The organism is Tigheibacillus halophilus (assembly GCF_042683165.1).
In the GTDB taxonomy this organism is placed as follows: Bacteria; Bacillota; Bacilli; order Bacillales; family Amphibacillaceae; genus Tigheibacillus; species Tigheibacillus halophilus.
In genome coordinates, this window is record NZ_JBHUIZ010000003.1 from 607614 (window position 1) to 722956 (window position 115343).

Consider the following 115343-nt stretch of genomic DNA (forward strand, 5'->3'; position numbering starts at 1 on the left):
AGATACCCCTGGATTCAGTATGCTGGAATTCGGTGATATTTCTGCAGAAGTGTTGGCAGACAGCTTTCCAGAGTTCGAGGAACATCAAAGCAGTTGCAAGTTCCGCGGCTGTTTGCATTATAAAGAACCGAAATGCGCGGTGAAAGAGGCTGTTGCCACAGGAAAAATCGCGACATTTCGTTATGAACACTATATAAGCTTTTTAGAAGAAATCCAATCCAGAAAGCCGAGGTATTGAACAATGACAAAAATAGCTCCATCCGTGCTCTCAGCAGATTTTTCCAAACTTGCTACTGAAATAAAGGAAGCGGAAAACGGAGGCGCCGACTATATTCATATCGATGTCATGGATGGCCATTTTGTGCCAAATATCACAATAGGTCCGCTGATTGTGAATGCAATCAGACCAGTGACTGCCTTGCCGCTCGATGTTCATTTAATGATTGAAAAGCCAGATGACTATATCGCTGATTTTGTTAGAGCAGGAGCGGATATCATTACGGTCCACCAAGAAGCTTGCGTTCATTTGCATCGTACCATACAGCTGATCAAAAGCCATGGCGTGAAAGCAGGTGTGACCATCAATCCTGCAACACCTCCTGAAATGATTCGCGATATCCTTGCTGAGGTGGGTCTTGTGCTCATCATGTCAGTGAATCCTGGATTTGGCGGACAGCAATTTATTCCAGCTTCCATCGATAAAATTGCTCAAATCGCTTCTTGGAGGCAGGAAAAGGGTTTGCATTTTGAAATTGAAGTCGATGGGGGAGTCAATCAGGAAACTGCGGCACTTTGTATAGAGGCGGGTGCTGATGTATTGGTGGCGGGGAGTGCCGTATTCAACCAGCCGGATCGCAAACGAGCCATCCATGATCTACTGGCAGCAGGTGTAAATGAATGAAGGTAGGGATTGTTGCAAATGGCCCTGCGACACTTTTACCTGATCTTTCTTTGTATGACCAGATAGATGTGTGGATTGGTGCTGATCGTGGTGCATTCGTTTTGTTGGAAAAAGGCTTGGATGTAGATTATGCAGTTGGCGATTTTGATTCGATGGACAATGCAGAGAAAAAAGCGGTCAAAGAAAATGCGGGTATATTTAAAATATATCCTTCTGAAAAAGATGAGACAGATTTGGAATTGGCTATCTTGGAGGCGATGGAACTGAGGCCGGATACTGTCCTTCTATTCGGGGCAACAGGAGGCCGTATGGATCATACACTGGTCAACATACAAATTCTTGCCAGATTTGCAGAAAACGGGATTGCTGCCAAGCTCATTGACCGAACGAATACGATTGAGTTAGCACTTCCAGGTTCGCATACACTGACAAATGATCCGGAATATCCATATATTTCATTTATACCAATGACGCCAACAGTTACCGGATTGACCTTGCAGCATTTTTATTACCCACTGGAAAATGAAACGATTTCTTTCGGATCGACTTTATGTGTTTCGAACAAGCTTATCGCAAATAGTGGTACTTTTTCGATCGACGAAGGCATAGTATTAGTTATAAAGAGTCGTGATTGATGAGATAAAGCGGCTTGATTTATTCCTTTTTCGCCAATCGAGGAGGTCGAACTCATGAAATTTTATACGATTAAACTTCCCAGGTTCATAGGTGGGTTTGTACGGGTTGTGATCGGGATGTTCAAAAAAGAAAAATAAGCTTGCTGGACTTTTGTCAATGAACTGACAGAAGTCTTTTTTTGGCAAAAAAATACATGCTCTCCTCATCTTCAATTATCCACGGGCAACTATAAAAAATGTATATTAGCCATACCCATAGTTTTATCATATAGATAACAGCCCATTTCACATAGTTTGCCGCTATTAACGTAAACTGTGACGTGAATATCTTGAATATGATCCATTTTTCTTATTTAGTGATGGAGACAGGTGTATGTATTTCGTTTCGGCAGCATACTTCGCTTTCCACGGGCCCGGATACAGCCTCTTTGGACACGTGATGGGACTGCGATTACTCGTCCCGTTGAAAACCATTGTTCCCGCAGGAATCAACGTCACAAATTAGCATTGTCAGCGCATCGCAGTTTTGCATCAATTGCGGATTAACCTGAGGAAAGGAACAAAACCTAAAAGAATCAGCTTAAATGATCAAATGAAAAAAGCATCCAAATCATCTTGGATGCTCCATAACATTTCAAACCTGTATCAAACGCGTTCTACCTTGCCTGATTTCAGGGCGCGGGCAGAAACGTATACACGCTGTGGTTTACCATCTACCATGATGCGGACACGCTGCACATTCGCTTTCCATTTGCGCTTGCTGTAGTTCATCGCATGTGAACGTTGGTTGCCCGTACGAGTTTGACGTCCAGTTACAACACATCTTCTTGCCATGTTCGTACCTCCTACTCTGACAATATAAAATACCTCTATAAATTTATCATATGTAAACAAAGAATGCAATAGGTGGAACTTGTGCCTATAAAGAAAAAAGACTTGACAGAATAAAATTGTTCGTTCATTGTTATAAAAGGACCGCCTAGGTTTATCCCTCATTAGCAGGCTTGCTCTAGCTGCAATAAGGTTAAAAAGTAAAATAGTCTGTCGATCCATTTTGTTTGTGATTCGGTAACGAAAAAACCTATGCTGCATGAAGTTTCACTTATATTTATCCCAGGCTTCTTTTAAAATACATTTGCTTGTAGTAAAATAACGTTAAGATTTGCCATTGAAGGAGGATTATTCATGTCCATTGAACTCAATACGAACGACGGTCAAGTGACGATAACAAACGAGGTCATTGCTACAATTGCCGGCGGAGCAGCTGTGGAATGCTACGGTATAGTCGGCATGGCTTCAAAAAGCCAAATTCGCGATGGCATTGCTGAGATGTTAAAAAAAGAGAACTATTCACGCGGAGTGGTAGTCAGACAAGAAAATGACAGTCTTCATATCGATATGTATATTATCGTAAGTTATGGAACAAAAATTTCTGAAGTGGCCCACAATGTGCAATCCCAGGTAAAATATAACTTGAGCCATTCCCTAGGATTGGAAATTGACTCTGTCAATATTTACATACAAGGTGTTCGAGTTGCTAAAGATTAATCTGATTGCTCTTGTGTTAGAGGAGGAAGTAATGTGATTATAGAAAGATTAGAAGGAAGCGTATTCGCGAAAATGGTCCTGATGGGAGCGAACCATCTGACAAACCATGCAAAGCAAATCGACGCTTTGAATGTATTCCCTGTTCCGGATGGCGATACTGGTACGAACATGAACTTATCCATGACCTCTGGAGCTAACGAAGTAAAACAAACCGATGATGCCGTCCTTGGCGATGTTGCACAAGCCTTTTCCAAGGGGCTGCTTATGGGAGCCAGAGGTAACTCTGGCGTTATCCTGTCTCAGCTTTTCCGCGGCTTTGCCAAAAGCCTCGAGCATAAGGAAGCCGCAGCACCTGAGGAATTGGCGGAAGCTTTTGAAAACGGAGTGAAAACTGCATACAAAGCAGTTATGAAGCCGGTTGAAGGTACAATTCTCACTGTTGCCAAAGATGCTGCGAACAAGGCAGTCGAGGTTGCCAAACATGAAAAGGATATTGCTGCACTGATGGATGCTGTATTGAAGGAAGCTAAGGAGTCCTTGAAACGCACACCGGAACTTCTTTCGGTATTGAAGGAAGTCGGCGTGGTCGACTCGGGCGGACAAGGTTTGGTGACTATCTACGAAGGATTTGCTGCTGCCCTGAAAGGCAAGGAGCTTCCTGAAGCAGATGTTGTCAATGATATGGAAGAGTTGGTCAATGCTCAGCACCATCAGATTGCCCAGGATTTTATGGACACTTCCGAAATAGAATTTGGTTATTGCACAGAATTTATGGTGAAATTCGACGATCAGAAATTAAAGGATCATCCATTCGATGAAGAACAATTTCGCAATGAGTTGAGTGAACATGGAAATTCATTGCTTGTTGCTGCTGATGATGAAATTGCCAAAGTGCATATCCATGTAGAATATCCCGGTCAAGTACTGACAATCGGTCAGCAATATGGCAGCTTGATCAATATGAAAATTGAAAATATGCGTGAACAGCATACAGCAATTGTTGGTAAAAAAGAAGAGAAACAGCAACAGCCCCAAAAAAAGCAGCCTTATGGGATCGTTACTGTTGTGATGGGGCAAGGTGTCAAATCATTATTCGAAAGCCTAGGTGCAACGGTAGTTATAGAGGGTGGACAGACAATGAATCCAAGTACTCAAGATATCGCTGATGCAATCCAACAGGCCAATGCAGAAAAAGTCCTGATTCTCCCGAATAATAAAAATATCGTTATGGCTGCGCAGCAAGCGGCGGAATTGGCCGATGCCGAAGCAGCAGTAGTGGAAACGAAAACGATTCCTCAAGGAATCAGCGCTTTGCTTGCTTTCCACCCTGAACTTGCGTTGGCAGACAATAAGCAAGAGATGGAACAAGCAGGCCAACAGGTGAAGACCGGACAAGTTACGTATGCAGTCCGTGATACAAAAATTGATGGTGTCTCCATTGAAAAAGGCCATTTCATGGGGATTGAGGACGGAAAAATTACTTCGGCAAATCCCGATAAACTGGAAACAGTCGAGAAGCTGCTTCAATCCATGGTTACAGATGAAGATGAAATCTTGACAATTATTTATGGAGAAGACGTGGATAAGCAAGAGGTCGAAAAGCTTCAGTCGTATGTAGAAAAGCATTTTGAAGATATTGAATTGGAAATTCATGAAGGAAACCAGCCTATCTACGCTTATATTATTGCAGTTGAATGATCTTTGAAAAAAGTCCGCTTTCTTTAAGCGGGCTTTTTATTTGGCATCCGAAAATCATTATTCGCATGCCAATCCCTGCTGATTTTTGTTATAATTTATATGATTGAATAGAATGTCAAGGCGGTGTGGTTCATGAAATATAACTCTGTGTTCGATATTATAGGTCCTGTGATGGTTGGTCCATCCAGTTCCCATACAGCTGGTGCGGCCAGAATAGGCCTGGCTGCAAAGAATCTTTTTGGAAACGAAGTCAAGTGGGCGAGAATTCATCTTTACGGCTCGTTTGCTAAAACGTATCAAGGTCACGGCACGGATATGGCCTTGATTGGGGGTCTGCTCGGATTCGATACGGACGACACTCGTATGAGAAATGCCTTTCAAATAGCGAAAGAGCGGAATATGCAAATCGACTTCATCGAAGATGCTGCGAAAACGGAGCATCCGAATACAGCTAGGGTCATTATTGGCAATGATGACGAAAGCTTGGAACTGGTCGGGATATCCATTGGCGGCGGAAAAGTGGAAATTTGTGAGCTAAACGGCTTTGAACTAAGGCTTTCAGGAAATCATCCTGCCATTTTAATTATGCACAATGATCGTTACGGGGCTATTGCTTCTGTCACAAAGATCCTGGCCAAGTATGAAATCAATATCGGCCATATGGAAGTCAACCGTAAAGATATTGGCAAAGAAGCGTTGATGGTAATTGAAACAGATCAAAATGTTTCAGACGAATTGATGGATGAATTACAAAAAGCCGACCATATTATACGTATTTCGAAAATAGTCAGTTGACAAAATTAAAATTTTTGTTTTTTAAATAATGTTAAGTGACAATCAGATACGGCAAGGAAAGAAGTTATTGCAAAGGAGTTTTGGCGATGTTTCGGACAGTAGCGGAACTGGTTGAATTGGCGGATAGCCAAAAAATACCAGTTTCAGAAGTGATGATTCTTCAGGAAATGGATGTGAAGAATAAATCCCGTGAAATGGTCTTCTCTGATATGGAAAATAATCTTCAGGTGATGGAGAATGCTATCGAAGAGAGTCTGAAAGGAGTTCAGTCTGTTACAGGGCTGACGGGCGGAGATGCTGTATTGATTCAAAAATATATGAAAGAAAAAACGCCATTATCAGGTAACTTGTTGATGGATGCTGTAAGCAAGGCTATGGGAACCAACGAGGTCAATGCAGCTATGGGCATGATTTGTGCAACCCCGACAGCAGGGAGCGCAGGATGTGTCCCTGGCACGTTATTTGCGGTGAAAAACCAACTGCATCCTACAAGAGAGCAGATGGTTCGCTATCTTTTCACCGCTGGAGCTTTCGGGTTCGTAGTAGCCAATAACGCCTTTATTTCCGGTGCCGCGGGTGGCTGTCAGGCAGAAGTGGGTTCTGCTTCGGCAATGGCCGCTGCGGCGATTGTTGAGATGGCTGGAGGGACCCCGCAACAGTCTGCAGATGCATTTGCAATGACGTTGAAAAATATGCTGGGACTTGTGTGTGATCCGGTGGCTGGACTTGTTGAAGTTCCATGTGTTAAAAGGAATGCAGGCGGAGCTTCACTTGCGATTGTATCCGCTGATATGGCGCTTGCTGGTGTGAAAAGCCGCATACCTTGTGATGAAGTGATCGGGGCCATGTACCGGATTGGCAAAACGATGCCGTCAGCGTTAAGGGAAACAGGAGAAGGCGGCCTAGCCGCAACACCGACCGGCAGGGAATTAAGAGAAAAGATATTCGGAAGCCCGGTAATGAAAGAGTGATGAATTTTGATAAATGATCCTGTGACAAGCTTGCAGGGAATTGGAGAAAAGTTCGCGGAAGATTTGGCGTCGATGAAGATATTCACGGTTTCAGATCTCCTGAACTATTTCCCGTCCCGTTACGATATACACGAAATAAAGCCGATTGCTGAATTGATTCACGATGATAAAGTAACCATTGAGGGAAGGGTAATCAGCCAGCCTTCTCTTTCTTTTTATGGAAAAAGGAAATCCAGACTCGTGTTTCAGGTGGAGGTGGAACAAGTTGCGGTGAAAGCTGTGATGTTTAACCGCTCTTTTGCCAAAAAACAATTGCAGCAAGATGATGTGGTCACGTTGACCGGTAAATGGGATGCGCACCGACTGCAGATTACTGTCAGTCAATACCATAAAGGTACTGCGGATAAGGACACCGAAATACAGCCGGTTTATCCGCTGAAAGGAAATGTCTCTAATATCCGTTTGAAAAAGGCTATTGCTCATGCAATTTCTGCTTGTTCGACGGAAATAGAAGAAATATTGCCTGAATCATATCTAACGTCATACAAGTTGCCGGCACGATCGCAGGCTGTTAAAATAATGCATTTTCCTGAATCGAAAGTAGCATTGAAGCATGCCCGCAGGAGGTTCATTTATGAAGAATTTTTGTTATTTCAACTAAAAATGCTGCAATTAAGAAAGCGTAAGAGAGAAGCTACACAAGGGAATAGACAGGAATTTGACCATCATAAAATCAAGACTTTCATTGCCTCCTTGCCTTTTTCGCTCACTGCCGCACAACAAAAAGTGCTTGAACAGATTCTGAAGGACATGGCCTCTCCATACCGTATGAACAGACTGCTGCAAGGAGATGTCGGTTCTGGAAAAACAGTTGTGGCTGCTATTGGTTTATATGCGAGCATCACTGCGGGGAAGCAAGGAGCGCTGATGGTGCCAACGGAAATATTGGCTGAGCAGCACATGCAATCCTTAGAAAATTTTTTCGGTGACAGAATCAAAATTGCTTTACTGACAGGCTCGGTCAAAGGAAAGAAACGCCAGCTGATATTGGAAAAATTACAAAAGCAAGAGGTAGATCTTGTGATTGGGACACATGCGCTGATACAGGATGACGTACAATTCAAAAATCTTGGATTGGTCATTGTGGACGAGCAGCATCGTTTTGGTGTAGAGCAAAGGAGAGTATTGCGCCATAAAGGTCTACACCCCGATGTGTTGTTTATGACTGCAACACCGATTCCCCGTACACTTGCTATCACGGCATTTGGTGACATGGATGTCTCCGCAATTGATGAAATGCCTGCCGGTAGAAAAGAAATCGAAACGTACTGGGTAAGGGAAAATGTATTAGAACGAGTTTTGGATTTTATTGCTCAAAGAGTTAGTGAAGGAGAACAGGCTTATGTGATTTGTCCGTTGATTGAGGAATCGGACAAGCTGGATATCCAGGATGCGGTCGAACTTTATCAGCAGCTACAGGCATACTATGGCGATAACATCCAAATTGGATTAATGCATGGCAGACTCCCTTCTGTAGAAAAAGAGAAGGTTATGCAGGATTTTGCGAATAATACATTGCAAGTACTTGTATCTACGACAGTGGTGGAGGTGGGAGTGAATGTTCCTAACGCAACGGTCATGGTGATTTATGATGCGGAAAGATTTGGTCTTGCCCAATTGCATCAGCTTCGTGGCCGAGTGGGGCGTGGAAACCGCCAAAGCTATTGTGTATTGATAGCAGAGCCGAAAAATGAGGTTGGCAAAGAAAGAATGCGGATCATGACAGAAACTAATAATGGTTTCGCACTAGCTGAAGAAGATCTGCAGCTGCGCGGGCCGGGGGATTTTTTTGGCAGTAAGCAAAGCGGGATGCCCGAATTCAAAGTTGCTGATATGCTGCATGATTATCGCGCTTTGGAAACAGCCCGAAAAGATGCACAGGAAATCCTGGAAAAAAATCTGCTTTCAACACCAGAATATCGAACAATTTTGTTATATTTGGAAAAAGAAGGTGTCTTCACTATAAAGCTGGACTAACCAGTTTACAAAAGGGGAAACTGCTAATCTTACTTGCCAAAATTCACAAGCTATTATATATTACTATTAGTACCAAGTCATAATACTTGGAGAGTATGGATTCATAATGTGGATGGTGCTTTCATGAGACAACCTAAAATGAAAAGACAAAAATTTTTAAGGGAAACCATTGACCGGATGCCATTCATTACAGACGAAGCTTTGGCAAAAAAATTCGGCGTCAGCATTCAGACGATTCGTTTGGATAGGATGGAGCTGGCAATTCCGGAGCTTAGGGAACGAATTAAAACGGTGGCGACTTCTCAGTGGAATGAAACCATGCGAACCCTTGCTCCTGAAGATGTTATTGGCGAAATCATCGATTTGGATCTGGGTGAAAGAGCGATTTCAATTCTCGATATCAAACCGGAGCATATTTTCACGCAAAAAAATATTGCCAGAGGCCATCATTTGTTTGGTCAGGCGAATTCGCTCGCTGTTGCAGTGATTGACGATGAACTTGCCTTGACAGCAAAATCAAACGTAAAATTCACACGCCAGGTAAAGCAGGGAGAACGTGTTGTCGCAAAAGCGAAGGTGCAAGGTGAAAACGATAAGAAACTGACGGTGGTGCAGGTTGAGAGTTTCGTTGAAAAAGAAATCGTATTTACTGGAAAGTTTTATATGTACCATGATAAGGAAGTATACTAATTGGATACTTGCCATTATATTGCCGGTGTAAAAGGAGAAATATATCATGAAAATAGCAATTGACGCCATGGGAGGGGACAATGCTCCGCGAGAAATAGTACAAGGTGTCATGGACGCGGTAGCTGAGCTGCAGGATTTACAGATCACGCTTGTTGGTGATGAAAAACAAATCAGGCCATTGCTTACCAGTGCTCAAAGCATAGACATATTACATACAGAAGAAATGATAACAGCAGAAGATGAACCTGTCCGTGCTGTGCGCAAAAAGAAAAATGCTTCTATGGTGCTAATGGCAAAAGAAGTGAAAGAAGGAAGAGCCGATGCTTGTATATCTGCAGGCAATACGGGTGCACTGATGAGTGCGGGATTATTTGTTGTCGGCAGAATTTCCGGTATTGACCGGCCGGCACTCAGTCCGACTTTACCAACTTTGGATGGGAAAGGATTCTTGTTGCTTGATGTCGGAGCAAATGTGGATGCCAAGCCGCATCATTTAGTGCAATATGCATTAATGGGAGCCATATATGCAGAAAAAGTGCGTGCTATTCAAAATCCCACCGTCGGACTTTTGAATATTGGCACCGAAGATGGAAAAGGGAACGATCTTACTAAAAAAGTTTTTGAAAAACTGCAGCAGGCACCAGTGAATTTCGTTGGCAATGTAGAAGCGAGGGAAATCCTGAACGGCGCAGCTGATGTCGTTGTTACTGATGGTTTCAGCGGGAACATCGCTTTAAAAACGATCGAAGGTACAGCGATGACAATGTTTTCAATGTTAAAAGAGGTATTCATGTCTTCGATGAAAACAAAATTGGCTGCTGGAATGATGAAAAGCAATTTGAAAGAGTTAAAGAACAAACTTGACTATTCAGAGTATGGCGGAGCAGGATTGTTCGGCCTGGATGCGCCGGTGGTGAAGGCACACGGGTCTTCAAATGCCAGAGCAATCGTTAATGCGGTCAAACAAACGTATCACATGGCGAATTTGCAGGTGACTGAAACAATCAGACAGAGAATTGCTGCCTTGAATGAGGAAGAAAACGGAGGGGAATGACATATGAAAAAATTGGCCTTCATGTTTCCTGGACAGGGATCGCAAACAGTCGGCATGGGCAAGGAAGTACACGATCAATATGAATCTGTCCAAGCAATGTACGAACAAGCGAACAAAGTGCTGGACAAAGATATCCGAGGTTTGATGTTCGAAGGACCGAAAGAAACATTGACAGAAACAGAAAATACACAGCCAGCACTATTGCTTACAAGTACCGTGATGTATTCTTTGCTCCAGGAAGCAGGTGTCACACCGGATATGGTTGTTGGGCACAGTCTTGGGGAATATAGCGCATTAGTGGCAGGCGGATCACTGACATTGGAAACTGCTTTGCCACTAGTTGCTGCAAGAGGGAAATTGATGGAGCAGGCTTTTCCAAAAGGACAGGGAACTATGGCAGCAGTCTTAGGACTTGAGCAAACTGCTGTAGAAGCAGTACTGGCTGAAATCCAGAATGAAGTAGTGGATATTGCCAATTTGAACTGTCCTGGCCAAATAGTCATTTCAGGCTCTGAACAAGGTGTCAAGCAAGCTAGCGCGATGCTGAAGGATAAAGGTGCAAAAAGAGTGCTTCCACTTAACGTAAGCGGTCCGTTCCACTCGCGCTTGATGAAAGCGGCCAATGATGAGTTTGCTGCATACCTGCATAAGGTCGAAATAAATGATGCAAGAATACCTGTTTATGCGAACGTCACTGCAAAGCCTGTCAAACACAGCGAAGAAATCAAAGAGTTGCTATTGAAACAATTATATTCTCCTGTGCGGTTTGAAGAATCAGTTAGAAACATGCTTGAGCAGGGGGTTGATGCTTTCGTTGAAGTTGGTACAGGGAAAGTGCTTTCGGGACTTGTAAAGAAAATATCCCGTGAGGTTGATATTTTCGCCGTGCAAGATCTTTCGTCTTTAGAAAAATTTCTTTCATGGTATAAGGAGGCAAGGTAAATGCTAGCAGGTAAAACAGCGCTCGTGACAGGAGCTTCCAGGGGAATTGGCAGAGCGATCGCTTTGGAACTAGCGGAACAAGGTGCTAATATTGTAGTGAACTACTCCGGCAGTGAGCAAAAAGCTGGGGAGGTTGTTGAGGCAATTGAAAAGCTTGGTGTCAAAGCAATAAAATATCAGGCGAATGTAGCTAAAGAAGAAGATGTAAAATCCATGATGAAGGAAACCGTTAAAACATTTGGCAGTCTGGACATTTTGATTAACAATGCCGGCATCACAAAAGATAACTTGCTTATGAGGATGAAAGAATCCGAATTTGATGACGTGATTCAGACAAATCTGAAGGGAGCTTTCCTTTGTGTGAAGGCTGCTACAAGGCAAATGATGAAGCAACGTGATGGAAGAATTGTCAATGTGGCATCGGTTGTCGGTATAAGCGGAAATCCAGGCCAGGCAAATTATGTAGCGGCTAAGGCGGGGCTGATCGGTCTAACAAAAACGGCTGCAAAAGAACTGGCAGCCAGGAATATCCGCGTGAATGCTGTTGCACCAGGATTTATTTCTACCGACATGACAGATGCGCTCACAGAAGAGCAGCGGGAAGCTATGCTGCAGCTTATTCCGTTGGCCAGGCTTGGAAAACCCGAAGATATTGCAAAAACAATTCGTTTTCTTGTCTCGGATGACGCAGCCTATATAACTGGGCAAACAATCACTGTTGATGGCGGGATGATAATGTAACTATTTGGCAGTGTCAGAATTGAATATGAGTTACAAAATGCTTATACTACTTGAAGGGAGGTGAAAGAAACATGGCAGACGTATTTGACCGCGTAAAAGAAATTATCGTTGATAAACTTGAAGTGGACGAGTCAAAAGTGACAATGGAAGCATCTTTTAAAGAAGATCTTGAAGCTGATTCACTTGATGTCGTTGAACTTGTAATGGAATTGGAAGATGAATTCGATATGGAAATTGCGGATGAACAAGCAGAAAAAATTAATACTGTTGGTGATGCAGTGAACTACATAAACAGCCAACAATAGTTTTTTTCTTCGCAGGTTTCATTCAAAAATAATATCACTTTTAAAGTCTCGCATGATGCGGGACTTTTAAGTATATGATAAGAATGGCCAAGCCCTCTGCTCACTCATAAATTTGTGCAAACGCTGACGGTCATGGTCGAATGCCTTCTTTTTCAATGTGGACAAGAACGGAGGTGTCGAGTTGAATATAAAAAAATTGGAAGAACAATTGGGGATCGAATTCCGTGATCATCAATTAATAACACAAGCTTTTACACATTCATCTTATGTGAATGAGCATCGCAAAGAGCGATTTTCTGATAATGAACGATTGGAATTCCTTGGTGATGCCGTATTGGAATTGGGCGTGTCCCAATTCATTTACAAAAATAATATGCAAATGCCCGAGGGAGAAATGACGAAACTGCGTGCAGCTATTGTCTGTGAACCTTCCTTGTATGCTTTTGCTAAAGAATTGCACTTTGAGCAATATATCCTTTTAGGAAAAGGTGAAGAGCAGACAGGTGGCAGGACTCGTCCGGCATTGCTTGCAGATGTTTTTGAATCCTTCCTTGGTGCTTTGTATCTTGATCAAGGATACGAAACGGCCTTACAATTTTTAGTAACATATGTTTTTCCTAAAATCAGTAGTGGTGCTTTTTCTCATGGGATGGATTTTAAGAGCAAGTTACAAGAACTCATTCAACAACATAAGGATCAATCCATTCTTTATCAAATTGTGGAAGAAAAAGGTCCTTCTCATAATAAGGAGTTTGTCGCACATGTCTTAATGAATGGGAAACAATTATATGGCGCAGGAAGCGGCCGGACAAAAAAAGAAGCTGAACAAAATGCTGCGAGAAACGCGATAGACAGGCTGATGGATAATGATACCAAGCGTTGAAAAGCAACATCTTACGTTCCAACCTTTGCTAACTGGCTACAGGAAATATTTCTGTTGAATGAGAATAATATGATGATATCCAAAAAGACTGTTATTCAGTTGCATAAGAATAACAGTCTTTTTGTCAGTGAATCAAATATGATGGGCAGACGCGGTATGACCGGCAATTATCTTATGTGGTTTTTAAACTTTTTTCATCTGTCCTGCTTTTACTTTTATCTGCGGACAGCTCGCAGCTCATCCAGAAAGGCCTGTGTTTCGGAAGCACTCAATGAGCCTTTTTGTATGACCATATCATACATGAATTTCAATTCTTCGTATTTTTCGAGATCGTAATCCTCCGGCTGCATGATAGTGCGGTTGACAACTTGCAGCTTTTCTGCAAGCTCGGATAATATGTACGAAAGATTAGCGTTTGTAGCTTCTTCCAGATTCATGGAGACACCTCATTGTCAGTTTAGGAAACTTTATTTGATAACTTCTTTTGTACCCATCTTTATGATAAAATAAATGCGTTCAAATTCCAACTATTTATTCGTGAAATGTTTTCGTAAACAATAGATTTATTAAATTCAGGATTTGACTGAAGGAGAATGTTTATGTTCCTGAAAAAATTGGAAAGCGTCGGCTTCAAGTCATTCGCTGAAAGAATAGATGTCGCATTCGTACCGGGGGTGACCGCGGTTGTGGGCCCTAATGGCAGTGGTAAAAGTAACATAACAGACGCAATACGCTGGGTTCTCGGCGAACAGTCTGCCAAGTCATTGCGCGGCTCCAAAATGGAAGACATTATTTTTCAAGGCAGCGACAGCCGGAAAAAACTGAATGTCGCAGAGGTGACGCTGCTGCTTGATAATACAGAAAATCATCTTCCAATCGATTACGATGAGGTAAGTGTAACAAGAAGGGTTTACAGGTCAGGTGAGAGTGAATTTTACATCAATAAACAAGTATGCCGCCTGAAGGATATTGTAGATTTATTTATGGATTCCGGTTTGGGAAGAGAAGCTTTTTCTATTATCAGTCAAGGGAAAGTGGAAGAGATATTAAGCTCTAAAGCAGTTGAAAGAAGAGCTATTTTTGAAGAGGCAGCGGGTGTGCTGAAGTACAAGCAGCGAAAAAAGAAGGCTGAATTCAAGCTGGCTGAAACGAAAGAAAACTTGAATCGCGTAGAAGATATTATGCATGAAATTAATAACCAGATCGAGCCATTGGAAGAACAAGCTGAAAAAGCGGAGAAGTACTTGACGTACAAGGCTGATTTAAAAGAAAAAGAAGTATCATTGCTTGTTACGATCATTGACAAGCTCCATGGAAAATATGAAGCGCTGAAAAATGAAATCGAACAGGAAAAACTGGAAGAAATAGAGATGCAGACAAGCATCCAGCAAAAGCAAGCGCAATTGGAGAAGTCAAGGCAGGATGTCCAGCGTCAAGACGAACAAATCGAACAGGTGCAATCGCAATTGGTTGAGACAATCCAGACACTGGAACATTTTTCCGGAAAAAAACAAGTTTTAAAAGAGCGAATCAAACATTTTGCTGAGAACAAAGAAAAACTGGACAAACAAAAAAATGACATATCGAATCGAATAGAACAAACAAGCACGCTTTTGCAAAGGGATAAAAAGAAATTACGTGCACTTAAAACTTCCCGCAAAGAAACATCAGCCAGACTCCAAGAGCTGGAAGAAACCATGTCACTCAAAGAAGAAAAGCTTGCTGAACAAATTGATGACCTGAAGTCGCAGTATATTGAATACCTGAATGAACAAGCTGCGAAACATAATGAACAGCAGACAATCAAACAGCAGCAAGGCCAGATTTCCCGTAAAAAAGAGAGACAGACAGGACAATTTCAACATTTGCTGGAACAGAGAAAGACGTTGCGCGATGAGCACAAGCGTGCTGCCGATAAACTTGATGAAACAAAGAGAGTCTACGAAAATGCTGAAAAACAAATGGAACAGCTCAAAAAAGAAGTTTCCAAAGAGCAACAAGCATTTCGTGATGGACAGACAAAGTTATATCAAGGTTATCGGTATATTGAGAATTTGAAATCAAAAAAAGAAATGCTGGAGGAGATGAAAGAAGACTTCCAGGGTTTTTTCCATGGCGTAAAAGCAGTGCTGCAGGCAAATCAAAAGGGACAGTTGCAACAGATTTATGGTGCTATCATTGAGTTACTGGATGTAGACAAACAATATATTACGGCAATTGATACTGTACTGGGCGGCTCAAGTCAGCATATCGTGGTTGAAAATGACCAGTCCGCGCGTGAGGCCATTGCATGGCTGAAAAAAACGAACAGTGGACGGGCAACATTTTTACCTCTATCATCTATCCAAGCGAGGTCCATCCCTGCAGCTCTAAAAGCTCGGATACAGGAACATGAAGGATTTGTGGGAATCGCAGCGGAGCTTGTACATGCAGATGCTAAATACAAAAAAGCCATTCACCATTTGATGGGACATGTAGTTATTACCAAAACGCTCAAAGATGCTAACGAAATCGCACAGATTGTCGAACGCAGATACCGCATCGTCACATTAGCAGGTGATGTCGTTAATCCGGGCGGATCCATGTCAGGCGGAGCACAAAAAAGAAAAGCGAATTCCTTATTCACAAGAGAAAAAGACCTGCAGGAAATAACCGCTACACTTGGTGATTATGAACAAAAAGCGGCACAATTGGAGCTTTCGCTTCAGAAGAAAAAGCAAAAAATAGCTGTGAAAGAACAAGAACTTGGAACAGTGGAAACCTCCATTTATAAAAGTTATCAGAAATACCAGGAGGCAAGAACTGCTGTGAAAGAATTGGCGTCACAATTGGATTACCTGGCCAATAGTTTAGCGATTTTTGATCAAGAGGAGCAGCAATATATCGAGGATAGCAGTGAGCTTCAAACACGTGAACAGCAATTGGAAACTGATTTGGAACAGTTGAAAGTGAAGCTCACTAGTGTACAAGCAGAAATTGATGAACTTACAGCTAAGCAGAAGAAAATAAATGCAAATCAGGAAAAAGTACAATCTGAATATTATGAGACTAAAATCTTATTGGCAGAGCAGGATGAACGGATTAAAAATCAGCAGGAAAAGAACAACCAGCTTCGGACGGAGCTTGACGAATTGGAAAAACAGCATCTGCAGACTGCAAATGAACTTGACGAATTGATAGAAATGAAAAAAGCTGATGATCATTCCGAAAAAATGTCTGAATCCATCAAACAAAAACAAGCGGAAAAAGAAATGCTGACGAAAAATATTCAGGAATTACGTCAAAAACGAAGTGACTATGGTAAATGGATAGCTGGTCAAGATCGGGAATTAAAAGAGGAAAATAAGGCTCATACGGTGAGAGTAAAGGAAATACAGCAAAAAGAAGTCGTCGCCAATCGTTTGGATGTTGAACTGGAAAATCATCTATCCCAACTTTCCGCAGAGTATACTTTAACATATGAAAAAGCGAAGAAAACATATGAAAAAGTGGCGGATACATCTGAAACAGAATCAATTGTAAAGCAAATCAAAGCGGCACTGGCTGATCTGGGGACAGTGAATCTTGGAGCAATAGATGAATTCAAACGTATTTCTGAAAGGAAAGCGTTTCTCAGTGTCCAACAAAACGATTTAGTGCAGGCTTCGGCTACACTCCACGAAGTGATTACAGAAATGGACGCGGAAATGGAAGCGATGTTCGGGGAAACCTTTGCTAAAATCAAAGCAGAGTTCGAAATAGTGTTCAAAGAATTATTTGCAGGCGGGCATGCAGAATTGAAATTGACAGATGCAAAGAATCTCTTGGAAACAGGAGTCGATATCATTGCACAGCCACCAGGGAAAAAACTGCAGCATCTTAGCCTGCTTTCAGGGGGCGAACGGGCATTGACTGCCATTGCGCTGCTGTTTGCAATTCTTCGTGTCCGGCCTGTTCCGTTTTGTGTATTGGATGAGGTGGAAGCTGCATTGGATGAAGCCAATGTTGTCCGTTTCGCGAAATATATTAAGAAATACAGCAGTAATACACAGTTCATCGTTATTACTCACCGTAAGGGCACAATGGAAGAAGCAGATGTACTTTATGGTGTAACGATGCAGGAATCTGGCGTTTCTCGGCTTGTTTCTGTCCGGCTGGAAGAAACAAAAGAATTGGTTTCGATGTAAAGTGGTATTGACGAGCTGGTACACACATGCTGAAATGGATATAGGATACAGATAAGCAAAACTATAGGTGACTTCTGTCGTAGTTTTTAATTAACTTTTGAATTCTTTTCCAAGCCAAACCGGAAAATTTTCACTGAAAAAGTTAAGTGATATAACCTTGAAAGGGATGAAGTATATGGGATTTCTCGACAAAATCAGGAATAAATTCAAACAGACCGAAGGGGAAGCGGTCACTGAAAAATATGAAAAGGGGATGGAAAAGACACGCAAAACTTTTTCAGGAAAAATCAATGATTTGATTGCTCGCTACCGGAAAGTGGATGAAGATTTTTTTGAGGAACTGGAAGAAGTACTCATTTCTGCTGACGTAGGGGTCACTACCGTGATGGATCTAATCGATGAATTAGAAATGGAAGTGAAACGGCAGAATATCAAAGATACGATAGAAATGAAAGAAGTCATATCTGAGAAACTTGTTGATATCTATTATGGAGAAGACGAAGAAACGATAGAAAACTTGCAAATCAAAGAAGATGGCTTGTCTGTCATTTTGGTGGTAGGTGTAAATGGTGTGGGTAAAACAACATCTATCGGGAAATTAGCACATCAATTAAAACAGCAAGGAAAAAATGTTGTTTTGGCAGCGGGGGACACTTTTCGTGCCGGAGCAATCGAGCAGTTGGAGATTTGGGGACAAAGGGCTGGTGTTCCGGTCATCAAACAAAGTGAGGGCAGTGATCCTGCAGCTGTCATCTATGATGGTATCAAGGCTGCGAAATCCAGAAGTGCAGATGTTTTAATCTGTGATACAGCAGGACGTCTGCAAAACAAAGTGAATCTCATGAATGAGCTGTCTAAGGTGAATAGGGTTATTCAAAGAGAAGTACCCGGCGCCCCTCATGAAGTGTTGTTGGTGCTTGATGCAACTACGGGGCAAAATGCACTAAGCCAGGCAAAACTCTTTTCAGAGGCTGCGGATGTCAGCGGTATAGTCCTGACAAAGCTTGATGGGACTGCAAAAGGCGGTATCGTTTTGGCAATCAGACACGAACTGGATATCCCTGTGAAGTACGTTGGTCTAGGCGAACAAGTCGAAGATTTACAGGAGTTTGATGCACATGCGTTTGTATATGGGCTGTTTTCTGACCTTCTGGAAAATGAACCGGGGCAAGATGAAGATGCATAAAGAATGAGTACTTGACAATAAGCGTAAATTTTCAGTATGATATTTGTAAAGGATTATGCCTTAACAAGGACTGAAGCTTATGTTGGATAAGACAAATAGAATGAACTTTTTATTGGATTTTTACCAGGACTTATTGACTGGTAAACAACGGAATTATATGGAAATGTATTATTTGGAGGATTATTCTCTTGGAGAAATCTCTGAACTGCACCACGTTTCCCGGCAGGCGGTTTATGATAATATCAAACGAACAGAATCGATGCTAGAGAACTATGAGGAAAAACTGCATCTGTACGAAAAATTTTCAAAGCGCGCTGGAATCATCGAACAGATGGAAACAGTGATCGCTGCAAATGACTATCAAGGGCTGGAATCATATATAGCCCAGCTTAAAGATATGGATTAGGAGGACAACTTTCATGGCATTTGAAGGATTGGCCGACCGTTTGCAAGGCGTAATCAAAAAAGTGACGGGCAAGGGAAAGGTATCTGAGCAAGATGTCAAGGAAATGACCAGGGAAGTTCGACTGGCATTACTTGAAGCGGATGTCAATTTCAAAGTTGTCAAGGATTTGGTCAAACGCATTAAAGAACGGGCTATCGGTCAAGAAGTGATGGAAAGTCTGACACCGGGCCAGCAGGTCATCAAGGTTGTCAAAGAGGAATTAACAGAGCTGATGGGCGGAGAGCAAAGTAAAATTAAAGCTGCTGACCGGCCGCCAACAGTCATTATGATGGTTGGTCTTCAAGGGGCAGGAAAAACGACGACTACCGGCAAATTGGCCAATCTGTTGCGAAAAAAATATAACAAGACTCCGTTACTTGTCGCATGTGATGTATATCGTCCTGCTGCAATCAACCAATTGGAGACACTTGGCAAGCAATTGCAAATGCCTGTATTTTCTATGGGCACGGATGTGAACCCGGTGGAAATCGCCCAACATGCGATTGAGAAAGCAAAAGAAGACCATAATGACTATGTGATCGTCGATACAGCCGGTCGCTTGCATGTAGACAGTAACCTGATGGATGAACTGCATCAGATGAAAGCAGTGGTAAAACCAGATGAAATCTTTCTAGTGGTTGATGCCATGACGGGTCAAGATGCGGTTAACGTCGCTGAAAGTTTCAATCAGCAACTCGATATCACTGGAGTCATCCTGACAAAACTCGATGGGGACACACGCGGCGGGGCAGCTTTGTCCATTAAAGCGGTAACAGACAAACCTATAAAATTTGCAGGGATGGGTGAAAAGCTGGATCAGCTGGAGGCTTTCCATCCAGAGAGAATGGCTTCAAGGATTCTTGGAATGGGTGACATGTTAAGCCTGATTGAAAAGGCTCAGACAAATGTGGATGAAAAACAAGCCAAGGAATTGGAAGAAAAAATGCGTACCATGTCTTTCACCTTTGACGATTTTCTGGAACAAATGGGGCAAGTGAAAAAAATGGGACCGTTGGAAGATCTGCTTGGCATGATCCCTGGAGCTGGGAAAATGAAGGGACTGAAAAATGTCCAAGTTGATGAGAAGCAGCTGGGGCACGTGGAAGCCATTGTGCAATCCATGACCAAGGAAGAAAGGGTCAAGCCGGAAATCATGAATGCAGGGCGTAAAAAGCGAATCGCTAAAGGTTCCGGTACTTCTGTTTCTCAAGTGAACCGATTGCTGAAACAATTTGATGAAATGAAAAAAATGATGAAGCAAATGACCAATATGCAAAAAGGGAAAAAAGGCAAAGGATTTAAATTTCCTTTTATGTAATGTAAAAACACTTTACAGACATTCATGTTTCTGATACAATTTAAAACTGTGTAAAACATATTTATGGAGGTGTAATGAAATGGCAGTTAAAATCCGCTTGAAACGTATGGGTTCCAAGAGAAACCCATTTTACCGCATTGTTGTAGCTGACTCCCGTTCTCCTAGAGATGGACGCTCTATCGAACAAATCGGAACTTATAATCCCGTAGTTAACCCGGTTGAAGTTAAAATAGATGAGGATAAAGCATTACAATGGATGACAAACGGTGCAAAACCAAGTGACACGGTACGCAACTTGTTTTCCAAGCAAGGCATCATGAAGAAATTCCACGACCAAAAAAACCAAAAGTGAGGTAGTGTGATATCATGAGAGCCCTTATTGAATCAATTGTATTGCCATTGGTAGATCATCCTGAGGAAGTTGTTATCAACGAAACAGAGGAACAGAGTAAAGTGGTTTTTCACCTTACTGTTCATCAGGACGATGTAGGTAAAGTAATTGGTAAAAATGGGCGTATTGCCAAAGCGATTCGCACACTGATTCATGCAGCGAATAAAGATGACGCTGAAAAACGAATTTATTTGGATATTATGTGAAGGGGAGGGTGCGGGTTCACCTTCCCTTTTTTTCACAGCAAAGCTTTTTCACCGTGGTTGACTGCTGGTAGAGAATGTTTTTTCTTTGTTGCACAAAAATGATTGGAATCTCTGTACGCACCGACAAGGGGTGTGTCGGCGTAGGGTGTATATCCCGCCTTTAGTCGGCCATCCATTACTTGCATGCACGAGTCCTGTCAGTTAAAAAAATACAGTTTCTACATTGCGTGTGAGGTGGATACGCTTGAATATTATCAAAAAAGTTTTGGTCAAGCAGATTATTACGGATAACAGTAAACGAAAATTGAAAAGAGATTTCCATGAACAGATATTGCGGCTTGAACAAGAGTGCCAACAATTGCTTTTTGAACAAAGAAAATTGCAAAATAAAGCAGGGACTTCAAAGCAGGAAATAAATGCCAGGTTTCAGCAGGAAATACGCAAGCGGAAGGAAAAAATGAAACTCGTCGATTTTAAAATTGAACAGCTTGATATGCTGGAAACCGGCAGTGAAATCACTGAAACGGAAGTTGATGCTCTTGTTGAAGTCAAACCTGGGACCGACTGGAACAAAGTGATGGCAAGCTCTGCAATTATCGTCAAGGATGATGTCGTTATCCGAATCGATGAATGATAGGTGATAAGATGAGTGCAAAATACTACAATATTGGCAAGGTTGTTAATACTCACGGCATCCGCGGAGAAGTGAAAGTGCTCAGAATCACTGATTTCGCTGAAAGATTTAACGTTGGTGAAACAATTTACCTTGATGATCATCAAGATGATGGGCAGGCTCTTATTATTGACGGGCATCGCCTTCACAAAGGATTTGACTTGCTTCACTTCAAAGGTTTAGGCAACATTAATGATGTCGAACATCTGAAAGGGAAGTATTTGAAAATAGCTGAATCGCAGCAGACTTCCTTGGAAGAAGGGGAGTACTATTATCATGAGATCATCGGTTGTGAAGTTTACCTTCGGGATAAGATGGAAAAAATCGGTGTAATCAAAGAGGTTCTATCGCCAGGTGCGAATGATGTCTGGGTCGTAAAACGTGCGGCGGGAAAAGATATCCTCCTTCCGTATATTGATGACGTCATTAAAGCAGTTGATGTTGCAGGCAAAAAAGTGTTTATTGAACCCATGGAAGGATTGCTTGACTGATGCATGCAGATATTTTAACGCTATTTCCGGAAATGTTCGCTGGTGTGATGAACACCTCCATCATGAAAAAAGCGCAGGAAAAAAATAAATTCGATTATCATTTGATTAATTTCCGGGAATTTACCAAGAATAAACATAATAAGGTCGACGATTACCCTTACGGCGGGGGGGCTGGTATGGTGCTTGCACCGCAGCCTGTTTTTGACGCTGTGGAAGCTCTGACAAAAGAGCATAGGGAAAAAACACGTATTGTTCTGATGTGTCCGCAGGGAGAACCATTTACACAGGAAAAAGCGGTGGAACTTTCTAAAGAAGAAAATCTGATTTTTATCTGCGGTCATTATGAAGGATATGACGAACGAATCAGACAATATCTGGCAACTGACGAGATTTCCATTGGTGATTTTGTGTTAACTGGCGGAGAACTGGGGGCAATGGTCGTGCTGGACAGCGTAGTTCGCTTGCTTCCAGGTGTGCTGGGTAATGAGACATCTGCAGTTGAGGACTCTTTTTCCACTGGTTTATTGGAGCACCCCCATTACACCAGACCGGCTGATTTTCGCGGTATGAAGGTTCCGGAGGTGCTTTTATCAGGGGACCATGGCAAAATTGCCAAATGGCGCAAAGAAGAATCATTGAAGAGAACTTACGAGCGACGGCGGGATTTACTTGAAAATCTGAAACTTTCACAAGCGGATAATCAGTTTCTGCAATCATTGACCCATCATCATGAATGAGTTTTTGTTCCCTTTTAAAAATTTGTTGAAAAATCATTAAGAATATGCTATATTTATGCTTGTGTTCAGCCTTTTAAGGTTGAACGATATAAACAATGTTCCGCTGTTCGAAGTTAGGAATAAGAGCATTGATGGAAAAAGGAGAGAAACAATATGCAACAATTGATTCACGAGATTACAAAAGACCAGCTTCGGACTGATCACCCTGATTTTCGTCCTGGAGATACGATTAAAGCTCACCTGAAAGTCGTTGAGGGTACACGCGAACGTGTTCAGGTTTTCGAAGGTGTGGTCATCAAGCGTCAAAATGGCGGAATCAGTGAAACTTTCACAGTGAGAAAACTATCTTACGGTGTTGGTGTAGAGCGTACGATTCCATTGCATTCTCCGCGTATTGATAAAATTGAAGTCGTTCGTCACGGTAAAGTACGTCGTGCTAAATTGTACTACTTGCGCAGCCGTCGCGGCAAAGCGGCTCGCATTAAAGAACGCCGCTAAGATATTTGCAGCATCAAAACTACTCAGAAAGGAGCTTGGTAATTCGTACAAGCTCCTTTTTGCTCTTTTGAGACAATGATTACACGCTTAAAAACTAAAATACAACTAAGTCCAAGTTTGCTGGAGGTTAAAGGATGGCCAAACGAAAACGCAAGAAGAATGAATGGCTTGATTGGGTAAAAGCGATTGTCATCGCTTTTATTATCGCATTTGTCGTGAGGAAATTCCTGTTTACGCCGATTATCGTTGATGGACCATCTATGATGCCAACGTTACACGACCGAGATCAGTTGATTGTGAACAAATTCAATTATCATTTTGAAACACCAGACCGTTTTGATATCGTTGTTTTCCATGCAACAAAAAAGAAAGATTTTATTAAGCGGGTTATCGGCCTCCCTGGTGAACATGTCGCGGTGAAGGACAATGTATTGTATATCAATGGGAAAAAGATAGAGGAGCCTTTTCTGGAGGAAAAAGAGGGTGATATGCAATCTTATCGCGTATTGACCGAAAATTTCACGCTCGAAGAACTTCCGGGAAATTACAAAAAGATACCTAAGAATTACGTGCTTGTACTTGGAGACAATCGATCTAACTCTGTAGACAGCCGGATTTTGGGATTGATATCACTTGATCAGATTGTAGGGAAAACAAGCCTGCTATACTGGCCGCTGAATCGTGTACAATTAATGGGAGAGTAGGATAACATGACAATTCAATGGTTTCCGGGTCACATGGCCAAAGCAAGAAGAGAAATGGAAGAAAAATTGAAATTGGTTGATTTTGTGGTAGAACTGCTTGATGCACGTACGCCATGGTCATCACAAAACCCGATGCTTGCCAAGGTGGTTCAGGGAAAACCAAAGCTCGTGGTTTTAATGAAAAAGGATTTGGCTGACCCGGAATCGACAGGGAAATGGCTTAATTATTTCCATTCATCGGACGTGAAAGCTATTGCTATGGATGTGAATAATCAAACTGATTTAAAGCAATTCATCCAGGCGGCTAAGGAGCTTGGAGAAGAAAAAAGACGTAAACTGCAAAAGAAAGGCATTCAGCCGAGGGCATCGAGAGCGATGATTGCGGGTATTCCTAATGTAGGTAAATCAACCTTGATTAATCGTCTGGCCCGCAAAAAGATTGCCAAAACTGGTGACCTGCCAGGTATCACAAAACAGCAAGCATGGATCAAGATTAAAAATGATTTTGAGTTGCTTGATACACCGGGTGTTTTGTGGCCGAAATTTGAAGATGAGCAAGTAGGTCTTCGTCTTGCAGCGGTAGGTACGATTAAAGATCAGCTGCTGACGTTGCAGGATGTTGCTGCATTTATTCTGCAAAGACTGCAAAAACATTACGCCGAGCTGCTTCAAAACCGATATGAAGTGGAAGATGTTCAGATGGATATATGGGAGTTATTCAATCATATCGGCAAGCGGCGCGGAGCACTGGAAAGTGGCGGGCAAGTTAATATGGACAAGGTTGCAGAAATCATCATCAGGGATCTAAGAACTGGTAAGCTGGGCAGAATTACATTGGAAACCCCTGAATAAAGATTAAAAGTGGGTGGGACAGAACTAGCCAAAAACAGCTAAAAAAAGCTATAAAGTTCCATTTCACATCTAGTTGATTGGAGCGAAAGGCGGCTGACTCCTTGAAAAAGAAATTCGCTTTTTCTGCGTGCAATGGGATGCTGCCGAAGCGTTCCTTTTCCCGCGGAAACAATGGTTTTCGATGGGACGCGTAATCGCAGTCCCAGCACGAGTCTGAAAACGCCGCAGGAAGTGATTTTCTTAGAAAGTACATGAGGGAAGGCAGCTACATACGGCCTTTGCGACCAACGCTTGCACACCCCTTGCCGGGGCACCTGACGTGTAAATCAACGAAATTGCTAAGCTGGATAAAAAAAGTTGGGCGGTTCCATGTCAAGATGGTACCGCTCAACATTTTACATTTCCTGTGGTTTTATCCCACTCTCTTTTTTTAGGCAGAGTGGATTTTCGACCTTTCAAGCTTCTGTAGAATTGGAAACCAAAAAAATTCATTTTTTATACATATATGAGGGCGTTTTCTCCGTTAGTGACAGGTTTTTTTATTAAGATGACTGTAGACTTGACCGGTTCATACCGATAAAATATATAGTGCGAAAAAGAAGGTACATAAAATGGAAAAATTATCAATTGTCCAAATTAAAGAATTACTGAAGACAGAAAAAATTTCAGCGGAATTGCTTGAGAAATTACGGTTAGACGATAGAAAAGGCATTAAAAGTTTATTGAAAAGTTATGACAATAAGCGAGAAAAAAAGAGATTGTTACTGCGAAAATATAAAGATATGAGTAAGTATGAATTGAAAAATCGCCAAACAGGGTGCCGCTTTATCGCAGGAGTAGATGAAGCAGGAAGGGGTCCCTTGGCAGGACCAGTTGTGGCGGGTGCGGTTATATTGCCTGAAGATTTCGTTTTACTTGGGTTGGATGATTCCAAACAACTGAACAGAACAACCAGAGAATCTTTTTACGATATTATTGTTGATCAAGCAGTCAGCTATGGAATTGGGATCGTGGATAATAACGAAATAGATTCTATTAATATCTATAAGGCTACAAAAATGGCGATGCATCGGGCGGTAGACCAGCTCCAACCGGAGCCCGACCATGTGCTGATTGATGCGGTTCCGCTTGAGAGGCTTGGCTGTACATCGGAATCATTCCCAAAAGGTGATCAGAAAAGCGTCAGTATTGCTGCTGCAAGTATCCTGGCTAAAGTGACGCGAGATCGTATCATGGATAAATTGCACAGGGAGTTTCCGGTCTATTCGTTTGCTTCCAACATGGGATATGGCACGAAGGAACATATGGAGGCGCTGCGGACCCATGGCATTTCTCCATATCACCGCATTTCCTTTGCTCCTGTAAAAGAAACAGCAAAATAACCGAAAAGGAGCGAAAGTGGATGGTTGAGCGAATAAATACTAGTAAATTCATGCAAGCAGCCTCACAGCAACAGCAAAATATGCTCAAAGTTGGTCAGATCATGTATGGGAAAATTATTCAAATCTTCCCGAATGATATGGCTGAAATCATGCTGAACGGGAGGAAGATGACTGCTCAGCTAAACACTCCGCTTTCAATCGGCGACAAACGTTATTTTCAAGTAACTGACAATAGGGATGTACCCCAGCTCAAAATATTTGGCGATAAAGCGACAGGACAAACGGGGCTGGATGCTGCAAATATTCTCCAAACACTGGGTATGCAGCCCGGCAAAATGAATAAAGCGTTTCTGGTTTATTTAATGCAGCAAGGTGTGACATTCACTAAAACGCAGTTGCGCAATGCATTGCAGCTTTATAGTACTGTGGAAGATAAAACGCAAGCTAGGCAAATCATTTCAGCTATGATAACAAGAAGTTTGCCAATGACAAGAGATGTGTATCAAGCCCTGCAAACAAAAAGCGAGCATTCACTAACATCGGTATTACAGAGCTTTTTGACTGAATTAGAAAATAGCGATTCGCCAAAAGCGTTAATAAAGGAATTGTTGTTTTTAGGCAGCCGTTTGCTGAAGGATAACCATGTTTCTACCGCTCCGCTACTGACAGAGCAGCTCTCAAGCCGTACAGAACAACTGCAGCGGATGGTTGCATTACTGATGCAAAGAGAAATGCCCGAAGCGGTCCAAACATCGCGTATTTCTATAGAAAAGCACGTTGATGCCATCTTCCAATCAATGACTGCTTCCGTAAAAAGTACGTCTGCGCTTATAGAATACATCTCAACAAATAAAACGGGTATTCAGAAGGAATCAGCCCAGTTCGTTAACCGGTGGGAAGCAGTCATTTATAAAGCTTTCGCAAATGAACAAACGCTGCCTGAACCGGTGGTGCAGCTTTTCCAAAAGCAAGTTGACAGGCTGATGGCAACCGTAATTGGCACTAGCTGTAAACAAAGAACAGAAAGTAACAGTCTGACCAAGATGGTGGGATTCCTGGTTTTTGCCAAGGGCCTGCAGCATAACGATTTATTCTCCATGGTTTCGTATGAATATACAAAAACAATGAATAAAAATGTTTCTTTGCAAAACCAATTTCTGCAACATGTTACACAGGTACTTAATAGTCTTGGAATAGAGCATGAATATACGGTGGCACATCAGGAAACGCCAACAGCAATGGCAGCCACGATTAAAAGTTTGGTTTTGCAGCTGATGCAATCCACAGATAGTTTGGGTAAAGACAGTGCGGAAAAGTTGCTTCAATATATAAACGGCATGCAACTCGATTCTGTCCAAGAAGTGAACAACCAATTGTTCACTTCTTTGCAAATACCGGGCGGGAGACTGGGTTTGCCCCAGGATATGGAATTGCGGATAGCTGGTAAAAAGCGACCGGACGGGAAAATTGATAAGGAATTCTGTCACATTTTATTTTACCTCCATTTGACTGCCCTCCAAGAAACTGTGGTCGATATGCATGTACAGAAACGTTCCGTGCGCATCACTGTTTTTAATAACCATAAGCATCTGCCGTCTATAGCCGAACGATTAAAGCCGAAATTAGCGGAAGAGCTTAAGTCAAGAGACTATCATCTTTCATCTATTCATTTCAAAATGTTGACACAGAGAGAGAAAGCGTTACAGAGGAACAGTGATGAAAACAACAGCCCTTTTCTGCAGGCAAAAGGAGTCGATTTTAGGATATGAGGGAGAAACGCAAAAAAGCAATTGCATTGAAATATGATACTAAAATGAATGACGCTCCAACCGTGACAGCTAAGGGGAATGGCCTTATCGCTGCTAATCTGATTTCAAAAGCAAAGGAAAACGATGTTCCGATTGTAAAGGACGAATCACTTGCAAACTTGCTAGGCGAGCTTCATATAAATGAGAGGATACCGGCAGAGTTATATGAAGCAGTCGCATCAGTATTCGCTTTTGTTTATCAACTTGATGAACAGGCAAGAAATGACCGGGAAAAATAAAATGCACTTACGACAGCATTCGCTATCTCTTGTGAATTATGCTGTTTTTTTATACAATAGAAATGCAGTGAATTTGATGGGAGGATATAGGATGAACATTCATGAATACCAAGGCAAAGAGATTTTACGCAGTTATGGTGTCAAGGTTCCTAATGGACATGTTGCATATACAGTCGACGAAGCTGTGGAAGCAGCAAAAAACTTAGGTACTGATGTAACTGTTGTAAAAGCACAAATTCACGCCGGTGGCCGTGGAAAAGCCGGTGGGGTAAAAGTAGCCAAAAATATCGATGAAGTGCATACATATGCTGAAGAGATTCTTGGCAAAGTGCTTGTCACACACCAAACGGGACCAGAGGGGAAAGAAGTAAAGCGCCTTTTGATTGAAGAAGGCTGCGACATCAAAAAAGAATACTATGTTGGGGTCGTTCTCGACCGGGCTACATCTCGTGTTGTCATGATGGCATCAGAGGAAGGCGGCATGGAAATTGAAGAAGTTGCCGCAAATAATCCGGAAAAGATTTTCAAAGAAGTGATCGACCCGGTTGTTGGTCTGATGCCTTATCAGGCACGCAGACTCGCTTTCAATATTAATATTCCGAATGAGTTATTGAATAAAGCAGTGAAATTCATGACAGGCCTTTATACTACTTTTGTTGAAAAAGATTGTTCCATTGCTGAAATCAATCCATTGGTAACCACTGGTGATGGGGAAGTAATGGCATTGGATGCAAAGTTGAATTTCGATGACAACGCAATGTTCAGACAGAAGGATATCATGTCCTATCGTGATTTGGATGAAGAGGACGAAAAAGAAATTGAAGCGTCCAAATATGATTTGAGCTATGTAGCACTTGACGGAAACATCGGCTGCATGGTTAACGGAGCAGGCCTTGCTATGTCAACAATGGATATCATCAAGCATTACGGCGGCAACCCTGCCAACTTCCTTGATGTAGGCGGCAGTGCTACGGCTGAGAAGGTAACAGAGGCGTTCAAAATCATTTTATCCGATAAAAATGTCAAAGGGATCTTTGTCAATATCTTTGGCGGAATCATGAAATGTGATGTCATAGCTGAAGGTGTCGTAGAAGCGACGAAACAGATCGGTTTGGAAATACCCCTTGTCGTGCGTCTGGAAGGAACAAACGTCGATATGGGCAAAAAGATTCTACATGAATCTGGCTTGAACATCGAATCTGCGGATTCCATGGCAGACGGTGCACAAAAAATCGTATCATTGGTTAAATAATTTTCCAAACAAATTCTAAGACAAAGACTTTTAGAAAGGACGGACGAAAATGAGCGTATATGTGAATAAAGATACAAAAGTAGTGGTCCAGGGGATTACTGGCGGCACTGCGCGTTTTCACACAAAACAAATGTTGGAATACGGCACAAAAATAGTTGCCGGAGTTACACCCAAAAAAGGCGGTACAGAAGTGGAAGGAGTTCCTGTCTTTGATACGGTGAAAGAAGCTGTTGACCAAACAGGAGCTAATGCTTCAGTAATCTATGTTCCTGCTCCATTTGCTGCTGATGCGATCATCGAAGCAGTAGACGCTGAAATCGAATTGGTCATTTGTATCACTGAACATATTCCGGTTTTAGATATGGTAAAAGTGAAACGGTACATGGAAGGGAAAAATTCCCGCTTAGTGGGACCAAACTGTCCTGGTGTCATCAGTCCAGAAGAATGCAAGATTGGTATTATGCCTGGCTATATTCATAAAAAGGGTCATATCGGCGTCATTTCCCGTTCTGGAACCTTAACATATGAAGCAGTGCATCAATTATCCGAAAAAGGTTATGGTCAAACTTCTGCCGTTGGAATTGGCGGGGATCCTGTCAATGGCACTAACTTCATCGATGTTTTGAAGGAATTCAATCATGATCCGGAAACAGAAGCTGTTGTCATGATTGGTGAAATCGGTGGAACTGCTGAAGAAGAAGCTGCAGCTTGGATCAAGGCTAATATGGATAAACCAGTTGTCGGATTCATCGGCGGAGCGACTGCACCTCCAGGAAAACGTATGGGCCATGCCGGTGCAATTATTTCAGGTGGTAAAGGTACCGCAGCTGAAAAAATCCGTGTAATGGAAGAGTGCGGCATTAAAGTGGCTGAAACTCCTGCCGTTATTGGCGAGACGATGATCAAAGTTTTGGAAGAACGCGGACTTGCTGAAAAATGCAAAACGCATTAATCCATTTTACTGATTAGATTGCCAGAGTATACTTGAAATATATTTTTAAAGGAACCTGAATAGCTAGTATTCGGGTTCCTTCATTATAATACAACATTTATAAGAGAGGGAGTATGTGGTTGTCAACTTTAATAAGGAATCGTTTGATGCATCTTCATTTCTCAAGCTATGTAAGCCGCTCACTCATTCGTAAAATTTTACAAAAAGATCCTTCGTTATCGTCTATCTATAGCATGACTCCAGCCGATTGGCACCACCTATTTCAAGTCCCCCGACAAAAAGCAGATCTCCTATACCAACACCTTCATTCCAGTTCTGTTTTACAACGCATAAACCAAGATATGAAGCAATATGGTGTAATAACAATAGTTGACGAAGTATATCCACCTGTGTTAAAAACAATAAAAGACGCACCGATTGTTTTATACACTTTCGGAGATGTGGATTTGTTGAAACAAACCCCTACATTAAGTGTCATCGGAACAAGAAATCCATCCGTTGGTGCATGGGAAACAACTTCACATATTATCACACCGCTGATAAAAGAAAATTGGGTAATCATCAGCGGTATGGCCAGAGGGATAGACAGCTTCGCTCATAAACTAGCGTTGTTGCATCATGGAAGGACAATTGCTGTAATGGGCAGCGGTTTCCAGTATGTCTATCCTCGTGAAAACAAAAAACTATTCGAGGCTATTGCACAACATGGGCTGATATTGTCTGAATATCCGCCGCATATACCCCCCAGGCCATATCAATTTCCGGAAAGGAATCGTATCATAAGTGGATTGAGCTTTGGAACGCTCGTCATAGAGGCAGCCTTAAGAAGCGGCACACTGATAACTGTCGAACAGGCCCTTGATCAAGGCAGAGAGGTGTATGCGGTTCCCGGCTCCCCCTTGCTTAAGCAAACAGAAGGCTGCCACAAAATGATTCAGGAGGGTGCCAAATTGGTGCATCACGCACCTGATATATTGGAAGACTGGCATCAAAATGGATATCATTGGGAACTGATATGTAAATAATGACTGCTTAGATAATAATTCATGTTGTTTGACAAAAAGCTGGTATGTATTTAATATTAGTGGAGCTTTTCGTTTGTTATAAACTCTAAAGTAGTATATGTTGAAACATTCGAATGAAACCAATGATTATGTATAAATATGTGCCTCAATGTAGGAGGAAATCTAAAAGATGGCAGATTATCTAGTTATAGTTGAGTCGCCCGCTAAAGCTAAAACAATAGAACGTTACCTTGGTAAAAAATATAGTGTAAAAGCATCCATGGGGCATGTGAGAGATTTGCCCAAAAGTCAAATGGGTGTCGATGTGGAAGACCATTTCAAACCGAAATATATTACTATTCGCGGTAAAGGTACAGTTTTAAAGGAACTGAAAGCTTCAGCAAAAAAAGCAAAAAAAATCTTTCTCGCAGCTGACCCTGACAGAGAAGGGGAAGCGATTGCATGGCATCTGGCGCATGCGCTGCAAATTGATGAAAACTCTGAATGCCGTGTGGTTTTTAATGAAATCACGAAAGACGCTATCAAGGAATCATTCAAACATCCAAGAACTATCAACAGTGATTTGGTCGATGCACAACAAGCCCGCAGGATTTTAGATCGGCTTGTAGGCTATAATATCAGCCCGCTGCTCTGGAAAAAAGTTAAAAAAGGGTTGAGCGCTGGCAGAGTGCAATCTGTCGCCCTGAAAATGATCATCGACAGAGAAAAAGAAATTGAACAATTCAAGCCGGAAGAATATTGGTCTATAGAAGCCTCATTTGAAAAAGATAAAAAGATATTTGAAGGATCTTTTTATGGCCTGAGTGGTGAAAAAGTAGAACTGCAGAATGAAAAAGAGGTTCAGCAAATACTGGACAAAGTGAAGACGAAGCAATTTCATGTCAGCAAAGTCACACAAAAAGAAAGAAAGAGAAATCCGTCCAAGCCTTTTACAACTTCATCTTTACAGCAGGAGGCAGCCCGAAAACTCAATTTTAGGGCAAGGAAAACAATGATGGTCGCCCAGCAATTATATGAAGGAATTGACTTGGGAAAAAAAGCAGGTGGCATAACAGGTTTGATTACCTATATGCGTACGGACTCTACAAGGGTTTCTGATGTCGCCAAACAAGAAACGAAAGGGTATATTGAAGAAAACTTCGGAAAGGAATACTTGGGATCTGGCGGTGCTGAGAAACAGAAACAGGGTAGTCAGGACGCCCACGAGGCGATACGCCCCACTTCGGTGCTGCGTACACCAAAATCTTTGAAACCGATTTTGTCTAATGACCAGTTCAAGTTATATAAGTTAGTTTGGGAACGCTTCGTTGCAAGCCAAATGGCTCCTGCTATACTTGATACGATGAGCGTTGTACTAATGCATGATGAAGTGGAGTTCCGCACTACAGGATCTAAAGTGAAATTCAAGGGCTTCATGAGAGTCTATGTGGAAGGCAATGACGACAATAAAAAGGATACTGATAAAATTTTACCTGACCTTCAAGAGGGCATGGAAATCAAAGCCGAAGAGATAACGCCGAATCAACACTTCACACAGCCGCCGCCGAGGTATACAGAGGCAAGATTAGTGCGTACGATGGAAGAAAAAGGTATTGGCAGGCCTTCCACTTATGCACCTACACTCGATACGATTCAAAGAAGGGGTTATACATCTATCGATAACAAGCGATTTGTGCCCACAGAACTTGGCACGATCGTCATCGAATTATTGGAGGAATTTTTTCCTGAAATTATTGATGTAGATTTTACTGTTAAAATGGAAAGTGATTTGGATGCTATCGAGGATGGTCAAAGAGACTGGATCAATATCATTGATGATTTCTACGGAGATTTTCATAAACGTCTGGAAGTTGCAGAAGAAGAGATGGATAAAATAGAAATCAAAGATGAGCCAGCTGGTATCACGTGTGAAAAATGTGGTCATGAAATGGTGTACAAAATGGGGAGATATGGAAAATTCCTGGCATGCTCCAATTTTCCAGAGTGCCGTAATACGAAACCTATTTTGAAAGAAATCGGTGTGAAGTGTCCGAAGTGCCACGAAGGCAATATAGTGGAAAGAAAATCTAAAAAACGCAGAACATTTTATGGCTGCGACCGTTTTCCAGAATGTGATTTCGTTTCTTGGGATAAACCAATCTCCAGACCGTGCCCTAAATGCGGGTCTTTACTTGTGGAAAAGAAGAGTAAAAAAGGTACACAAATTCAATGTGTGGAATGTGATTACAAGGAAAATGCACAGAGTTAACATGAAGCCCCCTGCCTGAGCGTAAAATGCGTGTAAGGCGGGGGGATTTTGTTTGCACATAATTATTGCTAATGTCATAGCAGGCTGCGCTGGATTCGTTATCTATTACTATACATTCGGGGAACGGATGGATAGCCATTTGTGACAGATTTCCTTGCTTGGAAATGCTTTACGCTTCCGATACGGGGCAAAGGTTTTCAAACCCTGATAAAAGGGAATAAACTGAGCAAAGGAGGAACATAAAATGCATGAAACCAAACTATATTATGTGACAGTAGATAATGCGGATATCCGCGAAAATTCATTGCCTGACTCGGGAATTGAATTTGAAATCGCAGCAACCGATAATGATATAAAACAGTTAGAAGACCTGTTTATGAAACGGAAACGATTTGGAGATTATGCAACAGCCTATTTGAATAAGCCATTCAATGAATGGGGTGCCGACAGGGAAAGAGAGGCATATGCCGAGGTAATTGATAAAATTTATAAAAAGGTCTACCAATTGGGTACGCCAAAAACGAAGCAAAAAATAGATGAAATGGGAATATTTGACTGAAATCTGGCAATTATGATAACAAACGGTTGTTAATTACCATCTGGAGAAGTGAATCTTTAAAAATGATGGAATTCTTTTAGTTGACTAAATGAAAACGAAGGATTATAATTCTCTAGTGGTAAGCTCATTTACTTGACAGCCTTAAGTCATAGCCGGTAATGATGCTCTTTTAATCTGAGAATCTTGATGTCCGTTCTGAATGTTGTTACAATTTTGTTAAATACATTGCTTAAGCAAATGAATTATGTTATGATTTATTCGCTGTTAATGGGGTGGGTTTTTGCTGCAAAGTTACATTCAGGCGTTCAATGAATATCTACAAATTGAAAAAAACGCCTCTCATTACACAATTGAATTTTATTTGGACGATTTACAGGAGTTTTCTCATTTCCTGGAAGAGGAGAACATCGTTGATTTAAGGGATGTTAATCAGCAGGTTGCCCGCTTATTTCTGACCCGGCTGTACAATGGCCGGTCCAGCAGGCGTACTGTTTCCAGAAAAATTTCCAGTTTGAGAAGCTTCTATCGTTTCGTGGAGCGCGAAAACATTGTAAAAAACAATCCCTTTGTTCAAGTTTCTTTGCCGAAAACAGATAAACCGATCCCGGGCTTTCTTTATAAAGAAGAACTGGAAAGACTGTTTGCCGCAAACGATCTGAACACGCCTTTGGGACAGCGCGATCAAGCATTGCTGGAATTACTGTATGCCACAGGAATCCGGGTCAGTGAATGCCAGCAATTGCGGCTGCAGGACATCGATTTTTCAATTGGGACAGTTTTTGTGACAGGAAAAGGCAGAAAGCAGCGCTATGTTCCATTTGGCAACTTTGCCCAACAAGCATTGGAAAATTACATTGAAACCGGCAGATCAGCTTTATTAGCGAAGTCCAATCAAGCTAGTGAAGTCATTTTTTTGAATGCGCGCGGTACCCCGCTGACTGTCAGAGGCATACGCAAGGTCCTTGACAAAATGGTTGAGAGAGCGGCGCTGACCATTCATGTTCATCCTCACAAGCTGCGCCATACCTTTGCAACACATATGCTTAATGAAGGTGCTGATATGCGGACAGTGCAGGAAATGCTGGGGCATGAAAATCTGTCATCCACGCAAATATACACCCATGTAACAAAAGATTACTTGCGCAAGGTTTATATGAACAGCCACCCAAGAGCAAGAAAGTGATGAAGAAGAGGTGAAAAGCATGAATACTGAGATGCATGCTACAACCATTTTCGCAATCCAGCACAATGGACAATGTGCCATGTGCGGGGATGGTCAAGTAACAATGGGTAATGCGGTGGTAATGAAACATACTGCAAAGAAGGTCAGAAAATTGTTCCATGGTAAAGTCTTGGCCGGTTTTGCAGGTTCGGTTGCAGATGCATTCACCCTGTATGAAATGTTCGAAGGAAAGCTGCAGACGCATGATGGGAATTTAGCAAGGGCTGCAGTGGAGCTGGCCAAGGAATGGCGTAGCGATAAAGTGCTTCGTAAGCTGGAAGCTTTGCTGATAGTGATGGATAAGGAGAACATGTTTCTCCTATCCGGGACAGGTGAAGTGATTGAACCGGATGATGGTATTCTAGCCATCGGTTCAGGCGGAAATTATGCTTTGAGTGCTGGCAGGGCCTTATCGCGTCATACTGAAATGATGACCGCGAAGGAAATTGCGAAGGCTGCATTGGAGACAGCCGGGGAAATATGTGTTTATACCAATGACCAACTTACCTTGGAAGTACTTGATTAGAAGGAGGTTATTCCATATGGGATTTGATAATACTCCGAAAAAGATTGTGGAGCAGCTCGACCGTTTTGTGATCGGTCAGCAATCGGCAAAACGCTCTGTCGCTGTTGCATTACGCAACAGATACCGGCGAATGGAATTATCTGATGATATCAGGGATGAAATCATCCCGAAAAATATCTTGATGATCGGTCCTACGGGTGTCGGGAAAACGGAAATCGCCCGCAGGCTGGCAAAGCTCGTGGGGGCTCCTTTTATCAAAGTAGAAGCTACCAAGTTCACGGAAGTTGGGTATGTGGGCCGGGATGTCGAATCCATGGTGCGAGATCTCGTCGAAATGTCGATCCGGCTCGTAAAAGATGAGAAAATGACAGGTGTGCTCGACAAGGCAAAACAAATGGCTGATAAGCAGTTGGTCAAACTGCTCGTACCTCAGGCAAAAAGCAAGTCCAGCATGAAAAACCCATTTGAAATGCTTTTTTCCACGCATGAAAGTCCAGAGCAAACCGATGACGATGAACAGGAACAAGATGAACAAGTCCGAACGAAAAGACAACAGGTCGAAAGGCTTCTGGCGTTGGGCGAAATGGAAGACAATCTTGTCACTATCGAAATCGATGAAAGCTCTCCTTCACTATTCGATATGCTGCAGGGTTCCGGAATGGAACAGATGGGCATGAACATGCAGGATGCTTTCAGCCAGATGATGCCAAAACGAAAGAAGAAAAGGAAAGTGCCTGTCAAGGAAGCAAGGAAAATACTTATACAGCAAGAAGCGCAAAAACTGATTGACATGGAAGAAGTCAGCCAGGATGCTATCGCGCGAGCTGAACAGTCTGGCATCATCTTTATTGATGAAATTGATAAAGTGGCTGGGAAGCAGGATAATTCTCCAAATGTTTCCCGTGAAGGGGTGCAAAGGGATATTCTGCCGATTGTTGAAGGATCGACAGTTGTTACAAAGCATGGGCCGGTGAAAACAGATCATATGCTATTTATCGCGGCAGGGGCATTTCATACAGCCAAACCGTCAGATCTCATACCAGAACTCCAGGGAAGATTTCCGATAAGGGTTGAACTGGAAAAACTGACTGTCGATGATTTTAAGCGTATTTTGAAAGAACCTTCCAATGCGCTCTTGAAACAATATACTGCATTATTGCAAACAGAAGGTATAAATGTTGTTTTCACTGACGATGCTATTGACAAAATAGCACAAATTGCCTTTCAGGTAAATCAGGATACAGATAATATTGGCGCTAGACGACTTCATACGATATTGGAGAAATTGCTTGAGGATCTATCTTTTGAGGCTCCGGATATTATGATGGAAAAGGTGGAAATCACCCCGTCCTATGTAGATGAAAAATTGAGTAATATCGTAAAAAACAAGGATCTAAGCCAATTTATTCTATAAAACACTCTTTTAAATTCAGAATGGAGGATCATAATGGATCTATTAACACGAGCTAGAAAAATCAATGGTATGCTGCAGAAAGCTACCGGCAAATCAGTAAATTTCAACGATATGGCTGCATCTTTAAGAGATGTGATCAAGGGAAATATTTATATTGTTTCCAGAAGGGGCAAATTACTCGGATATGCGATCAACCAAGAGATTGATAACGACCGTATGAAGGGCATGCTGGAAGAAAGAAGATTCCCGGAAGAATATACAGAAGGTTTGTTCCATGTTCATGAAACGACAGCTAACTTGGATATTGAAAGCAAGTACACAGTATTTCCTGTAGAAAACCGTGAATTGTTCAAAAGCGGTCTGACAACGATTGTACCTATTATTGGTGGGGGCGAGCGTCTTGGCACGCTTGTACTTGGACGTTTGACTGAAAGCTTCAGCGATGATGATTTACTATTGGCGGAATATGGTGCTACTGTAGTAGGCATGGAAATCCTTCATGAAAAGACGGAAGAAATTGAAATGGAAGCACGCAGCAAGGCGGTTGTACAGATGGCGATCAGCTCTTTGTCATACAGTGAGCTGGAAGCAATCGATCATATTTTTGAAGAATTGAATGGAAAAGAAGGTTTACTGGTAGCCAGCAAAATTGCTGACCGTGTCGGCATTACCCGCTCTGTGATCGTAAACGCTTTGCGCAAATTGGAAAGCGCTGGTGTCATCGAATCTCGTTCCCTCGGTATGAAAGGAACATATATTAAAGTGTTGAACGATAAATTCCTTGTTGAATTAGATAAGCTTCGTTCAAGATAAAAACCTGATAAAATAGCAAGTACGCTTGCAGGTAAGAAAACCGGACAGCATGTATTGTCCGGTTTTTTTATACTCCATTTTTCTAGTCCAAAATGCTCCAGCTCTTTTAAGGCAGCATACTCCCTGAATAATTTGGACATCACTCCTAAAGTCAAAGACAATAGCTGACAGAACTTCCCCATATCAGACCTGTTACCCTTTTTTTGAACGCAAAAGTTGTGTTTTATATTTGCAGAAAATCCATACAGTACACAGTTTGCGTATTACTAAGTCAGTTATTACTTTTGTCCCATAAGACAACACTTCAAATAACTTCTAAAGTCATGAAGTAAAAAAGTCCCAAAAAATTACCGAAATCGACATAATTATCATTTCTTTCATTAACGCTTGTTGAATCGCCAAAAACACTGTCATATCAACAATTATGGTGTTTTTTTCATAGCCGTAAGACAATATCGGTAACAAAATTTTATGACTGTCTGACTTTCCCAACATGATTTTTGTCGAAAAACTATGGACTTTAAGTGAAAAATACTCTATCATATTCGATGTGAAGGAATAAAATGTGACTGTTGCATTACCTATTGTTAACTTACTGTAATTCTATATAGGTAAAAAGGAGGTAAAATAAATTGGATCTTTTTTCAGGTACGCTAAAAGTCCTGGGTCAATCGTTGGATGCTGCTGCTGCAAAGAATAATGTCATCTCGGCAAACATTGCAAATGTGGACACTCCAAACTATAAAGCAAAGGATGTTACATTTAAAAATATGTTGCAAAATGCTTCGATAGACGAATTTCAGGCAAAACGCACTAATTCAAAACACTTATCCTTTGATGATGAAATGAATACATATAAAATCGTGGAAAAAAACAACACATCTTATAATCATAATGGCAATAACGTTGACATTGATAGAGAAATGGCTGAGTTGGGGAAAAATCAAATTTATTATCAGAGCTTGGTAGAAAGAATGAACGGCAAGTTTAGAGATTTGGAAACTGTACTCAAAGGAGGGAACTGAAGATGTCTATTTTCAACAGCTTCAATGCTGCCTCTAGCGCACTGACAGCACAGCGGCTTCGTATGGATGTTATTTCTTCAAATATCGCCAATGCAGAAACGACAAGGGCGGAAAAGAACGCAGACGGAACATTTGAACCATATAGGAGAAAAATGGTTCAGCTTCAAGCAGACAAACCGGTTTTTTCCAAGTTTTTGCAGGATGCCTCCGCAAACCAAGCATCAGGCGTCAAAGTTTCCAGTATAACCAAAGACGATGAGCCGTTTAAAATGGTATATAATCCCTCGCATCCAGATGCAGATGCTAATGGGTATGTAGAAATGCCGAACGTCGATCCTTTAAAAGAAATGGTCGATTTAATGAGTGCAACCAGATCTTATGAAGCAAACGTTACTTCTCTGAATGCTACCAAAGCAATGCTGATGAAGGCGTTGGAAATCGGAAAATAAGCAGGGGTGAAAAGATGAGTATAAGTGCAGTTAATGTCCAAAACGTATTGCCATCTGTAAATAAACAGGCTGTCGAAGCAAACGGAACTGAAAAACAGGGAGTAAGCTTTGCTGATATGATGAAATCGGCTGTTAACCAGGTGAATGAAGCACAAATTGATTCTGACAACAAGACAATGGCGTTGGCTAATGGAGATATCAATGACCTGCATGATGTCATGATCACTGCGAAAAAGGCCAGCATCACGCTGCAAACCGCTGTCCAAGTGCAAAGGAAGGCAGTGGACGCGTATAACGAAATGATGAGAATGCAAGTGTAATTGCTTTCCTTTGCCTCCTCTCAAGTGCAATACAATAAGTCTTCTCATGTAGTACAAAGACAGAGAACTGAAATGTTTTTGGATGTGGCGGTGGAATTTTAATGAAAGAAAAAATGAATTACATATTGGGTGCTGTTAAGGGCTTTTGGCAAAAGCGCACAAAAGGTCAAAAAGGGATGCTTGTAGGCGGCCTCGCCGCCATAGTCGTTCTGATTGCGGCAGTCTCACTTTTGGCAGGAAAAACCAGCTATACCCCCTTGTATAATAATTTATCGGCCCAGGAAGTTGCCCAAATTAAAGCGGAATTGGACAACAAAAAGGTACCGTATGAAATCGGGGGTAATGGGACAGCCATTTCAGTTCCGGAAGATCAAGTGGATTCCTTACTGGTAGACTTGGCTGGACAAGGTCTTCCAGACAGCGGAAGCATCGATTATTCATTTTTTTCCAAGAATTCTTCGTGGGGAATTACGGATAACGAATTCGATATTATGAAACTTGATGCGACCCAGACGGAACTGGCGAATTTGATGAAAGGGATCGATGGTATCGAGGATGCCAAAGTGATGATCAACATGCCGAAAGATCCGGTATTTGTCAGTGATGATGTACAGGAGGCAAGCGCATCTATTGTCTTGCATACGAAACCGGGGTATAAACTTGAGGCCAGTCAGATCAATACTTTATATACATTGGTTTCTAAAGCGGTACCGAATTTGCCTGCAGAAAATATCGCTATCATGAACCAGTACTTTGAATATTATGATCAACAAAAACAATCAGATGAAGGCGATTCGTATGCCTCACAGCAAAATATCAAAAAAGACGTAGAGCATGATATCCAACGCAGGGTACAGCAGATGCTAGGAACGATGGTCGGGCTGGAAAATGTCATCGTTTCGGTGACGGCTGATATTGATTTCACGAAAGAGAATAGTGTTTCTGAAATTGTTGAACCTGTAGACAAGGAAAGCATGGAAGGCTTGCCAGTCAGCGTGGAAAAAATTCACGAGACCTATGCGAATAAACCGGCAGATGCAGGGGGGACAGCTGGCACCGGTGATGAGGACATTGCTACCTACCAAGCATCTGATGAGGACCAAAATGGAGATTACGAGATTGTTAAAGAGAAAATCAACAATGAATTTAATAAAATTCACAAGGAAATCGTACAAAGCCCTTACAAAATTAGGGACCTGGGAATACAAGTTGCGGTGAATCGAATAAAAGACAAATCTGAAGATGAAGTGAAATATCTCTCTCAGCAGGAACAAAATACTGTACAGGATGGGATTACTTCCATATTGGATTCCATCATCACCACTTCTGTTGATAAGGGTTATGGAGAGGTGGATCCGAACACAAAGTCTTCCATTGTTTTCCAAGATTTTAATGGCAGTTCCACAACGGATAACGAACCGGTCAGCACCGTGCCGGTATGGATTTATATTGTCGGCGGTATGCTTGTGTTATTGGTCATTATCTTGCTGATACTCATGTTCCGAAGGAGAAGAGACTTGGAAGATGAAATGCTGGAGGAGCCGGGAGAAATACAAGAGGACATACCAGAGGAGATTCCTGAACTGGAAACAGACAATGATTCTGATTCGATCAAAAGAAGAAAACAACTTGAGAAGATGGCCAAAGAGCAGCCGGAAGATTTCGCCAAGTTGTTAAGAAGCTGGATTTCGGAGGATTAAGGAGGGATATCATGGCAAGACAAAAAGGTACACTAACCGGCAAGCAAAAAGCGGCTGTACTCCTCATATCCATGGGCCCGGAAGTTTCAGCACAAGTATATAAACACCTGTCTGAAGAAGAGATAGAAAAACTAAGTCTGGAAATTTCATCCGTTAAAAAAGTAGATACGGATATGAAAGACCAAGTGGTCGACCAATTCCACCAAATTGCTATCGCCCAGGATTATATTTCTCAAGGTGGTATAGGTTATGCAAAAACAGTTTTGGAAAAAGCTTTTGGCAAAACGGAAGCTGATAACATCATTAACCGTTTAACTTCTTCATTGCAGGTAAGGCCATTTGATTTTGCGAGAAAAGCAGATTCACAGCAAGTTCTGAACTTTATACAAAACGAACATCCACAAACAATAGCGCTTGTGCTTTCCTATTTAGATGCAGAACAAGCTGGACAAATATTGTCATCACTGTCACAAGAATTGCAGCCTGATATAGCACGTAGGATCGCTACCATGGATTCCACTTCGCCAGAAATTATCGGCCAAATCGAGCAAGTACTGGAAAAGAATCTTTCTTCGTCGTATACGGAAGATTATACGAAGACTGGAGGGTTACAAGCTGTTGTGGAAGTACTCAACGGCGTAGACCGGAGTACAGAGAGGACAATACTGGATGCATTGGGAGTTCAAGATCCTGAACTGGCCGATGAAATCAAGAAACGGATGTTTGTGTTTGAAGATATTGTCATTCTGGATCATCGTGCCATTCAACGTGTCATCAGGGAAGTGGAAAATGACGATTTGCGTTTAGCATTGAAAGTAGCGAGTGATGAAGTGAAAAATATTGTCTTTAAAAATATGTCTCAGCGTATGGCTGAAACATTTAAAGAAGAAATGGAATTTATGGGCCCTGTCAGATTGAGAGATGTGGAAGAATCACAGACAAGAATCGTTTCGGTCATTCGCAGGCTGGAAGATGTGGGGGAAATTGTCATTGCACGTGGCGGAGGTGACGACATCATTGTCTGAATTGGAATATCAGAATGCGAGACAGATAAAAATCAGGCCAGTCACCCTGCAAAAAAAAACCATAGCAGATAAGAATGAAGAGGTATATCCTGCTTCGGAACTGCAGCGCGATATCGACACACTTCAGCAACAGCTGAATGATTTACAGACAGAAAAAAAACGGGTTATACAAGAAACAGCAGAATGGATAGAACAGGAAAAAACAGCTTGGGCAAAAGAAAAACTTCGACTAATTGAACAGGCCAAAGCGGCCGGCTATCAGGAAGGTTTCCGAGTCGGTGAACAAACAGGTATTGCTCAGTATGACAGTTTAATCGCAAAAATCAATGAGTTTGCGGATACCGCGCAGAAAGATTATGTCCGGACGATTTCGCAAGCTGATGATGCAATCATGCAGATTGCTATCGCAGCCGCTGACAAAATATTGCGGCGCCAGCTGCAACATAATCCTGAGGCCTTCTATGAAATCGTAGTTGCTTGTATTCAAGAAGCAGGTGATGCAGCGAAGATCACAATCTTTGTGCATCCTCAGCAGTATGAAATGCTCATTCACCAAAAAAATGAATTACAAAATCTATTGGACGAAAATGCAAAGCTATTGATTAAAGTTAGTAAAACGATTCCGGAATTCAGTTGCATTTTAGAACATCCTCTTGGCCAAATCGATGCAAGCGTAGATACACAGTTAGGCCAAATCCGTCAAGCACTTGAAGAAATAAGGGCTGGTAAATGATATGGATACAGCATATATGCAAAATGTTATCGAACAGCTAAATTCATTCAAACACTATGGCAAGGTGATGCAGGTCGTCGGCTTAATGATCGAATCTCTAGGGCCGCAGGCTACTATCGGTGATGTTTGTTTAATCCATCCGGCAAACGCACATAAAGAACCTGTGCTAGCTGAAGTAGTGGGATTTCATCAAGAAAGAATCATGCTCATGCCTTATTCAGAAGTGGCCGAAATCGGTCCGGGCTGCCTGGTGGAATGCACTGGTAAGCCACTCACGATTAAAGTGGGGCAGTCACTGCTTGGAAATGTGGTGGATTCCCTTGGAAGAAAAATGGATCAGTCCGGGCTGCCGGAAGGGCTGACAAATTACATAACGGAACAAAAACCGCCTAATCCCATGCTTCGCCCCCCAATTGTAGAGCCGATTCAGTTAGGAGTAAAAGCGATTGATGGATTGCTGACAATGGGTAAAGGGCAAAGGATCGGGATATTTGCCGGCAGCGGCGTGGGGAAAAGTACGCTCCTTGGAATGATTGCTCGTAACAGCGGCGCTGATATTAACGTGATCGCTTTAATCGGTGAACGGGGCAGAGAAGTCAGGGAATTTATTGAAAAGGATTTAGGGAGTGAAGGGCTGAAAAAATCTATTGTTGTAGTAGCCACTTCTGATCAGCCAGCATTGATGCGCATTAAGGGCGCATTCACGGCGACAGCTATCAGCGAATACTTTCGAAATCTGGGATATGACGTAAATTTGATGATGGATTCTGTAACACGTGTCGCGATGGCGCAGCGTGAAGTCGGCTTAGCCATCGGCGAACCCCCAACGACGAAAGGGTACACGCCATCTGTGTTTTCGCTTTTGCCGAAACTGCTGGAGAGAGCTGGTACAAATGAGTCAGGTACAATCACCGGTCTATATACGGTTTTAGTCGATGGGGATGACATGAATGAAGTGATAGCTGATACAGTCCGAGGTATACTTGATGGCCACTTCGTTATGGATCGTAAACTGGCTGAACGAGGACAATACCCTGCTATCAATATATTGAAGTCCATTAGCCGGGTGATGAATCAAATAGCTGATACTAATCATTTGCAAACAGCACAGCAAATACGTTCGCTTATGGCCATATATGAAGAAAATCATGAATTGATCCAAATTGGCGCTTATAAAAATGGGAGCAACGCAGAGATAGATAAGGCGATTCATTTCCATAGTAAGATACAGTCCTTTTTGAAACAGGGGACAGAGGATTATGCAACATTGCATGAGTCCATTGCCAAGATGAAAGAACTCTTGAACGGAGGGGACAATTGATGGCACAGACAGCAGTGCTGAACAAACTATTGGATTTACGCGAAAAAGAAAAGAAAGATGCCCAAAAAGCATATCGCCAGTCGATGGATTTTTTTGAAGATATTGCTGGAAAAATGTACCGCCTTTTACAAAAAAAAGAAAACGCCGAACAATCCTATGAAAATTACTTACAGCAATCCATTCCACTTGATAGGGTAAAAGAGCAGCTTTCTTATATAGAGTTACTCAATCAGCGCATTTTGGATTTGCAAAATGAAGTCCAGCGTGCACGCCAGGAAATGAATAAAAAACAAGAGAAATTATCGGATGCATTTGTAGAAGTGAAGAAATTTGAAAAAATGATTTCCTATAGACAACAGTCCGAAAAAGCATTGCAGGATAAACAGGAAAAAGAATTTCTTGATGAAATATCGATCAGACAATATGTCGATTACAAAAACAGGTGAAAAACGATGGTGAATAAAACAACAGAAACGACTAAAAAGAAAACCAACCCACTGGCATGGATATTTTTTGCAATTATTCTTCCCATCATTGTCGCGGTAGTTATCCTTGTTTTCATCATTCTGCTGGCAGGTAAGGATGGCACTGCCTGGCTAAAAAATACAGCGAATCATATTCCTGTCGTTTCGTCATTTATCGATGGGGATACACCTGCTGCCGAATCCAATCCGGCAGATATGAAGGCGCTGAAGGAAAAAGATGAGAAAATCGACGAATTGTCCGGCCAGGTAGATGATTTAGAAGGTACTGTTGATAATTTGAAACAGGAACTGGCAAAGCTCGAAAAAAACAAGAACCAGAGTGAAGACGACAGCCAGTCAGACCACGAAACAAACGAAAAAAACCGGGTGCAAGCTGTTTCAAGTTCCTTCAAAGACATGGATAGTAAAAAAGCTGCGAAAATAATCGAGAGCATGAAAAAAGATTCCGCTATCCATGTTTTGAAACAAATGTCAAATAAAGTAAAGGGTCCCATTTTGGAGGCAATGGAACCGGATAAAGCAGCTAGTCTTATGCAGTCTTTGCTTGAGAATTAATACAGGTAACTGGAAAGGGGGTGAAGAAAATGGAGACGATGGCAACATTATTCAAGCACTCGATTCGTCCAACTTCTATGAAATCAGGGTTTACAAAAGATATGACTGACACGGACACGTTTGGTGCTGCACTAGATGCAAGTCAAACACAAGGACTGACGACAGGTATGGAAGGAGGCGAGTCAAAGCCTGCCTATGGAAAGACAGAGATCAACAGTGCTGGAAATGAAGCTATGACTGCAGACATTCTGGCAGAACCATTCATTGAAAAATTAATAGATTTTCTCAAACAAACTGATGGCAAAACAAAAACGAAAGAAATAGATATGGATGATCTGTCTGTAATGCTCGCTGAAATGCCAAAGCAGTTGCAAGATATCGCAGCAAAATTGTTCCAGCATGATTCCGAGCTTAGTGGGGTTCCACAAACCGAATTGTCGTTTCAAAATGACCTGAAGACAAAATGGACAGAGCTGCTGGATTCTTTAAAGGTGAATGGGCGACAGGATAGTCCGATAGACATGCCGATGCTTGCAGACAGTGAAGAAGCCGCTACCTCTGGTGCTTCCAGGGTGAAGGAGACAGTCAACACACATCACATGCAGGCCATATTGGAAGAGGGAAAGGAATTACTGTCTCAAGTAGCGAAAATACTGCAGGTTTTGGATAAGGGCGGTGATGTGAACCGTGAAGCCCAAAAAGTTTTACAATATCTGCAGAAATGGACTGCATTGGACACTCAAAGCAACGGGCAATTGTCAGGACAAATAGCAGATATGGACGGCATCGATGAAAGAACGATAAAAAATTGGCAATCGCTTGTTCAATTGTTTGAAAAACGGACATCGATGGCAAATAAACAACAATATCTCTTCAATTCCAAGGTTTCCAGTATGGATATTGCCAAATGGCTGGGGAAAATAGGAAATGAAAGCAAACAGGCCAATACACTCATGGAGCATGTAAGCCATGCTGCAGTGACCAGTATGCCAATGACAAAGGTGGAGCAGTATGTCATACATGTCAATCAATCCTATCAAGGGCAGCCGGCAGATGAGCAACAGCTTATGGAACAGTTGGAAAAGATCATGAAGTCGACTGATTTAAGACAGCTGCAGAATGGAAAAACAGAATTAAAAATTTCTCTAAGACCGCAAAATCTTGGTGATTTGACCATCAGAATGAACCAGGTCAACGGTGAAATGATTGTGAAAATATCCGTTCATACAAGCGTCGCAAAAGAGATGATTGAATCGAATCTGCACCAATTGAAACACATGTTTTCACCTCACCAGGTCGCTGTTGAAAAGCAGGATATGCACATACTGGCGAGTCAATCTGCCAATAAAGAGCAGTCAGACCAAACGTTCGATGAACAACAGCATTCATCCAAGGATGCAGAAGACACATTTCAAGCTGAGAACGATGAGGAAGACGATTTGAAAGAACAATTTGCAGATATATTACTGCATGCGAAAGTGTAGGTGAGCAGTTTTGAGCAAAATCGATGCTTCGCTGTACCTGAACAATCAAGTACAAACGAGAAGCCAGGGTTCTAATTTGGATAAAGATGCTTTCTTGAAGATACTGATGACACAACTGCAAAATCAGGATCCATCCAGTCCGATGGATGACAAAGAGTTCATCGCGCAAATGGCACAATTTTCGCAGCTTGAACAGATGACTAATATGACCAAGTCCATCGATGCATTGGTGCAAAGCCAAATGATATCACCAGTCGTCCAATACAGTCACATGATCGGTAAAACAGTAACATATCCCAATTACAATGAAGAAACAGGCGTCGTTGACGGCACGGTGAAAAGTAAGGTCATCGCAGTCAGCCAACAAGACGGCTGGGCAATATTGGAATTGGAAAACGGTGAAAAAATTTACGCAGATGCGATTTTACAAGTCAGTGATAAAGATGTGGATTATGATGAAAAAGATTTGCCTCCAGCCAGGGATGATGGAGACCAGCCATGAGCTATCCAATCCAGTCAATGCACCATCCATTAGAACAACTGCCAAAAAAACAAGCAAACAAAAATAAAGCAGTCGAAACTAGTTTTCAGGAAATATTGCAGCAGCAACAGGATTTGAAGCTGAGCAAGCATGCTTTACAACGGCTGCAAGAACGAGAAATTCAAATTGATCAAGACAGTTGGCGAAAGATTTCTGACAAAGTGAGGGAAGCAAAAGAAAAAGGAATCACTGATTCTTTGGTGATAACCGGTCAAGCAGCATTGCTAGTCAGTGCGAAGAATAACACTGTCGTAACAGCAATGGGCATCCAGGAAGCGAACAGCCGGATATTTACGAATATCAATGGCACTATCATCATGAATCAATAGGTTGGACCCTTATGGGAAAACTTCGAGCTGTCGATTGACAGACACAGCTCTATACAAAATGATAAAGGGGATTAAAATTATGTTGCGTTCCATGTACTCAGGTATTTCAGGAATGAAAGGTTTTCAACAAAAATTGGATGTTATCGGCAATAATATCGCCAATGTCAACACAAGCGGATTTAAAAAAGGGCGTGTCACATTCCAGGATATGATGAGCCAGACGTCTGCTGCAGCGCAAGGGCCATCTGGTGGAAAGGGCGGGTCGAACCCGATGCAGGTCGGGCTTGGTTCAAAACTCGGAACGATTGACACGATCCAAACCCAGGGCTTTCAGCAAACGACCGACAGACCACTGGATTTCGCGATTGAAGGCGACGGCATGTTTGTCGTCAATGATGGTACGACGGATCATTATACGAGAGCAGGTATTTTTTCATTAGATAAAGAGGGCTATATCGTGAACCCGCAAGGATACTACCTGAAAGGTACAGATGGGGAAACTGTGAATGACAAGATTAAAATCCCGTTAGATGCAAAAGATTTCAGCATCCAGTCAAATGGTAAGGTCACATATCTGAGTGCGGATGGAGAACAGCATAACGCAGGTGTCATTCAGCTTGCCAAATTCGCTAACCCGGAAGGACTGGAAAAGGAAGGAAATAACCTTTATCGTGTGTCCGATAACTCAGGCGAGCCGCAGTTGTCAGATCCGGAAGCAGGGGGAAGCGGTAAATTGGTAACCGGCGCTTTAGAAATGTCCAATGTGGACCTGGCTGAAGAGTTTACGGAAATGATTACCGCTCAGCGTGGTTTCCAGGCGAACACGAGAATCATCACAACTTCAGATGAGATCCTGCAGGAGCTCGTCAATCTGAAACGATAATAAGGAGGCAGGGAGTGCTCCCAGAGTGCTCCCGACTTTAACATGATTAAGTTAACAAGGTTAAATGGAGAAGCATTAATACTGAATGCTATTTTGATTGAACAAATTCAGTCATTGCCGGATACAACTATCACCCTGACTACAGGGAGAAAATTAGTTGTGAAGGAGTCAGAAACGATTATTGTCAAAGAAACAATAAACTTCTACCGTAAGATCGGCTTGGCATCAATGAGAGAACCAGGTGAAAAGCATGAATAAAGTGACAAAGATATTATTATCGGTGATGACAGCAGTTTTGCTTGCCGGAATTATTATATTCTTTATCTTATTCGTAATGGATGACAAGGGAGAGGTGGGGTCGGCCCAATCGATCGATGATATGGTGGAGTACTCCTACCAGACCCCGGAAATGACAACTGATTTGGAAGATGGCAGTTTTGTCAGAATTCAGTTCCAGATTGTGACAGATGGTAAAGCTTCCAATAAGGAAATAGCTAAACGGGAGTTCCAAATCAAAAATATCATTATTAAAGAGATGGCAACAATGTCGAAGGAAAAATTCAAAACCGGCTTGGGTGAAATGGAAGATACATTGAAAACGAGACTGAATGAGTTCATGACAGAAGGAAAGGTTACCAAGGTTTATACGATCAGTAAAATTCTGCAGTAGAAAATGAAACAGTAAGTGGTTTTCTCCATGATTGGGGTGGTTTTTGTTGGATGAAATATTATCACAAAATGAAATAGATGCCCTGCTTTCTGCATTATCCTCCGGAGAAATGGATGCAGAAGAATTGAAGCAGGAGGAACATGAAAAAAAGGTCAGGGTATATGATTTTAAAAGAGCACTGCGTTTTTCAAAGGATCAGATCCGTTCTATCGGCAGGATCCATGAGAATTATGCCCGGCTGCTGACTACTTTCCTTTCAGGACAGCTACGTACATATGTCAATATATCTGTTGCTTCCGTAGATCAGGTGCCATACGAGGAATTCATCCGCTCTGTTCCGAGCATGACATTTTTAAATATCTTCCATGTCAAGCCATTGCAGGGACGGGTTATCATGGAAGTCAATCCCAATATTGCCTACAGCATGCTCGACAGGATATTGGGCGGGTCAGGAAGCAGCATGAATAAAATCGCCAATTTAACAGAAATTGAATCAATGATTTTAACCCAGCTTTTTGAAAAAACAAGTGACAATCTGCGGGAAGCTTGGTCTGCACTTGTTGACATGGAACCGGAACTGGAGGATTTCGAGGTGAACCCGCAATTTGTTCAAATGGCTTCACCTAATGATACGGTTGTCGTAGTTACATTTGATACAGCTATCGGCGAGGCGAGCGGAATGATCAACCTATGTATTCCGCACATCGTTTTGGAGCCTGTCATTCCAAAACTTTCAGCACATTATCAGCTGCAAACAGCACCTACACAGCCTGATCAAAGAGTTTATGAGAAATTAGCTGCAAATATTGAACGGACGGAAGTTGAAGTGAAGGTTGTTTTGGGAGAAACGGATATCAGTATCCAGCAGTTCCTTGATGTGCAAAAGGCGGACGTGATCACTCTCGATAACACAATTGATGAACCGCTCATTATGATGCTCAATGATGAACCAAAATTTTATGCGCAGCCAGGTTTATCAAAACGTAAGCTATCTGTTCAAATCATGGAAGAAATAAAAGGGGGAAACAAATACGATGAATGATGGCATGCTTTCCCAAGAAGAAATCGATGCATTATTAAAAATCGGCTCTGGTGAAGAAGCCGCAACAGATAAGGTTGAAAAAAACCAACTGACCCCGATTGAAAAGGATACACTCGGTGAAATCGGAAATATATCATTTGGCAGTTCTGCAACCACACTATCGACACTGCTCAATGAAAAGGTAGAAATCACGACTCCGTCAATTACAGTGATGAATGAAGACAATGTCGTGGATCAACTTGAATTTGAGCACTTGCGTGTTGAAATCACATATAAAGAAGGGTTTACGGGCAAAAGTCTATTTATCATCAAAAAGGAAGATGCCGCGATTATTTCTGATATCATGCTTGGCGGAGATGGAACGAATCCGGATGAAGAACTAAATGAAATTCATCTAAGTGCTGTTCAGGAAGCAATGAATCAGATGATGGGCGCTTCTGCAACGAGTATGTCCACCATATTTGGGAAAAAAGTTGATATTTCACCGCCTGTCATCGGCGTGAACGGCGGGGATCAAACTGCTGAAAGTATGACCGTGGCTAAGGAATTTGTCAAAGTATCCTTCCAGCTGAAGGTTGGAGATTTGATTGATTCCAATATCATGCAAGTCATTCCAATGCCGTTTGCCAAAGAGCTTGCAGGCGAACTGCTCGCCATTGATGAAAGTCAGGAAGACCAAGGGAATGTTTCTCAGGAAACAGCTTATCACGAGGAAGCGGCTGCCACAGTTCTTGCAGATTCAAAACCTGCACCTTCTTATTCAACAATTTATGCAGCAGAGCAAAATGACCATGACAAAGAACATGAACATTACATTGGCGCTCCTGTCGATAAAAATCATGCAAAGGTACAGCAGGCTTCTTTTTCGGAATTTGAACGAGGACAGTTGAATAACCAAGAAAAAAGGAATTTGGATATGCTGCTTGATATCCCTTTAAAGGTAACTGTGGAACTGGGCAGGACATCTAGAACAATCAAGGAGATCTTGGAACTGTCCGCAGGTTCTATCGTTGAACTGGATAAGCTTGCGGGCGAACCCGTAGATATACTTGTCAATGCTAAATTGATCGCTAAAGGTGAAGTGGTTGTCATTGATGAAAACTTCGGCGTGCGTATTACAGAAATTGCAAGCCAGACTGACCGCTTGTTAAAACTTAAATAATATCTCATTCAGGAGGAATGTACAATGGCTAATAGGATTTTGATAGTAGATGATGCAGCATTCATGCGTATGATGGTGAAAGATATTCTAACAAAAAATGGATTTGAAGTAGTTGGTGAAGCGGGCGACGGATCACAGGCAGTAGAAAAATATAAAGAACTCTCGCCGGACCTAGTGACGATGGATATAACTATGCCGGAAATGGATGGCATCACAGCTTTGAAAAAAATTAAAGAAATCAACCCCGAAGCGAAAATCATCATGTGTTCCGCCATGGGGCAGCAGGCAATGGTTATCGATGCTATACAAGCAGGCGCGAAAGATTTTATTGTAAAACCTTTCCAGCCTGATCGCGTGATTGAAGCGATTCAAAAAGCATTGGATTGAGGAAACAGTGAACATGTGGATGAAAAAGCTTGCTTTTAGCTGTGCTGCGGTCATATTGCTCGTAAATGGCTGCGGCGCTGCAACCAGCCATGTGATGGCCAAAGATACAAGTGTGGAAGATTGGCTGGAAAAAGACGATCCAGTTAAAAAGGAAAAATCAGAGCATAAGACTCCCGCCGTAAATTCAAGTGAATCATCGGATAGAATGTCCGATACATCATTACTTTTTAGCCTGGTCAAGGTAGTCATTGTGCTTGGATTGATTTTATTTCTAATCTATTATGTCGTCAAATTCTTAAATAAGCGGAATAAAATGCTGCAAAAAGTGAAGGCGATGGAGAATCTGGGTGGTGTATCAGTTGGAACGAATAAATCCGTGCAAATTGTCCGTATCGGCCAACAATTATATTTGCTGGGTGTAGGGGACAATGTTGAAATGCTGAAGGAAATAACGGATCCAGAAACAAAAAATTCAATTTTAAAACAACAGCAGGATGCAGGAGAAACTGCTGGCCCAAAAGTCGATATTGCGTCACTGTTTGCTAAAAAGAAGACTGCTCAGCAGGCTGATGAAGGATCGAATTTCAGAAGGCAATTTATGCAGGAGCTGGACAAGATGAAAACGACCAGACAACGAATTTTAAACGAACATCAAAAGGACGATGGACATGAATGATGTCATGCAAATGTTCTCCGGCAATGACCCGGGAACTGTTTCAAGTTCAGTGAAATTGCTTTTGTTAATGACAGTCTTGTCGCTTGCCCCAAGCATTCTAATTTTGATGACCAGTTTCACCCGTATTGTCATCGTTCTTTCTTTTGTGCGTACATCCTTGGCAACACAACAGATGCCGCCGAATCAAGTAATAGTCGGGCTGGCGCTGTTCATGACGTTTTTTATTATGGCTCCTACCTTTCATGATGTATATCAGGATGGACTTCAGCCGTTATTTGAAGAAAAAATTACACTTGATGAAGCTTATGATAAAGCGAGTGAGCCGATGAAAGAATTTATGGCCAAGCATACAAGACAAAAAGATCTTGCTTTGTTCCTTAATTACGCAAAGAAAGAGAAACCGGAATCAATCAAAGATATCCCGATGACGACACTCGTACCAGCGTACGCTATCAGTGAATTGAAAACTGCTTTTCAGATGGGGTTTTTGATCTTTGTACCTTTTTTAATTATAGATATGGCTGTCGCAAGTGTTCTGATGTCCATGGGAATGATGATGCTTCCGCCAGTAATGATTTCATTGCCATTTAAGATCTTGCTGTTTGTGCTTGTGGATGGATGGTATCTGATTGCACAATCATTGCTTCAAGGGTATTGATAAAAGTGTTGCTAAAAAAATGGCAGGTGGTTTTAGATGAGCAGTGAATTTGTATTAAGTTTGGCAGAAAAAGGTATTTATACAACTCTTATCATAACAGGACCTTTATTGATTCTGGCGCTGGCTGTCGGATTACTGGTGAGTATTTTTCAGGCGACGACACAAATCCAGGAACAAACACTCGCTTTCATTCCAAAAATAGTAGCGGTTCTGGTTGGGTTAATTTTTTTCGGTCCATGGATGTTGACAAAAATGGTCGAGTTTACTTCCGACATACTGCAGAATTTAAATAGCTTTGTAGGTTGATAAGATGTTGAATGATATGACATTGAAATTGTTGCCTGTATTTTTGCTAGTGTTTGTAAGAGTTCTTGGTTTTTTTGTTACGATGCCCATTTTTTCATATCGAACCATACCCTTACCTTTTAAAATTGGGATGAGTTTTTATTTAGCGATAGCTATGACATATGCGGTCAATGATGCCGCGATAAGCTGGAATAGTACATTTCCTGTCTTGTTGGTCAAGGAATTGTTCGTAGGCATTCTAATCGGATTGATTGCTTATATGGTTCTGGCGGCTGTCCAGATAGCCGGTGGATTTATCGATTTCCAAATGGGGTTTGCCATAGCTAATGTGATAGATCCCCAAACTGGAGCACAGTCCCCTTTGATTGGTCAATATTTTTATATGATTGCATTACTATTCTTATTATCGGTAAACGGCCACCATTTATTAATAGATGGGATATACAACAGTTATCAATTTATTCCGATAGACCGTTTTATCCCTTTTTCCAGAGACGGGATCATCGACTTTGTCATTGATGTATTCACCAATATGTTTTTGATCGCTTTTCAAATAGCTATACCAATAGTCGGTTGTTTGTTCCTCGTGGATATAGCACTTGGCATTATAGCGCGAACAGTTCCTCAACTGAATGTTTTTGTCGTTGGCCTGCCTCTGAAAATATTAGTCAGCTTCATCGCATTGGTTCTCTTTTTTGGATTGTATATCACATTGGTCAGGACTCTGTTTGACGGTTTATTCAAGACGATGCGCGGTCTGATGCAATTGTTTGGAGGTGGCTGATCATGTACTTGAAACTGGATTTACAGTTTTTTGCTGGTGAGAAAACAGAAAAAGCCACCCCAAAAAAAAGGCAGGATGAAAGGAAAAAAGGTAAAGTGGTCAAGAGCCAGGATGTGAACACTGGCCTGTTGCTACTGGCGGTATTCATCATACTCTTTGTTTTTGGCTCCTACATGAAAAATGGCATGCTGGCTTTGATGACACAATTTTTCACAGAAACGATTCAGCAAGATATCACTCAGCAGTCTGTTCGCAAGTTACTGACCAATGCGTCGCTGGAAACGGCAAAGCTGCTGGCTCCAGTGTTGATCATTGCATTCATTGCTGGTTTTGCTGCCAACTTGATGCAGATTGGGTTTCTTTTCACTTCTGAATCATTAAAATTCGATCTAAAGAGGATTGATCCGATTAAGGGATTCAAAAGAATATTTTCTATCAGAGCGGTCGTTGAATTATTGAAATCACTTTTAAAGATCAGTTTTATTGGCACCATCACTTTCATGGTGATTTGGTCTCATCGAAACCAGATGATGATGCTTGCTTTTAAAACTCCTGCTGATTCGCTCCAATTTTTTGGACAAGTAACCATTATCATGGGTCTTTCAGCTATTCTTGCATTGCTGTTTTTAGCAGTCTTCGATTATGCGTACCAGCGCTATGATTATGAAAAACAAATGCGTATGTCCAAACAGGATATTAAAGATGAGTACAAAAACATAGAGGGCGACCCTTTCATCAAATCGAAGATAAAGGAAAGACAAAGGCAAATGTCCATGCGTCGCATGATGGCAGATGTGCCTAAGGCAGATGTGATCATCACCAATCCAACTCATTTCGCCGTAGCTATCAAGTACGATGAAAACAAAGCAAGCGCCCCCTATGTACTTGCTAAAGGTGCAGATCATGTCGCAATGAAAATAAAGGAAATTGCCAGAGCTCACGATATCATTACCATTGAAAACAGGCCTTTGGCCAGATCCTTGTATGCCGATGTTGAAATCGGCCATGTAATACCGGAACAATTTTTTCAAGCTGTCGCTGAAATGTTGGCGTATGTTTACAGACTTGAAAAGAAAGCCGGGCAGTAAGGGGAGAGATTTATGAAAGCAAAAGATTTAACCGTGATCACAGGAGTTATCTTAATTATAGTTATGCTTGTTATCCCGCTGCCAGGCTGGCTATTAAGCATATTGATTTTAATGAATATTTCATTGGCCCTCATCGTCATTCTGGTTTCAATGAATACCCAGGAACCATTGCAGTTTTCCATTTTCCCTTCCCTATTGCTGCTTTTGACCTTATTCAGACTGGGGCTGAATGTATCAACAACCAGATCTATTTTATCAAAAGGAGATGCGGGTAACGTTGTAGAAACGTTCGGAAGCTTTGTGATAGGCGACAATCCATTAGTAGGGTTCGTTGTCTTCGTCATTCTGGTCATCATTCAATTTCTTGTCATTACAAAAGGTTCAGAACGCGTATCAGAGGTTGCTGCCAGATTCACCCTGGACGCGATGCCAGGAAAGCAGATGGCCATAGATGCTGATTTGAACGCTGGATTGATCACGGAACAGCAGGCAAGAGAAAGACGCGAAAAAGTAGAAAATGAGGCGGATTTTCATGGTTCGATGGATGGTGCTAGTAAATTCGTCAAGGGGGATGCGATTGCCGGTATCATCATTGTACTGATTAATATCATTTTTGGACTGATTATCGGTGTGGTACAAATGGGGATGCCGTTCCAGGAGGCTGTCAATACATTCATGCGTTTGACGGTTGGCGATGGCTTGACCAGTCAAATCCCCGCATTATTGATATCAACAGCAACTGGTATCGTTGTCACGAGAATTTCAACAAATGGTAATCTCGGAAGCGATGTAACATCCCAATTATTGCAATATCCAAAACTGTTGTACATTGCTGCGGGAACTATTTTTCTGCTCGGTCTCACGCCGATCAATTTTTTCTTGACCACAGCAATTGCTGTATTGTTAGGCATCAGCGCGTATTTGCTGCAAAGAAAACCCGTGCCTACCGATGTCATGGATGAAGAAGAAGAGGCGGAGAGTGAATCGGCTGCCATGAAGGCTCCTGAAAATGTTGTCAACCTGCTTAGCATGGATCCGATTGAATTCGAATTCGGATATGCCCTGATTCCCCTGGTGGACGCGAAACAGGGAGGAGATTTACTGGAAAGAGTCGTGATGATCCGCCGGCAACTTGCGATTGAACTCGGAGTCGTTATACCGGTTGTTCGGATTCGTGACAATATCCAGCTGAACCCGAATGAATATACATTGAAAATCAAAGGGAATCGGGTAGCTGAGGGAGAAGTATTGCTGGATCATTATTTAGCGATGACGCCGGATGCCGACGATGACAATATTGATGGGGTGGAGACCAGGGAACCCGCTTTTGGGCTCCCAGCCAAGTGGATCAGCGAAGAAGTCAAGGACGATGCGGAAATGTTTGGTTATACGGTCGTTGACCCTCCCTCCGTCGTTTCTACACATATTACGGAAGTGATCAAACGTTATGCGCACGAACTGTTAGGACGTGAAGAAACGAAACAACTTATCGATCATCTGAAAGAGAGTTATCCAATTTTGATCGAGGAAGTTACACCAGAGCCTTTGGGGATAGGGGAAGTTCAAAAAGTGTTGAGTAAATTGCTGCGGGAAAATGTGTCTATTCGAAATTTGCCGGTTATCTTTGAAACGCTGGCTGATTTTTCAAAAATGACGAATGATCCCGATCTGCTGGCGGAATATGCACGACAATCCCTATCCACGCAAATCAGCAGACAATATGCGGATGAAAATAATACCCTGAAGGTCATCACCGTATCAGGAAAAGTGGAAAAAAACATTGCGCAAGGGATACAACAAACCGAACACGGAAATTATTTGTCGCTGGATCCTGAGACACAGCAGTCGATTATCCAGGCAATTCAACAGCAAGCAGAAAAGCTTCAGGTCCAGGAAGAAACAGCAATTGTCCTTTGTTCGCCGGCGATCAGAATGTATTTGAAACAACTTCTCGATCGTTTTATGCCACAAATCGTTGTATTGTCTTATAACGAATTAGAGCCAACAGTCGATGTACAAAGTATCGGGATGGTGAATGTAGCATGAAGGTAAAAAAATATCGTGCAGCGACAATGCCTGAAATCATGAATCAGGTACGTAAAGAGCTTGGCCAGGATGCTGTCATTCTTCAGTCCAGAGAAATCTTTGATGGCGGTTTTCTTGGGCTGTTTAAAAAGAAACGAGTGGAGGTCATTGCAGCGCTGGATCAAGCACCTGTAAAAAAACAACCATATCGGCAGAAAAATGATGCCATCAGTCATCCAGACGTCATAAACGAAATCAAATGGCTGCGCAGAATGATGGAAGAACAAGCAAATAAATCAAAAGTGTTTTCTGAAACGGAGTATTTGCTCGTATACCAGTATTTGCTTGATCAGGATGTTGAGGAAAGTATGGCTGGGAAAATCGTCCGGCAGGTGAAACAAAAGCATCAGAAAAATGGCCTTCAGCCTGCTTTGTCCCAAATCAAAAAGGATGCAACACAAGAAATACAATCACAATTTGCAGCCCGTGTGGAAACTGGCATAAGCGTTCAGCAGCATCATAAAAAAGTCATTCAATTTGTGGGGCCTACCGGTGTAGGCAAAACAACCACTTTGGCGAAAATAGCAGCATTAGAAATGACGAAGCATCATCAAAATGTCGCATTCATTACGACGGACACATATCGGATAGCAGCTGTTGAACAGCTGAAAACGTATGCCAAGATATTAGATGTCCCTTTGGAAGTGGCTTACTCCGCCGAAGACTATCAGCAGGCTATGCAAAAGTTTGCGGATTATGATTTGATATTTGTTGATACAGCGGGCAGAAATTTTCTTGACGCTACCTATTTGAACGAGCTCGAGCAATCGATCGAATTGACCGACAATATGCAGAACTATCTTGTTTTATCATTGACAGCGAAGCAAAGCGACCTGTTGCTGCTCTTAAAGCAATTTGAAAAAGTACATATCGATGGATTGATTTTTACCAAACTGGATGAAACAAGGCACTTTGGAAGTTTATTCACGTTACCTTGCAAGAGCGGGCTCGGTGTTGCCTATTTATCGAATGGACAGGCAGTCCCAGATGATTTGATTGAACCAAACCCCGAAGATATCAGCAGCTTCATCATGGGTGATTTCGATGAAAAGTGATCAGGCAGCAAACCTTCGCCGACAATTCCAGCAAACTCGTAAAACAGCCAAGACGATTGTCTTTGTCAGTGGCAAAGGTGGGGTAGGCAAATCCAATACTGCGTTGAATTTTTCTATGAATCTATTGAAACGCGGCAAGCGTGTACTGCTAATGGATATGGATATCGGAATGGGAAATATAGAAGTTTTGCTTGGGATGCAATGCAGATATTCCATCATTGATTTTTTTGAAAATGGTATTTCTTTGACTGAAATAATAGAAAAAGGACCGAGAAACCTCCGTTTTATTGCGGGAGGGACTGGTCTATCCAAGCTTTTTCACATGGCGCCTGCCAGTTCCGCATATTTTTTTGAACAATTTAGCAATCTTTTCACTTCTTTTGATTTCATTATTTTCGATATGGGGGCAGGAGCGTCAGAAGACGGCATGCGGTTCATCATGGCTGCAGATGAATGTTTTGTTGTGGCCACACCTGAACCGACCGCTATCATGGATGCCTACAGCATGATCAAGCACATTATTAAAAACAAGTTTGATATGCCGATATATATGATAATGAACCAGGTGAGAACAACACGCTCTGGTAAGCAGGCTTGCTCAGAGTTCAAACAGGTCGTGCATAGGTTTTTGGGGATTGAACCAGTTCAATTCGCCCTGCTGCCGTCTGATCAGCTGGTCCATAAAGCAGTGATGCAGCAGTGCCCGTATACTTTGCTGAATGAACGCGCACCGGTATCCAAAGCGATGGAAAAAATGGCAGAAGCATATTTATCCAGAGAATTTGATCGAGATACCAGCCAGGAGGTTTCTTTTATAGAAAAACTAAAAAAATGGATAGAGAAGAGGCAACAGAAATGATCGACCATCCCGGGGAAGGAATGCGAAATGCACCTGTTCCTCGCCTCATCGCGATAGGCAGTTCTACCGGGGGGCCGCGGGCTTTACAACAGGTGCTCACCGATTTGAATGCCGCAGGGCATGTTGAAACACCCGTTTTGATCGTCCAACATATGCCTGCTGGATTTACCCAACTGTTGGCAAAACGCTTGGATTCTTTTTCAGAACATCATGTGAAAGAAGCAGAAAATGGGGAATGTATCAGAAAGAAAACAATTTATATCGCGCCTGCTGATTATCACATGGAAATCGTGAAGTATCGTACAGAATTGAAAATCGAATTGACACAATCGCCGCCAAAGAAAGGACATAGGCCTTCAGTAGATGTCATGTTGGAATCATTGTCCAAGCTTAGCGTTTCTTTGATTGCTGTCATTCTGACGGGTATGGGAAATGATGGGACGCAAGGAATAAAAGCATTAAAAGAAAACGACCCCTTTATTCAGCTGATCGCTGAATCCGAGGAAACTTCTGTCGTATTCGGAATGCCGAAATCAGCAATTGCGACCAATTTGGTAGATTTTATACTGCCATTGCACCGCATAGGCGGCAAAATAAAAGAAATAATCACGGGTCTGGGAGGAAATTAAATTGGACACTACGCAATATCTTGATGTATTCATTGATGAAAGTAACGAGCATTTGGAAGTACTTTCGAATCAGCTGCTCGCACTGGAAAAAACACCTGCTGATAAATCCATCATTGAAGAAATATTTCGAGCGGCACATACATTAAAAGGTATGTCAGCCACAATGGGATTTCAAGATTTGGCTGATTTAACACACAAGCTGGAGAACGTTTTCGATGCTATCCGTTATGACAGAATCGTTGTGCAGGCTTCCATGATGGACATACTGTTCGCGGCTTTGGACCATTTAACAACGATGGTGGAGGATATCGCCGCGGGCGGATCAGGAAAAGAAGATGTCTCGGGTATCGTCAGAGATTTACTGGCACTGGAAAATGGCGATGATCCTTCTGAAGAAGAATCAAGTGTGCAGACTGGGGGGGCTCGCAATCAAGGGGGATTGCAATTAGATGAATTTCAGCTGTCTATCCTAGGTGAGTCAGCGGAGAGAGGTTTTCACAATTATGAAATTCATGTGCAATTAATTTCGGACTGCTTGCTGAAGGGTGTCAGAGCCTACATGGTATTTGACATACTGGAAAAAATGGGGGAAGTAATTTATTCCAACCCGGATGTAACCGAGTTAGAAGAAGAAAATTTCGATGATTTATTCACCGTGGTTTTTGTCTCAAATGCATCCGACAATGAGATAAAATCAAAAATAATGAAAGTATCAGAGATAGAGAGCGTGGATATTTATCCTTTCCAGATGCGAGCGAATGATCCATCTGAAAACCAAGGGAAAATCGAAGAAAAAAAATCTGTGCAAGTCCCGGAAACAAAAAATATAGATACTGGAAGCAATCATGCCCAATCAGTTTCCCATAAAACCATAAGGGTCAACATTGAAAAATTGGATTCCTTGATGAATCTCTTCGAGGAAATGGTCATAGATCGCAGCAGGCTGGAACAAATTTCTTCTGAAATGGACCAAAAGGATCTGCAGGAAACGGTAGAACATATGTCCAGAATCTCCAGCGATTTACAGGATATTATTTTATCGATGCGCATGGTTCCGATTGAACAAGTATTCAGCCGGTTTCCGCGAATGATCCGCAAGCTGGCAAGAGAATTGAACAAACAAATCCAGTTGGATATTACTGGTGCCGATACGGAATTGGATCGAACAGTAATAGACGAAATCGGGGATCCGCTGGTACATCTGATTCGAAATGCAATTGATCATGGTATTGAAATGCCTGACGTAAGAAAATCGAAGGGCAAATCAGAACAGGGAACGATCAATTTGAAAGCATATCATAGCGGAAACCATGTATTTATTGAAATTGATGATGATGGTGCAGGTATCAATAAAGAAAAAGTGCTGCAAAAAGCGATTGACAACAACGTTATTTCCTTTGAACAAAGAGAGTCTATGTCAGATCAGGAAGTGTTTGAATTAATTATGGAAAGCGGTTTTTCCACTGCAGACAAGATATCGGACATTTCCGGCAGGGGGGTCGGTTTGGATGTTGTTCGGAGTAAAATAGAATCTTTGGGAGGGAATATCACGATAGACTCTCAAATAGACAAAGGCTCCAAATTCATCATTCAGCTGCCGCTGACCCTTTCAATCATTTCCGTCTTGCTGGTGGAAATGCAACAGGAGAAATATGCAATTCCTCTTTCAACGATTGTGGAAACAGCAATTATCAAAAAGATGGATATCATGTCTGCGCATCAAAAAAGTGTGATAGATTTCCGCGGAAAAGTAGTACCGCTTGTATTCCTGAAAGACACATTTCAAATACCGCAAACAGAGAATCAAGAGGATGATGATTTACTTTCTGTTGTTATCATCAAGAAAGGGGAAAAAATGGCGGGCCTTGTCGTTGATGCCTTTATAGGGCAGCAGGAAATCGTTCTAAAATCCCTTGGTGATTATCTAACAGATGTGTTTGCTATTTCCGGAGCAACTATATTGGGAAATGGGCATGTTGCGCTGATTATCGACAGTAATGCACTGATTAAATAAATATAAAAATGGGGAGGTCATTACATGATAACAGAATCAAATAAAACCAGGAAAGTAATCGTTTTTCAGGTTGAACATGAAGAGTTCGCTGTGTCTGTGGAACATGTCGGAGGCATAGAGCGCATGATGCACATTACCAGAGTTCCACAGACCGCATTTTTCGTAAAAGGAGTCATCAACTTAAGAGGGGTGGTGACACCGATAATAGATTTGCGCAGCAGATTCGGAATGGAAGCTATTGAATATGACAACGAAACAAGAATCATCATTGTTGCTGAAGGAGATAAAGAAGTTGGGTTAATAGTCGACCGAGCGAATGATGTAATTGATATTCCCGAAGATGCTGTCGAAGCGGCACCAGATGTTATTGGTTCTGTAAAAATCGACTATATCGAAGGGGTAGTAAAAATCGACGACAGGCTATTGATTTTATTGGATCTAAAACAAGTCCTTTCCGCAGAGAAAATACATGGGAATGATGTCAAAGGCCTGTAATGATGAAGAAATTGACCAATATGCAAAGAGATGCACTGAGAGAGATTGGGAATATAGGATCTGGAAATGCAGCAACATCTATGGCTAAAATGATGCAAAATAAAGTCGAGATGGCTGTACCTGATCTCAAAATTATAGCATTTGAAGAAGTAATGGATATGCTTGGTGGGGCTGAGACCACTGTTGTAGCAAATATGTTCCGAATCAACGGAAACGCTCCAGGGACAGTGTTTTTGATTATGAGCCTGGAAGAAGCTGATTCTATCGCCCAACACTTTTCTGGCCTCGAATTATTTGACTGTCAGGACGATCCCGAACCCTTGGGAGTATCCGCAATCCAGGAATTCGCCAATATTCTGACGAGTGCTTATGTCTCGGCACTTGCAGATTTTACTGGTCTGCACATGCAGCCTTCAGTCCCTTTAATAAGTATTGATATGGCTGGAGCCGTTATTTCGCAGGGGCTAGTGGAAATTTCACAAGCAAACGATTATGCCATCATCATTGATACGGTGATGAATGTTCCTGCTAAAAAAGGCATGGTACAGTCAAATGGCCAGTTTTTACTGCTTCCAGATCCGGACTCTCTACCAAAAATATTCAGTGCACTGGGTATTAGCTATGATGAATAGTATAAAAACAGTTGTGAAAGTAGGCATAGCAGACTTGAAAATAGCCCACTCACCGGAAACCATCCGAACGACTGGTTTAGGTTCTTGTGTCGGAGTTGTGGTTTATGATTTGCAAAAACATGTAGCCGGGCTCGCGCACGTCATGCTGCCCGACTCGCAAATGCTGAAAAAACCGAATATGAATATGATGAAATATGCGGACAGTGCAATCGATATGCTGGTCAATAAGGTGATTTCCGAAGGGGCGCGTCTATCAGCTTTACAAGCTAAAATAGCTGGTGGTGCACAGATGTTTCAAATGGCAAGCAGCAGTGAAGTTATGAGAATAGGTCCAAGAAACGTAGAAGCGGTTAAAAGACAATTAAAGGAACATCATATTCCGGTTACAGCTTCTGATGTGGGCGGGAATTGTGGCAGAACTATCGAATTTGACCCTTTGAGCGGAGACCTTTATATCCGGACAGTCAGCAAAGGCGAAAAGGTTATTTAAGGAGAAGGAGGATGGAAACGGATGCCAGTAAAACAATCTCCAGAGGAAGCAGCTATGTGGAAAAAATGGATGGATTCAGGGGATGTACAAACCGCTAATCAACTTTTGGAACATTATATGTACCTTGTGCAATTTCATGTAGAGCGTACTGCCAGCCATCTGCCGTCAAATGTGGTGAAAGATGATCTGAAGAGTTACGGGATGATGGGATTATACGATGCGATAAAAAAATTCGACCCTGATCGTGATTTAAAATTTGATACGTATGCCTCTTTCAGGGTTCGCGGGGCGATCATTGATGGACTGAGAAAGGAAGACTGGCTGCCGCGTTCCATTCGAGAAAAAGGCAAGAAGGTGGAAAATGCATCAAGGATACTTGAACAAACCCTGCAGCGGGAACCAACGTCTCACGAAATCGCGTCGTATCTGGGTATTTCCAGTGAGGAAGTGGAATCCATCGTAAAAGACTCGCTCTTTTCCAATGTCTTATCGATTGATGAAAATCCGAAAGAAGGTACTGAACGAAGTAAAGACAGTGTCGGTTACGATATTAAGGATAACGAGGCCCTTACGCCGGATGAAGAACTGATCGATTCTGAAATGAAAGTGGACCTGGTTCAGGGGATCAAATCATTGACAGAAAACGAGCAGCTGATCATCAGCCTTTTTTACCATGAAGAATTAACGTTGACAGAAATCGGTCATGTAATGGGTTTGACTACTTCGAGAATTTCTCAAATTCATAAAAAGGCAATCTTTAAGTTGCGGAAAATCATGGAAAAAATGTCTGCCATTATTTAATAAAATCAAAAAGGGAAAAGGCGGTGAACAGCATGGGTGTACCGTTCTTATTGGTCATCAGTTTTCTATTACATATTGTTTCCTTGGCCGCTATTTATTTTTTGTTTAAGCAGCTTACTGCCAAGCAAGAAAAAAATAAACAGCTGCCTGAAGACTTTCTGGAATTGATGGATACTTATCTGGAAGAAATCAGATTTGAAAATGACAAACTCAAGCAGCATTTGGAGAAGCATACACCAAGAACATTGCCCCAAAAAGAAAATACTCAAGAAACAGCGTCAGAAAGGCAAACGAACGAGCATTCAATGGATGCCATTGCAGGTTTGAGCCAGGCAAAAGATCAAACGGAAATGTCCACTGAGGCGAAAATACTGCAGTTGCATCAACAGGGAAAGCAGACTGAAGAAATTGCCAAGGAACTTGGCTGTGGAAAAACAGAAGCGGAATTGGTCATCAAATTTCACGCAAAATGATCAATTGTGAGATGTTCCAGATAACCTATTGATAGGTATCTGGTTTTTTTCATCCCTATTCATAATAGAATTCAAAATATGTATATAAATACTTGCCACCTTTTGTCGGATATGGTATAGTAACTTTTGGTGTAAATACTATGCATTGTTATGCATATCAAAAACACACGTCTGTTGATTCGGTGAATGGTGCCTTGCCGAAGAAGAGGGATTGTTCCCATTTTCTTGAGAGGTCTTTCATTGAAAATGATGCTGACGGAGGAAAAAAACCATATAGGAGGAATGTAAAATGTCAGTAATTTCCATGAAACAATTACTGGAAGCTGGTGTACACTTTGGACACCAAACACGCCGTTGGAACCCGAAAATGAAAAAGTATATTTTTACGGAACGTAATGGCATCTATATTATCGATTTGCAAAAAACAGTGAAAAAGGTTGAAGAAGCTTATAAGTTCGTAAAAGAACTAGCTGCCAATGATGGTACATTGTTGTTTGTTGGTACCAAAAAACAAGCGCAAGATTCTGTACGTGATGAAGCAACTCGCTCAGGCATGTACTACGTCAACCAACGTTGGCTTGGCGGCACGCTGACTAATTTCCAAACTATCCGTAAACGCATCAACCGTTTGAAAGACATTGAGCGTATGGAAGAGGATGGAACTTTTGAAGTACTTCCTAAAAAAGAAGTTGTCGACTTGCTAAAAGAAAAAGACCGTCTTGTCAAATTCCTCGGCGGTATTAAAGATATGAAGAAATTGCCTGACGCTTTGTTTGTTATCGATCCGCGCAAAGAGCGCATCGCGATTGCGGAAGCTCATAAATTGAACATCCCGATCATCGGCATCGTTGATACAAACTGCGATCCTGACGAAATCGACTATGTCATTCCGGCTAACGACGACGCAATTCGTGCCGTCAAGCTACTTACTTCAAAAATGGCTGATGCGATTTTGGAAGTAAAACAAGGCGAAGAACTGGAAGAAGCTCCTATTGAAGCTCCGGCAGAAGAAAACAAGGAATTAGCTGAACAAGAATAACTTGCTTAAAAGGTTAGGTGATAAGGGGAGATGCCTTTTATCACCTTTTTTTAAAGAAGTTATCCAAACAACCAATAATTAAGGAGGAATTGTAATGGCAATTACTGCAAAAATGGTAAAAGAATTACGCGAAAAAACAGGTGCGGGCATGATGGATTGTAAAAAAGCTTTACAGGAAACAGATGGTGACCTGGAAAAAGCAATCGATCATTTGCGCGAAAAAGGCATTGCCAAAGCTGCTAAAAAAGCGGATCGTATCGCTGCGGAAGGTTCCGCTTATATTCTTCAGGACGGGAATACTGCTGTTTTGATCGAAGTAAACTGTGAAACAGATTTTGTGACGAAAAACGACCAATTCAAGCAACTACTTGAACAAATCGCAAAACATCTGATTTCCCAAAAACCTGCTTCTGTAGATGCAGCACTACAGCAAAAGCTTGAAGGCGGAGAAGATACGTTGGAAACACTGATCAATTCTGCCATCGCTAAAATAGGCGAAAAGCTTTCACTTCGCAGATTTACTATCTTGGAAAAAACTGATAATGATGCATTTGGTGCATACTTGCATATGGGCGGCAGAATCGGTGCGCTTACACTTCTTGAAGGCACAACTGATGAGCAGCTGGCAAAAGATATCGCCATGCATGTTGCAGCAGTTAATCCTCGCTATGTTTCCCGCGAAGATGTCTCTGCAGACGAAGTAGACCGGGAACGTGAAGTGTTGAAAACGCAGGCGCTTAATGAAGGCAAGCCTGAAAAAATTGTTGAGAAAATGGTAGAAGGCCGCCTGAGCAAATTCTTTGAAGAAATCTGCTTGCTTGACCAAAGCTTCGTAAAAGATCCCGACCAGAAAGTGAAGAAAATTGTAGGCGATAAAGGGGCGGCAGTCCGAAGCTTCGCGCGCTACGAAGTCGGAGAAGGCATGGAAAAACGCGAAGAAAATTTCGCAGACGAAGTGATGAACCAAATCAAAAAATAAACGGGTAATCGGTTTATGATGTGGAAGGTGGATATCTGCCAAGATTGGGAAGTAAATGTATCTCATTTGCACCCATGCAAGCTTTTTGATTTATCCACATTTTGCCGAATGCTTAAATAATCAACTGCTATAAAATAGGGAACAGCTTTTATGTTTGTTCCCTATTTCTCCAAAAGCCGTAATTTCCTTCGGCGAAATCACAATTAACGGGATGAAGATGAACTCGTTCGTCAATGTGAAGAATGCAATGATTACATGAAATGATCATCCATTGCATGAGAAATCCAGAAATATTATATAACAATGATGGAGGTTACTATGACATCAGCTCGGTACCGCAGAATCGTATTAAAATTAAGTGGGGAAGCTTTAAGCGGCAAACAGGGTTACGGAATTGAACCCAAAGTGATCCAGTCTATCGCTCAGCAGGTAAAAGAAGTTGCCGAGTTGGGAATAGAGATAGCGGTCGTTGTCGGAGGCGGCAATATTTGGCGAGGTAAAGTAGGCAGTGAAATGGGAATGGACAGAGCTACTGCCGACTACATGGGCATGCTGGCAACCATTATGAACTCACTAGCATTGCAGGACAGCCTGGAAAAAATCGGCATTCCTACACGAGTACAAACCTCCATTGAAATGAGACAAGTAGCTGAGCCCTATATAAGAAGGAAAGCAATCAGACATTTAGAGAAAAAACGAGTGGTCATTTTTGCTGCCGGCACTGGAAACCCGTATTTTTCAACTGACACTACTGCTGCATTGCGTGCGGCTGAAATTGAAGCTGAAGTAATCCTAATGGCGAAAAACAATGTTGATGGCGTATACTCAGATGATCCGAAAGTCAATAAGGATGCCAAAAAATATGAAAGTCTGTCCTTCATGGATATGCTTAATGAGGGTCTGGGTGTGATGGATTCGACTGCTTCTTCACTATGTATGGATAACGATATACCACTTATTGTTTTTTCGATCACTGAAGAAGGCAATATTAAAAAAGTTGTTCAAGGCGATGAACTTGGCACAATTATAAGGGGGAAGTAAGATGATAGAAGATGTCAAACAACAGATGAATGAAAAAATGAATCAGGCTGTTCAAGCTTTTTCAAGGAATTTGGCAACTGTCAGAGCTGGTCGGGCAAATCCGAACCTGCTAAACAGTGTCTACGTGGATTACTATGGTGCTTCCACTCCTTTGAACCAATTGGCTGGTGTCACTGCACCTGAACCTAGACTGCTGATGATCACTCCTTACGATAAAACCGCAATCGGAGACATCGAAAAAGCGATTCAGAAAGCTGATCTTGGCTTGGCTCCTTCTAGTGATGGTAATGTGATCCGAATCAATATTCCTACTTTGACGGAAGAAAGACGCAGAGATCTTGTGAAAGTTGTCGGGAAGTTTGCTGAAGAAGCACGCATTCAAATCCGTAACATTCGCCGTGAATCAAACGACCAGCTGAAAAAACTTGAGAAAAATGGGGATATTACTGAAGATGATTCCCGCGTATCGCAGGATGAGGTTCAAAAAGCGACTGATAAATTCGTAGCAGATATCGACCAGCTGGCTAAAAATAAAGAAAATGAGATCATGGAAGTTTGACCCGAATGTGTTATTCCTGTATAAATAATATAGAGATTATTGCCTTCTTTATTTAAGAGGGCTTTTGTTTTGCAAAGAATAATTTCCGGAGATTGGTTTGTTCATTTTCTCGGGTTGTTAATGCGTCTCCTTGAGCTATCGTGCTGAGGACTCATCGAGGCCTGCAGTGTCCGGACAGTCTCCGTGCACTTCCCTTGGCAGTATCATATCCTTCCGTAAATCTGCGGTTTAACATTCGTTTGTTTTTAAGCGCTGATGGAACATTGACAAGGATGACTGCATTGGCATACAGTCTGTAGTTTTTTGTAAAAAGCTCTAATAGTCAATGTATGTAATTTTTTAATGCACTTTTAGAACATACGCTATTATTCATCCATGTTTTGATGTTATAATGGTAGTTCAGTAATTGAATCATCATAACCAATCAAAGAAATCCATATGATTATATTATATATACGCAACAAGTATTTCGGAGGACGAATATGTCTATAAAACTTCCTTTTTTAAAATTTAAAGATAAGCAAATACCAGATAAAAAACGTATTGAACAGCAAAATATACCTGAACACGTCGCAATTATCATGGATGGCAACGGACGATGGGCCAATAAACGCGGTTTGCCGAGAGTAGCCGGACATAAGGAAGGCGTTGGGGCGGTGCAAAAAGTTGTTCGGGCAGCTGATAAATTACATATTTCCGCACTGACCTTATTTGCCTTTTCAACAGAAAATTGGCAGAGATCAAAAACAGAAGTTGATTTTCTCATGCGGATGCCAAAACAGTTTTTTCATAAATATTTGCCTGAACTGATGGAGAGAAATGTCCGTGTAGAAACAGTAGGTAATTTTGAACAATTGCCTGACCATACAAAAAAAGCTGTATGGAATGCAGTGGAAAAGACAAAAGATAATGATGGGCTGCTGCTAAATTTCGCCTTGAATTATGGCGGGCGTCTCGATATTATGCAAGCAGCCAAAAAAATGGCCGAGGATATTAAGAAAGACGAGCTTTCCATTGCGGATGTAGATGAAAGTGTATTTGGCAGCTATCTCTATACAAATGGAATGTCTGAGCCGGATTTGCTTATCAGGACAAGCGGCGAGAAAAGAATTAGTAATTTCATGCTCTGGCAATGCGCTTATTCAGAATTCTGGTTCACGGAAGTTTTTTGGCCGGATTTCGATGAAGAAGTGTTCATGCAGGCCATACAGGCCTACCAACAAAGAAAAAGGCGCTTTGGCAGCGTGTAAGAGGTGACAATTTCATGAAACAGCGTATTATTACGGCAATTTTGGCTATGATTGTGTTCATTCCATTCGTATTATATGGTCACTGGCCGTTCATTTTATTCGTTTATTTTCTGGCTACCATCGGACTATTCGAACTCATGCGGATGAAAAGATTGCCGGTTTTATCATTACCTGGAATTACCGGATTCGCTTTTCTCTGGATAGCGCTTTTACCCGGTTCCACGCATTTCGTTTTTACAAAATCAGAATGGATTGTGTTGTTTTCACTACTACTTTTAACGTATACAGTATTATCGAAAAATAAATTCACAATGGAAGATGCTGGATTTGTGATGCTTGCAATGGTCTATGTAGCCATGGGATTTTATTATTTCATGGAAGCACGGACACAGTCAGGAGATGAGGGGCTAGCAACCGTGTTCCTTGTATTATTCATCGTTTGGGCAACAGACACGGGCGCATATTTTGTAGGCAAGGCGATAGGAAAAAACAAACTTTGGCCGGAAATCAGCCCAAATAAGACGATTGAAGGCGCACTTGGTGGCATCTTGCTTGCGTGTGTGGTCGGTTTAGTTTTCCAAATGATTCATCCATTCCATTACGGCTTCCTTGCAATTGCTGGAACAGCCATCCTTATATCTATTGTAGGGCAGATGGGAGATCTGGTAGAATCGGCTTTTAAAAGATATTTTGGCGTAAAAGATTCAGGAAATTTATTGCCGGGCCATGGCGGGATACTCGATCGGCTTGACAGTGTATTGTTTGTGTTTCCTGTATTGCATCTGATTCATTTTATCGGATGAATTGGCCAAGCACTGCTTGTTTGAATTTGTTTGGATAATATATATAATGAAAATATGGAAGTGGTTTTGAAAATGGACCTGTTTCACATTCATATAGAGCTTACAGTGTTTCAAACGTTATATGGCAAGCGGTATGACCTTGGTTGTTAAAACAATCCTTTAAAAGGAAGGTGCTCATTTGAATACAGTAATCGCGTTTATATTGATGTTTGGTCTGCTTGTTTTCATTCATGAATTCGGTCACTTGATTTTCGCTAAGCGGGCAGGGATGCTGGCACGTGAATTTGCTATTGGCTTCGGACCAAAAATATTTTCGTTTACCAAAAACGAGACGCTATATACAATACGCTTATTGCCAATAGGCGGCTATGTCAGAGTTGCGGGGGAAGATCCCGAAATCATTGAATTAAAGCCCGGCCATCATGTTGGTCTGGAATTCAATCATGAAGGCAAAGTCGATAAAATCATTGTAAACAATAAAGAAAAACATCCGGAGGCAAGGGTCGTTGAGGTATCACATGTAGATTTGGATCATCAGTTGCGTATTGACGGCTATGAGCCGGACGATCCTGATAATCTGTTAAGTTTTGATGTGGATCGTAAAGCGTTTTTCATCATGGATGAAAAAGAAACACAAATCGCCCCTTACGACAGACAATTCGCTTCAAAATCTGTAGGTCAACGAGCAATGCAGCTTTTTGCGGGACCCATGATGAACTTTGTCCTGGCGATTGTTATTTTCTTCATCATTGGCTTAGTACAAGGTGTTCCTTCTGACAAACCGATAGTCCAGGATATCCAGGCAGACAGTGCTGCTGCACAAGCGGGGATGCATTCAGGAGACAGAGTACTCCAGATTGATGGCAAAACAGTTTCTTCTTGGGATGAATTCAGGACCATCGTCCAAAGAAATCCTGGTAAAGAATTGAGCTTGGTCGTTAAACGAGGCGAGCAAACGAAGGAACTGCAGCTGGTCCCTAAAAAGCTGGAATCTGAAGGGGAAGAGTTCGGTCAAGCTGGGGTTACCGGAACTTTCGAGAAATCTATCATAAAAACGGTACAATACGGGTTTTTACAAACCTTCGATACCACGAAAATGATTTTGACAAATCTGTTTAAGCTGGTAACCGGCCAATATTCCATTGATATGCTTTCAGGACCTGTTGGAATTTATGATGCTACTGACCAAATCGTACAGACCGGATTTATGAATTTCCTTATGTGGACAGCAATGCTTAGTATCAACCTGGGGATAGTCAATCTGGTCCCATTGCCGGCACTTGACGGTGGGCGTTTACTTTTCGTTGGGATTGAGGCGGTCAGAGGCAAGCCTATTGACCCGCAAAAAGAAGGCATTGTGCATTTTGTCGGCTTTGCATTGTTAATGCTGCTGATGATTATCGTAACATGGAATGACATACAAAGATTATTTCTATAGAGCTTCATCTAAGTGAATTTGCAAAAATGGACCCTTGTCAGAATTGTGGCAGGGGTCCGTGCATTGATCTTATATCGAATATCCTGTAGAGGGAGATGCGAAAAAATGGATATTTCACAAAAAGAAAAAATGCAAGTGTTGTTGGAGCAATTGGAAATACCGCAGGAACACTTGTCCTATTTTGCGGATAGTAAACTGTTAAAACTGGAATTGTACAAACATGAAAAGTTATGGCATTTTCATATCCAGTTAAAGCAGGTGCTGCCTTCTGCAATTTATCAAATCATGACAGCAAAGCTTCAGGAAAAATTCAGCCAGTTTGCAAAAGTCGATATGACAATACACACAGAAGAAAAAGATTGTGATGCAGACGTTATCCGTTCTTATTGGCAACTTTTTCTACATACGTACCAGATCTCGCCAGCATACAAAGATCTTGTGTTAAATCAAACACCACAAATCAGTAATCAAAAGTTCTGCCTGAAGGCAAGAAATGAAGCGGAGGCTACTTCATTGAAAAAACGTTTGGAAGATGGATTCCAAACTTATTGCAAACGTATTGGAGCGCCGCTATATATGCTGGAAGTAGAAGTTGAAAATAAATTGGATGAGATCCAGAAATTTAAAGAACAAACAGCAGCTGAAGATCAGCAGCTTGTGATCAAAACGATCCAGGAAAAAGAAAAACGGGATCAGAACAGACAAAATGATGAAGATAATAAACCGTTTGTGCTGGGATACGCCATTCAGGATGACGCGATCCCAATGGAGAATATTCTGGAAGAAGAAAGACGTGTAACAGTGCAGGGGTATGTTTTTCTTGTGGAAATTCGCAAGTTGCGTTCTGGAAGAAGTCTGTTGATTGCTAAAGCAACGGACTATACAGATTCATTGCAAATTAAAATGTTTTCCAGAGGCGATGATGATGCGAAAATGTTTGAGCAGTTGAAAAAAGGAATGTGGATTAAAGCACGTGGAAGCATCCAAACAGATATGTATACGAATGAACTTGCAATGATGGCGAATGACATCTGTGAGGTACAGGTAGAGACGCGGCAAGACACCGCACCTGAAGACGAAAAAAGAGTAGAGCTGCATGCCCATACAACAATGAGTCAATTAGATGCCGTCGTATCTGCTTCCAGATTGATAGAACAAGCGGCAAAATGGGGGCACCCTGCAATGGCAGTAACGGACCATGCAGGTGTTCAATCTTTTCCTGAAGCCTATGCTGCCGGGAAAAAGCATGGTGTCAAAATACTCTATGGTGTGGAAGTGAACCTTGTAGATGACGGTGTGCCGATCGCTTATAATGACAAGGATGTTGATTTAGAAAACGGAACTTACGTGGTGTTTGACGTGGAAACAACTGGTTTGTCGGCCGTATATGATACCATTATCGAACTGGCAGCCGTTAAAGTGCACAAAGGAGAGATTGTCGATCGGTTTGAATCATTCGCCAACCCACATCACCCCCTCTCCCAGACAACAATTGACCTTACAGGTATCACAGATGAGATGGTAAGTGACGCACCTGAAATTGGTGATGTATTAAAAGATTTTTACGAATGGACCGGTGAAGATATTCTCGTCGCTCATAATGCGAGTTTTGATATCGGCTTTTTAAATCAGGGGTATCAGCGCATTGATATGGGGAAAGTCAGTAACCCGGTTGTCGATACCTTGGAGCTGGCAAGATTCTTGTTCCCTGAAATGAAAAATCATCGTTTGAACACGCTATGTAAGAAACTGGATATTGAATTGACACAGCACCACAGAGCCATATACGACGCTGAGGCGACAGGTTATTTATTATGGAAGCTGATGCAACTGGTCTTTAAAAAGGAAATCACTAATCATAAGCAATTGAACAATCATATGGGAGAGGGGAACGCATACCAACGGTCACGCCCTTTTCATGCAACAATGATCGCTAAAACGCAGGAAGGCTTGAAAAATCTGTACAAGCTGGTATCCCTGGCTCATGTTCAGTATTTTTACAGAGTGCCACGTATCCCGCGCTCGCTTTTAAAAAAATATCGGGAAGGAATCATTATCGGATCGGCTTGTGACCAAGGTGAAATTTTTGAAACCATGATGCAAAAATCCGCGGATGAAGCCGAAAAAGTTGCTGAATTTTACGATTATATCGAAGTGCAGCCTCCGGCTAATTATGTTCATCTGCTTGATAAAGAGCTTGTTTCAAATGAATCACAGATTTTAGATATTATCCGTAAATTGGTCGCATTGGGAGAGAAAATGGACAAACCTGTCGTTGCTACAGGTAATGTTCATTACGTTGAAAAACATGAGAAGCTCTATCGGAAAATATTGATTGCTTCGCAGGCCGGAAATCCATTGAATCGCCACAGATTGCCTGATACACCTTTTCGGACAACAAACGAAATGCTTGATTGTTTCCAGTTCCTTGGGGAAGAAAAGGCAAGGGCTATAGTAGTTGACAATACAAGAGCACTTGCTGATCAAATAGAAGAGATTTCTCCTGTCAAGGATGATCTTTTCACACCTACCATAGAAGGTGCAGAAGATGAAATCCGCAATTTAAGCTATGACCGAGCAGCTAAGATTTACGGAGAAGACATCCCGCAGATCGTTATCGATCGATTAGAAAAAGAATTGGCCAGTATTATCGGACACGGGTTTGCAGTCATTTATCTGATCGCGCATAAATTGGTGAAAAAATCACTGGATGATGGTTATTTGGTAGGGTCCCGCGGTTCGGTAGGCTCTTCACTTGTTGCGACGATGACAGAAATCACTGAGGTGAATCCTCTCCCGCCACATTATGTGTGTGAGCAATGTCATCATAGTGAATTTATTACGGACGGATCCTATGGCAGCGGATTTGATTTACCTGATAAAAAGTGTCCTGACTGCAACATCCCTTACAAGAAGGATGGTCAGGATATCCCCTTTGAGACTTTTTTGGGATTCAAAGGAGATAAAGTGCCGGACATTGATTTGAATTTTTCCGGTGATTATCAGCCTCAGGCGCATGACTATACAAAAGTGTTATTTGGCGAAGATAATGTATACCGCGCTGGAACGATTGGAACAATAGCTGAAAAAACCGCTTATGGATATGTGAAAGGATACGCTTCTGATAACCAGCTTGTATATAAAAACGCCGAAGTAGACAGACTTGTGCAAGGATGCACTGGAGTCAAGCGAACAACAGGACAGCATCCGGGGGGCATCATTGTCGTGCCTTCTGAACTCGAAATTTTTGATTTCACACCTATTCAGTTTCCAGCCGATGACCGGAATAGTGAGTGGCGAACAACCCATTTTGATTTCCACTCCATTCACGATAACCTGTTGAAGCTTGACATACTTGGACACGATGATCCCACTGTAATCAGAATGCTGCAGGACTTAAGCGGTATCGATCCAAAGACGATTCCGACGGATGATGCGGAAGTAATGAAAATATTTGCCGGCACTGAATCACTTGGAGTTACCCCCGAACAAATCGATTGCCATACAGGTACACTTGGCGTACCAGAGTTCGGTACAAAATTTGTAAGACAAATGCTTGAGGATACTAAACCAACGACATTTGCGGAATTAGTCATCATTTCCGGATTGTCCCACGGGACCGATGTGTGGTTGGGGAATGCACAGGAATTAATCAATGATGGTATATGTAAACTGCCTGATGTTATTGGCTGCCGTGATGATATCATGGTTTATTTGATGCACAAGGGCCTTGATGCTTCCCTGGCGTTTAAAATCATGGAATCGGTTCGTAAAGGTAAAGGTTTGCAGGATGAATGGATCACGGAAATGACAAAGCATAATGTCCCAGGGTGGTACATCGAGTCATGTAAAAAAATCAAGTATATGTTCCCGAAAGCCCATGCTGCTGCGTATGTACTGATGGCTATCCGGATCGCATACTTTAAAGTACATCATCCCATTTTGTTTTACGCAGCTTATTTCACCGTACGCGCCGATGACTTTGAATTGGACACAATGATAAAAGGGCCTGACGCAATACGTAAAAGAATAGCTGAAATAACAGCAAAAGGAAATGATGCCCCGCCGAAAGAGAAAAGTTTGCTCACCGTTTTAGAAATATCGCTGGAAATGTGCCAGCGAGGATTCGGTTTTGCCAAGGTCGATCTTTATAAATCTAGTGCCACCGAGTTTATTGTAGACGGCGACAAGCTGATTCCCCCATTCAACGCTGTGGATGGGTTAGGAACAAACGCAGCTATCAATATCGTCAAAGCAAGGGAAAACGGAGAATTTTTATCTAAAGAGGATCTTCGTGAGAGAAGTAAAATCTCCAAAACGGTGTTGGAATATCTGGACCACCATGGTTGCCTGACTGGGATGGCAGAAAAAAATCAACTGTCACTATTTTAATAAACCGATTAGCTTGCAGGTATGTTGCAGGCTAATCGGTTTTTGGTAATGGAATAAATAAATCTCTCTTGTTGGATAGGGCAACAAAGTATTTACCATATTTACGGAAATTGCCAGCTTTCTGATAAACTGATCATGTTGCAGGACATTTCGCATCTTCATTTTGGATGCATAAACACTTATGATATAATGTGTATTGCGAAATTTCATGAAAAATTTTGTCATACGGGGGCGCTTCATTTTGGATATATTGAAAGAAAACAAAGAAGATATATTGCAATTTTTAAAGGAAAATTCGGGACGATTTGAGGAGAATTTATTAAAGCAAGCAGAGAACGTGCGCGATAAAATAAAAGAGATTGATGCAGTGGGCAATATTAATTTATTGAATAACGCGAATAGGCTTGTTGGATATATAGTCGAAGAGGATACCACTTCCATTCATGAATTTGCTGGACAAGAAGGAATAATTTGGGCGGAGAACAAGTTGACACTGGCATTCAAGTTGGAATGGATCCAAGCGATAAGAAGAACATTTTGGCAGTTTATTAAGGAATATGTAAACAGGAACAACCGCTCATGGTCGAATGAAGATTTTTTTATTATGCATGGAAAAATTGATGATATGATAGATCTGTTTATTAATGGATTCTTCCTCAGCTATTCGACATGTAAGGATGAATTAATTGAAAAACAACGTAAGATGGTGGATAATCTTTCCGCTCCGATTATACCAATTACAGACACGATATTCATTCTTCCATTAATTGGTACATTGGATGATCAGCGTGCCCGGATCATTGAAGAAAAAGTATTAATGGAAATAGGCAAATCAAAAGTGCGTACGTTGATTATGGACCTTTCCGGGATTGCAGAGACTGCTCCTGAGTCCATCGATTATTTTTCCAGATTGATGGAGGCGGTCAAGATGATGGGGTGTGAGCCCATCATTTCAGGACTGCGTCCCAAAATTGTCCAGCAAATGATCAGAATGGATATTCATTACTTCAAAGGGGCTACAAGAGCGACATTGCAGCAGGCTCTTTATGATAGTATGTTTACTGAAAAAGAACATGATAAGAAGCGTCTTGATGGATGAAATTCACTTTTCTTGCCTTCAATGTATTATTATGGTACATTAATAACATCTGTTATGAACGTTATGAAGAAAGAGCGGGTATTCACCCACTCTTTTTTCATAACGAAGTCTTTGGACGTATCTTTTTCCCTTGCCCGAACTTGGCAAGGGTTTTATATTGACTGCTGTAATTGTTAGGTCTTTGGAAACCGATTTTCTTCATTTCGGATGAAGGCTGCCTGAAATGAAGGTTTTTAGCAGTTTGAGTTGGGAACAATATAATAAGAGGTTTTTTGGAAACTTGTCCATTTTCGGTTGCAAATGGCAGAAACCATACTGATGACAATGTAGTAAAAGGAGGAAGGCTATTGGATTCGGAAGTAATCAGCATTGCAAAAGAATTGGCAGCACCAATCGTTGAAAAAAAAGGACTTGAACTCTTTGATGTCGAATATGTCAAAGAAGGCAAAAATAATTTTTTAAGGGTCTATATCGATAAAGAAGGCGGTGTTGATATCGCTGAATGTGGAGATGTGTCTGAGGAGTTGAGCCAGCAACTGGATGAGCTTGATCCAATAAAGGAACCTTACTTCCTGGAAGTTTCTTCACCTGGAGCGGAACGTCCACTGAAAACACAAGAAGATTTCGCCAGCAACATTGAAAAAAACGTATATGTTAAATTATATGAACCGATTGGCGGAAGTAAGGAGTATCAAGGTACATTGCAATCTTTTACAAACAATATCGCTGTGATAAACTATCTTGATAAAACTAGAAAAAAACAAATTGAAATTCCATACGAAAAAATTGCAAAAGCAAGAATCGCAGTTGTATTTTAAAGGGGGATATGAGAAGTGAGCAGTCAACTGTTCGATGCAATTGAATTATTAGCAAAAGAAAAAAATATCGACAAAGAAATATTGCTTGAAGCACTGGAAGCAGCATTGATTTCTGCTTATAAGAAAAATTTCAAATCAGCTTCCAATGTCAGAGTGGATTTGGATGAAGAAAAAGGTACAATGCGAGTCTTTTCACGTAAAACAGTTGTTGAGAACATTGAAGACCCGCAACAGGAGATTTCACTGGAAAACGCTAAGGAAATCAGTCCAACGTATGAGTTGGAAGATGTTATAGAGGTGGAAGTGACCCCTAAGGACTTTGGCAGAATTGCTGCTCAAGCAGCAAAGCAAGTTGTTACCCAAAGGGTTCGTGAAGCAGAAAGAGGCGTCATTTTCAATGAATATGCAGATCGTGAGGATGACGTCATGACCGGTATCATTCAACGAAAAGACCCACGTTTTGTCTATGTCAACCTTGGTAAAATCGAGGCCAAGCTTCCTGAAGCGGAACAGATGCCTACCGAAGAATATAATATTCACGACCGTATCAAGGTGTATGTCACCAAAGTGGAAAATACAAGCAAAGGGCCACAGGTTTATGTATCTCGTTCACATCCGGGATTACTGAAGCGTCTTTTTGAAATGGAAGTGCCGGAAATTTACGACGGGGTTGTAGAAATCAATAATGTTGCCAGGGAGGCGGGTGACCGTTCCAAGATTTCTGTCTACGCTGATGATCCTCAAGTGGATCCTGTCGGATCCTGTGTCGGGCAAAAAGGCCAAAGAGTTCAAGCAATTGTCAACGAATTGAAAGGTGAAAAAATAGATATCGTGCAATGGTCTGATGATCCGGTCGTCTATGTATCGAATGCTCTCAGCCCGGCAAAGGTAATCGATGTGCTAGTTGATGAGGAAGAAAAATCTACCACGGTCATCGTCCCTGATTACCAGCTTTCGCTTGCTATTGGCAAACGGGGGCAGAATGCGCGATTGGCTGCCAAATTAACAAACTGGAAAATCGATATTAAAAGTGAAACACAGGCAATAGAGGAAGGGATCATCGAAGAACAGACTTATTCAGCAGAAGATGAAGATTTGTTTGAATAAGGAGGGATTGCCATGAAAAAGAGAAAAACACCTATGCGCAAATGTGTTGTTACCAATGAAATGATGCCTAAGAAAGAACTGATTCGAATCGTGCGAAATAAAGATGGTGAAGTATCTGTTGACCCGACAGGCAAAAAAAATGGCCGTGGGGCATACGTCACCAAGAATCAGGAAGTAGTCAGGAAGGCACGTGAAAACAATGTGCTGGGGCGGCACTTGGAAGCCGAGATTCCTGAAACAGTTTATACAGAGCTTTTAGCGTTAATTGGGAACGGCGATGTTTAAACGAAACTATTTAAATCTTATCGGCTTAGCATATAGAGCACGCCAATGTTCAGCGGGTGAAGATACGATAATCAAGGATATAAGAAAAAGACGCGTAAAACTTCTTATATTGGCAAGTGATGCAGGCCCTCAGACGAAAAAAAAATTGACGGATAAATGCAAGACGTATGAAGTGCCATATATCATTATTAATGAGGATAAAGAGGCCTTGGGCAATGCTATCGGAAAGCTGCAGAGGGTAGCTATCGCAATTTTAGATGAAGGGTTTGCCGCAAAAATCAAATCTTTATTTGATTAAATACTTTTGGGGGTGAACATATGCGTAAAATGCGTGTATATGAATATGCAAAACAAAGTAATACAACAAGCAAAGAAGTGATCGACCAGCTGAAAAAAATGGATTATGAGGTTACAAACCATATGTCGACTATTTCGGAAAACGCGAAAAATAGACTGGACAAGATTTTTAATTCGGGCAAAGAAAAACAGAAAAACAACAATGGCGCACAGCATAGTAAGGATAAACATATGAAAACAAAACAAAACCAAGGAACTGATCATAAGCAGGATAGTGGAAAACAAGGGAACCCGTCTGGCCAACATGGCAGCAGCCATTCGAATAAAAATAAACAACATTCAGGCTCCAGCCACCCGCAAAATGGAGAGCGTAATCAACCGTCTCGCAATCAAAACAAACAAGGACAAAACAAGAATCAGCATCGTCCTGGAAAACCTGGGAACAACCGACGCGGCACAAGCCCTTCCGGACAGCGAAATAATAAACAAAACAACCGGAATCAGGGTAAACAGCATCGAACGAACCAGGCACCTCAAAAACCGGTAGTCAAAGAAATGCCTAAAGAAATTAAATATAGTTCTACATTGACGGTGAGCGAGCTTGCGTCTAAATTAAACAAGGAAGCTGCCGAAATCATTAAAAAGTTGATGTTTCTTGGTGTGATGGCAAACAAAAACCAGGATCTCGATGATGACACAATTGAACTGATATGTGCAGAATATGGCGTGGAAGTGGAAAAAGAAATCATATTGGAAGATACCGATTTTGTTAAGTATATTACTGAAGATAAAGAAAGCGAATTGATAGAAAGACCTGCTGTAGTTACTATTATGGGTCATGTCGACCACGGGAAAACTACATTGCTTGACTCCATCAGGCATACCAAAGTGACAGAAGGTGAAGCCGGCGGTATTACGCAGCATATTGGGGCATACCAAGTTGAACTGGAAGGAAAGAAAATCACATTTCTGGATACACCTGGCCACGCGGCTTTCACCAGCATGCGTTCCCGCGGTGCCCAAATAACAGATATTGCCATCTTGGTTGTGGCTGCTGATGATGGTGTCATGCCACAAACGATTGAAGCGATCAATCATGCGAAGGCCGCAGAAGTACCAATCATTGTTGCCGTGAATAAGATTGACAAAGAAGCAGCAAATCCGGATCGGGTCATGCAGGAGCTGACGGAACACAATTTGATTCCGGAAGACTGGGGAGGCAATACGATTTTTGTTAATCTGTCTGCAATCAAGCGAGAAGGTATCGATGATTTACTTGAAATGATCCTGCTTGTTGCCGAAGTGGAAGAGCTGAAAGCTAACCCGGGGAAAAATGCATTTGGCACCGTAATTGAAGCGGAATTGGATAAGGGTAAAGGCTCTGTCGCGACATTACTTGTCCAAAACGGAACATTGCATGTTGGAGACTCTCTTGTTGTCGGTAATACGTTCGGACGTGTCAGAGCAATGGTCAATGATCTTGGTCAGAGAGTGAAAGAAGCAGGCCCTTCGACTCCAGTAGAAATCACTGGGTTGAATGAAGTGCCGCATGCAGGAGACCAGTTTCTTGTATTTGATGACGAGAAGAAATCCCGCCAGATCGGAGAAGCCCGCCATTCAAAAGCAGTGCAAGAAAACCGAAGCGAACAGCATAAAGTCAGCTTGGATGATTTGTTTGAACAAATCAAACAAGGACAAATGAAAGAAATAAACATTATTGTGAAAGCGGATGTTCAGGGATCAGTCGAAGCACTGGCGGCTTCTCTGAGAAAGATCAATGTTGAAGGTGTTAAAATCAACATTATTCATACAGGTGTGGGTGCCATTAAAGAATCCGATATCATTCTTGCTTCCGCTTCAAACGCAATCGTTATCGGCTTTAATGTCCGGCCTGATGTCAATGCAAAAAAAGCTGCGGATTCCGAACAGGTGGATGTCCGTCTCCATAGAGTAATATATAAAGCCATCGAGGAAATCGAAGCTGCGATGAAGGGGATGCTTGATCCTGAATACCAGGAAAAAGTAATTGGTCAGGCAGAGGTAAGAGAAACATTCAAGGTATCCAAAATCGGTACTATTGCAGGCTGCTATGTAACGGATGGAAAATTGACACGCGATTCAGGCCTTCGTTTAATACGTGACGGTATTGTCCTTTATGAAGGCGAAGTCGACACACTGAAGCGCTTTAAAGATGATGTAAAGGAAGTAGCTCAAAACTATGAGTGCGGATTGACGATTAAAAACTTCAATGATATCAAGGAAGGGGATATCGTCGAAGCGTTCATTATGGAAGAGATTGAGCGGAAATAAACATTTTCCGGCAAGAAAGGGCCACAAAGCAGGGGGACGATAGGGGACATGGATATTCATTTGAATAACTAATTGCCGCTGATTCCCCCCTCACTATTCAAAAAGCTGTCTTCATTCATGCAGCGGCAGTATCATGATGAGGTGAAAAATGATGAATAATATACGTGCCAATCGTGTTGCGGAGCAAATGAAAAAGGAACTCGGTGATATTTTATCAAAAAAAATAAAAGATCCCAGGGTTGGCTTTGTAACGGTTACGGATGTCGAAGTGACTGGTGATTTGCAGCAGGCAAAAGTGTTTATCTCCGTTTTAGGAAATGATGAAGAAAAAAAAGAGACATTGCTGGGTCTCGCAAAAGCAAAAGGGTTCATCCGTTCTGAAATTGGTCATCGCATTCGTCTGCGAAAGACACCAGAGATCACATTTGAATTCGATGAGGCTTTGGAATATGGTAACCGTATTGAAAATCTATTGCGCGATTTAAATAAATAACAAAAAAGATTGCTTAAAAAAGTGTCTGGCTCCTTTTGCCGCGTGAGATGCATTCCGGTTTTTAATCAGATCCCGGTTGCTGCAGCAAGGGGCCTGGCTCTTGATTTTGCAGTCTTTTTTAATTTTTATTCCTTTGTTTTAGATTTGAAAATAAAATCTGATTATGACATGATATGAATTGGAGGAAGCAGCGTGGACGGAATTTTGCCACTATGGAAACCCAAAGGGATGACATCCCATGACTGTGTGATGAAAATAAGAAAACTGGCTCAGACAAAAAAAGTTGGTCATACAGGGACACTGGACCCTGAGGTGGAAGGTGTTCTGCCTATTTGTATCGGCCAAGCGACAAAGATTGTCCCGTTCCTGACAGACACAAGAAAAACCTACATAGCAGAACTTTCTTTGGGAACTGCAACGGATACTGAAGACAGCCAAGGAGAGGTCATTGCTTTTAAAGAAATGACCCGCCAGTTTTCCTATGATGAAATAGAAAAGACTCTCCAAAAATTCAAGGGAGAAATCACCCAAATACCTCCTATGTACTCAGCCGTCAAGGTCAATGGCAGAAAATTATATGAATATGCAAGGAACAATATCCCTGTAGAGCGCCCGAAAAGGAAAGTAAATATTTACGAGTTGCGGCAGATTCTGGATGAAAACATGGATGACCATCATATTTCACTCAAGATCGTTTGCTCCAAGGGGACATATATCAGAACGCTGTGCGTCAATATAGGGGAAGCACTCGGATTTCCCGCTCATATGTCTTCCCTTGTACGGACAAAAACCGGAGCATTTTCTGAGAAAGATACTGTACAATTTGATATGCTAGAGAAAGCGGCAGCCGCGAATGAGCTGCAGACAATGCTATTGCCGATTGCAGCTGGTCTGGAGCATTTAGACACGCTTGAAGCAGATGAAACTATGAGAAAACGGGTGCTTCATGGCCAAAAAATTTCTGAACCAAAGAAAGCAATGCATACTGATCCCTTTAAAATCATGTATGAAAATAAGCTCCTGGCTATATACCAAATTCATCCGGAACATGACGATGTAATAAAACCAGTACGTGTTTTTAATGAAAAATGAAAGTGCAGGTGTTAGAAATGAGAACGATTGAATTAACTTATCCACATACTTTGCGCGTGGATGATCTGCCTGAAACAGTCGCGGCAATCGGTTTTTTTGATGGTATACACCAAGGACATCAAAAGGTGATACAGACTGCGGTGAAGAAAGCCAAAGAAAATAATAGCGAAAGTGCTGTGGTTACTTTCCATCCCCACCCTACAGTCGTCCTAAGGAATGCAAAAGACGTGAAATACATCACACCACTTCGTGAAAAACAAGCTATTCTGCAAAAAATGAACGTGGACAGGTTATATATCATTACTTTTAATAAGGAATTGTCCCAGTTATCTCCGCAAGATTTCATTGACCATTTCATCATCGGCCTGCATATCAAGCATTTGGTTGCTGGATTTGATTATACATATGGTCATAAAGGTGCGGGAAACATGACAGTGATCAAGGATCAAACGAGAGGCTCCTTCGATTACACAGTAATAGATAAGATGGAATTGGATAACGAAAAAATCAGCTCAACAAAAATCAGAGAGCTGATGAAAAATGGTGATATTTCAGGCGTGAATAATTTGTTGAATAGACCTTTATCGTTCTTTGGCACTGTGATCGATGGTGAAAAACGGGGCAGAGAATTAGGTTTTCCAACAGCCAATTTACAGGTCGACCCGAATTTATTATTTCCAAGGACAGGGATTTATGCCGTGAAAGTCATTTATAAAAACGAGACTTATGAAGGCATGGCCAGCCTCGGCACAAATCCGACGTTCAGCGACGGTGAGGCTTTATCTTTTGAAGTGAATATATTCGACTACAATAATGATTTGTATGGTGAGGAGCTCATCGTGCAATGGCATCAATTTATCCGTGATGAAAAAAAATTCGAATCCGCTGATGCTCTCATAGAGCAGATGAAAGTGGATGAAAAAAATATTCGCCGGTATTTTAAGCTGCGGGCAGAATAATAATTACCCCTTTTTGCAGCAGGCAGATTTTATGTTTTAATCTATCTGCCGAAAGGGGGGGATATCCATATCGACATGGTATCTATTTCTTCTTTTGTGTCTGGTCAAGACAGCATGTTTCATTCAGAGATAATCTTCCTAAGAAGAACCAAATGATTTTCATCGGGATGGTTGCGTGAATAATATTGCTTGCAATTTACCTTAAAAAGTTGTACGATAAATCACGTAGAACCTTCTCGTGGCAAATTCGTATCTCCGACGATTGCTGGGAGGCAGGGGATTAGCAAATAAACAAATGGAGGTATGCCGAATGGCTATTACAAAAGAACGTAAAAACGAAATCATCAATGAGTTCAAAACACATGAAAGTGATACAGGTTCTCCGGAAGTACAGATTGCTGTATTGACTGAAGAAATCACTACTTTGAATGAACATTTGCGCGTTCATAAAAAAGATCACCATTCACGCCGCGGTTTGATGAAAATGGTTGGTAAGCGTCGTAACTTGCTTACTTACTTGCGTAATAAAGACGTTGCCCGCTATCGTGAATTGATCAAAAGACTCGGTCTGCGCCGATAAATTAGAAAAAGCAGGAGAAATCCTGCTTTTTTTGTTTAAACGCAAGGCAGCTAATTGACAATGCCCGCCGAGTATAAACCTGATGGATAGGCGTGTGCAGGAGACGTGACAATGATTTCCATGTGGAGGGAATAACCGGCTTCCGAGGAGGTGCGGTTCCTTCGACCACCGATGCACTTCTTCAAAGCAATCTTTTTTCTACATAAAATTTACATTCCTAACAATAAACTATAAAATGAAGGATAGGATGTTTCATGAAAGGAGTTTTAAATAGATGTCAGACGAAAAGCAAACTTTCTCCACAGAAATAGCCGGGAGAAAATTCACTGTCGAAACAGGAGAACTTGCTAAACAAGCAGGAGGCGCCTGCCTTATCAGATATGGTGATTCAGCGGTGCTGTCTGTTGCAACAGCTTCCAAAGAGGCGAAAGACCTGCCATTTTTTCCTTTGACGGTGAATTATGAAGAAAGACTTTATGCAGTAGGGAAAATTCCTGGAGGATTTATTAAACGAGAGGGACGCCCGAGTGAGAAAGCGATCCTTTCTTCCCGATTGATTGACAGGCCAATCAGACCTCTGTTCCCTGATGGATTCCGCAACGAGGTGCAAGTAATAAGTACGGTGATGAGTGTCGATCAGGATTGCTCCACTGAAATTGCAGCTATGATAGGTTCTTCGATAGCTTTAAGTATTTCTGATATACCATTTTCAGAACCGATTGCCGGTGTCCATGTAGGACGTGTTAATGGGGAGTTCATTATCAATCCTACGATTGCACAGCATGAGGAAAGTGATATAGATTTGACCGTTGCCGGTACAAAAGATGCGATCAATATGGTTGAGGCTGGGGCCGAGGAAGTGCCAGAAGCAGACATGCTGGAAGCGATCATGTTCGGCCACGAAGAAATCAAACGCCTTATCGCTTTTCAGGATGAAATTGTACAGGCTGTCGGAAAACCAAAGATGGAAGTTTCCCTTTTTGCTGCTGATGAAGATTTGACGGCGAAAGTAGAGGCGGAAGCCAAAGATAAATTGGTTGAAGCAATTCAAGTAAAAGAAAAACACGCTCGCGATGAAGCGATAAAAGCTGTTAAAAATGCAGTACTTGAGAAATATGAAAATGAAGACGAACAGGTAGTCAAGTTAATTGGAAACATTTTGGACAAACTTGTCAAAGCTGAAGTAAGACGCTTGATCACAAAAGAAAAAGTACGTCCGGACGGTCGTAAAATTGATGAAATACGGCCATTGTCTTCACGTGTGGGAATCCTGCCAAGAACACATGGTTCAGGTTTATTCACCCGGGGGCAAACCCAGGCTTTGAGTATCTGTACACTCGGTGCACTTGGTGATGTACAAATATTAGACGGTTTGGATTTGGAAGAATCTAAACGGTTCATGCATCATTATAATTTTCCGCAATACAGTGTCGGTGAAACCGGGCCGATGCGCGGGCCGGGACGCAGGGAAATCGGCCATGGCGCATTAGGAGAACGTGCGCTTGAAAAAGTTGTTCCGTCCGAAAAGGCCTTCCCTTATACTATCCGTCTTGTCTCGGAAGTGCTCGAATCCAATGGTTCAACTTCTCAGGCCAGCATTTGCGCAAGCACATTGGCAATGATGGACGCAGGTATTCCTATTAAAGCGCCTGTCGCAGGGATTGCAATGGGGCTGGTCAAATCAGGTGAAGATTACACGATTTTGACCGATATCCAAGGAATGGAAGATGCCCTCGGAGATATGGATTTCAAAGTCGCCGGTACAGCTAAAGGTGTCACAGCATTGCAAATGGATATAAAAATCGATGGATTATCCCGTGAAATCCTGGAAGAAGCATTAAGCCAAGCTAAAAAAGGCCGTATGCAGATACTGGATTCCATGCTGCAGACTTTGGAAAAACCAAGAACAGAGTTATCTGCATATGCTCCTAAGATTTTAACAATGCACATCAATCCGGATAAAATTCGGGATGTCATTGGTCCGAGCGGTAAGCAAATCAATAAGATAATCGATGAAACAGGTGTTAAAATCGATATTGAACAAAATGGTGATGTGTTCATTTCCTCAACAGATACGGTTATGAACAATAAAGCAAAAGAAATCATCGAGGACATAGTCCGTGAAGTAGAAGTTGGAGAAATATTCATGGGTACCGTGAAGCGGATTGAAAAATTTGGCGCTTTTGTCGAATTGTTCAAAGGAAAAGATGGACTTGTCCATATTTCCGAACTACAAGAAGAACGTACAAACAAAGTGGAGGATGTCGTCAAAATCGGGGATGAAATTCTTGTGAAAGTGAAAGAAATCGACCGTCAAGGACGAATCAACTTGTCAAGAAAAGCCGCTTTGAAAGATGAACAAGCCGCTAAAGAAAAATCTACACAGGCGTGAAAGATAAGAAGCTGGTAAACATTCCAGTTTCTTTTTTTATGGCCGCTTTTAAATACTCAGTTGATGTCAATCGGGATAAAATAGTATGGCAGGATCAAGAGGGGATTTTTCGAGTTAATTAATATTATGATATTTTCGTTTTAGCATATTGTTCTGTTCACTGCTTCATACCTGAATAAAGCATAACCAAGATGTTGCATTCATATATTTGAGTCAGGGAGGGACAGGCATATGCATCATTTTATGAAATATATCCATATCATTATTTTCGTATTCTTAGTAATCACCACCTGGAATAACTCATACAACCCTTTTCTTGATGATAGCAGTAAACAGCAGGAATGGATGGAGACAATTAAACAGGAGGATCCGCTATATCAAGAAATTAAATCAAGAAGTGAACAATATAACAAGCCGCCACAGGATGCTTACATTGACAGGGTTTGGAAAAAAACGCCTGGCCGCAATGGTTTGAAAGTGAATATAGGAAAGTCTTATGAAGAGATGAAAGAAAATCAGGAGTTCGATGAAAATAAGCTGGTGTTTGACCAAGTCAAACCAAAAGTTTCATTGGAAAGTCTCCCGGCATCTCCGATTTACAGGGGTCATCCGGAGAAAAACATGGTCGCACTGATGATCAATGTTTCGTGGGGGACGGAGTATATACCGGACATATTGAAAATCCTAAAGAAAAATAACGTAAGAGCAACTTTCTTTTTAGAAGGGAAATGGGCTAAGGAACATGCTGAATACACGAAAATGATTGCAAAAGAGGGGCACTTGATAGGGAATCATGCATATAACCACCCCAATATGGCAAGGATGACCAATCAGCAAATCACAGATCAAATCGCAAAGACCAATGAAATCATTGAAGCGATCACAGAACAAAAACCTGCTTACTTCGCCCCTCCGAGCGGAAGTTTTTCGGACCAAGTGGTCGACATCGCCGATCACCTCCAGATGGAAACGATCCTGTGGACGGTTGATACGATTGATTGGAAGAAACCTTCTGTTTCTGTTATGATGAATCGAGTGATGACGAATATACACCCGGGAGCAACTATTTTGATGCATCCGACTCCGTCCGTTGCCAGAGGGTTGGATTCATTGATCAAATCGATTAAATCAAAGGATTATAAGTTGGGAACACTTGACAAACTATTAAGTACGGAACGGTAAGTGAGACACACTTCTAGGAGGTTACACTGTGGTAGAGAGACATCAATGTAAAAATGGCGTCCGAGTAGTTTTAGAACCAATAAAATCAGTCCGATCTGTGACGATCGGGATATGGGTTTTGACCGGGTCCATTAACGAAAACGAACGAAATAATGGCATTTCACATTTTTTAGAACATATGTTTTTTAAAGGGACGAAAACGCGCAGCCCCCAGGACATTGCCGAGGCGTTTGATTCGATCGGCGGGCAGGTGAATGCATTCACCTCCAAAGAATATACTTGCTTTTACGCCAGGGTGTTGGACACACATAAAGAATATGCGCTTGAAATTCTTTCAGATATGTTTTTTAACTCGACTTTTGATGAGGCTGAAATGGAACGTGAGAAAAAAGTCGTATCCGAAGAAATTAAAATGTATGAAGATACACCGGATGATATAGTTCATGATCTGTTAGCAAGGGCTTCATATGGTCAGCATGCATTAGGCTATCCGATATTGGGTACAGATGAACACCTGCAGACATTCAATCCGGACACATTGCATGCTTATGTTCATAATAATTATAAACCAGAGAATATAGTTGTATCAGTAGCCGGCAATGTGCCTGCTGCATTTATAAACGATATTGACAATTATTTTGGCAGCTATCAATATGAAGGTGAACGGCACATTGTGGAAAAACCGGCTTTTATCGCTGACAGGATCAGTCGCGTAAAAGAAACGGAACAGGCTCATCTTTGTCTGGGTTACCCAGGACTGGCTGTAGATGCTGATAATATGTACAGTCTGATCATTGCTAACAATGTGCTGGGAGGAAGCATGAGCTCCAGACTTTTCCAAGATGTCAGAGAGAAACAGGGATTAGCGTATTCTGTGTTCTCTTATCATTCATCCTTTTTGAATAGCGGGTTGCTCACTATTTATGCCGGAACTGGAAAAAATCAGCTTTCAAAGTTGCGAACGACTGTCGCGGACACCATTGCTTCATTGGCAGAAAATGGACTGACGGACAAAGAACTGAAGAACAGCAAGGAGCAATTGAAAGGTGGTATGATGCTCAGTATGGAAAGTACCAATAGCCATATGAGCCGAAACGCAAAAAACGAATTGCTTCTCAATAAACATCAGACACTTGATGACATGATCGCTGAAATAGACGCAGTGACGCACGAGAGTATAAAAAATGTACTGGCAGAAGTATTTTCAAGTGAATATTCTGAAGCGTTGATCGCGCCTGATAATCAGTGACCCCGTCCGGGTCACTTTTTTTGCGTATGAAAATATAACATACCTCGCTTTGCAGTATAGCAGCTATTCATAGCCCCTTTAGCAAATATCGGTTTTCTAAGATTATGGATCATACATGCCTCCCCTTTTGCGCGCATACAATATACAAAGTGTACTGTTAGAAGGAGGACATATATGCGTTACAATGAAATCAGCGGTAAAGAAATAGTCAATGTTTCCCAAGGAATGAGGCTCGGTGTATTGGGACAGACGGATTTGGAAATAGACCCCAGTACAGGTCAGATCAAAGCTTTCATTGTACCCAGTTATAAATGGTTCGGCTTAAAAAAAGAAGGAGAAGAAGTTAAAATTCATTGGGAGGACATCAAAAAAATCGGGGAAGACATGATCATGGTGGAAATGGAATAAAAGCACGTGGTGACCGGCAGATTATTGCCGGCACTTTTTTTTCGCCTGTCAAAGTAACAGTGTGGAAAATGGAAGCACTCTCTGGGTGATTTTTCATAAGCTATAAGGAAACGTACTGAAAACACTTATATTCAGGCTTAGCATGGAGGTGTGAGTCATAGAAAACACGATTGCCATCATCGGTGGTGATGCCAGGTATATCGAATTAATACGACAGTTAAATACTTTGGAAGATATGAAAACGATAGTGACAGGTTTCAATAAATTAGATCAAGGGTTCACCGGAGTACAGCACGTAGAATTTGCTGAAATGGAGCACGAAGATATCGATGTGGTGGTACTGCCGATTACAGGGACACAAAAAGGCGGAAAAGTAGAGACAGTTTTTTCAGATGAAGAAATCGTTTTGACAAAAGACTGGTTTGAAAAATTCCAAAGACCGACCCCTGTATTTACAGGCATCTCAAATCAAGATTTGGATGGTATGGTAAAAAACTCCAAAGCTCAAATCATTCCGCTGTTAGATCGCGATGATGTGGCCATTTACAATTCTATTCCAACGGCAGAGGGAACAATCATGATGGCTATGGAACACACAGATTATACCATCCATTCCTCCAGGGTCATTGTTGCTGGTTTTGGCAGAGTTGGCCATACGGTGGCCAATAAATTCTCTGCGCTTGGAGCAAAGGTATCCGTAGCTGCCAGCAGCATACATGATATAGCAAGAATCAATGAAATGGGTTTGTTTGCAATTACAATGAAGGAACTGGCAAAGGCTGCAGCAGATTGCGATATCTTGATCAATACAATCCCTGCACCAGTGATCAATAAAGAAGCCATCTCACAATTGCCGCATCATGCCTTGATATTTGATCTTGCATCGAAACCAGGCGGCACTGATTTTGACTATGCAAAACGCAGAGGAATCAAGGCTATCTTATCTGAAAGCCTGCCTGGTGTCGTCGCACCGAAAACGGCAGGGAAGATATTGGCCGATGTGATTATTCAAATATTATCGCAAAGGAAGGGGTTCGAACAATGAGTTTGGATGGAAAAAGAATCGGTTTCGGTTTGACAGCCTCTCACTGTACCTATGAGGCAGTATTTCCAGAAATGGAGAGGCTTATAAACATGGGGGCGGAGGTTGTTCCCGTGGTGACTTATAATGTGAAAAATGTAGATACCAAATTTGGAAAAGCAAGTGATCATATCAAAAGACTTGAAGAGATCACAAACAAAGAGGTTGTTGCAACGATTCCCGACGCTGAACCTCTGGGACCGATCACTCCGCTTGATTGTATGGTGATCGCTCCACTAACAGGGAATTCGATGAGCAGGCTCGCTAACGCTATTACAGATTCTCCACCTTTGATGGCCGCCAAAGCGACAATGAGGAATCAAAATCCTGTTGTGCTTGGTATATCAACCAATGATGCTTTGGGATTGAATGGCGTCAATTTGATGAAGCTGATGGCGAGCAAAATGATTTATTTTATACCTTTTGGTCAGGATGATCCTGTCAAAAAGCCGAATTCACTTGTATCCGACATGACTTTACTGCCAGAAACAATTGAATCCGCTTTGAATGGAAACCAACTTCAGCCTGTCCTTATTCCCTTTCAATCATGAAAATGATATGATAATGTAGAAATGAAAAAATGAATCCATTATGATAAGTATAGAGATATACAGTATGGTATGGGAAGGGAGCCATTTCAATGGGGGAAAAACCAGGATATCATGTTGCAGTTGTTGGTGCTACAGGAGCGGTAGGTGAAAGGATCATTGAATTGCTGCATGAAACCGATATGCCGCTTGCATCTGTGAAACTGTTGGCGTCAGCGAGATCTGCGGGAAAAAAAGTATCTTTCAAGGGAGAAACGATTGAAATAGAAGAAGCTGTTCCAGAAAGTTTCAAAGGAATTGATATTGCACTGTTTTCAGCAGGCGGGTCAATCTCCAAGCAGCTTGCTCCCGAAGCAGTTAAACGAGGAGCGGTCGTTGTAGATAATACCAGCGCATATCGTATGGACGAAAATGTTCCATTAGTTGTGCCGGAAGTGAATGCTAACGACCTGAAAAAACATCAGGGCATTATCGCTAATCCAAATTGTTCAACCATTCAAATGGTTGCAGCCTTAAAACCCATACAAGATGCCTTTGGCATGTCCAGAATCATTGTTTCAACCTATCAGGCGGTCTCCGGATCTGGCGCAACTGCTTGTACAGAGCTTGAAAATCAATCTGAAAGTTATTTACAGGGGACTGATATGCAGGCAGACATATTGCCTGTAAAATCGGATAAAAAACATTATCCGATTGCATTCAATGCATTACCCCAGATAGATGTTTTTGGAGAAAACGACTATACGTTTGAAGAAATGAAAATGGTTAATGAAACAAAAAAAATAATGCACGCTCCTGAGTTGAAAGTGGCAGCTACCTGTGTGCGTTTGCCGTTTTTCCGTTCCCATGCGGAAAGTGTTTATGTAGAAGTTGAAAAAGAAGGTTTGAACGCAGCGGATATTCGGGAAATACTGGAGAAAGCTCCGGGTGTGACCGTTCAGGATAATCCTGCGGAACAGGATTATCCTACTCCTTTGAGCGCTGAAGGAAGGAAGGAAGTATTTGTAGGACGCATCAGAAAGGATCTAGATGAATCAAAAGGTTTTCATCTTTGGATTGTCTCAGATAATTTATTGAAAGGTGCGGCATGGAATACTGTGCAAATAGCTGAACAATTGGCTGCAAATCATTTGTTATCATAGTCTTTTGAGGTAGAGGTGTAAGAACAACATGCAAATATTGGTACAAAAATTCGGTGGTACTTCCGTGCAAAGCGAGAAAAATAGAGAGTATGTCATCAACCATATTAAAGAGGCGTTGGTGCAAAAATATAAAATTGTTGTTGTCGTATCCGCTTTAGGTAGAAAACCGGATCCTTATGCGACAGATTCTTTACTATCACTAATAGACTTTCCTGCCGGAAGCTCCTCAAAGAGAGAACTGGATATGCTTATGTCCTGCGGGGAAACGATTGCTTCTGTGGTACTTTCGAATGAATTGAAAAAACATCATATGAATGCAGCTGCGTTGACAGGAGCTCAAGCTGGTTTCATTACTAATGATGATTTTACCCAGGCTAAGATCAAACATGTAAAACCTGAGCGGATTTTGCAGGAATTTGAATACAATGATGTCGTGGTAGTTGCTGGATTTCAAGGACAGACAGAAACTGGTGAAATTACTACGATAGGACGTGGAGGCAGTGATACAAGTGCGGCGGCGCTGGGAGCCGCACTAGCTGCAGAAAGAATTGAAATTTTTACAGATGTTAATGGCATTATGACCGCTGACCCTCGCATGGTAGAAAAAGCATGTCCGCTGGATGTTGTCACCTATACAGAAATTTGTAATTTGGCATACCAGGGAGCGAAAGTGATCCACCCTCGTGCGGTGGAAATCGCAATGCAGGCCAAAATTCCGATGCGGGTGCGCTCGACGTATGCCAAGGATGGAGGGACACTCGTCACTTCTTCCAGAGCGATGCAAGTCGGTGTGGATATCAGTGACAGACTGATAACCGGAATTGCACATATGTCGGCCATCACCCAAATCAAGGTTCCAATGAAAGAAGGAGCAAACCGCCAGTCAGAAGTGTTCAAAGCTATGGCTGATGCTGGAATTTCTGTTGATTTTATCAATATTTCTCCCACTGGTGTCATTTATACTGTGCCGGAAATGTTCACGGAAAATGCGTTGCATATTTTGCAGACGCTTGGTTTTCAGGCACAGACAACACAAAAATGTGCTAAGGTCTCAGCGGTTGGAGCGGGGATGACCGGCATTCCCGGTGTTGCTTCCAGAATCGTGCAGGCATTGACAAAAGCTGAGGTACAGATTTTGCAATCTGCTGACAGTCATACCACTATCTGGGTATTGATATATGAAAAAGATTTGAAAAAAGCAGTGAATGCGTTGCATGATATTTTTGATTTAAGCAATGCCAACGAACAAATTAAAAAGACAGATGAAGAAGGAAAGGTGTTGGAATCATGAATTTCGGCAGCGTATTGACAGCGATGGTCACTCCTTTTGATGAAAAAGGACACATTGATTTAGAGCGTACGGAGAAACTGGTGGAATATCTTATTGAAAATGGAACAGACGGGTTGGTGGTCGCGGGGACGACTGGCGAATCTCCAACATTGACTCATGAAGAAAAACTGACTTTGTTCAAGCATGTGGTTAAAATTGTCAATAAACGAATTCCAGTTATCGCCGGAACGGGGAGTAACGATACTGCTGCTTCCACCGAATTGACCCAGGAAGCTGATAACCTGGGTGTGGATGCTGTAATGCTTGTCACCCCTTATTACAATAAACCTGATCAGCGCGGATTATTTGCTCATTTTTCCAAAATTGCTCAAGCGACGAGTCTTCCGGTAATGCTTTACAATATTCCTGGGCGCTCTGTAGTGAAAATGAATGCTGACACTATAGTGGAATTAAGTAAAATACCGAACATTGTTTCCGTGAAAGAAGCAAGTGGAGATTTGGACCAAGCTTCTGAAATCATCGAACGAACAGATGATGGCTTTTCAGTATACTCCGGAGATGACGGATTGACATTGCCTTTATTGGCGATTGGCGCAGATGGGATCATATCTGTAGCATCCCATGTCATTGGAAACGAGATGCAATCAATGGTTGAAGCGTTTCATGGAGGTCAGGTGAAAGAAGCTGCCAGCATACATCGTCAACTGTTACCTGTAATGAATATATTATTCTCTGCACCTTCTCCAGTACCGGTAAAAGCTGCGTTGAAAATGAAAGGGATTGAAACAGGCGGAGTCCGTTTACCATTGGTCTCCCTTGAAAAAACATTGCATCAGGAGCTAGAAAAGGAATTGCGCAGTCATTCAGTCATAAAGTGATATAGATACTTAGCTGAAAAGTATAATCAGCTGACTTGATTTCGTTTTCTTACCACATCAAATGAAAAACATACATCCGGCAGGGGAAACCTGGCTGGATGTTTTTTTATTTTTGGGATGATAGTTCAATGGGATTGGCACATACTAAAAGATAAGAATCGATAAGGAGTGTATCAGCGTATGGATAAAGCAACTGAGCCGAGAAATGCGGAAAAAGGGCAGGAAGGCCAGCAAGCCGAGGAGGAAAACAATTCTTCCTCCCTTGTTGAAAAGATTCAGCAGCTCGGCCAAACCAATGTCGTTCAAGCACCTGACACGAATGTACATGTATTGTCCATCATCGGGCAAGTCGAAGGTCATATGCAGCTTCCCCCACAAAATAAAACAACAAAATATGAGCATCTGCTGCCACAGTTGATCGCAATTGAACAAAATCCCAAAATAGAAGGGTTGGTCATATTGATCAATACAATCGGTGGCGATGTCGAGGCTGGATTGGCATTATCAGAAATGATCGCCTCATTATCAAAGCCGACAGTTTCAATTGTCCTCGGGGGTGGACACAGTATTGGTGTACCGATTGCCGTCGCATCCAATTATTCCTATATTGTACCAACTGCCACGATGACGATACATCCGATCCGGCTAACAGGTCTTGTCATTGGCGTACCGCAAACCTTTGAATATTTAGATAAAATGCAGGAAAGAGTTATTAAATTTGTAGTGAACCACTCCAACATAAAGGAAGAGAAATTTAAAAATTTGATGTTTGATAAGGGGAATTTGACAAGGGACATTGGAACCAACGTCGTCGGCACAGATGCAGTAGCATATGGGCTTATTGACGCAGTTGGCGGCGTGAAGGAAGCAATGGAAAAGGTTAATGAGCTGATTCAAATAGCAAAATCCAGCCGTCCGGAGGCGATTCAATGATTTTATATACTCCTCTCTCAGAAGCAGAAATATTCCCTTGTTCAGATGATGACTTCAAAAAAAGAGAATGTGTCAATTACAAAAATAAGTCCATGTATGTCGAAAGAAGACCTGATGGGACGTATCAGCTGCTGCAGCTGCTCTCTTCAGACCCCAATGATTTCTTAAAAAGTGAACTGCAGCCTGGAACTATCCTTAAAGGAAGTTTTGAAGCGGAGTGATTTTCCTTATATGCCCAATCCTTATGAAATATGCTATACTATAAGCACATGATAAAACCCTTGTCATCATATTGACGAGGGTTTCGTCTTCGACTTATACATAGGACAGGGGTGAAATGAAAATGGCCAAAAAACGCAAGAAAAGGAAAAGAAAATTGAATCAGAAAATAAAATATGAGTTGTTGGGACTGCTGTTCATTTTTTTGGCTATTTTCGGCAGTGGAGCAAGTGCAATCAGCGATGGAATCGTGCCAGGCGGCCTGGATCATATTTTTCGTTTCTTTTTTGGCATTTGGTATTTTGCTGCTTCAATTTTTTTGTTAATTACCGGTATTTTACTGCTTGTAAAAAGAAGATATCCTGATTTTACATACAAAAAAACAGTCGGATTTTACATATTTTTTGCCGGTCTTCTTCTACTGACGGAAGTACAGACAATGGAAAGTTTGCACCTGCTCGATGGGAATGTGTCGATCTTATCTGCAAGCTGGCATAACTTCTTTGCATATATCGGAGGGCAAGGTTCCGCAGTACAAACCGGCGGTGGAATTGTCGGGGCGCTGCTGTTGACTTTCAGTTACTTTTTGTTTTCATCAGTCGGTACAAAAATCGTTTCGGTGTTCTCCATGTTAGTTGGAATAGTGTTCTTGACAGAGTTTTCTATCGGAGACTTTTTTGGAAAAACGCTGACAAGGCTTTCGAATACAGTGAAGCACGGATTTGAAAAGCTGAAAACAAAACAAAAAAGTAAGAAAGAGGTTCAAACTGAACCCGAAGTGACTATACATGAAATGACGCCAATTAATGGAGAGGACAATCATGGTCACGCTGAACCTGAGATTGCTGATTTTACAGAGAAGGCTTATCAGGAACCAGCTGCGAAGAAGGATAAACCGGCGAAGCCCACTGAAGAAAAAGATGCATCTGGCGAGGAAGATATTTTGGATCAGACAATACCGATGGCCGAAGCGGAAAACTATGAATATATACTACCTTCCATGGACTTGCTGGCAGAACCGGTCTATAATTCACAGCAACAAGAGAAATCGCAAATCCAAGCTACAGTGAAAAAACTCGAAGCAACGTTCAAAAGTTTTGGAGTCCGCGCACGCGTTACAAAAGTAAATGTGGGTCCGGCTGTCACAAAGTATGAAGTCTATCCCGAAGCAGGAGTTAAAGTCAGCAAAATCGTCGGGTTGCACGATGATCTTGCATTAGCACTCGCAGCAAAGGATATTCGGATAGAGGCTCCGATACCTGGAAAATCTGCAGTAGGCATAGAAGTTCCTAACCAAGAAGTTGCCCAAGTATCGCTGCGGGAAGTACTGGATGGCACAGCCAGCCAGGCCTCCAAGCTGCTATTCGCACTGGGCAGGGATATATCTGGTGAAGCGATCATGGGAGAACTGAATAAAATGCCCCATCTTCTGATTGCCGGTGCAACAGGCAGCGGAAAAAGTGTATGTGTTAACGGTATTATTACTACCATATTAATGCGGGCAAAGCCCCATGAAATAAAAATGATGATGATCGATCCGAAAAAAGTGGAGCTAAATGTATATAATGGTGTTCCACACTTATTGGCTCCAGTGGTCACTGACCCGAAAAAAGCTTCGCGGGCATTGAAAAAAGTCGTTGCTGAAATGGAAAGAAGATATGATTTATTTTCAGATACTGGCACGAGGAACATAGAAGGTTATAATGAACATGTTCGTAAATATAACCAGGATGCCGATGAAGAACAGCCTAGTCTGCCATACATCGTTGTTCTGGTCGATGAGTTAGCTGATTTAATGATGGTGGCTTCCAGCGATGTGGAGGATTCGATTACAAGACTTGCACAAATGGCAAGAGCTGCGGGCATTCATTTGATTATAGCTACCCAAAGGCCTTCAGTTGATGTTATCACCGGCGTGATTAAAGCGAACATTCCCTCCAGAATCGCTTTCAGCGTTTCTTCACAAACAGACTCAAGGACCATTTTGGATTCCGGCGGAGCGGAAAAATTGCTCGGGCGAGGAGATATGTTGTTTCTGCCAGTTGGAGCTTCAAAGCCGACCCGCGTACAAGGGGCTTTCTTATCCGACGAGGAGGTCCAACGTGTTGTAGACCACTGCATAGAACAACAAAAAGCGACTTATCAAGAAGAAATGATTCCTGAAGATGTGAATGAGACTGTAGAAGAAGTTGATGATGAGTTGTTTGACGATGCTGTACAGATGATAATCGAGATGCAAAGTGCGAGTGTTTCCATGTTGCAGCGACGTTTCAGAATTGGTTATACGAGAGCGGCCCGCTTAATTGATGCAATGGAAGACAGAGGAATAGTTGGCCCTTATGAAGGGAGCAAGCCGAGAAAAGTACTGGTTTCCCAACAGACAGAAGAAGTTTCCACTTAATAAAACTGTTTTGGAAAGATGATCGTCGAAGAAATGAATTCGACAATCATCTTTTTTTATAGGTAAAGTACAACGTACTAATAGTTAAGCTGAACGCTGCCATGGTACCTTTTCTGCCAATTGACAAAATCTGATCAAAAAGTAGTGATTTTAAAAAAATTTATTCTATTAAACATTTATTTATCGAAAAATAAATGATATATTTATCCTAGAGATAGCAATATTTGTCTGAGGTCTGATCTTTCATGTGAAAAGGGGGATGAAAATGTCGATAAAAACAGATTCCCGGCACTTATATCTCCAAGTAATCGATAAAATCAAACAGGATATTCAACAAGGAGAATATGCAGAAGGGGAAAAATTGCCCTCAGAATTCCAGCTGTCAAAGGAGCTCGGAGTTTCACGGGCGACATTGCGAGAGGCTTTGCGGGTACTGGAAGAAGAGAATGTGATTGTCCGAAGACATGGCGTGGGAACTTTCGTAAATCCTAAACCAGTGTTTTCATCGGGAATCGAATTACTAAGCAGTGTAACGGATATGATTGAAGCATCTGGCAAAGAAGCTGCATCACAATTTTTATCAACAGAATTGGTGGACGCTACAATCGAAGAAACAAGCTGCTTTGCTCCTAAAAAGGTTGACAAGCTTATCGCTGTGGAACGTGTTCGGACAGCTGATATGGAACCGGTTGTATTTTGTATTGATAAAATTCCTGAGGGTCTGGTTCCACTACATATGATTCATCGGGCAGATTCATTATTTGGGTTGATGGAGAAACATTTGAATAAAAGAATTTCTTATGCCATCAGCTATATTGAACCTATCAGCTACCACGACAGAATTTATGAAATATTGAATTGCAGCACGGACCAGGCACTGCTGCTGCTCAATCAGATGCACTACACGGAAGATGATGAACCTGTACTCTATTCTTCTAACTACTTTCGCTCTGATATGTTTCGCTTTCATGTACTGCGTAAGCGTCCTTGATTTGAAAGGGTTTACATTTAGGAGGTGGTGGATGTATTCAAACAAGGATATTGAAACATGCTATAAATATCATACATCTTTTTAAATCAGGGAGGCGTTTAGTTTGAAAAAAAGCAGGTCACTCATATTCTTAGCAGTACTTATCAGCCTTACCTTGGCTTTGGCTGCATGTGGCAGCTCAGGAAAGTCAAAGGACAGCGGAAAAAGTGCAGATAAATCGGGTGCAACATCTGATTATAGTGCAGCAATGGTTACAGATATCGGCGGTATCGATGATAAATCCTTCAACCAGTCCTCGTGGGAAGGCTTGCAGGCCTGGGGGAAAGAGCATGGACTTTCGAAAGGGAAAGGGTTTGATTATGCGCAGTCAAGCAATGAAGCGGATTATATGCCAAACCTGACACGTTTGATACGAGACAAGTATGACTTGATTTTCGGTATCGGATTTAATCTGAAAAACGACATAGATAAAGTTGCAAAACAATATCCTGACACCAAATTTGCAATTGTCGATGACGTGGTTGACCAGCCTAATGTGGTAAGTATCAACTTTAAAGAGCAGGAAGGCTCATTTTTAGTAGGGGTTGCCGCCGCAAAAAAAACCAAGACGAATAAAGTAGGTTTCGTAGGTGGAGTTGAATCACCATTGATTGAAAAATTCGAGTCCGGATTTATTGCTGGTGTGAAATCGGTGAACCCGGATATTAAGGTAGACGTGCAGTATGCCGCCTCATTCGGTGCTCCAGATAAAGGGAAAATCATCGCATCCAATATGTATAATGACGGGGTGGATGTTATTTATCACTCCTCTGGAGGCACAGGAAACGGTGTCTTTAACCAAGCAAAAGATATTAAGCAAAATAACCCTGACCGGGACATTTGGGTCATTGGTGTTGACCGTGACCAGTACGAAGAAGGCAAAATCGGCGACCACAATATTACATTAACATCTATGGTAAAACGTGTCGATGTTGCTGTACAGGATGTAGCCAACAAAGCAATGAAGGGCGAACATCTTGGCGGTGAGAAACTTGAATTCGGTCTGAAGGATGAAGGTATCGGCGTAGCGATGACAAATAAAGATGCTATGGCCGATGACATCGTCAAAGAAATCAACGATTGGAAGAAAAAAATTCTTGATGATGAAGTGAAGGTCCCTAAAACACGTAAAGAATTAAAAGAATACGAAAAATCTTTGTAATAAAAAAGGCTGGTCGGTCGACGCTGCCAGCCTTTTTCATCTTTTCTTTTGGATAAATTGTCAAATGAAGCCGAAGGAAAATGTTCCTTCCTTTCATTTGGCAAATTTATTCCATTGTAAATTTAGTTTTATCTTATAGAAAAAGAGGTGACCATTTTGGGATATGTGATAGAAATGCTGAACATCCGAAAAGAATTTCCAGGTATCGTAGCCAATGATAACATCACACTACAAGTGGAAAAAGGAGAAATACATGCTTTGCTTGGCGAAAACGGGGCTGGCAAATCTACTTTAATGAATGTCCTTTTTGGCTTATATCAGCCTGAAAAGGGCGAGATCCGTGTGAATGAAAAAAAAGTGGCGATCACCAACCCAAATATTGCGAATGATCTAGGTATCGGGATGGTGCACCAGCATTTTATGCTGGTAGAGCCCTTTACAGTGACTCAAAATATCATCCTCGGAAAAGAACCGACAAAAATGGGGAAAATCAACATAAAGAAAGCCGAAAGGGAAATTCAGGAATTATCAGATCGTTATGGATTGAAAGTCGACCCTTCCGCGAAAATCCGGGATATTTCAGTCGGCATGCAGCAGCGTGTAGAAATATTGAAAACACTTTACCGTGGAGCGGAAGTACTGATTTTTGACGAGCCAACCGCAGTTCTTACCCCTCAGGAAATCAAAGAGTTGATCACAATCATGAAGTCACTTGTCCAAGAGGGAAAATCTATTATTCTAATAACACATAAATTAAAAGAGATTATGGAAGTTTGTGATCGATGCACTGTCATTCGGAAAGGAAAAGGGATTGGTACAGTTCAAGTCATACAGACCAATCCGAATGAATTGGCATCTTTGATGGTTGGCAGGGAAATTAATTTTAAAACAGAGAAGAAACCTGCGGAACCAAAAGAAATAATATTGGATATAAATAATCTCATTGTCAAAGATTCACGTAAAGTGGATCTGGTCAAAGGACTTGATTTACAAGTTCGTGGAGGGGAAATTGTCGGTATTGCAGGTGTCGATGGCAATGGGCAATCTGAATTAATTGAAGCTATTACAGGCCTTCGAAAGTCTGAATCTGGCACGATCAAAATCCGCAACAAAAATATTACCAATTTCAAACCGAGGAAAGTGACCGAAAACGGGGTAGGCCACATTCCGCAAGACAGGCATAAATTTGGCCTAGTACTCGACTATTCCATCGGTGAGAATATGGTATTGCAGACTTATTATAAAAAGCCTTATTCCCGAGCGAAGATATTAAACTTTAAGCAAATTTACGAAAAAGCGAAAACACTGATTGCCGAGTATGATGTCCGTACTCCGAGTGAATTTACGAAAGCACGGGCACTTTCAGGGGGAAATCAGCAAAAAGCGATTATTGGCAGAGAAATCGACCGGTCCCCAGATTTACTGATTGCAGCACAGCCCACAAGAGGATTGGATGTAGGAGCAATTGAGTTCATACACAGACGTCTGATTGAAGAACGCGATAAAGGAAAGGCCGTCTTGCTTGTCTCTTTTGAATTGGACGAGGTGCTGGATGTCAGCGACCGCATCGCAGTCATGTTTGATGGTAAAATAGTCGCCGATGTCAAGCCCGTAGAAACGAATGAGCAGGAGTTGGGGCTGCTAATGGCTGGAAGCACAGTGAAAAAGGCTGGTGAAAAATAATGCAAGCGAATAAACGATTGTTTTCTATATTGGTTCCTGTCATTTCCGTGTTGCTTGGACTGATTGCAGGTGCAATTATCATGATTGTTTCCGGTCATAACCCTGTGGATGGATATGCCGCACTGTGGAGAGGGGCCTTTGGGGATGTGTATACGATCGGTGAAACAATCAGAAGGACGACTCCTTATATTCTATCAGGCTTAGCAATTGCCTTTGCTTTTCGGGCAAACCTGTTCAATATCGGGGCAGAGGGGCAGGTGATCGTTGGATGGCTTGCTGCAGTATGGGTAGGTCTGAGCATTGATGCACCAATGGTGATACATTTGCCGCTTGCTTTGCTTGCTGCCTGGATTGCCGGAGCTGTATGGGGGTTCATTCCAGGATTCCTCAAGGCAAAACTTGGTGTGCATGAGGTAATCGTCACTATCATGATGAACTATATCGCATTGTATGTCACGAATGAAATAATACGTTCTGTATTGACGGATAACCAGACAACAACCGCGCAGATTCCTGCGAGTGCATCACTTGCATCCGAATATTTACAAACCATGACGATGTTTTCAAGAATGCATTATGGTATTTTAATCGCGTTGTTTGCCACTGTTGTCATGTGGTTCATCATGGAGCGGACAACAATAGGCTATGAAATAAAATCTGTCGGTTTTAATCCACATGCATCTAATTATGCTGGTATGAATGTCAGTAAAAACATTATCTGGTCCATGGTAATTGCCGGAGGGTTCGGTGGATTGGCCGGGGCCATGGAAGGTATTGGGACTTACGGCACGATTACTGTCATGTCAAGCTTTTCCAATATTGGCTTTGACGGTATCGCCGTGGCCTTACTTGGTGCAAACAATCCATTCGGTGTCATTATCTCCGCATTGTTATTCGGTGCTCTCAAAGAAGGAGCTGGTGAAATGCCGACAGGCGCAGGCGTGCCGACAGAGCTTGTAGATATCATCATCGCATTGATAATTTTCTTTGTAGCATCAAGCTACATCATTCGCTGGGCCATTCTTCGTTTCAAAAAGGAGGAGAAATAAATGATCGATATTTTGAATTCTGTTATCCCTACTGCCTTATTTTTCTCTGCTCCTTTAATCCTTACGGCTTTGGGAGGTGTGTTCAGCGAAAGGTCAGGTGTTGTCAATATCGGCTTGGAAGGGCTGATGGTTATGGGGGCATTTGTCGGTATCGTTTTCGATTTGACATTTGCTGACGCACTTGGAGCGTGGACACCGTGGATTTCTGTTTTGGTTGCGGGCGCTATCGGAGGCATATTTTCTGTTATTCATGCCGTAGCTTCTGTTTCTTTTCGGGCCGACCAGGTTGTCAGCGGAGTAGCTATCAACTTTTTGGCGTTGGGGATTGGTGTTTTTCTTACCAAGCAATGGTATGACAAGGGCCAGACGGATATGGTTTCTGAGCCTTTCTCTTCCACGAATATCCCGCTTCTGTCAGATATACCTGTCATTGGGAAAATGTTTTTTCACGGTGTTTACACTACTTCCTATCTGGCTATCATTTTAGCTTTTGCTGGATGGTATGTGCTTTATAAAACTTCTTTTGGTTTGCGGCTTCGAGCGGTTGGCGAGCATCCGATGGCTGCAGATACAAATGGGATAAATGTGTTTAAAATGCGATATACTGCAGTGATCATTTCTGGTGTACTTGGAGGGCTTGGCGGTTCTGTGTTTGCATTAACTATTGCTTCCAATTTCTCTGCAACGACGATTGTCGGTCAGGGTTTCATGTCGCTTGCCGCGGTCATATTTGGAAAATGGCACCCGTTAGGCGCCATGGGTGCAGCGTTGTTCTTCGGGTTTGCACAAAGTTTGAGCATTATCAGTGCCGGGGTGCCTTATCTGCAAAATGTTCCACAAGTCATTTTACTCATTGCGCCTTATGTGCTGACGATCTTGGCGCTTGCCGGTTTTATCGGTCGCGCTGAAGCACCTAAAGCAAATGGTGTGCCATATATAAAGGGAAACAGATAAAAAGAAAATGAAATGCAAAAAAGCATCAGCTTTGGCATACCGAGCTGGTGCTTTTTGCTGCTAAGTTATTCAGCAGCCTGTCCAAACACCTCAGATGCGATTATCATATTATGAGCACGAGCACGACACAGTCTTCTGCCACAAATCAAGAGACGAGGTGGGGGTTCAGCTATTCCCCGATGTTGGAGGGAGGCATTCCACCGTGTAAGTTTCAAGTTATAGTTTAAATTGGTTATTCATCTGTCATTTCGTGTAAACTATATATCAGACTGTTTATCGAAAAAGGAGGCGGATAGGAAGATGGAAGAACAGATAAGCCATCATGATGGGTTTACATTACATTTCATTCCGACCAAAAAATTTAAGACTGTGCAATTAACAGCTAAGCTAAAGGCACCACTGGAAAAAGATACGATAACAAAACGCGCGTTGTTGCCTTATATCCTACAGCAAGGAACCGAACAATATCCAACCCGCAGTGAACTTCAACACCAGCTTGATCGCCTATATGGCGCAGTGCTGTCTATTGGCGGTGCTAAAAAAGGGGATTACCATATCCTTACAATCAGACTTGAAACTGCAAACGAGAAATATGTAGCCAACGAGAGCTCGACAATGCATGATATGCTGGAACTTTTTAAAGAAATCATTTTTGCCCCTCATCGTACTGGCGAGAAAGCATTCGATAAAAAAATATTCAATCGTGAAAAACAAACGCTGAAACAAAAAATGGCTGCTATTACAGATGATAAAATGAGTTACGCCAATATGCGCCTGATTGATGAAATGTGCAAAGATGAAACGTATAAACTGCATGTCCATGGCTATGAATCCCAGTTGAACGAGCTGACCAGCGAAGAAACTTACAGCTATTATAAGGAGGTTCTGGAACAAGACCAACTCGATTTGTATGTGGTTGGCGACGTGGAGATGAGCGAAATAGAGCAGTTCTTTTTAGACAATTTCTCTCGCCATCCGGTGCCTCAGCGAGAAGCTGCAGCGGATGAAAAGCCGAGAATGGAGAAAATCAATGAAGTGATCGAGAAACAGCAAATTCAGCAAGCAAAATTGCATATCGGCTATCGCACACAAATCGTTTTTGCAGATGCAGATTATCCAGCCTTGCATGTTTTTAATGGATTGCTGGGAGGTTTCCCAAGTTCTAAGCTTTTCCTCAATGTGCGGGAAAAGAATAGTCTGGCGTATTATGCCGCTTCCAGAATGGAAAGCCATAAAGGGTTGTTATTCATTTTCAGCGGTATCGCACCAGCGGATTACACCAAAGCCAGACAAATTATCGAAGAACAGATGACCGCCATGAAAAAAGGCGATTTTACAGATGATGAAATGGATAAAACTAAAGAGCTGATCATTAATCAACTTCTTGAAACGATGGATAATCCGGTCGGTCTTGTTGAGCTCTCCTATCAACAGGTTGTAGCCGGTGCAACTCTGCCGCCAGAGCGGTTGATCCATGCCATTCAAGTAGTCACGAAGGAACAAATCATTGCCGTAGCGGAAAAAATCCACGAAGACACCGTTTATTTGTTAACAGACAAGGGAGGTGCATGATGATGGAGAAAAAACAATATGATACGCTTAGCGAGACATTATATACTGAAAAATTAAGTAACGGGCTGCATGTTTTTTTACTGCCTAAGCAGGAAATGTCAAAAACGTACGCCATTTTTTCTACGAACTATGGTTCAATCGACCGTGAATTTATTCCGATAGACGGATCGAAGCTTGAGACAGTCCCGGATGGGGTGGCTCATTTTTTGGAGCATAAATTATTTGAAAAAGAAGATCGGGATGTTTTTGAAGACTTCGGTAAGCAAGGAGCTTCTGCAAACGCCTTTACGTCATTCACGCAGACGGCATATTTGTTTTCTTCCACAAGCAATATAGAAAAAAACCTGGAGACCTTAATCGATTTCGTGCAAGACCCATACTTTTCCGACCAATCCGTTGAAAAAGAAAAGGGGATCATCGGCCAGGAGATCAATATGTATAATGATCAACCCGACTGGCAAGCGTTCATGGGCACTTTAAGGGCCTTATATAAAAACAACCCTGTCCGCATCGACATCGCTGGTACTGTCGACTCTATCGGCAAAATAACGAAGGATGATCTATACACTTGTTACAATACTTTCTATCATCCTGAAAATATGCGGTTATTCGTGGCCGGCAATATCGATGCCGAAAAAGTCATGTCGTTAATCAAACGCAATCAGGATGCAAAAGAATTTGCTCAAATGAGCCATATCGAGAGAAGTTACCCGCAGGAACCAGATGAAGCAGCCATACCTTTGAATAAGATCAAGATGCCCGTATCAACACCCAAGTGTACGGTCGGTATTAAAGTAAAACCTTCTAAGGTACCGGAAACATTCATTAAACAGGATATCCTGCAAGATTTTATCATGAGTTACTATTTTTCCAAGGGGGGCCCGATTTACCAGCAGTTGTATGAAGCTGATTTGGTTGACAGCAGTTTTTATTATGAGACGAATCTTGACAGGAATATCGGCTACATTTTAATTGGCTCGAATACGGATGATCCTGATGCTTTTTCTGCAAAGGTGAAAGAAATGCTGCTTGGAACGACAAAAGACAGCATAGAAGAAGAGCAGTTTTCTCTAATGAAAAAAAAATATACTGGAGAAGTTCTCCGCGGAATGAATTCTTTGGAATTCATCGCCAACAAATATATCCATTATCAAACCCTGCATATTGATTTTTTTGAACTGTTACCGATTGTGCAGGCGCTGACAATTGATGATATCAATCAATATTTAAAAAACTGGGTCACAGAAAAACAACTAGCAGTTTGCGAAATTGTACCAAATTAGAAGAAGGGATAACATGGGGGAAAATGTACTGATAGTCGGCGCGAGCGGAGATATCGGCAGCAGTATCGCGGAAACGCTTGCTGACTCAGGTTATAATTTGATTTTACATTACAACAATACAATCGAAAAAATAAAAGAAATACAACAACACGTTGATCCGACGAATATTTTACTCGTGGTGCAGGCTGATTTGCGCAGGCAAAACGCTGTGGAAAATATGCTAAAACAGATTGTTTTTCCTGTGGATCATATTGTCTTTGCTAGCGGCCAGGCATCTTACGGTCTTTTCCAGGAAACGTCAGAAGAACAAATGGACGAGATGCTTGCGGTCCATGTTAAAGCCCCCTGGTTGATTACCCAGGGGCTGCTTGCACCGATGATTAAAAACAAATCGGGATCCATCATTTTTATCTCATCTATCTGGGGAGATATCGGAGCTAGTGGTGAGGTTATCTATTCAGCTGTCAAGGGAGCACAGAATAGTTTTGTAAAAGCACTGGCGAAAGAACTGGGACCGAGCAATGTTTCTGTCAATGCCATTAGCCCCGGCTTTATCCATACAAAAATGAACAATCATCTGGATAAAGAGGAGAAGCAGGCAGTTATTTCTGAAATACCACTTAACAGGGCGGGCGATCCTACAGAAATTGCAAATTTAACAGACTTTCTTCTAAGCGGAAAATCTGCATATATTCAGGGAACGGTCATTCGTATCAATGGGGGATGGTGAAGAATCTTCTTCAGTTGTTCACGATACTTTCGTATAAACAGGGAATAAATCCAAATACTAATTTGTGAATAAGATGAAGGAGGAAATGCGATGTCAATCATGAATGATTTCGATAGCTGGAAAGATTTTTTGGCAAACAGATTGGATCAGGCACAGGCACAAGGAATGTCGCATGAGACAATTACGAATGTGGCACACGAAATTGGGGATTTTCTTTCCCAGCGTGTCAATGCTAAAAACGATGAGCAGGCTGTTTTGAAAGATTTATGGAACGCTGCTTCAGAGCAAGAGCAGCAATCCATCGCCAGCGCGATGGTCAAACTGGTGCAAAAACAATAGCGATGCTGAAGAAGCTGTAATTTATTGCAGCTTCTTTTATTATATGCAATAGAAGAAATATGAAATTTTACCGGCAATTTCCTTTTAACTGGAATAAAAATCGTTTATTATATTGTTATAAGTGTAGAATTGCTTTTTCATAACCTATTCGTTAACATGGTATAAGCATGCATGATGAGAAGGTGTACATGGTGAAAAAAACGGAATGGTATCTTGAATATGAAATTTTAATCAACCGTCCTGGTTTATTAGGAGATATTTCTTCTTTGCTTGGCATGCTTTCGATTAACATCGTGATGATCAATGGTGTGGAAAATGCAAGAAGAGGTTTGTTGATTTTAACTGAATATGATGAGCAAATCACACGTTTGAAGTCTATTTTGCAGACAATGGATACGATTGAACTGATCAAACTGAGAAAGCCCAAATTGCGGGATAAACTGGCTGTACGGCACGGAAGGTATATACGCAGGGAAACTGAGGATCCGAAGATCATCCGATTCGTTCGAAATGACTTGGGTCTATTAGTTGATTTCATGGCAGAACTGTATAAAAAAGAAGGCCATAAATTGATCGGCCTTAGAGGAATGCCTAGAGTTGGCAAGACTGAGTCTGTTGTGGCGGCCAGTGTTTGCGCCAATAAACGCTGGTTGTTCGTTTCCAGCACATTGCTGAAACAGACTGTCCGAAGCCAATTAATTGCAGGCGAATACGGGCCAGATAATATCTATATTATTGATGGCGTTGTTTCGAAACAGCGTTCCGGGGAAAAACATTGGCAGCTAATCAGGGAAGTCATGCAGCTTCCGGCCACAAAAGTTGTGGAACACCCGGATATTTTCGTTCAAGCGACTGAGTATAATTTAGAGGATTTTGATTATATCATTGAGTTGAGAAACCACGAAAACGAGGAAATTACGTATCAAGCAGCGGGAGATTCCGGTTTTTCGCAAAATAATGGTTTCTCCATGTTTGATTTTTGAATTGGGCGGTGTTATTTTATGGGACTTGGTGCTACGTTAAAGGAAGCAAGGGAAGAGAAAAATATTTCTCTGGATGAACTGCAGGAATCAACAAAAATTCAAAAAAGATATTTGACAGCCATTGAAGAAGAAAATTTCAAGATATTGCCAGGGACATTTTATGCAAAGGCATTTATCAAAGAGTACGCTCTCGCTGTTGGACTTGACCCGGCGGAATTAATAGAAATGTATCAGGAAGACGTTCCAGAACCTGAAGAAAATCAAGAACAGCAATATACAAGAATTCAAAGCCGCAAGGAAAGCAATCCGCAAAAAAGCAATGCGATTTTTTCTTTAATACCAATGATCATTGTAGTAGTGCTCATCATTGGCATCCTGTTTGCCGGTTGGTACTTTTATAAACAAAATATTTCTAAAAATGACAGTGGGGCAGAAACGCCGAAAGATGATAATGAAATCATCATAAATGGGCCGGATGATGATGATCCAAACGATGCGGAAACAAAAGATGAAAATGGCGATGAAGATTCATCAGATGCTGCCAAAAAAGATGCTGACGAGAAAAAAGAGAATGAAAAAAAGCCAGCGCTCAAGGTGACTGAGGAAGGCAGCGGATCACGCCCTGAGTCTACATTCGATTTGGAGAATGCTGGAGACAAATTGGAAGTGAAGCTGGAATCAGACGATAATACATGGCTGCAAGTCAGTAATGGACAAGGTGAGAACAAGTATTATGATTCGTTGACGAGTGATAAGTCTCCCGTTAAATTGGATATGAGCGGTGACGATGAAATTTATTTCAGCATCGGCAATGCTGCCGCACTAACAATTACAATAAATGGTGTTAAACTTGATTATCCCGTAGATCCGCAACAACATGTCGTGCAAAAAATCAGGGTACACGTTAAAGAATAGGCAGTATTATTCAAAGCCCTTCCAACATCCAGAAACAGGAAGGGTTTTGATAGTTCACCATCGCTTACACATTACTTGCAGGAGGCAGGAACAGGAATGAACATACCTAATAAAATTACGTTATCGCGCATATTTTTGATCCCCGTCTTCATCATTTTGATGACGGTTGATTTTCAATGGGGCAGTTGGAATATTGGCACCAGAGATTTACCCGTTGTTGATTTTGTTGCGGGTCTATTGTTCATTATTGCGTCCATGACGGACTGGATAGATGGCTATTACGCGCGTAAGTACAAACTAGTGACAAATCTTGGGAAATTCATGGATCCTTTAGCTGATAAGTTATTGGTTGCAGCGGCATTGGTGCTGCTTGTACAGATGGGGGCAGCTCCAGCCTGGGTGGTCATTGTTATTTTAAGCAGGGAATTCGCTGTCACTGGCCTGCGATTGGTCGCGGCAGGAGAAGGTCTCGTACTTGCGGCGAGCAAGCTTGGAAAACTGAAGACCATGACGCAACTGATAGCGATTTCCGTTTTGCTGTTGCACAATTTCCCTTTTTCTTATATCGGTTTTCCATTTGGATTGATCATGCTGTATATTGCACTGTTTTTCACTGCATTATCTGGTGTTGATTATTTTGTGAAAAACTGGCATGTAATGAGGGATTCAAAATGAGCGATGTCAAGGCAGAAATCATAGCTGTAGGCACGGAACTGCTGTTAGGGCAAATTTCCAATACAAATGCCCAATGGATCTCGAAGCAGCTTGCGGATAACGGTATTGATGTCCATTTCCATGAAGTAGTGGGGGATAATTTGCTGCGGGTCCAGGAAACATTCAAACAGGCTGCGAACCGTTCCGAAATAGTTATTATTACCGGGGGTCTTGGACCGACTGAAGATGATTTGACAAGAGAGGCGTTCCAAATGATCAGTGGACTGGAGATGATGGAGTACGCGCCCTCAATGGATAAAATCATAAATCACTTTGAACGGCAAGGCGGTATCATGACACCGAATAATCGCAGACAGGCAAGGGTATTTAAAGGAGCAATGGTCCTTCTGAACGATGTGGGCATGGCTCCTGGCATGATTGTAGAATACAGGGATAATATCTGGGTTTTTATGCCCGGTGTCCCGAAAGAAATGAAAGCAATGTTTTCTGGAAGTGTCATCCCTTATTTGCGAAATAAGTTTGGGGATAAAGAAATCATCCGTTCTTTAGTGCTCCGGTTTAACGGAATTGGAGAATCCAGATTGGAGCATGAATTGATCGATTTAATTCAAGCTCAAGAAAATCCGACAATCGCGCCCTTAGCTCAAGATAGTGGTGTCGTAATCCGGCTGACCGCGAAGGAAAAAACAGCAGAAAAAGCTGATGAGTTGCTGGAACAAGCTAAACAGCGGATTTTAAAGCGGGTTGGATCATATTATTACGGTGATGACGAAACGACTTTGCAAGAACGCGTTGTCTTATTACTTCAGCGAAAAAATTATCACATTGCAGCAGCAGAAAGCTTGACAGGCGGATCATTCGGTAAAGCCTTAACGAGTGTTTCCGGTGTATCGTCCGTTTTCCGCGGTTCGGTCGTCTGCTATGATCCAATCGTAAAAAAAGAAGTGCTGGAAGTCAGTGATATGACAATACGACAATATGGCACTGTAAGCAAAGAATGTGCTACTGAAATGGCTGAAAATGCGAAACGGCTGATGCATGCTGACATCGGTGTCAGCTTCACTGGAGTGGCTGGTCCTGAAAACCTGGAAGGTAAGCCTGCCGGGAAAGTGTTTATCGGTATCTCAACTGCAGAAAATACCATCGAAGTGGAAGCGTGCCAGTTTTCTGGAAATCGCTCTGAAATCCGTAAACAATCTGTTATAAAAGCCTTGCAGCTTTTGCTGAAATACTTAAATGATTGATTTAGCTGTGTTAAATTTTTAAAATTAAGATGCATTCATCTGTTTTATGAACGCAGTTTTGTTTTTTTAAATAGCAATGTCATTAAAAACACAAGAACATTTATTCGTTTTTTTCTTGGCAAAAGGGGAAAAACATTGTATGATAGAGTTAGTTGATTAAAGGAGGTAGTCTCGTTGAGTGATAGAAAACAAGCCCTGGATAGTGCGTTGAGACAAATTGAAAAACAATTCGGCAAGGGATCCATTATGAAACTTGGCGAACAAGCAGATAAGAAAATCGCTGCAGTTTCAAGTGGTTCGCTTGCTTTGGATATTGCTTTAGGGATTGGCGGTTATCCGAGAGGCCGTGTTATTGAAATATATGGTCCTGAATCGTCAGGTAAAACAACTGTTGCTCTGCATGCCATTGCTGAGGCGCAGGAACAAGGCGGACAGGCAGCTTTTATAGATGCTGAACATGCACTTGATCCGACTTATGCAAGAGCTTTGGGCGTTAATATAGATGAATTGCTGCTCTCGCAGCCTGACACTGGTGAACAGGCACTGGAAATAGCTGAGGCTTTGGTGCGCAGCGGGGCTGTAGATATTATCGTTGTCGATTCTGTTGCTGCCCTCGTTCCAAAAGCGGAGATTGAAGGAGAGATGGGCGATGCACATGTTGGCTTACAGGCCCGTTTGATGTCGCAAGCATTGCGGAAATTATCCGGTGCTATCAACAAATCGAAAACCACTGCTATTTTCATCAACCAAATCCGTGAAAAGGTCGGCGTGATGTTCGGAAACCCTGAAACGACTCCTGGCGGTCGCGCTTTGAAATTTTATTCATCCGTAAGGTTGGAAGTCCGCCGGGCTGAGACTTTGAAGCAAGGCAATGATATGGTTGGGAACAGGGCGAAAATAAAGGTTGTTAAGAATAAAGTGGCTCCGCCTTTCAAACAGGCTGAGGTCGATATCATGTATGGTGAAGGTATTTCCCGCGAAGGGGAAATCCTGGACATAGGTTCTGAATTGGATATCGTCCAAAAGAGCGGTGCGTGGTATTCCTATGAGGGTGAGAGACTCGGACAAGGGCGTGAAAACGCCAAGAAATTCTTGCAGGAAAACGAAAATATCCGTGATGTGATTTATCAGGCCATCCGGGATAATTATAACCTCGATGCCGATGCTGAAGAGGAAAAGACCGACAACATGGAGCAGGAAACACTGGATGTATAATTGATCATCCAATGGAGCAATTAGTATGCAGTTGTCTCCTCTGTATGACTCGGAGAGTATCCGTAAAAAACCTTCACTGCAAACCAGCAGTGAAGGTTTTTTTGCTTAAAGACGCTATTGAATATATTCCCAAATAATTATGACGTTTTCTTGACAATGGAAGCACAGGCAATTAAAATTAATAATGTATAATATTACATTATCATTATACAGTTTGATTTTTATTCATTGAATATGGTACATGCCGACATAATGAATGTAAAAATTTTATAGCAATAGGAGGTGAAAAGTCGTGGACAATCCCTTTATCATCTCCATTTTGCTTGCCGTCATCCTAATCGTCGGTATTGTTGTTGGTTATCTGATTCGCAAATCAATTGCTGAGGCCAAAATTTCTAGTGCGGAAAACCTGGCCAAACAGATAGTTGAAGAAGGAAATCGAAATGCAGATGCAGCCAAGAAAGAGGCGCTTCTTGAGGCGAAAGACGAAAACCATAAAATCCGTCAGCAAGCTGAAAATGAGCTGCGTGAAAGACGGACCGAATTACAAAAGCAAGAAAATCGCCTGATGCAAAAAGAAGAAAATCTGGACAGAAGAAGTGAAACGCTTGATAAGCGGGAACTGATGTTGGAGAAGAAGGAACAGTCTCTGGCAGACAAACAACAACAAATTGAAGAAATGGAAAGCAAAGTGGAAGCCATGCTGACTGAGCAGCAAACTGAGCTTGAGCGTATTTCCGGATATACTACTGACCAGGCGAGACAGATAATTTTGGACAGG

Annotated in this window: 120 protein-coding genes (2 of these 120 cut by a window edge); 117 read left to right on the forward strand and 3 right to left on the reverse strand. The window is 41.8% G+C overall.

Going from position 1 to position 115343, the window contains the following annotated elements:
- The 4 genes in view from rsgA to spoVM are tightly spaced (at most 54 nt apart) and all read left to right on the forward strand, a layout consistent with a single transcriptional unit that may run on beyond the window.
- Window positions 1-238: the final stretch of a ribosome small subunit-dependent GTPase A gene (rsgA, locus tag ACFSMW_RS03535; protein ID WP_390353063.1), read on the forward strand. 635 nt of this gene lie to the left of the window's left edge; only the last 238 of its 873 coding nucleotides appear in the window; its start codon lies beyond the left edge, outside the window; its stop codon occupies window positions 236-238.
- 3 nt (window positions 239-241) lie between these two features.
- A complete protein-coding gene (rpe, locus tag ACFSMW_RS03540; protein WP_390353065.1) occupies window positions 242-901 on the forward strand; it encodes a ribulose-phosphate 3-epimerase in 660 nt (219 codons plus the stop codon).
- Complete coding sequence (locus tag ACFSMW_RS03545) at window positions 898-1536, forward strand: thiamine diphosphokinase (protein WP_390353067.1); 639 nt, start codon at window positions 898-900, stop codon at window positions 1534-1536. The genes rpe and ACFSMW_RS03545 overlap by 4 nt, the downstream gene beginning before the upstream one ends.
- A 54-nt stretch (window positions 1537-1590) precedes the next feature.
- Window positions 1591-1674 carry a stage V sporulation protein SpoVM gene (gene spoVM / locus ACFSMW_RS03550; protein ID WP_306065499.1) on the forward strand — a complete coding sequence of 28 codons (84 nt, stop codon included), beginning with the start codon at window positions 1591-1593 and terminating at the stop codon, window positions 1672-1674.
- Between the two features lie 507 nt (window positions 1675-2181).
- Here spoVM and rpmB read toward each other — a convergent pair.
- Entirely contained in the window at window positions 2182-2370 is a 189-nt protein-coding gene (rpmB, locus tag ACFSMW_RS03555) for a 50S ribosomal protein L28 (protein ID WP_390353069.1), read from the reverse strand.
- A 351-nt stretch (window positions 2371-2721) separates the two neighbouring features.
- Between rpmB and ACFSMW_RS03560 the strand changes: the two genes are divergently transcribed.
- From ACFSMW_RS03560 to rnc, 11 genes are all read left to right on the forward strand, one after another.
- Complete coding sequence (locus ACFSMW_RS03560; protein ID WP_390353071.1) at window positions 2722-3084, forward strand: Asp23/Gls24 family envelope stress response protein; 363 nt, start codon at window positions 2722-2724, stop codon at window positions 3082-3084.
- 33 nt (window positions 3085-3117) lie between these two features.
- Window positions 3118-4782, forward strand: a complete 1665-nt coding sequence (locus ACFSMW_RS03565) for a DAK2 domain-containing protein (protein WP_390353073.1) — start codon at window positions 3118-3120, stop codon at window positions 4780-4782.
- Window positions 4783-4914: 132 nt separating this feature from the next.
- Window positions 4915-5577: an L-serine ammonia-lyase, iron-sulfur-dependent subunit beta gene (sdaAB, locus tag ACFSMW_RS03570; RefSeq protein WP_390353075.1), complete on the forward strand. Its 663-nt coding sequence runs from the start codon at window positions 4915-4917 to the stop codon at window positions 5575-5577.
- 86 nt (window positions 5578-5663) lie between these two features.
- Window positions 5664-6548, forward strand: coding sequence for an L-serine ammonia-lyase, iron-sulfur-dependent, subunit alpha (gene sdaAA / locus ACFSMW_RS03575; RefSeq protein WP_390353077.1), 885 nt, complete (start codon window positions 5664-5666; stop codon window positions 6546-6548).
- Between the two features lie 6 nt (window positions 6549-6554).
- Window positions 6555-8585, forward strand: a complete 2031-nt coding sequence (recG, locus tag ACFSMW_RS03580) for an ATP-dependent DNA helicase RecG (RefSeq protein ID WP_390353079.1) — start codon at window positions 6555-6557, stop codon at window positions 8583-8585.
- 123 nt (window positions 8586-8708) lie between these two features.
- Window positions 8709-9275 carry a transcription factor FapR gene (fapR, locus tag ACFSMW_RS03585; RefSeq protein WP_390353081.1) on the forward strand — a complete coding sequence of 189 codons (567 nt, stop codon included), beginning with the start codon at window positions 8709-8711 and terminating at the stop codon, window positions 9273-9275.
- A gap of 46 nt (window positions 9276-9321) precedes the next feature.
- Window positions 9322-10329 carry a phosphate acyltransferase PlsX gene (gene plsX, locus ACFSMW_RS03590; RefSeq protein WP_390353083.1) on the forward strand — a complete coding sequence of 336 codons (1008 nt, stop codon included), beginning with the start codon at window positions 9322-9324 and terminating at the stop codon, window positions 10327-10329.
- A 3-nt stretch (window positions 10330-10332) separates the two neighbouring features.
- Window positions 10333-11271 carry an ACP S-malonyltransferase gene (gene fabD, locus ACFSMW_RS03595; protein WP_390353085.1) on the forward strand — a complete coding sequence of 313 codons (939 nt, stop codon included), beginning with the start codon at window positions 10333-10335 and terminating at the stop codon, window positions 11269-11271.
- Window positions 11272-12012, forward strand: coding sequence for a 3-oxoacyl-[acyl-carrier-protein] reductase (gene fabG, locus ACFSMW_RS03600; protein WP_390353087.1), 741 nt, complete (start codon window positions 11272-11274; stop codon window positions 12010-12012).
- A gap of 71 nt (window positions 12013-12083) precedes the next feature.
- Complete coding sequence (gene acpP / locus ACFSMW_RS03605) at window positions 12084-12317, forward strand: acyl carrier protein (RefSeq protein WP_390353089.1); 234 nt, start codon at window positions 12084-12086, stop codon at window positions 12315-12317.
- A 181-nt stretch (window positions 12318-12498) separates the two neighbouring features.
- Complete coding sequence (gene rnc / locus ACFSMW_RS03610; RefSeq protein ID WP_390353091.1) at window positions 12499-13200, forward strand: ribonuclease III; 702 nt, start codon at window positions 12499-12501, stop codon at window positions 13198-13200.
- A 215-nt stretch (window positions 13201-13415) separates the two neighbouring features.
- On the opposite strand, the gene ACFSMW_RS03615 is transcribed toward rnc, so the two are convergent.
- Complete coding sequence (locus tag ACFSMW_RS03615; RefSeq protein WP_390353093.1) at window positions 13416-13637, reverse strand: DUF1128 domain-containing protein; 222 nt, start codon at window positions 13635-13637, stop codon at window positions 13416-13418.
- 162 nt (window positions 13638-13799) lie between these two features.
- Between ACFSMW_RS03615 and smc the strand changes: the two genes are divergently transcribed.
- From smc to ACFSMW_RS03645, 6 genes are all read left to right on the forward strand, one after another.
- A complete protein-coding gene (gene smc, locus ACFSMW_RS03620) occupies window positions 13800-17366 on the forward strand; it encodes a chromosome segregation protein SMC (protein WP_390353095.1) in 3567 nt (1188 codons plus the stop codon).
- Window positions 17367-17541: 175 nt separating this feature from the next.
- On the forward strand, window positions 17542-18552 hold the full coding sequence (ftsY, locus tag ACFSMW_RS03625) for a signal recognition particle-docking protein FtsY (RefSeq protein ID WP_390353097.1): 1011 nt from the start codon (window positions 17542-17544) through the stop codon (window positions 18550-18552).
- Window positions 18553-18631: 79 nt separating this feature from the next.
- The gene (locus ACFSMW_RS03630; protein WP_390353099.1) at window positions 18632-18958 is read left to right on the forward strand and encodes a putative DNA-binding protein; all 327 of its coding nucleotides are present in this window, start codon (window positions 18632-18634) and stop codon (window positions 18956-18958) included.
- A gap of 13 nt (window positions 18959-18971) precedes the next feature.
- A complete protein-coding gene (gene ffh, locus ACFSMW_RS03635) occupies window positions 18972-20315 on the forward strand; it encodes a signal recognition particle protein (protein WP_390353101.1) in 1344 nt (447 codons plus the stop codon).
- A gap of 79 nt (window positions 20316-20394) precedes the next feature.
- A complete protein-coding gene (rpsP, locus tag ACFSMW_RS03640) occupies window positions 20395-20667 on the forward strand; it encodes a 30S ribosomal protein S16 (RefSeq protein ID WP_390353103.1) in 273 nt (90 codons plus the stop codon).
- 14 nt (window positions 20668-20681) lie between these two features.
- The gene (locus ACFSMW_RS03645; protein WP_390353105.1) at window positions 20682-20912 is read left to right on the forward strand and encodes a KH domain-containing protein; all 231 of its coding nucleotides are present in this window, start codon (window positions 20682-20684) and stop codon (window positions 20910-20912) included.
- Window positions 20913-20944: 32 nt separating this feature from the next.
- Here ACFSMW_RS03645 and ACFSMW_RS03650 read toward each other — a convergent pair whose 3' ends face one another.
- Window positions 20945-21097: a hypothetical protein gene (locus tag ACFSMW_RS03650; protein WP_390353107.1), complete on the reverse strand. Its 153-nt coding sequence runs from the start codon at window positions 21095-21097 to the stop codon at window positions 20945-20947.
- Between the two features lie 59 nt (window positions 21098-21156).
- On the opposite strand from ACFSMW_RS03650, the gene ACFSMW_RS03655 reads away from it, so the two are divergent.
- The 96 genes from ACFSMW_RS03655 to rny form a co-directional block, all read left to right on the forward strand.
- A complete protein-coding gene (locus ACFSMW_RS03655; RefSeq protein WP_390353109.1) occupies window positions 21157-21546 on the forward strand; it encodes a YlqD family protein in 390 nt (129 codons plus the stop codon).
- A gap of 11 nt (window positions 21547-21557) precedes the next feature.
- Window positions 21558-22076: a ribosome maturation factor RimM gene (gene rimM, locus ACFSMW_RS03660; protein WP_390353111.1), complete on the forward strand. Its 519-nt coding sequence runs from the start codon at window positions 21558-21560 to the stop codon at window positions 22074-22076.
- The gene (trmD, locus tag ACFSMW_RS03665; protein ID WP_390353113.1) at window positions 22076-22813 is read left to right on the forward strand and encodes a tRNA (guanosine(37)-N1)-methyltransferase TrmD; all 738 of its coding nucleotides are present in this window, start codon (window positions 22076-22078) and stop codon (window positions 22811-22813) included. The genes rimM and trmD overlap by 1 nt, the downstream gene beginning before the upstream one ends.
- 153 nt (window positions 22814-22966) lie before the next feature.
- Window positions 22967-23311, forward strand: coding sequence for a 50S ribosomal protein L19 (rplS, locus tag ACFSMW_RS03670; RefSeq protein ID WP_390353115.1), 345 nt, complete (start codon window positions 22967-22969; stop codon window positions 23309-23311).
- A 134-nt stretch (window positions 23312-23445) separates the two neighbouring features.
- Complete coding sequence (gene lepB, locus ACFSMW_RS03675) at window positions 23446-24015, forward strand: signal peptidase I (RefSeq protein ID WP_390353116.1); 570 nt, start codon at window positions 23446-23448, stop codon at window positions 24013-24015.
- Between the two features lie 6 nt (window positions 24016-24021).
- Entirely contained in the window at window positions 24022-24867 is an 846-nt protein-coding gene (gene ylqF, locus ACFSMW_RS03680; RefSeq protein WP_390353117.1) for a ribosome biogenesis GTPase YlqF, read from the forward strand.
- A 611-nt stretch (window positions 24868-25478) separates the two neighbouring features.
- Window positions 25479-26249: a ribonuclease HII gene (locus tag ACFSMW_RS03685; RefSeq protein ID WP_390353119.1), complete on the forward strand. Its 771-nt coding sequence runs from the start codon at window positions 25479-25481 to the stop codon at window positions 26247-26249.
- 20 nt (window positions 26250-26269) lie between these two features.
- Complete coding sequence (locus tag ACFSMW_RS03690) at window positions 26270-28018, forward strand: hypothetical protein (RefSeq protein ID WP_390353121.1); 1749 nt, start codon at window positions 26270-26272, stop codon at window positions 28016-28018.
- Window positions 28015-28296, forward strand: a complete 282-nt coding sequence (locus ACFSMW_RS03695; protein ID WP_390353123.1) for an EscU/YscU/HrcU family type III secretion system export apparatus switch protein — start codon at window positions 28015-28017, stop codon at window positions 28294-28296. Before ACFSMW_RS03690 ends, ACFSMW_RS03695 begins: the two co-directional genes overlap by 4 nt.
- Window positions 28297-28387: 91 nt before the next feature.
- The gene (gene sucC, locus ACFSMW_RS03700; protein ID WP_390353125.1) at window positions 28388-29548 is read left to right on the forward strand and encodes an ADP-forming succinate--CoA ligase subunit beta; all 1161 of its coding nucleotides are present in this window, start codon (window positions 28388-28390) and stop codon (window positions 29546-29548) included.
- Between the two features lie 49 nt (window positions 29549-29597).
- Window positions 29598-30500: a succinate--CoA ligase subunit alpha gene (sucD, locus tag ACFSMW_RS03705; RefSeq protein WP_390353127.1), complete on the forward strand. Its 903-nt coding sequence runs from the start codon at window positions 29598-29600 to the stop codon at window positions 30498-30500.
- A gap of 341 nt (window positions 30501-30841) precedes the next feature.
- Window positions 30842-31525 (forward strand): DNA-processing protein DprA, encoded by a 684-nt coding sequence (gene dprA / locus ACFSMW_RS03710; protein WP_390353910.1) that lies wholly within the window; start codon window positions 30842-30844, stop codon window positions 31523-31525.
- Window positions 31526-31694: 169 nt separating this feature from the next.
- On the forward strand, window positions 31695-33773 hold the full coding sequence (gene topA, locus ACFSMW_RS03715) for a type I DNA topoisomerase (protein ID WP_390353129.1): 2079 nt from the start codon (window positions 31695-31697) through the stop codon (window positions 33771-33773).
- Between the two features lie 244 nt (window positions 33774-34017).
- Entirely contained in the window at window positions 34018-34332 is a 315-nt protein-coding gene (locus tag ACFSMW_RS03720; protein ID WP_390353131.1) for a hypothetical protein, read from the forward strand.
- Between the two features lie 283 nt (window positions 34333-34615).
- A complete protein-coding gene (xerC, locus tag ACFSMW_RS03725) occupies window positions 34616-35515 on the forward strand; it encodes a tyrosine recombinase XerC (protein ID WP_390353912.1) in 900 nt (299 codons plus the stop codon).
- 19 nt (window positions 35516-35534) lie between these two features.
- Window positions 35535-36080, forward strand: a complete 546-nt coding sequence (gene hslV / locus ACFSMW_RS03730; protein ID WP_390353132.1) for an ATP-dependent protease subunit HslV — start codon at window positions 35535-35537, stop codon at window positions 36078-36080.
- Window positions 36081-36096: 16 nt separating this feature from the next.
- A complete protein-coding gene (gene hslU, locus ACFSMW_RS03735; protein ID WP_390353134.1) occupies window positions 36097-37494 on the forward strand; it encodes an ATP-dependent protease ATPase subunit HslU in 1398 nt (465 codons plus the stop codon).
- Between the two features lie 33 nt (window positions 37495-37527).
- Window positions 37528-38307 carry a GTP-sensing pleiotropic transcriptional regulator CodY gene (codY, locus tag ACFSMW_RS03740; RefSeq protein ID WP_390353135.1) on the forward strand — a complete coding sequence of 260 codons (780 nt, stop codon included), beginning with the start codon at window positions 37528-37530 and terminating at the stop codon, window positions 38305-38307.
- 632 nt (window positions 38308-38939) lie between these two features.
- Window positions 38940-39332: a flagellar basal body rod protein FlgB gene (flgB, locus tag ACFSMW_RS03745; RefSeq protein WP_390353137.1), complete on the forward strand. Its 393-nt coding sequence runs from the start codon at window positions 38940-38942 to the stop codon at window positions 39330-39332.
- A gap of 2 nt (window positions 39333-39334) precedes the next feature.
- A complete protein-coding gene (gene flgC, locus ACFSMW_RS03750; protein ID WP_390353139.1) occupies window positions 39335-39781 on the forward strand; it encodes a flagellar basal body rod protein FlgC in 447 nt (148 codons plus the stop codon).
- Window positions 39782-39795: 14 nt separating this feature from the next.
- Entirely contained in the window at window positions 39796-40101 is a 306-nt protein-coding gene (gene fliE, locus ACFSMW_RS03755) for a flagellar hook-basal body complex protein FliE (RefSeq protein ID WP_390353141.1), read from the forward strand.
- A 101-nt stretch (window positions 40102-40202) separates the two neighbouring features.
- Window positions 40203-41801: a flagellar basal-body MS-ring/collar protein FliF gene (gene fliF, locus ACFSMW_RS03760; protein ID WP_390353143.1), complete on the forward strand. Its 1599-nt coding sequence runs from the start codon at window positions 40203-40205 to the stop codon at window positions 41799-41801.
- 11 nt (window positions 41802-41812) lie between these two features.
- Complete coding sequence (gene fliG / locus ACFSMW_RS03765) at window positions 41813-42826, forward strand: flagellar motor switch protein FliG (RefSeq protein ID WP_390353145.1); 1014 nt, start codon at window positions 41813-41815, stop codon at window positions 42824-42826.
- Window positions 42819-43559 carry a flagellar assembly protein FliH gene (gene fliH, locus ACFSMW_RS03770; protein WP_390353146.1) on the forward strand — a complete coding sequence of 247 codons (741 nt, stop codon included), beginning with the start codon at window positions 42819-42821 and terminating at the stop codon, window positions 43557-43559. The genes fliG and fliH overlap by 8 nt, the downstream gene beginning before the upstream one ends.
- 1 nt (window position 43560) lies before the next feature.
- Window positions 43561-44880, forward strand: coding sequence for a flagellar protein export ATPase FliI (gene fliI, locus ACFSMW_RS03775; RefSeq protein WP_390353147.1), 1320 nt, complete (start codon window positions 43561-43563; stop codon window positions 44878-44880).
- Window positions 44880-45326, forward strand: a complete 447-nt coding sequence (gene fliJ, locus ACFSMW_RS03780) for a flagellar export protein FliJ (RefSeq protein ID WP_390353149.1) — start codon at window positions 44880-44882, stop codon at window positions 45324-45326. The genes fliI and fliJ overlap by 1 nt, the downstream gene beginning before the upstream one ends.
- A 6-nt stretch (window positions 45327-45332) precedes the next feature.
- Complete coding sequence (locus ACFSMW_RS03785; RefSeq protein ID WP_390353150.1) at window positions 45333-45920, forward strand: MotE family protein; 588 nt, start codon at window positions 45333-45335, stop codon at window positions 45918-45920.
- 29 nt (window positions 45921-45949) lie between these two features.
- Window positions 45950-47404 (forward strand): flagellar hook-length control protein FliK, encoded by a 1455-nt coding sequence (locus tag ACFSMW_RS03790; RefSeq protein WP_390353152.1) that lies wholly within the window; start codon window positions 45950-45952, stop codon window positions 47402-47404.
- Window positions 47405-47414: 10 nt separating this feature from the next.
- Entirely contained in the window at window positions 47415-47906 is a 492-nt protein-coding gene (gene flgD, locus ACFSMW_RS03795) for a flagellar hook assembly protein FlgD (protein ID WP_390353153.1), read from the forward strand.
- Window positions 47903-48274, forward strand: a complete 372-nt coding sequence (locus ACFSMW_RS03800) for a TIGR02530 family flagellar biosynthesis protein (protein ID WP_390353154.1) — start codon at window positions 47903-47905, stop codon at window positions 48272-48274. Before flgD ends, ACFSMW_RS03800 begins: the two co-directional genes overlap by 4 nt.
- 79 nt (window positions 48275-48353) lie before the next feature.
- The gene (flgG, locus tag ACFSMW_RS03805; RefSeq protein ID WP_390353156.1) at window positions 48354-49157 is read left to right on the forward strand and encodes a flagellar basal body rod protein FlgG; all 804 of its coding nucleotides are present in this window, start codon (window positions 48354-48356) and stop codon (window positions 49155-49157) included.
- Window positions 49158-49199: 42 nt separating this feature from the next.
- The gene (locus tag ACFSMW_RS03810; RefSeq protein ID WP_390353158.1) at window positions 49200-49415 is read left to right on the forward strand and encodes a flagellar FlbD family protein; all 216 of its coding nucleotides are present in this window, start codon (window positions 49200-49202) and stop codon (window positions 49413-49415) included.
- Window positions 49408-49827, forward strand: a complete 420-nt coding sequence (gene fliL, locus ACFSMW_RS03815; protein WP_390353160.1) for a flagellar basal body-associated protein FliL — start codon at window positions 49408-49410, stop codon at window positions 49825-49827. Before ACFSMW_RS03810 ends, fliL begins: the two co-directional genes overlap by 8 nt.
- Window positions 49828-49870: 43 nt before the next feature.
- Window positions 49871-50869 (forward strand): flagellar motor switch protein FliM, encoded by a 999-nt coding sequence (gene fliM, locus ACFSMW_RS03820; protein ID WP_390353161.1) that lies wholly within the window; start codon window positions 49871-49873, stop codon window positions 50867-50869.
- The gene (gene fliY / locus ACFSMW_RS03825; protein ID WP_390353162.1) at window positions 50862-52031 is read left to right on the forward strand and encodes a flagellar motor switch phosphatase FliY; all 1170 of its coding nucleotides are present in this window, start codon (window positions 50862-50864) and stop codon (window positions 52029-52031) included. Before fliM ends, fliY begins: the two co-directional genes overlap by 8 nt.
- Before the next feature lie 24 nt (window positions 52032-52055).
- Window positions 52056-52418 (forward strand): response regulator, encoded by a 363-nt coding sequence (locus tag ACFSMW_RS03830; RefSeq protein WP_390353164.1) that lies wholly within the window; start codon window positions 52056-52058, stop codon window positions 52416-52418.
- A 13-nt stretch (window positions 52419-52431) separates the two neighbouring features.
- The gene (gene fliO, locus ACFSMW_RS03835) at window positions 52432-53094 is read left to right on the forward strand and encodes a flagellar biosynthetic protein FliO (RefSeq protein WP_390353165.1); all 663 of its coding nucleotides are present in this window, start codon (window positions 52432-52434) and stop codon (window positions 53092-53094) included.
- A complete protein-coding gene (gene fliP / locus ACFSMW_RS03840) occupies window positions 53087-53752 on the forward strand; it encodes a flagellar type III secretion system pore protein FliP (RefSeq protein ID WP_390353167.1) in 666 nt (221 codons plus the stop codon). The genes fliO and fliP overlap by 8 nt, the downstream gene beginning before the upstream one ends.
- Window positions 53753-53788: 36 nt before the next feature.
- A complete protein-coding gene (fliQ, locus tag ACFSMW_RS03845; protein WP_390353168.1) occupies window positions 53789-54058 on the forward strand; it encodes a flagellar biosynthesis protein FliQ in 270 nt (89 codons plus the stop codon).
- 4 nt (window positions 54059-54062) lie between these two features.
- Window positions 54063-54842 carry a flagellar biosynthetic protein FliR gene (gene fliR / locus ACFSMW_RS03850; RefSeq protein WP_390353170.1) on the forward strand — a complete coding sequence of 260 codons (780 nt, stop codon included), beginning with the start codon at window positions 54063-54065 and terminating at the stop codon, window positions 54840-54842.
- A gap of 2 nt (window positions 54843-54844) precedes the next feature.
- Window positions 54845-55930 (forward strand): flagellar biosynthesis protein FlhB, encoded by a 1086-nt coding sequence (gene flhB / locus ACFSMW_RS03855; RefSeq protein ID WP_390353172.1) that lies wholly within the window; start codon window positions 54845-54847, stop codon window positions 55928-55930.
- A gap of 12 nt (window positions 55931-55942) precedes the next feature.
- Window positions 55943-57976, forward strand: a complete 2034-nt coding sequence (flhA, locus tag ACFSMW_RS03860) for a flagellar biosynthesis protein FlhA (RefSeq protein ID WP_390353174.1) — start codon at window positions 55943-55945, stop codon at window positions 57974-57976.
- Entirely contained in the window at window positions 57973-59070 is a 1098-nt protein-coding gene (locus ACFSMW_RS03865) for a flagellar biosynthesis protein FlhF (protein WP_390353175.1), read from the forward strand. The genes flhA and ACFSMW_RS03865 overlap by 4 nt, the downstream gene beginning before the upstream one ends.
- Window positions 59060-59929: a MinD/ParA family protein gene (locus tag ACFSMW_RS03870; protein WP_390353176.1), complete on the forward strand. Its 870-nt coding sequence runs from the start codon at window positions 59060-59062 to the stop codon at window positions 59927-59929. The genes ACFSMW_RS03865 and ACFSMW_RS03870 overlap by 11 nt, the downstream gene beginning before the upstream one ends.
- Entirely contained in the window at window positions 59926-60558 is a 633-nt protein-coding gene (locus ACFSMW_RS03875; protein WP_390353177.1) for a CheB methylesterase domain-containing protein, read from the forward strand. Before ACFSMW_RS03870 ends, ACFSMW_RS03875 begins: the two co-directional genes overlap by 4 nt.
- 1 nt (window position 60559) lies before the next feature.
- Entirely contained in the window at window positions 60560-62572 is a 2013-nt protein-coding gene (locus ACFSMW_RS03880; protein WP_390353179.1) for a chemotaxis protein CheW, read from the forward strand.
- A 24-nt stretch (window positions 62573-62596) separates the two neighbouring features.
- Entirely contained in the window at window positions 62597-63067 is a 471-nt protein-coding gene (locus ACFSMW_RS03885) for a chemotaxis protein CheW (RefSeq protein ID WP_390353181.1), read from the forward strand.
- A complete protein-coding gene (locus tag ACFSMW_RS03890; RefSeq protein WP_390353183.1) occupies window positions 63067-63699 on the forward strand; it encodes a chemotaxis protein CheC in 633 nt (210 codons plus the stop codon). The genes ACFSMW_RS03885 and ACFSMW_RS03890 overlap by 1 nt, the downstream gene beginning before the upstream one ends.
- Window positions 63692-64189, forward strand: a complete 498-nt coding sequence (locus ACFSMW_RS03895; RefSeq protein ID WP_390353913.1) for a chemotaxis protein CheD — start codon at window positions 63692-63694, stop codon at window positions 64187-64189. The genes ACFSMW_RS03890 and ACFSMW_RS03895 overlap by 8 nt, the downstream gene beginning before the upstream one ends.
- A gap of 21 nt (window positions 64190-64210) precedes the next feature.
- Complete coding sequence (locus ACFSMW_RS03900; RefSeq protein ID WP_390353184.1) at window positions 64211-64990, forward strand: FliA/WhiG family RNA polymerase sigma factor; 780 nt, start codon at window positions 64211-64213, stop codon at window positions 64988-64990.
- 32 nt (window positions 64991-65022) lie between these two features.
- Complete coding sequence (locus ACFSMW_RS03905; protein ID WP_390353186.1) at window positions 65023-65463, forward strand: DUF6115 domain-containing protein; 441 nt, start codon at window positions 65023-65025, stop codon at window positions 65461-65463.
- 289 nt (window positions 65464-65752) lie between these two features.
- A complete protein-coding gene (gene rpsB / locus ACFSMW_RS03910; protein ID WP_390353187.1) occupies window positions 65753-66502 on the forward strand; it encodes a 30S ribosomal protein S2 in 750 nt (249 codons plus the stop codon).
- Between the two features lie 94 nt (window positions 66503-66596).
- Complete coding sequence (tsf, locus tag ACFSMW_RS03915) at window positions 66597-67481, forward strand: translation elongation factor Ts (RefSeq protein WP_390353188.1); 885 nt, start codon at window positions 66597-66599, stop codon at window positions 67479-67481.
- A gap of 318 nt (window positions 67482-67799) precedes the next feature.
- Window positions 67800-68522, forward strand: a complete 723-nt coding sequence (pyrH, locus tag ACFSMW_RS03920) for a UMP kinase (RefSeq protein ID WP_390353189.1) — start codon at window positions 67800-67802, stop codon at window positions 68520-68522.
- A 1-nt stretch (window position 68523) separates the two neighbouring features.
- Complete coding sequence (gene frr / locus ACFSMW_RS03925) at window positions 68524-69081, forward strand: ribosome recycling factor (RefSeq protein ID WP_390353191.1); 558 nt, start codon at window positions 68524-68526, stop codon at window positions 69079-69081.
- A gap of 482 nt (window positions 69082-69563) precedes the next feature.
- On the forward strand, window positions 69564-70331 hold the full coding sequence (locus ACFSMW_RS03930) for an isoprenyl transferase (protein WP_390353193.1): 768 nt from the start codon (window positions 69564-69566) through the stop codon (window positions 70329-70331).
- Between the two features lie 14 nt (window positions 70332-70345).
- The gene (locus ACFSMW_RS03935) at window positions 70346-71134 is read left to right on the forward strand and encodes a phosphatidate cytidylyltransferase (protein WP_390353195.1); all 789 of its coding nucleotides are present in this window, start codon (window positions 70346-70348) and stop codon (window positions 71132-71134) included.
- Between the two features lie 178 nt (window positions 71135-71312).
- Window positions 71313-72572, forward strand: coding sequence for an RIP metalloprotease RseP (gene rseP / locus ACFSMW_RS03940; protein ID WP_390353197.1), 1260 nt, complete (start codon window positions 71313-71315; stop codon window positions 72570-72572).
- Window positions 72573-72677: 105 nt separating this feature from the next.
- On the forward strand, window positions 72678-76964 hold the full coding sequence (locus ACFSMW_RS03945; protein WP_390353199.1) for a PolC-type DNA polymerase III: 4287 nt from the start codon (window positions 72678-72680) through the stop codon (window positions 76962-76964).
- 241 nt (window positions 76965-77205) lie between these two features.
- Window positions 77206-78063: an STAS domain-containing protein gene (locus tag ACFSMW_RS03950; protein ID WP_390353200.1), complete on the forward strand. Its 858-nt coding sequence runs from the start codon at window positions 77206-77208 to the stop codon at window positions 78061-78063.
- 347 nt (window positions 78064-78410) lie between these two features.
- Complete coding sequence (gene rimP, locus ACFSMW_RS03955) at window positions 78411-78881, forward strand: ribosome maturation factor RimP (protein WP_390353202.1); 471 nt, start codon at window positions 78411-78413, stop codon at window positions 78879-78881.
- 15 nt (window positions 78882-78896) lie between these two features.
- The gene (nusA, locus tag ACFSMW_RS03960; protein ID WP_390353203.1) at window positions 78897-79988 is read left to right on the forward strand and encodes a transcription termination factor NusA; all 1092 of its coding nucleotides are present in this window, start codon (window positions 78897-78899) and stop codon (window positions 79986-79988) included.
- Between the two features lie 12 nt (window positions 79989-80000).
- Window positions 80001-80273, forward strand: a complete 273-nt coding sequence (gene rnpM / locus ACFSMW_RS03965) for an RNase P modulator RnpM (RefSeq protein WP_390353205.1) — start codon at window positions 80001-80003, stop codon at window positions 80271-80273.
- A complete protein-coding gene (locus ACFSMW_RS03970; RefSeq protein ID WP_390353206.1) occupies window positions 80266-80571 on the forward strand; it encodes a L7Ae/L30e/S12e/Gadd45 family ribosomal protein in 306 nt (101 codons plus the stop codon). Before rnpM ends, ACFSMW_RS03970 begins: the two co-directional genes overlap by 8 nt.
- Before the next feature lie 20 nt (window positions 80572-80591).
- Window positions 80592-82880 carry a translation initiation factor IF-2 gene (gene infB / locus ACFSMW_RS03975; RefSeq protein WP_390353207.1) on the forward strand — a complete coding sequence of 763 codons (2289 nt, stop codon included), beginning with the start codon at window positions 80592-80594 and terminating at the stop codon, window positions 82878-82880.
- Window positions 82881-83031: 151 nt separating this feature from the next.
- Window positions 83032-83373, forward strand: coding sequence for a 30S ribosome-binding factor RbfA (gene rbfA / locus ACFSMW_RS03980; protein WP_390353915.1), 342 nt, complete (start codon window positions 83032-83034; stop codon window positions 83371-83373).
- 192 nt (window positions 83374-83565) lie between these two features.
- Window positions 83566-84465, forward strand: a complete 900-nt coding sequence (gene truB / locus ACFSMW_RS03985) for a tRNA pseudouridine(55) synthase TruB (protein ID WP_390353209.1) — start codon at window positions 83566-83568, stop codon at window positions 84463-84465.
- Window positions 84466-84482: 17 nt separating this feature from the next.
- The gene (locus ACFSMW_RS03990) at window positions 84483-85424 is read left to right on the forward strand and encodes a bifunctional riboflavin kinase/FAD synthetase (RefSeq protein WP_390353210.1); all 942 of its coding nucleotides are present in this window, start codon (window positions 84483-84485) and stop codon (window positions 85422-85424) included.
- Between the two features lie 310 nt (window positions 85425-85734).
- A complete protein-coding gene (gene rpsO / locus ACFSMW_RS03995; protein WP_390353212.1) occupies window positions 85735-86004 on the forward strand; it encodes a 30S ribosomal protein S15 in 270 nt (89 codons plus the stop codon).
- A gap of 274 nt (window positions 86005-86278) precedes the next feature.
- Window positions 86279-88396 (forward strand): polyribonucleotide nucleotidyltransferase, encoded by a 2118-nt coding sequence (gene pnp, locus ACFSMW_RS04000; protein WP_390353213.1) that lies wholly within the window; start codon window positions 86279-86281, stop codon window positions 88394-88396.
- Between the two features lie 231 nt (window positions 88397-88627).
- Window positions 88628-89578, forward strand: coding sequence for a polysaccharide deacetylase family protein (locus ACFSMW_RS04005; RefSeq protein WP_390353215.1), 951 nt, complete (start codon window positions 88628-88630; stop codon window positions 89576-89578).
- A gap of 28 nt (window positions 89579-89606) precedes the next feature.
- Window positions 89607-90827, forward strand: coding sequence for a M16 family metallopeptidase (locus ACFSMW_RS04010; RefSeq protein ID WP_390353217.1), 1221 nt, complete (start codon window positions 89607-89609; stop codon window positions 90825-90827).
- Between the two features lie 174 nt (window positions 90828-91001).
- The gene (locus tag ACFSMW_RS04015) at window positions 91002-91235 is read left to right on the forward strand and encodes a YlmC/YmxH family sporulation protein (protein WP_390353219.1); all 234 of its coding nucleotides are present in this window, start codon (window positions 91002-91004) and stop codon (window positions 91233-91235) included.
- 157 nt (window positions 91236-91392) lie between these two features.
- The gene (gene dpaA / locus ACFSMW_RS04020) at window positions 91393-92280 is read left to right on the forward strand and encodes a dipicolinic acid synthetase subunit A (RefSeq protein WP_390353916.1); all 888 of its coding nucleotides are present in this window, start codon (window positions 91393-91395) and stop codon (window positions 92278-92280) included.
- Entirely contained in the window at window positions 92277-92867 is a 591-nt protein-coding gene (gene dpaB, locus ACFSMW_RS04025) for a dipicolinate synthase subunit B (RefSeq protein ID WP_390353221.1), read from the forward strand. The genes dpaA and dpaB overlap by 4 nt, the downstream gene beginning before the upstream one ends.
- An 89-nt stretch (window positions 92868-92956) precedes the next feature.
- Window positions 92957-94006 carry an aspartate-semialdehyde dehydrogenase gene (locus ACFSMW_RS04030; protein WP_390353222.1) on the forward strand — a complete coding sequence of 350 codons (1050 nt, stop codon included), beginning with the start codon at window positions 92957-92959 and terminating at the stop codon, window positions 94004-94006.
- A gap of 28 nt (window positions 94007-94034) precedes the next feature.
- Window positions 94035-95297, forward strand: coding sequence for an aspartate kinase (gene dapG, locus ACFSMW_RS04035; protein ID WP_390353223.1), 1263 nt, complete (start codon window positions 94035-94037; stop codon window positions 95295-95297).
- Window positions 95294-96175, forward strand: coding sequence for a 4-hydroxy-tetrahydrodipicolinate synthase (gene dapA / locus ACFSMW_RS04040; RefSeq protein WP_390353225.1), 882 nt, complete (start codon window positions 95294-95296; stop codon window positions 96173-96175). The genes dapG and dapA overlap by 4 nt, the downstream gene beginning before the upstream one ends.
- A 180-nt stretch (window positions 96176-96355) precedes the next feature.
- Window positions 96356-97108: a ClpP family protease gene (locus tag ACFSMW_RS04045; RefSeq protein ID WP_390353226.1), complete on the forward strand. Its 753-nt coding sequence runs from the start codon at window positions 96356-96358 to the stop codon at window positions 97106-97108.
- Complete coding sequence (locus ACFSMW_RS04050) at window positions 97105-97329, forward strand: YlzJ-like family protein (protein ID WP_390353228.1); 225 nt, start codon at window positions 97105-97107, stop codon at window positions 97327-97329. The genes ACFSMW_RS04045 and ACFSMW_RS04050 overlap by 4 nt, the downstream gene beginning before the upstream one ends.
- 122 nt (window positions 97330-97451) lie before the next feature.
- A complete protein-coding gene (locus ACFSMW_RS04055; RefSeq protein WP_390353230.1) occupies window positions 97452-99728 on the forward strand; it encodes an FtsK/SpoIIIE family DNA translocase in 2277 nt (758 codons plus the stop codon).
- Window positions 99729-99993: 265 nt separating this feature from the next.
- Window positions 99994-100719 (forward strand): GntR family transcriptional regulator, encoded by a 726-nt coding sequence (locus tag ACFSMW_RS04060; protein ID WP_390353231.1) that lies wholly within the window; start codon window positions 99994-99996, stop codon window positions 100717-100719.
- A gap of 103 nt (window positions 100720-100822) precedes the next feature.
- Window positions 100823-101920 carry a BMP family lipoprotein gene (locus ACFSMW_RS04065; protein WP_390353233.1) on the forward strand — a complete coding sequence of 366 codons (1098 nt, stop codon included), beginning with the start codon at window positions 100823-100825 and terminating at the stop codon, window positions 101918-101920.
- A 156-nt stretch (window positions 101921-102076) separates the two neighbouring features.
- Window positions 102077-103603 carry an ABC transporter ATP-binding protein gene (locus tag ACFSMW_RS04070; RefSeq protein ID WP_390353234.1) on the forward strand — a complete coding sequence of 509 codons (1527 nt, stop codon included), beginning with the start codon at window positions 102077-102079 and terminating at the stop codon, window positions 103601-103603.
- The gene (locus tag ACFSMW_RS04075) at window positions 103603-104652 is read left to right on the forward strand and encodes an ABC transporter permease (RefSeq protein ID WP_390353236.1); all 1050 of its coding nucleotides are present in this window, start codon (window positions 103603-103605) and stop codon (window positions 104650-104652) included. The genes ACFSMW_RS04070 and ACFSMW_RS04075 overlap by 1 nt, the downstream gene beginning before the upstream one ends.
- Entirely contained in the window at window positions 104653-105606 is a 954-nt protein-coding gene (locus tag ACFSMW_RS04080) for an ABC transporter permease (protein WP_390353238.1), read from the forward strand.
- Window positions 105607-105906: 300 nt separating this feature from the next.
- The gene (yfmF, locus tag ACFSMW_RS04085; RefSeq protein ID WP_390353239.1) at window positions 105907-107178 is read left to right on the forward strand and encodes an EF-P 5-aminopentanol modification-associated protein YfmF; all 1272 of its coding nucleotides are present in this window, start codon (window positions 105907-105909) and stop codon (window positions 107176-107178) included.
- Window positions 107179-107180: 2 nt separating this feature from the next.
- Window positions 107181-108461 (forward strand): EF-P 5-aminopentanol modification-associated protein YfmH, encoded by a 1281-nt coding sequence (gene yfmH / locus ACFSMW_RS04090; protein ID WP_390353918.1) that lies wholly within the window; start codon window positions 107181-107183, stop codon window positions 108459-108461.
- Between the two features lie 13 nt (window positions 108462-108474).
- A complete protein-coding gene (ymfI, locus tag ACFSMW_RS04095) occupies window positions 108475-109191 on the forward strand; it encodes an elongation factor P 5-aminopentanone reductase (protein ID WP_390353241.1) in 717 nt (238 codons plus the stop codon).
- 90 nt (window positions 109192-109281) lie between these two features.
- A complete protein-coding gene (locus tag ACFSMW_RS04100) occupies window positions 109282-109530 on the forward strand; it encodes a DUF3243 domain-containing protein (RefSeq protein ID WP_390353243.1) in 249 nt (82 codons plus the stop codon).
- Window positions 109531-109721: 191 nt separating this feature from the next.
- Window positions 109722-110513: a DUF3388 domain-containing protein gene (locus ACFSMW_RS04105; protein ID WP_390353920.1), complete on the forward strand. Its 792-nt coding sequence runs from the start codon at window positions 109722-109724 to the stop codon at window positions 110511-110513.
- An 18-nt stretch (window positions 110514-110531) separates the two neighbouring features.
- Window positions 110532-111428: a helix-turn-helix domain-containing protein gene (locus tag ACFSMW_RS04110; protein WP_390353245.1), complete on the forward strand. Its 897-nt coding sequence runs from the start codon at window positions 110532-110534 to the stop codon at window positions 111426-111428.
- 96 nt (window positions 111429-111524) lie between these two features.
- Complete coding sequence (gene pgsA / locus ACFSMW_RS04115) at window positions 111525-112103, forward strand: CDP-diacylglycerol--glycerol-3-phosphate 3-phosphatidyltransferase (RefSeq protein ID WP_390353247.1); 579 nt, start codon at window positions 111525-111527, stop codon at window positions 112101-112103.
- Complete coding sequence (locus ACFSMW_RS04120; protein ID WP_390353249.1) at window positions 112100-113347, forward strand: competence/damage-inducible protein A; 1248 nt, start codon at window positions 112100-112102, stop codon at window positions 113345-113347. The genes pgsA and ACFSMW_RS04120 overlap by 4 nt, the downstream gene beginning before the upstream one ends.
- A gap of 174 nt (window positions 113348-113521) precedes the next feature.
- A complete protein-coding gene (recA, locus tag ACFSMW_RS04125; RefSeq protein WP_390353250.1) occupies window positions 113522-114562 on the forward strand; it encodes a recombinase RecA in 1041 nt (346 codons plus the stop codon).
- A 292-nt stretch (window positions 114563-114854) separates the two neighbouring features.
- Window positions 114855-115343, forward strand: partial view of a ribonuclease Y gene (gene rny / locus ACFSMW_RS04130; protein ID WP_390353251.1) — the start only. It continues 1077 nt past the right edge of the window; 489 of the gene's 1566 nt are visible here — the first part of the coding sequence; the start codon lies at window positions 114855-114857; its stop codon lies beyond the right edge, outside the window.

Bases quoted from the DNA above. Each gene is read 5' to 3' on its own strand.
- ymfI (WP_390353241.1), top strand. From the start codon at position 108,475: ATGGGGGAAAATGTACTGATAGTCGGCGCGAGCGGAGATATCGGCAGC.
- ACFSMW_RS03990 (WP_390353210.1), top strand. From the start codon at position 84,483: ATGAGAACGATTGAATTAACTTATCCACATACTTTGCGCGTGGATGAT.
- ACFSMW_RS03830 (WP_390353164.1), top strand. From the start codon at position 52,056: ATGGCTAATAGGATTTTGATAGTAGATGATGCAGCATTCATGCGTATG.
- ACFSMW_RS03630 (WP_390353099.1), top strand. From the start codon at position 18,632: ATGTTGGATAAGACAAATAGAATGAACTTTTTATTGGATTTTTACCAG.
- ACFSMW_RS03865 (WP_390353175.1), top strand. From the start codon at position 57,973: ATGAAGGTAAAAAAATATCGTGCAGCGACAATGCCTGAAATCATGAAT.
- ACFSMW_RS04100 (WP_390353243.1), top strand. From the start codon at position 109,282: ATGTCAATCATGAATGATTTCGATAGCTGGAAAGATTTTTTGGCAAAC.
- lepB (WP_390353116.1), top strand. From the start codon at position 23,446: ATGGCCAAACGAAAACGCAAGAAGAATGAATGGCTTGATTGGGTAAAA.
- fabD (WP_390353085.1), top strand. From the start codon at position 10,333: ATGAAAAAATTGGCCTTCATGTTTCCTGGACAGGGATCGCAAACAGTC.
- ACFSMW_RS03970 (WP_390353206.1), top strand. From the start codon at position 80,266: ATGTTTAAACGAAACTATTTAAATCTTATCGGCTTAGCATATAGAGCA.
- ACFSMW_RS03545 (WP_390353067.1), top strand. From the start codon at position 898: ATGAAGGTAGGGATTGTTGCAAATGGCCCTGCGACACTTTTACCTGAT.
- ACFSMW_RS03895 (WP_390353913.1), top strand. From the start codon at position 63,692: ATGAATAGTATAAAAACAGTTGTGAAAGTAGGCATAGCAGACTTGAAA.
- rpsP (WP_390353103.1), top strand. From the start codon at position 20,395: ATGGCAGTTAAAATCCGCTTGAAACGTATGGGTTCCAAGAGAAACCCA.
- yfmH (WP_390353918.1), top strand. From the start codon at position 107,181: ATGGAGAAAAAACAATATGATACGCTTAGCGAGACATTATATACTGAA.
- dapG (WP_390353223.1), top strand. From the start codon at position 94,035: ATGCAAATATTGGTACAAAAATTCGGTGGTACTTCCGTGCAAAGCGAG.
- rbfA (WP_390353915.1), top strand. From the start codon at position 83,032: ATGAATAATATACGTGCCAATCGTGTTGCGGAGCAAATGAAAAAGGAA.
- ACFSMW_RS03890 (WP_390353183.1), top strand. From the start codon at position 63,067: ATGATGAAGAAATTGACCAATATGCAAAGAGATGCACTGAGAGAGATT.
- ACFSMW_RS04120 (WP_390353249.1), top strand. From the start codon at position 112,100: ATGAGCGATGTCAAGGCAGAAATCATAGCTGTAGGCACGGAACTGCTG.
- rimM (WP_390353111.1), top strand. From the start codon at position 21,558: ATGAGTGCAAAATACTACAATATTGGCAAGGTTGTTAATACTCACGGC.
- fliP (WP_390353167.1), top strand. From the start codon at position 53,087: ATGAATGATGTCATGCAAATGTTCTCCGGCAATGACCCGGGAACTGTT.
- topA (WP_390353129.1), top strand. From the start codon at position 31,695: ATGGCAGATTATCTAGTTATAGTTGAGTCGCCCGCTAAAGCTAAAACA.
- fliG (WP_390353145.1), top strand. From the start codon at position 41,813: ATGGCAAGACAAAAAGGTACACTAACCGGCAAGCAAAAAGCGGCTGTA.
- ACFSMW_RS04055 (WP_390353230.1), top strand. From the start codon at position 97,452: ATGGCCAAAAAACGCAAGAAAAGGAAAAGAAAATTGAATCAGAAAATA.
- fliR (WP_390353170.1), top strand. From the start codon at position 54,063: ATGTTGAATGATATGACATTGAAATTGTTGCCTGTATTTTTGCTAGTG.
- sdaAB (WP_390353075.1), top strand. From the start codon at position 4,915: ATGAAATATAACTCTGTGTTCGATATTATAGGTCCTGTGATGGTTGGT.
- pnp (WP_390353213.1), top strand. From the start codon at position 86,279: ATGTCAGACGAAAAGCAAACTTTCTCCACAGAAATAGCCGGGAGAAAA.
- sucC (WP_390353125.1), top strand. From the start codon at position 28,388: ATGAACATTCATGAATACCAAGGCAAAGAGATTTTACGCAGTTATGGT.
- ACFSMW_RS04045 (WP_390353226.1), top strand. From the start codon at position 96,356: ATGGATAAAGCAACTGAGCCGAGAAATGCGGAAAAAGGGCAGGAAGGC.
- codY (WP_390353135.1), top strand. From the start codon at position 37,528: ATGGATCTATTAACACGAGCTAGAAAAATCAATGGTATGCTGCAGAAA.
- frr (WP_390353191.1), top strand. From the start codon at position 68,524: ATGATAGAAGATGTCAAACAACAGATGAATGAAAAAATGAATCAGGCT.
- ffh (WP_390353101.1), top strand. From the start codon at position 18,972: ATGGCATTTGAAGGATTGGCCGACCGTTTGCAAGGCGTAATCAAAAAA.
- flgC (WP_390353139.1), top strand. From the start codon at position 39,335: ATGTCTATTTTCAACAGCTTCAATGCTGCCTCTAGCGCACTGACAGCA.
- fliL (WP_390353160.1), top strand. From the start codon at position 49,408: ATGAATAAAGTGACAAAGATATTATTATCGGTGATGACAGCAGTTTTG.
- ylqF (WP_390353117.1), top strand. From the start codon at position 24,022: ATGACAATTCAATGGTTTCCGGGTCACATGGCCAAAGCAAGAAGAGAA.
- fliO (WP_390353165.1), top strand. From the start codon at position 52,432: ATGTGGATGAAAAAGCTTGCTTTTAGCTGTGCTGCGGTCATATTGCTC.
- ACFSMW_RS03685 (WP_390353119.1), top strand. From the start codon at position 25,479: ATGGAAAAATTATCAATTGTCCAAATTAAAGAATTACTGAAGACAGAA.
- ACFSMW_RS03900 (WP_390353184.1), top strand. From the start codon at position 64,211: ATGCCAGTAAAACAATCTCCAGAGGAAGCAGCTATGTGGAAAAAATGG.
- dprA (WP_390353910.1), top strand. From the start codon at position 30,842: ATGAAGCAATATGGTGTAATAACAATAGTTGACGAAGTATATCCACCT.
- fliJ (WP_390353149.1), top strand. From the start codon at position 44,880: ATGGCACAGACAGCAGTGCTGAACAAACTATTGGATTTACGCGAAAAA.
- rnpM (WP_390353205.1), top strand. From the start codon at position 80,001: ATGAAAAAGAGAAAAACACCTATGCGCAAATGTGTTGTTACCAATGAA.
- flgG (WP_390353156.1), top strand. From the start codon at position 48,354: ATGTTGCGTTCCATGTACTCAGGTATTTCAGGAATGAAAGGTTTTCAA.
- sdaAA (WP_390353077.1), top strand. From the start codon at position 5,664: ATGTTTCGGACAGTAGCGGAACTGGTTGAATTGGCGGATAGCCAAAAA.
- dapA (WP_390353225.1), top strand. From the start codon at position 95,294: ATGAATTTCGGCAGCGTATTGACAGCGATGGTCACTCCTTTTGATGAA.
- ACFSMW_RS03790 (WP_390353152.1), top strand. From the start codon at position 45,950: ATGGAGACGATGGCAACATTATTCAAGCACTCGATTCGTCCAACTTCT.
- fliF (WP_390353143.1), top strand. From the start codon at position 40,203: ATGAAAGAAAAAATGAATTACATATTGGGTGCTGTTAAGGGCTTTTGG.
- ACFSMW_RS03935 (WP_390353195.1), top strand. From the start codon at position 70,346: ATGAAACAGCGTATTATTACGGCAATTTTGGCTATGATTGTGTTCATT.
- fapR (WP_390353081.1), top strand. From the start codon at position 8,709: ATGAGACAACCTAAAATGAAAAGACAAAAATTTTTAAGGGAAACCATT.
- ACFSMW_RS03870 (WP_390353176.1), top strand. From the start codon at position 59,060: ATGAAAAGTGATCAGGCAGCAAACCTTCGCCGACAATTCCAGCAAACT.
- ACFSMW_RS04080 (WP_390353238.1), top strand. From the start codon at position 104,653: ATGATCGATATTTTGAATTCTGTTATCCCTACTGCCTTATTTTTCTCT.
- rplS (WP_390353115.1), top strand. From the start codon at position 22,967: ATGCAACAATTGATTCACGAGATTACAAAAGACCAGCTTCGGACTGAT.
- ACFSMW_RS04005 (WP_390353215.1), top strand. From the start codon at position 88,628: ATGCATCATTTTATGAAATATATCCATATCATTATTTTCGTATTCTTA.
- plsX (WP_390353083.1), top strand. From the start codon at position 9,322: ATGAAAATAGCAATTGACGCCATGGGAGGGGACAATGCTCCGCGAGAA.
- ACFSMW_RS04110 (WP_390353245.1), top strand. From the start codon at position 110,532: ATGGGACTTGGTGCTACGTTAAAGGAAGCAAGGGAAGAGAAAAATATT.
- dpaB (WP_390353221.1), top strand. From the start codon at position 92,277: ATGAGTTTGGATGGAAAAAGAATCGGTTTCGGTTTGACAGCCTCTCAC.
- rpe (WP_390353065.1), top strand. From the start codon at position 242: ATGACAAAAATAGCTCCATCCGTGCTCTCAGCAGATTTTTCCAAACTT.
- tsf (WP_390353188.1), top strand. From the start codon at position 66,597: ATGGCAATTACTGCAAAAATGGTAAAAGAATTACGCGAAAAAACAGGT.
- ACFSMW_RS04050 (WP_390353228.1), top strand. From the start codon at position 97,105: ATGATTTTATATACTCCTCTCTCAGAAGCAGAAATATTCCCTTGTTCA.
- trmD (WP_390353113.1), top strand. From the start codon at position 22,076: ATGCATGCAGATATTTTAACGCTATTTCCGGAAATGTTCGCTGGTGTG.
- hslV (WP_390353132.1), top strand. From the start codon at position 35,535: ATGAATACTGAGATGCATGCTACAACCATTTTCGCAATCCAGCACAAT.
- flhA (WP_390353174.1), top strand. From the start codon at position 55,943: ATGAAAGCAAAAGATTTAACCGTGATCACAGGAGTTATCTTAATTATA.
- ACFSMW_RS03720 (WP_390353131.1), top strand. From the start codon at position 34,018: ATGCATGAAACCAAACTATATTATGTGACAGTAGATAATGCGGATATC.
- fliE (WP_390353141.1), top strand. From the start codon at position 39,796: ATGAGTATAAGTGCAGTTAATGTCCAAAACGTATTGCCATCTGTAAAT.
- ACFSMW_RS03885 (WP_390353181.1), top strand. From the start codon at position 62,597: ATGATAACAGAATCAAATAAAACCAGGAAAGTAATCGTTTTTCAGGTT.
- fabG (WP_390353087.1), top strand. From the start codon at position 11,272: ATGCTAGCAGGTAAAACAGCGCTCGTGACAGGAGCTTCCAGGGGAATT.
- ACFSMW_RS04030 (WP_390353222.1), top strand. From the start codon at position 92,957: ATGGGGGAAAAACCAGGATATCATGTTGCAGTTGTTGGTGCTACAGGA.
- ACFSMW_RS03800 (WP_390353154.1), top strand. From the start codon at position 47,903: ATGAGCTATCCAATCCAGTCAATGCACCATCCATTAGAACAACTGCCA.
- ACFSMW_RS03690 (WP_390353121.1), top strand. From the start codon at position 26,270: ATGGTTGAGCGAATAAATACTAGTAAATTCATGCAAGCAGCCTCACAG.
- ACFSMW_RS03615 (WP_390353093.1), bottom strand. From the start codon at position 13,637: ATGAATCTGGAAGAAGCTACAAACGCTAATCTTTCGTACATATTATCC.
- ACFSMW_RS03650 (WP_390353107.1), bottom strand. From the start codon at position 21,097: ATGCAAGTAATGGATGGCCGACTAAAGGCGGGATATACACCCTACGCC.
- infB (WP_390353207.1), top strand. From the start codon at position 80,592: ATGCGTAAAATGCGTGTATATGAATATGCAAAACAAAGTAATACAACA.
- smc (WP_390353095.1), top strand. From the start codon at position 13,800: ATGTTCCTGAAAAAATTGGAAAGCGTCGGCTTCAAGTCATTCGCTGAA.
- ACFSMW_RS03645 (WP_390353105.1), top strand. From the start codon at position 20,682: ATGAGAGCCCTTATTGAATCAATTGTATTGCCATTGGTAGATCATCCT.
- ACFSMW_RS03930 (WP_390353193.1), top strand. From the start codon at position 69,564: ATGTCTATAAAACTTCCTTTTTTAAAATTTAAAGATAAGCAAATACCA.
- pgsA (WP_390353247.1), top strand. From the start codon at position 111,525: ATGAACATACCTAATAAAATTACGTTATCGCGCATATTTTTGATCCCC.
- fliQ (WP_390353168.1), top strand. From the start codon at position 53,789: ATGAGCAGTGAATTTGTATTAAGTTTGGCAGAAAAAGGTATTTATACA.
- ACFSMW_RS03695 (WP_390353123.1), top strand. From the start codon at position 28,015: ATGAGGGAGAAACGCAAAAAAGCAATTGCATTGAAATATGATACTAAA.
- yfmF (WP_390353239.1), top strand. From the start codon at position 105,907: ATGGAAGAACAGATAAGCCATCATGATGGGTTTACATTACATTTCATT.
- rpsB (WP_390353187.1), top strand. From the start codon at position 65,753: ATGTCAGTAATTTCCATGAAACAATTACTGGAAGCTGGTGTACACTTT.
- hslU (WP_390353134.1), top strand. From the start codon at position 36,097: ATGGGATTTGATAATACTCCGAAAAAGATTGTGGAGCAGCTCGACCGT.
- spoVM (WP_306065499.1), top strand. From the start codon at position 1,591: ATGAAATTTTATACGATTAAACTTCCCAGGTTCATAGGTGGGTTTGTA.
- flhB (WP_390353172.1), top strand. From the start codon at position 54,845: ATGTACTTGAAACTGGATTTACAGTTTTTTGCTGGTGAGAAAACAGAA.
- sucD (WP_390353127.1), top strand. From the start codon at position 29,598: ATGAGCGTATATGTGAATAAAGATACAAAAGTAGTGGTCCAGGGGATT.
- rpmB (WP_390353069.1), bottom strand. From the start codon at position 2,370: ATGGCAAGAAGATGTGTTGTAACTGGACGTCAAACTCGTACGGGCAAC.
- ACFSMW_RS03875 (WP_390353177.1), top strand. From the start codon at position 59,926: ATGATCGACCATCCCGGGGAAGGAATGCGAAATGCACCTGTTCCTCGC.
- ACFSMW_RS04060 (WP_390353231.1), top strand. From the start codon at position 99,994: ATGTCGATAAAAACAGATTCCCGGCACTTATATCTCCAAGTAATCGAT.
- fliI (WP_390353147.1), top strand. From the start codon at position 43,561: ATGGATACAGCATATATGCAAAATGTTATCGAACAGCTAAATTCATTC.
- ACFSMW_RS03905 (WP_390353186.1), top strand. From the start codon at position 65,023: ATGGGTGTACCGTTCTTATTGGTCATCAGTTTTCTATTACATATTGTT.
- ftsY (WP_390353097.1), top strand. From the start codon at position 17,542: ATGGGATTTCTCGACAAAATCAGGAATAAATTCAAACAGACCGAAGGG.
- ACFSMW_RS04015 (WP_390353219.1), top strand. From the start codon at position 91,002: ATGCGTTACAATGAAATCAGCGGTAAAGAAATAGTCAATGTTTCCCAA.
- ACFSMW_RS04075 (WP_390353236.1), top strand. From the start codon at position 103,603: ATGCAAGCGAATAAACGATTGTTTTCTATATTGGTTCCTGTCATTTCC.
- ACFSMW_RS03945 (WP_390353199.1), top strand. From the start codon at position 72,678: ATGGATATTTCACAAAAAGAAAAAATGCAAGTGTTGTTGGAGCAATTG.
- ACFSMW_RS03785 (WP_390353150.1), top strand. From the start codon at position 45,333: ATGGTGAATAAAACAACAGAAACGACTAAAAAGAAAACCAACCCACTG.
- acpP (WP_390353089.1), top strand. From the start codon at position 12,084: ATGGCAGACGTATTTGACCGCGTAAAAGAAATTATCGTTGATAAACTT.
- fliY (WP_390353162.1), top strand. From the start codon at position 50,862: ATGAATGATGGCATGCTTTCCCAAGAAGAAATCGATGCATTATTAAAA.
- ACFSMW_RS03560 (WP_390353071.1), top strand. From the start codon at position 2,722: ATGTCCATTGAACTCAATACGAACGACGGTCAAGTGACGATAACAAAC.
- ACFSMW_RS03810 (WP_390353158.1), top strand. From the start codon at position 49,200: ATGATTAAGTTAACAAGGTTAAATGGAGAAGCATTAATACTGAATGCT.
- pyrH (WP_390353189.1), top strand. From the start codon at position 67,800: ATGACATCAGCTCGGTACCGCAGAATCGTATTAAAATTAAGTGGGGAA.
- rpsO (WP_390353212.1), top strand. From the start codon at position 85,735: ATGGCTATTACAAAAGAACGTAAAAACGAAATCATCAATGAGTTCAAA.